Raw genomic sequence first — 112939 nt, forward strand, 5'->3', positions numbered from 1 at the left:
GTTGCGGGTGGTTGCTTTGAGGTCGTGCTGGTTGTCGAGCCAGTGGCGTAGGTACTCGCCGACGGTCTCGTCGGACAGGACGTCGACTCCGGCCTGTGCGTCCCGGTAGACCTTGGCTGCTGCCGCGGCGGCTTGCTCCTGGGTCTTGAACCCGCCCTTCTTGGGATGACGGCGCTTGCCACCGGGGCCGGCGGGGATCTCGATGGAGTAGTACCAGGAGCCGTGGTCGCGCCGCTTGAGCATGGGGCATCGTTTTTCCAGGTAGCCGATCTTCGGGGTGCCGTCCTCGTTGAGGATCTGCTTGCCCTTCTTGTCGGTGAGCGGCCCCTTGCACGCGCATCGCTTGTAAGTCTTGTCCTTGAACACGGGTCTCCCCTGGGGGCTGGCTGGCAGCCTTCGTGCGGATGGTTCTGTCGTGGTCTTGCGGGGTGGTGCAAGACTCATCTCGATCTTGTGGGGGCTGTCGGACACTGAGGTAAAGTCACCTGCACGTTGGCGCGGGGGAGATTGCGACCAACGAGATGACTGCTCAGGGAGCCGACGTACAGGCACCGTCCGGAGTGATGGGGCTTGAGGAGCTGTTGGCCCTTCCGGCGACCGTCAACGTGACAACTGCCGCGCGGGCATTGGGCATCAGCCGGGACAAGGCGTACGAGCTGATCCGTACTGAGAGCTTTCCGGTCCGGACCCTCGCGCTGGGTGGGAAGACCCGGGTGCCGACAGCGGAGCTTTGGAAGGTTCTTGGTGTGGATGGCGGTTTCGCGTAGCTCTTCGTCGAATCTCCGCATGCTTTGCAGCAGTGTGACCTATCTTCGCTAGCATGAGAGGTGAATCGGGGTCGGAGAAGGCTGGGGAGATTCTGTGCCAAGGTTGTATGGGTTCGCGGATGCCGCGTGCAGAAGGCCGAAGGATGACGAGGTGCCGCCCCTGCAAGAGGCCGCAAACCGGCGTGAGACCGGCCAGCCCTACGAGCAAATCATCACCTGGATGAACGGGGAGGGGCACCGCACGACCCTGGGAAATGAGTGGCGGCCTGGTGCTCTGGCCTCGGTCTTGGATCACCCAGCCATCGCCGGACTCTACGAGGACGAGGAGGGCAACCTGCTGCCCTCCGGGGGGCCGGAGGTGATCACGCCCGAGCAGTTCCGGAAGATTCGCAAGATGCGGCGCAAGCATCAACCTGAGGCAGACCGGGCACCACAGCGGGAGTACCTGCTGAGCGGTGAGCACGTGGTGTGCGGGCTGTGTGCCCATCCCCTTGGCGCTGCTCCTTCCAACGCAGGCAGCCGTGGCCACCGCTGCAAGCCGAGCACCGCGCAGCACCCCGGCGGCTGTGGGCGCGTACGGATCAACGCAGATCTCCTGGAAACGTATGTCGCCGAGCATGTGCTGGCTGAGCTGGCTAAGCCCGAGGTGAGTGCGCTCATCGAGCAGGCGCGCGACCAGTTGCTGGCGGAGGCGGCCGAGCTGCGCAAGCAGGCGGATGCCGCCAAGCGTCGCCAGAAGCAGCTGGGCGAGGACTACGCCCGTTCCTCAGGGATGTCGCTCCAGGCGTTCAAGGCTGCCGACAAGGAGCTGTCGGCGCAGGCAAACGCGCACAGGGCGCGGGCGCGGTTCCTTGAACGGGTCAAGCACGTGCCCGTGGGGGATGTGCCGGATCTGCTGCGGTGGTGGAAACACGCGCCGATGGTGGCCAAGCAGGGTGTCGTGGTGCTGATGCTGGAGCAGATCGCCGTGTACCCGGCCGCGTCCAGGGGCTCGCGCACCGTGGACGCGGACCGGGTCGCATTGGTCTGGCGTCAGTGGGACGCCGGGCCGGAGTCGTAGCCGCGATCGGTCAGTTCGCGGTGACGGGCAGTTCTCGCAGTGCGTGAGACCGCCACGAGGAGCGCCACCGCAGCTCGTGCGAGGGGACGGCCAGACGCAGCCGTGGGAATCGGCGCAGCAGGGTGGCCAGAGCCGCGTGGATCTCCATGCGGCCCAGGGCGGCGCCGAGGCAGTAGTGGAGCCCCTGCCCGAGGGCGAGGTGGCTCTTGTCCTTGCGGTGGATGTCGAAGCGGTCCGCGTCCGAGTAGCGGTCGGGGTCTCGGTTTGCGGAGGCCAGGCACAGCATGACGGCTTCTCCCCGGGGGATGACGACGTCGGCGATCAGGATGTCCTCCATCGGGAAACGCCGGATGGCCATCTGGTTGGGGTGTGCGTACCGAAGCAGTTCCTCCACGGCGTCCGGGAGCAGGGCGGGGCTGGCGCGCAGTTCGTCCAGTTGTTGCGGATGCTGGAGCAGGGTGAGCATGCCGCTGGTGATCAGGTGCTGAACGTTCTCGCTTCCGGCCATCAGGATGAGGAAGGCGAGCGAGACGAGTTCGTCCTCGCTCAGCCGGTCGCCCTCGTCCCGTGCGGCGATCAGGGACGACAGGAGATCGCTCCCGGGAGCGTGGCGGCGGTCGGCGACCAGGCTGGTGAGGAAGGCCTGGATGTGGCCGATGGCTTCGCCGACCTGGCCTGGATGGTCGGGGGCGAGCATGGCGGTGACCCAGGAGGCGAAGGCGAGTCTGTCCGTCTCGGGGACGGCGAACAGGTCCCCGATCACCGTGACCGGCAGGGGATAGGCGTAGGCCACGGCCAGGTCGGTGATGCCGTCTGCCGCGATGGAGTCCGCCAGCTGGTGGGTGGTTGCCTCAATCGTGGTGCGGAGCTTGGCGATGTGGCGGGCGGTGAACGCCTGGGACACGAGCCGGCGCAGTCTCAGGTGGTCGTCGTGGTCCACGTTGAGGAGGTTGGCGTCCAAGGCCGGCGGAAGGGAGAAGCCTTTGTACCCCTTCGTCGAGTGGGCCTTGTTCACGGACAGCCGCGGGTCGCTCAGCGCGGCGCGTACGTCCCGTTCCCGTGTGACGAGCCAGATGGGCTCACCGTCGGGAGCGTTGAGGTGGTGGACGGCTGCCTCGGCGCGCAGCCGTGCGTAAGCGGCGTACGGGTCTGTGAAGAACTCGGTGTCGAAGGGGCATGGCAGGGTGCTGCTCACGGTCGTCATATTCGGTTCCCTTCCTGTGGAGCTGCGGACGGTGTTGTCCCTCCGGCCGCCGTGACGGCAGGGAGTTGACGGAAGTGGTGGGCGATCTTGCGCTGGAAGGATAGTTCCGCTGCCAGGTCCGGCGGCTCGGCGAGCCGTGGCGTGATCGAGCGGTCCAGGGGTCCGATGCCACGAGCCTTCGCGTGCATGGCAGATTGGATCTGTCTGGCTTCGATGAATGCGAGGAGACCATCGCCGTGCAGCCCGAGAGCCTCGCCCTCGCGCCGGGTTGCTGACTCCTCGTCCGGCGTCATCCATAGACGCAGAGCCCATTGGGCGTCTCGTATCTCGACAACCATGCGATACAGCTGAGTGCGCAGATCGTCACCCCGGGCCAGCTCAAGAACGGGATCAGGTACATGCATCGTGATCTGCTGGTGAAGTGGAGTGAGGCGTCTGCGGAGGTAAAAGCGGTAGGCCCAATGCTTCGTTGCGGTGAGGTAGGGCCCCCAGTCCGGCAGCGTCCAGCCGAGGGTCGTGCAGACGGTGGCGGTCAATAGGGCGAACGGTACGAGAGGCTCCCAGGCGTGCCCTGTGATCCCGAACAGCCCGGCAACGATGTCAGCGGTGCGACATGCCCCGTAAACCAGGGCGGCCGGCAGGTTCAGGGCGGCCAGTCGAAGACCTCGGCGCAGCCATGGCCTGGGCGATATGAGGGCGTGTTGCCAGCACAGACGACAAACGTCGATCTGATTGAAGACGTAGGCCGCGACGTAGATCGACAGGTAGGCCGGGGAGTCCTGAGCGGTTTCCACAGCGAAGTCGACGGGAGACTCGTGGGCGTGGGTGGCACTGATGAAGAGGGTGATCATCACGATCAGCACGACGCCGATACCGATGAGCCGGGGCCGTGCCTTGCGCCATGCCACCTCTCGCTCGTATGTGAGATGCAGCAGGACGATCTGCTGGAACACCGCTAGAAGTGTGGCGAGGCTTTGGGTGAAAATGCCTGAGAAGTTCACGACGCCGACGAGGTCGCTGGTGGCCATCCACACGGCCGGAATGGACACCGTGAAGAGCACGGCGGGTGTGAGGAAGTTCCCGCACAGCGCCCACTGGGCCGGTGACCGGTCGATGCGCAGGACGCGGAGCTTGTAGAAGAACGCTGCGGCATTCACGGCAGCGCAAACGGAATACAGGATGCTGTTCATCGTTGCTCAGACCCATGCGAGACGGCGGGACTCCAGGGCGGACAGGCGTACGACGAGATCTTGTGCACCCGGTGGGACGGGGCGCGTCTTGTCGGTGCTCCAACTGCAGATCCGCTGCCCGAGGAGGGAGCCGATGTACTCCGCTTCCCGTTCCTCCTCGGTGTGAGTGTGGTCGCGGCCCAGGACCCGGTTCACGAGCCCGGGGTCCAGAGAGGGTGTGAACAGCTCGGCCACCAGCGGCGAATGGGTGGCAAGGGTGGGGTGGTCACAGATGAGGTGGCCGATCTCGTGCAGGACAACCTGCTGTTGATGAACGGGGGCCAAGCGCGCCTCGTAGACGATGAAGTCCTGGTCCTGCATCTCGATGAGCAACCCGTCGGGGCTTCCGAGCGGAAGGCCTATAGCCACGACGTGAAGGGGGCGGCCACGCAGCCCGCTGAGCCGCTCACACAGAGCGGGGACAGTGAGCTGTTCCTCGTCGGCCAGGCCGAGAGCGCGGACTCGCTCGACGCAACGGTGTCTGAAGGCGCTGTGGTGCTGGTCGGTTGGCATGTTTCGGCTTAATCGTGGGGACATCGTGCCGCTGACCGTTACTCTCTCGTGCGTGGGGGGTGTGGTTACTGCGCGGGCGGCAGCTCCTGCAATGCAGTGCGGGCCTGCTCTGCGTTCGCGACGATTCCGTGGAGCAGCCGGGCCAGCTGCTCTACAGAAGCAGGGGGCAGGCCGGTGGGGGCGGCTCTACGCGCTACGACACCCTCGACTCCTTGCTCCCGCATCTGAGTCAGCATGTCCAGTTCCGCATTGACTTGCTGGAAGACAGCTTCGTCAAGGAAGTACGCGATGCGCCTGATGCCGAGACTGTGGGCGACTTTCGCGAGCGTCTCAAGCGTCACGTTGGCACCTTCGGCGGACTCGGCCTGGGCGAGGGTGCGCGCCGAGACATGGGTCCGATCGGCCAGCGTGGCAAGGGTGAACGGTCCCTCAGGGTGATGCTGACGGATGTGCCGTAGCCGCTCGGCGACTGCCTGCTTGGAAGCGCGGACTACTTCATCCAGCGATTGATCGCGTTCATCGGCGGAGCGATCTTGGTTCACGGGTCCTCCTCTCAGGCATATTCAGGGTCATGCAGTATCATGCAATCTTCATGCAATAAACTGCAACCCTGGTGCTTGGAGTGGACCGAAGTTCGGTGGTGTCGGGTCTGGAATGGGGCGTGGCATCGGATCGGGTCGGTTGTCTGGAGGGTGAAGAGTCGGCGTGCGCCATCAAGCGGAAGCTACTGACCAGTTGACATGCGAGGAGGCGGGCCGCCGAGGTGGATGCGGTGAGGGGGTGGTGAAGATCTCGGCCCTCGACGGTTTGGCGGAGGAGGGGGGGCCTGACGAGGGGCAGGTGCGCCGCCTCGCGAGCGAAGCGCCCAATGTGATCCGACGGGGGACGCCTGGCGCCTCGGCATTCCGGGAGGCGCGGGCGGTTGTGGAGGTGCTTGCGTTCCTGAGGCCGGGGTTGGCCTCTCCCGAGGGAGAGCCGGGTGCTTCTCGAACGCGAAGAGATAGGTGACATGTTTCAAGAGTTGCTGTACCTTCGGGGTCGTCGGCCGGGTGTAGTAGTTGCAGGATCCGGCCCGGCGGTGCCGCGTGGGCGGCGCCCTTCCCTGCTCCTCGCGGGTGGCCGACCCCCCGCGCCCCACCCGCGAGGAGCGGCCGCGTCGGTGCGGCCTCAGGGTGAGCGGATGGGAGCGGAGCCCGCCGCGGTCATACAGGCCGCGGCGGGCTCTCCCGTTTCCGGGCGCCGCGGCGCGGCATTGAGGCCCGCGCGACCACTCGGGCGTACCTGGCGCGAAGGGAATGAATTGAGTTCAGGAATACAGAATTGAATTCCTGAAATTAAAAAGAATTCCCACTTGTATTAGAGGTGTATGCGATTAAGATATAAGTGTAAGGAAAAAGGGAAAGCCAAAAAGGATGGCCTCCCTGGGAATTTGAAAGGCGCGGGAAAATGTTCGCTAACCTCAAGGTCTCCGAGATCGCCCCGAACCCGGAGCAGCCTCGCAAGTTCTTCGATGAGGCGCAGCAGGAGGAGCTGACGGCCAGCATCAAGGAGAACGGCCTCCTCCAGCCGGTCGTCGTCCGTCCGGTCGAGGGGGCCGAAGTCCCCTACATGCTGATCGCGGGCGAGCGCCGGTGGAGGTCCTGCCAGGCGGCCGGCCTGGAGGTCATCCCTGCCAAGGTCATCGAGGGCGCCAGTGAGGAAAAGGCGTACGTCCTCAGCATCGCTGAGAACGTCAACCGCTCGGACATGACGATCATGGAGGAGGCTGGCGCGTACGCCGACCTCAAGGCGGCGGGCTGGACTCCGGCCAAGATCGCCAAGCAGTTCGGCAAGACGGAGACCCACATCACCTGGCGCCTGGGCCTGCTCACTCTGCGGCCCGAGGTCGCCGAGATGGTCGACAAGGGTCAGATTAAGAACAACCTGGCCTGGCACATCGCCCAACTCAACCCGGCCAACCAGATGGTGGCGGCCATGCGGTACGTGCGCGGCGACTTCGACACCGAAGCCGAGGCCCAGCACTTCGCCAACGGCCTGAAGATGATGGAGCAGCAGACCTCCCTCACCAACGAGCAGCCGCCGACGGAGGAGGAGGCGAAGAAGCACAAGGCGGCCAAGGCTAAGGCGAAGGACGGCCTCGGCAAGGCGGAAGAGGTCCTGATCCCGCTGCTGGAGGGCCTGGCCGAGAAGAAGCCCGAGGACCTGGCCGTCATCCTCGGTGACGACCTCGCCCGCCACCTGCGGGTTGTTACCCGCCTGCACGCCAAGGTCCAGATGGTGAAGAACATCTTGAGCAAGGCGCAGGGCATTCAGCGGGCCATGGAGGCCGAGTTCAACAAGGCGGCCGTTGAGGTCCAGCAGGAGGCCGCAGCGAAGAAGGCGGACGAGGAGGCCAAGCCCGAGACGGCCGAAAAGCCCGCCGAGCCGCAGGTCACCGATAGGGGCGAGGCGAAGGCGGCGGCCAAGCCGCGGCCCGCCGCCAAAAAGGCGCCCGCGAAGCCCGCAGCGCGCACGACGGCCACCACCAAGGCCCCGGCGCGGCGGGCGCCCGCCAAGAAGGCCGAAGCGGCGAAGTAGGACGGAGGGGGCGCGGCGGAGACCGCGCCCCACTCCTCATTGCGCAGCGGGCGCACCTGGGGGTTCCGGGCCGCGCCCGCTGCGCAATGGGCGCCGGAATTGCAGAATTCAGAGAAACTAATTCAGAGTGAATATGTACCTGGCTCGCTAATTCTAATAAGATGTAAGCACAGGAAAGGGAAAACCTCACAAGATTGGACTGGGAAAATGGCGGAAGACGTGAAACTGGATTCTGTTGGTCTCCATCAGGTCAGGTCGGAGTACGTGGACTGGGGGAGCAAGTCGGCCAGCCCAGCGATCCGTGACGTGGCGGCGTACCTCTCCTTCCTCCTTGCAGAGTCGAGGGAGCTCGTACCGGGCCCGACCTCGGAAGTCTTCGCTGGCCTGGAGGAGACCACGGCCTCTCAGTTCTCCAACGAGACCAACAGGGTCCTCCGTCTCGCGGCCGACCTTGAAGGCGGCCGGGCGGAATTCGACATCGTCATCCAGTACGCGGCCCCGACCTCCTTCATCTCCCCGTACAAGCAGGAAGGCTAGGTCGGAGTCGGAGGGGGTGCGGGAGTCCGCCCCCCTCCGTGGGCCTGGGTGGAATTACTGGCCGCCGGCGCTGACGAGCGCGCCCGGCCGCTGAGCAGCACGAAAGGAACAGTTGAGTGCTAACCCTGTTTACCAGCCGGTTTCAGGCGTTCCAGCCCCCGCAGGGGGTGCCGGTACGGATCACCCTGGGCGGTGTCCGCTTCAAGCTCCCCTACTCCCTCACCCACTCGGTGCGGGAGCTTGCGCCGCGTCGCGACTACCTCTCCGTGCCCGAGCCCGATTTCACTACGGCGTACCGGGCCGACCTCGACCGGCTCGGGCCCGAGCGGATCGCGGCGCGGCTGCGGCAGATCGCGGAGGCAGAGAACGATCACCGTCTGGTTCTACTCTGCTTCGAGGACCTGTCCGCCCCTCGGCAGTGGTGTCACCGGAGGATCTTCGCCGCCTGGTGGAAGGAGGCCACCGGCGATGCCGTGCGCGAACTGTCCCCCGTGGACGACCAATATGAGCAAGGCACACTGATGTGACGGGGGCAAAGCCGACCCGGCAAGATAGGTCACATACTTCAAACTGATGTTCTTCTTGCTTGGATCCATTGCAGGGCTCGGCCGAGTATCCGCCCGGCCGGGCCCTGCCGTACTTCTTCGCCACGCGTCAGGGCTACAGAAACAGCGAGAGCACTCTTCCTGGCTCTACACGCTATGGCTTCGACGCGGCCGGGCAACCGGACGACTACGCGGCAGCCATAGAGGTAGCGACGGCGTCGGCGGCCACCCGGACAGGAGATCGACGGCGGCGCCAGGGTTCCCGCGCGCGATGCCCTGGATCATGCCGTCACGGCGACGGGCGCGCAGCAGTGGAAGACCGTCGACGTCGTTGGGCACAGGTGCCGGCCACAGACGCGTCAGCCACAACCAAGTGGCGACCGAAGGGTCGCCGGAAGCCCGGCTTCCGGAGCGGCGTCGATGCTGTGTGCCAGCTGCTCGCCGACCAGACCGATCAGCTGGCCTCGGCTGTCGTGTCGAGGCTGTATCCCTCGTACCAGCGGGGGATCGCGGACGGGGATGGGCGACATACCCAGAGAAGGAGCGACTTCGGCAAGGGACCGGTAGTTGCCTCGGCGCCCCGGGGCCCGCCGCAGCCGGTAGTCCTGCACCGCGGTGTACGAGCCGTCGGCGAGGTGAGGCGCCTGGAGTGCGTGGCACAACAGGCTGGTGAACGCGCGGTACACCGAGCGGCGTACCCGGGCCCACTGCTCCGGGTCGCTGCCGATCACGCGCATCAGGGCGTGCCAGCGGTCGGCGTACGGTCCGGTGGGGGCCGGCCACCCGGCGCCGCCGGGCGTGAGCCTGGCCCCGTCCTCGTCTTCGTCCTCGGTCCAGTTACGCAGCTCGGACCCGAGCCGGTCCAGGTCCAGGTCGCCGATCGCGGCGCCGGTCCATCCCATCGCGATCCGGAGGGACTCCGCGATCGCGGCCACCAGGTGGTCGCGGGCTTGCGGATCGTCTCCGAGCAGGAAGGCGCGGTCGGCCAGCACCGGGGGGTCTTGGTCCTGGTGCCAGCGGACGACTGCTTCTGCCCATGGCCATGCGTCGCTGTAGGGGGCGCTTCCGCCATGAGTGGCCCGGTACTGGTCGGCGAATTGGGGCAGTACGGCATACGGGTCAAAAGCCATGGCTGCAGTCTGTCTCATCGGACGATGTCGCAAGCGCGGAATGTCGCTGAGTCGCCGAACTCCTACGTGTCAGGCTGCCGTTGACGCAGAGACAGATGCCACGCCCTCGCTGCCTTGGTAGGCGAGCGGGTCCTTGACCGCGACCGGCGCTGTGATGCCGAGGGTGGGCGCGGTGTCGGCAAGGGCGACGTAGTCGATGTTGTAAGTGTGCAAGCGGTGGTCGGCGGCGCCTTTGCGCTGCGGGTCTTTGGCCGTGTGGAACAGCAGCCCGTGCAGCACGTCGTTCGCGCCTGCGGCCAGCCGCTCCGCTCGTTCGGGGTTGCTGGGCGGGAATGCCGCCCGCCACTGGTCGGCGTACGGGCCGGTGGGCCCGGGCCAGCCGGATGTTCCCGGTGCCAGATAGTTCCTGCCGCGGACCCAGTACCAGACTCCCTGGAGGGTGTTGTCGAGGGGCAGGTCCCCTGGAGTCCGGTCGTGGCGGGTCATGTTCAGGCGCAGGGTCTCGGCGATGGCGGCGGGAACGTGCTTGATGTCGTCGTCATCGAGCGGTCGGCGCTTTTCAGGCTCAGCCCGAGGTGCTGCTCGTTCGCTCGGGACCAGGCCAGCACCGCCTCTGCCCACGGCCGGCGGTCGGTGTACGGATGGTCGGCCGGTTCTGGCAACGTACCGCTCGGTGTGCGTCTACACCCACCCCTGGGTGATGAACATTCCCGTCGCGCCTCCTGGAACGGTCATGGTCATTCCGTCTTCGCCGGAGGCTTCCGCCAACTCCGGTGTGCGGTTGGGGTGATGCCGGCGGGAGCGTACGCGGGGACCGCGCAGCAGGCTCACCGTCAGCGGGCTCTGCCGGCTGGCCGTGGGTGGTCAGGTACTGGCACAGTGAGGCCGAGGAGCCGGACACGGTGAGAGGAGCGGGCTGACGTGGCTTGGCTACGCCGAAAGAAGCGGGTGAATGCCGGCATGGGCGAGCCCGCGCAGCAGGTCGCGGCTCGCGCAGCACAGCTCGCGCTCGCCGACTTGGCCCCGCTGGTATGGGCGTACAGTGACAGGGAGTACGGCCTGGAGCTGATCGTTGGGGAGGCCGTCGAGCACAGCGGCGAGGTGTACCAGGTCGTCGAGGATCTGTTCACCGCGCTCGGACCCGAGCATCCCTTGCACACGGCTGCCATCGCGGCAGGGGAGGCGGCTGCGGGTCTTTCCCTGCTCCGTGAGAGCTGGGTGGGCTTCTGCGCCCAGCATGCTCCGCCCGGGCGGGACGAGCCGACGGCGGCGACGGACCGGGTATGGCCCAATCCCTCGGTACTGTCCGCCTGGCCGCGGTATGAGGTGGCCTGTGCCAGGACGCGGCGGGCCCTCGTGGCGCTGACCGAGCTCAAGGCCCAACTGACCCAGTACACCGGGCACGACGTCCCCGCGGCGTGGTGTGCCGCGTGAGCACCTCATGAACGCGGCGGGTTTGGCATCGCCGCCTCCCGCGCGACGTTCAGGGACGGACGGGCGTCCTGCGGGCGTAGAGGGTTGCGATCGGGCGGACGTGACGATGGATCACCCACGCGGCTGGGGGCGGTGAGCGTGCTCCGCCAGGAGCAGGGCGCAGACGCTCCCGGCTTCGGTAATGGTGCCGGCACGGACTGCCTCAACGGCATCCTGGAACGTCCGCCAGTGCAGCGTCATCCCGGCCTCGGTGTCGTCTCGGTGCAACGTGCCGGGCCGCAGGTCGGTGGCGAGGAAGAGGTGCGTGCGCGCGGCTGTGGCCGAGGGCAGCGGATCGATGACGGTCAGCGGGCGGAGTGCGTCGGCGACAAGGCCCGTCTCTTCTTCCAACTCCCGTGCTGCCGCGGCGAGCGGATCCTGGCCGCCGCAGCCGCCACCGGGCAGGTGAAGGAGGCGCCGCTCCTGAAGGCAGAAGTCGTCCTCGACGAGAACGACATGGTCCTGCTCGTCGAGCGCCACGATCCGGACCGCGTCGTCGACGCTCACGTACTCGTACGCGCCGGTACTGCCGTCGGGCCGTATGACTGCATCGCTGAAGAGGGACAGGAAGGGACCCTCGTGGAGGAGTTTGGTCGATGTCCGTGTCCAACCCATGATCGCCCAGACCTCCTGCAATCCTCTGTCGCCCTGTGTCGGGGCCGGTACCAGGCCCTCGGGAACCCTGCCGTGCACCCACGCTAAGGGCTCCGTACGTGTCTGGCGGTCGTGAACCGTCCTTGCTGCGGGCCGAGTTGAGCGGTCGCGGAATCCACTCTGCCGCTGTTGGGAGGGTCGGCGCGAACACGGCCTGAGCCAGAGCTGGTTGTCGTGGAGCTGCCCACCGGTCCTTGACACGGGCTGGCCGCCCTGCGGTTGTCGGACTGCTCGCTCGGACCGCTGTCTGCGCTGTTGGTCAGGCCGCCATGGTCGCGTTGTCCTCCACCGCGAGGTGGCTGAGTTGCCCGGCCGCCATCTCGATGGCCAGGCAGTCCCAGTAGCCGCCCTTCTGGGTGCCGGTGGTTTCCAGGAGGACTCGCATACCTGCGGTAATGTCCTCGGGGATGCACGCCCACTCCGGCGCGTCCTTGGGCATGCTCACCGGCCGGCGGGTGATCTCTTCCCGGGAGGTTCGGTTGCGGCGGACCCGTTCGCTGCGCATGACCGACTCCACGGAGGTGTAGACGGCCCGGGTCCGGGATGGTTGTTCCTGGACGCGGTCCAGGAGCAACCGCAGCCCGAAGATCAAGGCCAGGCAGATGTCGTTGACCGTCATGCCGGGGTCCCGGAAAGTGTCCAGGAGGCCGGGATCGCCCTCGGCGGGGCCTGCGTGGTGCGCCCAGGCCACCGTGTGGTACCAGCGGCAGTGCTGCTTTTCGGGAGCCTCGCGCCCGGACCGCTCCGGCAGGTCGCGGGGGAACCGCGGCCCGGGGTGCGGGTTGACCCATCCGCACAGGCATCCGGCTGTGAGTGAGGATGCATCGTCGCGGAACAGTGCGACGTCGATTTCGACGTCGTCGTCAAAGACCTCGGGGGCCTGGCCGGGCTGTGCCCGGATCAGCCTGAAGGCGTGCACCTTAGGTGTGTCCATCGGGGCCTCCGCAAGCGTGACGTCAGTACAGCGGGCAGATCAACTGCCGCCAGAGCGCGAGGAGATGATCTGTGCAGAGCCTTGCCGCTCGCCGTGTCCGGCGTCAAGGCGGCGCTGCAGATGCCTGACGCCGTCGGCGCCCTCCGAGCGCGTGCGATCGGTTGTTTTTGGTCTGCCGGCGTAGAAAGTGCGCCTGCCGGGTGCGGGATTTGCTGGTCAACCTGTCGAGGTGGCCGTCGAATCGCTACCGTGCTGCCATGGGATCGCATCTGCGCACAGCGGTGGAAAAGGTTTCGGCGGTCGGCCGGGACGAGCCCGGATGGGATGCCGCTGTGGCCCGGGCTGTGCGGCTCATCGAGCCGCAGTGGCTGAGGAAGGGGTGGGAGTACAGGCGCCATCTCGCCCTGCAGACCCTCGCCCTGATCCTGTTTGCGCTCGACCGAGATGAGCAGCTTGATGATCCGGCGACGCTCACCGCCCTCACGCCGTATGTGCACACGCCGCGTTTTGAGGCTTTCGGCGTCGACTGCCTGCGCACGGCGGACGCGGTGTCCGCCACGCGCGCGCTGTTCGCCGAACGCCTCCCCGATGACGGCGGACCACTCAGCCACCTGGCCACCTCCCTGACGACACCCCAGGAGGTATTGGTGACGATGGACCTGCCGTCGATGGAGACACCCGACTTCCGCGCGCCGCTGGCACCGCTCTGGAGTGGCTCGACCACGCGCTCCAGGCAGGGGCACAGACTGCCTAGACGAGGAGAACCCGCAGGAACAGGCGCACAGCGCCAGGCGGGTCAGCGCCATTCGGTGGGATCGCGCGGTTCGTGTACGGAGGAGATGGACGCGTCGGCCGGGGTGATGGTGAGACGGTAGGTGTCGCAGAGCACGGTGGCGTCGATGCGGCCCGGTGGACGGGCCTGCAGCAGACCGAGGGGAAGACCCTCCGGGAAGCCGGTCTGATGGTCGGCCCACCACCTGATCCAGCCGTAGATCACCGACGGGTACAGGCCTACCGGCCCTGGTTCGTCGCTGCGGATCGTGACCGTATAGCCAGCCGGCTCCCACACCGCGGGCGGCTGGACGCGCACCCACACCAGCGCCGAACGACTGCTCGTCACCGCGGCCACGACCAGGGCACCGGGAAGCGACCGCACCCTATCTTGCAGCTCCTCCCGTGCGGCCTGCCAGCTGGCGTGCTCGCGGACATCGGCCACGACCACGGACGCGCTCTGGACAACCGGATCGGGAACGATCAGTGACCGGCCGGCCGGTGCCAGCAGATGCCATGTCCCCTCCGACTTCGGCGGATGCTCTCCTGCCGACGGGTGCCAGTCCACACGGACCCGCACAACCGAGTCCGGCCCGGTATCCGCCTGCGTTTCCACATACCCAGCAGCCACAACCTCGTCCGTCGGCACGTCGATCACACCGGGCCCCTCTCCCTTGCTGCCACGGGTCACCCGCCCGGCTCGGCGGATGTACTTTTCCTATCCTCCCCGCACGGCGCAAGTCCAGTGACTCCACGGTGATTTACTCATCCCCGGCACCCAAGAGAGGGGCGCCTGCGGCCCTCTGCTCGTCCTCCGTGACGAGCCGCGGTCTTCGCCTCCTCGGCAGGGGATGACGCCGCCCCCACGCAGACTCTGTGTAAGTTGCCTGCCGGGGCCGTAGTCCATGAAGCGGCCAATGAGGTCCGCGCGTCGGCTGGTGCCTTGCGTCTACAGGCACCGTGGCAGCTGCCGTCGATCGCCGGTACGGTTTGGGAATGGCTGATATTGCGGACCGCGTGGCCGCGTTGGACCTCGGATTCGGCGCGTTGCCCCGGCCGTCGGGGGTGGGCCTGGACGAGGTCTGGGATGTGGTCGTCGGGGTGATCCGGCTACAGGTCGCCCCGGACTGCGGCTGCGAGTTCAGCGACTGCACCACATCCGGCGGCCGTTACGAGGCGGTGGCGTGTCCTCAGTGCGGCAACAGCGCCGAACTCCACCTGCGTGGGCTCTGGAGCGGCCCGGCCATGGTTCTGTGTCCGTGCGGCCACTCCTGGCGCCTGGGCGCCGAGAACCCGGCATGGGCAGCGGTCGGAGGCCCGTCTCATGCAGACAGCCATCACCGCTGCCGTACGGGCACATGGCGTACCCGCTAAGCCGTAGCCACCACGGCGAGGGGCGACGGCGACCGCATTGCCGTTCGGGGAAGTTACGGCAGGACGAGGAGCACGAGCGCGGCGACCGCGAAGGCGATGGACATCTGGGCCGAGCGCATCGTGATGAAGTGACGATCGCGGTACGCGGCGTTGACCTGATCGCGGTGGGCCACCCCGGATTCGGCGAATGCCCGCATCCGCTCGCGGTGGATACGAGCGCGACGCCGGGTGGAGACCATGGTGTAGATCATCAGCGCGAAGCTGGTCACAGAGCACGCCAGGGACAGTGCGATCATCGTGCGCCGTCCAGGGGCAGTCGGTGACCGGTCATCATCTGCACGAACTGCTGGTGCGTCTCATGGGTCTGGATACGCAGTCCCGTCGTCGCCCTGCGCCCCTGCCGCTTCTCGTACAGGGACAGCGACCGCTTCAGCGGCTCTCGCCACTGCTTGGCCTCGATCAGGTCCGCGCATGGCGGGCACGCGTACCAGGGCGTGTCATTGAGGCCCGTGGAGGAGAACACTTCTCCTGGCCGGAGTCCTTCCGTCACGCCGATCCGTGTCTCCACGGGGATGACCTGGTAGGACCAGATGGCTTCGATCTCCGGATCGCAGAAGTCGCACCGGTGGAAGACTTCGCCCCAGACCGGCTCGACCTCATGTCCGGCCGTTGCCTCGCCCTCCGCGTGCCGGAACACCTGCTTGACCGCATGGCCGCCGGTCAGCGTCCCGGCGTACGCCCGATGCCCGCACCTGCCGCACGTCAGGCGCCTGTCGTCACGGGGCTGCGTCGTCGTCTTGTCATCCACGGCTGTTGACGATAGCGCCGCCGGAACGGCACGTGCTCGGTGGCCTGGCTGGATGGCCCCGCGGTCGTCAGCCGTCTTCACCCAGCCCCGCCCGAGCCGCCGCGCCACTGGGTGAGGATCACCCAGCGCGGCGGCCGATGGCCCCGCGCAGACCAGGCAGCCGCGGGCACTGGCCGCAGTGCGGGGTCAGGACTCGTCGCCGAACACGGGGGCCAGGCGTACTGCTTGGCATCGGTACTGCTCGCCGAGGAGGACGGCGGCCGTCATCACGCCGCGTTCCCAGGAGGTACCGGACCGCTGGGCGAGGAGGTCACGGCGCCCGCCGTGGCGACTGCCGGCCAAGGTGGCGACGTCGACGACCCTCTCTTGAATTTCCCCACCGCCAATCGGCTCGGTTCCCCAGACCTGCTCTTGTTCCCCACCCCCGCTATCCGGCGATCGTGGCGAGGTTCGCGCGGACCCGGACCGCGCACGGGTGCTCCTCGCCCAGGACCCGGCCGCACGTCGCGGCCAGCTCACCGATCAGCTCGCGCGCCTCGGGCGTCCGGCCTTGGGAGTGCAGGATCAGGGCGAGGTCGGCGAGGTCGGCGCGGGCGCGCAGGGTGTAGGGGTGTGCGGCGCCCTGGTGCTGTTGCCGTGCGGCGATCACCGCCCGGGCCTCCGTCTCCGCCTCCTCCCACCGGCCCAGGGCGTGCAGGGTCTCGCTCAGGAGGTGGTGGATGGCCCAGATGTCGCCGTGCCTGGTGCCGAGCGCGGTGTCGATGTCGCGCGCGGTCTGGCGGACGAGCGGCTCGGCCTCGGCGGGCTGGGTGTGCAAGAGGACCCAGGCCAGGGTGAGGCGGGCGCCGAGGGTGCTCTCGTGCTCGGTGCCCAGCAGCCGGGCGGCGCGCTCGGCGGCGTCACGGGACAGGGCGAGCGCCTCGCTCCAGCGTCCCTGTTCGCCCAGGTTGTCGGCGAGCCGGGCGAGCGTGGTGAGGGTGGCCGGGTCGTTCGGGCCAATGAGACGTTCCTGCCCGCCAAGCGCGCGGCGCAGATGGATCTCACCGGCCTCGTAGTCGGCGAGGTTGTACAGCGGGAGCGCGTAGGCCGTGCGCAGTGCGAGAGTGTGCGCGTCTTCGGCTTGCCGGACGGCGAGCGGGCCGTCCAGCAGCTGGGCGTACAGGTGGGCGGAGGTGGCGAAGTCCCTTCGCAGAAGGCTTGTTCGGCTTGCGGTATGCCGTCGTCCAGGGTGGGTGTGGTCATGTCGTGAGTCCTCTCTCGGGTCAGATGCGGTGGGAGGGGCCTTGTCCGTGAGATGCGGGCAGGCCGGGTGCCGGTGTCGTGGGGCGGGGGCCGCCCAGGGGGATGGCGGCGAGCGGGGTCCACTCCATCTCCCACCGGGTGCCGCCCCCGGGTACGGGGCGTTCACTCCAGGTCACGTCGAGGAGATGAAGGTGGGAGACGGTCATGCGGGCGTGGCTGGGACTGATGGTGCGCAGCGTGCTCTGGAGCGGGTCGGAGTCGCTGTCGTCCCAGGCGTAGCCGACCTGTGCGTGCATCCGGCCGCCGTCGTGCGCGAGCGCCGCAGAGTCGTGCACCTCCCACAGCGCGGCGCGCGCCACGTTCTGGACTCGCCGGAGGTGTTCGTCGGGGTAGGTGTCGAGCAGAACCCCGGCCTTGTTCACGATGGGCGATCCGCACCACACGGTGCCCGGTTCCACCTCGGCCAGACGCCGCGTCAGGACGTTAACGAGGCGCTCCCGCTGGGCCGGTGTGATCTGCTCGGCCCTCGCCCAGGCGTCCATCTCGACGGTGATGTGGATCAGGTCGTCGGGCACGGGCCAGACCGGGTACGGCTCCATCGCCTGCCGGCAGGCAGCGGCCAGGGTGAACAGGCCGGTGTCCACCAAAGGGACGGGAGTTGCGTACAGGTGCAGCACGGACGTCCCCGACACCCACGGACGCCCCTGGAACCGGGGCTCGAACCGCTTCACGACGCCCTCCCGGAACCGGAAGCGGCTGCTATGCCCGGTGTCACGGCACTGAGTAGAGGGCTGCGGGTGCCGCGGCCACGTTTGTGGCGCAGGACGCCCCTGGCCGCGAGGAGGCCCCCGGTCCAGCCGGCGGTGAGAACGACGTCCTCCTGTCCGGCCGCCCGGAAGTCGGGAGCGGGGAGCCGGTGTCCGCCGGCCGGCAGGAGAGGGCTCGCCCCGGGAACGGAGGTGCTGGTGGACTGTGCCCGGCGTCCTCTCGGAGAGTACGGTTTCGCCGTCATGATGCGGATTCCTTCCGTCCGAGACGGATCTCGTGGACGCGATCGAAGCTGTACCTGCTGCGTACGGGGTCCTGGCGTTCCATCACGAGCCAGAGGGAGGCGACGGTCGCCGTGACGCGGCTGCCCGGCCGCAGACCGCGGCCGAGTTCGGAGGCAAGACGGTCCGCCTGCCCGGCCAGGACGCGGGTGTCGGTATTCGTGAGCCCGTAGCCTCCGCTCATATGTCCCCAAAAAAAGGGTTCGGCGGATGGCAGGGTGAGCCCGGCGGCGAGCAGGCCGGCCCGTACACGGAGATAGCACTCGTGTAGGCCGGCCTCCGGCCACATATCTGCCACAGCGGCGGAGCCCGAAGCGCGCGGCGGGCCGATCTCCACGTCGATCGGTGCCATGGAAGAAAGCTCGCGCTGGAGTACCGGGGCAGCAGTGTGGAGCCGCTGCTTGTCTACGCGCCGTCCGTCGCCGTCGAGGGTCTCGATCTTCTGGACCGTCATGTGTTCGCCGCCCGCGGCGACCGGAGCGATCACGTCGGGATAGCGGGCGAGGATCTCGCGCATGCGGGCGAAGTACTCCAGCACCTGGGGCTGACCGTGCGGCAGCCACAGCACGTGCGGCCGGACCCGGTCCTCCTCGGGCCCGTCCTCCGGTGCCCACAGCCGCCTCTCGCTCATGAACCGCCTCATCGGCCGCGCTCCGTCGCAGCAATTCCGGCCGGGGCGAGGGTGGTCCAGACGATCCGGTGGTCGGAGCCGGCCAGCGCGGCCTCGCTGTCCATCACGCCGTACGCCGTCAAGGCGGGGGCGACCGGGCGGGATACGAGGATCAGGTCGATGCGGCGCTCGCCCCAGGGATCGGGGTCTCCCTGTCCGTCCGGCCAGTGTCCGACCGTCGCCTGCCACGGGGCGCCCAGGTGGGCCGCGGCGTCGACCATGTAGCCGTCGCGCAGCAGCATTTCGGTCTGACGCCGGTCGGCGAGCTGCTCGCCGCCGATGCTGCCGTCCTGTACCTGGTATTCGAGATCGTCGTGGCGCTGGGCCGCGTAAGCCTCGGCGTCGTAGTAGCGGAGTGTCCCGTCCGGGCCGGGTACGCGGGCGGCGGACAGGGCGTTGAAGTCGCCGACGACGATGCTGGGCTTCACGCCTCCGGTGCGGCGCAGGATCATCTTGATGCGCCGGGCTTCTTCAGTGCGCCAAACGGGGCTGCCGGGGTGCCCGTGGTACGAGACCACGGTGAGGGGTTCGACGGCCCCGATGTCGAAGCCGGCCGTGGTCAGCCCGTGCCAGAAGTCCGGGGCGCCCAGGGGCCGATAGCTGCCGGGCACGTGGGCCCCGGAGGCGGGGTTCCACAACACGGCCGTGTACCAACTGCGGTGGGTGTTGGCGGCCATGGCCGTGCCGTGCGGACGCGCCGGGGTGGCGGGGACGGTAGCGGTCAGTCCGCAGTCCTCGGCGAACCCGGTGATCGTCTGGGCCGCGACGGCATCCCACTGGGCGGGCGGCGTGGCATCCTCGTCGACCACGATCTCCTGGAGGCCGAGGAAGTCGGGGGCGAGTTCTCGGACGGCCGTGACACGGGCATTCCAGGCGGCACTGCCGCGTGCGTCGAGGCCGAGCTTGTAGGCGTTGTAGTTGCCGATCTTTAGGGTCATGTGGTGTCTCCGCAGGGTCGGCGGGAATGCTGTCGCGTGCGTCAGTCGCAGGTGTCCTGGGCTGGGGCTTCGTAGCGGGTGAAGTGGGCGGGCAGGTGGTCGAGGACGCACAGGCCGAGCTGCATGGCCCTCCACGTCGCAAACAGGACCCACCCAGTGCAATCAGCCCCTCACCCAGCGGTACCCGAGCCGGGCGGCAGCAAGACCGTTCCGGTTTCGTCCTGGTAGGCCGCCTCCAACAGTCGATGGAAGCGGCGACCGCGGCTGTCACTTGCGGCGTGGGCTCGCCTTTCTCGCACGCGGATCCACCACTCCCGGCCCTCGGGTGTGGCGAACAGGGCGCCCGCTGCGTCGTGTACCCCGTCGGCCGACAGGGCGCCGACGCGATACAGCGCCTCCCAAGCAGAGACCCATGCGTTGCGATGCATGTGAAGGCGGCGCTCGCGGGGGTCGAGCGGCGTCAGGCTGCCCCAGATCTCGCGAAGTCCGGGACGCTCGACCTGAGCAGCGAGCAGCCGCTGGTGTATCCGTGCGCTCTCCAGGACGGTCCAGTCGCGGTGCCGGCGCTCGCTGAGAACGACGTGGGCAATGCCCGTGGCCGCGATGGTGAGCAAGGTGGCGGTCATTACACGGTTGCTGCGCATGGGAAATCACTTCCTTCTCTGACGTCGGCCAGGTACAGACGTTGGTGCGAGCGCGTTGTGAAGCCCCAACAGGTGTTGGGAAGCCAAGGGTCCGGTGAAGGCGAGTCGATAGAGCCGCGCAAATGCGGCGGTGTAGCGGGAGGTCTGTTCGCGGTGTTCAAGGACAACCGGCTTGGGAGTGACAGGGAGGACGACCCGGTGGCTGTCGATGATCACGAAGGGTTCCATGGGGAGTTCCTCCGGCGTACGGCCCGCGTGCAGGGGAATCAGCGACACCGAGAGGTTCGTCGCCTGGCGGAGAAGTCCCAGCAGGTGGCTGATCTGGGCGCGCATGACGTCGTGCCCGCCGACTTGGTGGTGGAGCACCGATTCCTCAAGCACGAACGCGACGGGTACGCCGTTCGGAAGAACGGCTTCGTCGTGACCGCATTCCCGGGCAAGCGGATACGAGCGAACGGCCTCCCGATATCCGTAGATCTGCAAGGGCCCCGGCACAAGAGTGGAGGCGTAAATCCGGATACGCCGTGCCCCATGCCATGGCACTCCCCAGATGGTGGGCCTGCTCGGGCCTGACGCGTGCCTTGCCCCGCCCGCGTTCCGGTGTTCGCCGCTTCGCGTGATCAGTGCCATCGCGGCCGTCGTCCGTCAAGGCCGGACAGGTCGGGCGTCCGCTTCTCTCGTACGACGTCGTCTCTGTTCATCTGTTGAGCCTTCTGGCTGGTGTCGGATCGTTCAGAACAAGGCGGGCTGGTTTGGGGACGCGTCCTCGTCGGAGCCAACCTGAGCGGGAACGCGGCCAGTGCGCTCGTTTTGCAGGTCCCACAGTTCGCGGAACAACCCGTCGTGCTGGGCCAGCAACTCCTCTGGGGTGCCGTGTTGGATCACACGCCCCTTGTCCAAGACAACGATGCGGTCTGCGACGGTCACATTGGTGAGCCGGTGGGTGACCAGGACGACCGCACGGTCAGCGGCGAGACGGCGTAGTCCGGTGAAGATGCGGTGTTCGGCCCGCGGGTCGAGGGCTGCGGTCGGTTCGTCCAGGACGAGCAGTCCGGCTGGCCGGTGGAAGGCTCGGGCGAGTGCGATTCTCTGCCACTGTCCGCCGGACAGTTCCTGTCCTCCCCACCATTCCTTGGCCAGCAGGGTGTTCAGCCCGCTGCGCAGTCCGTCGATGACCTCGTCGGCGCCCGCGGCATGCGCCGCGGCGAGCACTGCGGCGTCCCCGTCCTCGGTGGCCTGGCCGAGGGTGATGTTCTCCCTCGCCGACAGGGGCCAGTTCGCGTAGGACTGCGGTACGACGGCAACACGCGCCCAGGTGGCTTGCGCGTCCAAGTCCCTGGTGTCGGTACCGTCCCAGGTGACAGCTCCTCCCTGATCGGGCAGATACAGAGCCGAAAGGATCTTGCTGAGGGTGGTCTTCCCAGAGCCGTTCTCGCCCACCAGTGCGACGACTTCGCCGCGCCGGACCTCCAGGGAGACGTCGTCGAGGGCTGGGCGGTCGGCGCTCGGGTACTGGAAGGTGATGTTCTCGGCGCGTACGAGCGTGGGCGCGGCCGGCGCCCTGGGGCCGCGGTCGATGCGGTGTCCGCCGGCTTCGTCGATGAAGTCCGCCCAGTCGTCCAAGTACATGCCGGTACGGAAGAGTTGGGCTCCGTAGCCGACGATCCCGTCCAGTCCTGCGCTGACGCGTCCCAGCGCGAGGAACGCGGTGCCGAGGGCGGCGACCGAGATCTGCCCGGCGGACACCAACAGCGCCAAGGCCACCCACACCACGGCGTGGGCGAGACCTCCGGCGGCCCCACCCACCAGGGAGATCCTGGCGGAGCGCCAGGTGGCCTGGTCGGTCGTCGCGTCGATCCGCGCTCCGGCCGTGCGGTACTTGTCGAGCAGGAACGGCGCCATGGTGCCTGAGCGGACCTGGTCGGCGGTCTGCTTGTCGACCAGGTACCAGCGCAGCATGCCCAGTAGCCGCCTGTCCTTCGACGTGGCGAGCGAGGCGATGTAGCTGAGGCGTGCTCCTCGCACGCTGGCCAGACCCTTCGGCAGGGCGGCCAGGACAAGCAACGGCAGGAGGATGGGATGCACCGCGGTCAGGACGAGCGCCGAGGCGACCAGCGACGCCGATGCGGCGAGGATGTACTGGGCTTGGGTGAGAAGGTCCCTAGAGACCTCTACACCTCGGTCGGCGGCGTCCCAGCGGTCGTTGTATCCGGGGTTGTCGTACGCGGCCAGTTCCGCCTTGGTCGCCGCGTCGAGGAGCTCAAGTTCGGCTTCCCGGGCAATGCGCGGAGCGAGCCGGGCCGACAGCGCGCTGGAGACGATGCCGAGCAGGGCACGCAGACCAATTGCCCCCGACAGGACCACAAGAGACGGTACGGCGGAGCGGAGCTGGTCGCCGCTGATGTGCTGGGAGGCGACCAGCGGCTTGATCACACCGGTGGTGGCCATCAGCCCGAACGCCTCCAGCACCCCCGAGAGGAGTTGGACGCCGAGGAGGGTGATGACCGCGGCGCGGTCGACCTGCCAGCCCAGTGCGAAGGATCGGCCGATCAGTTGGGGCAGGCGCCTGGCCATCGCGCGGGAGGTGATCGCGTTGGCGGCCTCGATACGGCGGTCGCCTGGGATGACGAACTTCAGCTCCTCATCCGACACGTCCGTCTCACCAGTCGGCGCGGTTGTGGCAGCGGGCTTCGGGATGGTGGTCATCAGCTCCAGCTCTCCGCCGACACGCAGCACCTGGCCCGGATGCCGTCGATGCTGATCACTGTTTGATACGCCAAGGTGTCCCCCTGTATGCCGTGTGAGGTTGAGGCTGTCGCTCAACCCCCTTGGAATGTCGTGCAGTTGCGGGCCGCCTGTTGATCACGAGGGGCCTCCGTTCACCGCAAGGGCGGTGAGCTCGTCTTCGAGGTCCTCGAGGTCGCCGAGCACGCGGCGGATGGCGATCTGCCGCTCGTTCCAGTGCCGCTTCAGATCCAGCTCCGCGTCTGGAGGCAGGATGTACTCGGCGGTGGTGGCGCCGTAGAAGCTGAACAGCATGTACAGCAGCGCGATCCGGGCGCAGGCTCGCACCTCCTGGATCGGGAGGCTGGGGTGCTCCGACCGGTAGGCCCTGACCATGGCCAGGGCGCAGTCCGTCCAGTTGGCGCTGGTGGCGACGGTGCGCGGATCGAATGCTGCTCGCCCCAGTTCCCAGGCCGGCATCGCGGTGGCGCAGCGGAAGTCGATGATTCCGGTGACGGCATTGAAGAGGGTGATCAGGTTGGTGCGGGTGAGATCCGCGTGCAGGGCCTGTTCCACCAGTGTCTCGGGCAGTTGTTCCCGCAGCGCCGTCGAGTGGGCGCGTAAGTCCGTCCGCCGACGGTCGAGGTCTGCTCGCAGTTGGTCAAGTAGGTCATGGCCTTGTCGTGTGGCTCTGGCCGTCACGGTGTCGCACTTCGCTACCGCGTCGCCGACGGACTCCGTCCGCCAGCGGGTCTGCTGCACGCGCTTGGGCAGCGGGTACGCGGCGAGCACACGGTGCATGCGCCCCATGACGACGCCGATGCTTTCGGCGAGGGATACCGTCATAGCCGACGTGGTCACCCGGCCGGGGGCCTCGTCTACGACAGCCCATGCACTGCCTTCCGCGATGGTGACCAGGTTGTCGTCGGCATCGGGCCACACGCGTGGAACGGGGAGTTTCGCGGCCCGGCAGTATTCCGACATGTCCCACGCGTTGCGTGCCTCGTCCAGGTCGGCCATGGCCGGGTACTGCTTGACGAACAGCCGCAGCCCGTCGTCGGTCAGGACTCGCCAGTTGATCGTGTCTGTGTCCATGTGCACCGGCTCGACAACGTCGACGACGAGCCCGTATCGGTCCTCCAGCACGTCAGCCGCCAGCTGCGCACCCCGCTCTGCTTCGTCCATCTGGATATCACCGGCCTTCGTGTGCGTGGGGGCGGCGGGCAGTGAGGACGGTGAACGCGTTGTCCTCCGTGAGCACTCCGCTGTCGGCGAAGGGGGTGAGGGCGTTGGCGACGACCACCTCGAAGGCGTCACGGCGGTCGCCGAACAGATGCGGGGCCGCGAATGACGCCGAGTACAGGTAGCCCAGCACCTGGGAGATGGTCCACTGGCGGCGGACGGGCACGACGGCGGAGGTGACGTGCGAGAAGGAAGAGGCACGAAGTACCTCCTCATACGGCGGTCCCTGCGTGCTGAAGACCCCGTCGCCGGCCTTGCGTTGCTCGCCGAGGAAGTCCTGGACGACCTCGCGGGCGGCCTGCTGCCACGCAGTGCCGGCGGTCCACAGACTCCGGTCGCTGAACACCGCGACCACGCCGTCCGGTGCCAGGTACTCACTGAGGCGGTCAAGGAAGCGGGGTTGGTTCAGCCAGTGGAAGACACGGCCGCAGGTGACGAGATGCGGCTGCCATCCCTCCGGTGGCAGAAAGTCCTCCGCCAGCGCATGCCGAAGCTGCAGCCTCTGGGCATCGACCGCGACCAGATCGTCGAAGTACTGCCGGAGGGCGTGGACAACGAGTCCCGGGCCGCTGCCGATGTCCAGAAGACGGCGCGGACTGCTGGTGGGCGCAGCCCGGTCGAGAAGGACGGCGAGAGCGACAGGGACACCCGGACGGAAGCGTCGGTAGTAAGCGGGAGTTCCGGCGAATGCGTTCACGAACGCCAGCCACCCCACACGCGCTTGCCGTTCTCCAGGCGCAGGTTCTCCAACATGGTGTGCGCTTCGTCGACCAATCCGATGTCACGACGCTGGATCCCCCAGGACAGCGAGTCCAGAGCGTCCAGCGCCGCGTACACCCGGCACGCGACCTCTTCCTCCTCGGTCAGGTGACGGCCGTACCCGTGGTGGAAGGCAGCGGCGAGGTCGGGCTGGTGATGCAGGATCCGGTAACGCAGACGGCTCATGTCCCGGTAGACGGCGGGGCGGAGTTCGGCTCGTTCGAAGTCGATCACCCGCAGCAGTTGCTCGCTCTCCTCCCACATCCAGTTCTTGGGCATGTAGTCGCCGTGGCTGGCCACCCGCGGCAGGTGCGGCGGAGCGTGCTGGGTGAGCGAGCGCACCAGCGCGATGTCGTGTTCCGGCACATACATCGCGGTGCGGTCCAGGAGATCGCTGGCTGCTCGTCCCCACTCCTCCTCGGTTGATTCCGATGTCGGCCCGTCGCCTGCCGCAGCGTGATGCCGGGCGAGCAGTTCACCAGCCTGCTCGTACGCCTTGCGTTCCTGCTCGGCAGGCAGACGCAGTCGGTCGAGGCCGCGCCCGGAGACGGCAGTGACCAGGATGGTGCGCGCTTCCCCGTCCGCTGCGACCAGTTCCGGTGCACGGCCCGTACCGAGGGCGATCGTCCACTTCCGGTATGCGTCGACCTCGCGTTGGTGCAGCTTGGGCCCCACATGCTGCTTGGCGAACCACCGTTCGCCCCCAGCGCCGTTGATCTCCCACACGGACGGCCGGAAATCTCCGGGCCGGGCGTGTTCGGCAACCACGGCGTACGTGTCGGTCACCGACCCCACCAAATGGTGGAGTGCGCTGGGCATGTCAGTCACGGTGGTGCGTCCTTCCATTCGCTGAACCATCCAGTCAGACCACAAGTTGTAATCAGTCGGACACTTTGGGTGGTGTTTGTGTGCGGGTGGGTAGCTTGGCAAGAGCCACTGACAACGCGCTCTGGCCTGGTCATCTGCGCGCTATGGCGAGGCGTCTGCGCCTGATGGGCTCAGGCGCGTGCAAGCCACCGATGCCGCTCGCCGTCGGTGACCACACGCTGGTCATGGTCGAGTTCCAGTTGGGCGAGCCGGGCGTAGTGCTCGACCACATCCGTGCCGAAGGCTGCTTCCGCGAAGGCGCTGTTCTGGAAGGCGGCCAGGGCGTGGGCGAGGGTGGGCGGCACGGGCGTGCCGCCCACCCTGTAGGCGTTCCCGGTCTCCGCGGGGCTGAGTGCGAGCTTCTGTTCGATGCCGTGGTCGATGGCCGCCAGAGCCGCAGCCAGGGCGAGGTACGGGTTGGCGTCTGCGCCCGGCATGCGGATCTCAAGGTTGAGGCCGTCGCCGTGGCCGACAACGCGGATGGCGCACGTGCGGTTGTCGTGGCCCCAACTGAACGTGGTCGGCGCGCACGCGCTGGGCGTGAATCGCTTGTAGGAGTTGACGTTCGGCGCGTACAGCGGCCCCAGATCCGGCAAGCCGTCGAGGAGGCCCGCGACGGCGTACCGGCCGATCTGGGACAGTCCGCCGGTGGGTTCGTGCAGTTGGCTGATGCCCTTCGACCACAGCGACACGTGCAGGTGCAGGCCGTTGGCCCGGCCGGTCTCCGGGGCTGCCATGAAGGTGGGTGCCAGACCCGCTCGTGACCCCAGGGCGCGTACCGCGTGTTTGAAGAGGGGGTGCCGGTCGCAGGCGGTGAGCGCGGGCCCGTACGGGAAGGTCACCTCGACCTGGCCGGGGCCGGCCTCGGTCTTGATCGCTTCCACGGGCATTCCGGCGCCGGCGAGCGCACGCTGAAGACGACGGAGGAAACGGGCGGATACCGGATCGTGGTCGAGGGCGTAGTCCAGGTTCTCCATCGTCAATGGACGCAGGCCCTGAAATCCGGTCTGTTCCGCGTCTGCGTACGTGCCCTTGTAGAGGACGAACTCGGTTTCGATCCCGGCCTTGGCGTGCAGGCCGTGCCGGGCCAGCCGGGTCAGCTGCGCATGGAGGACCTGGCGGGGTGCGATGTCGATGGGTGTTCCGTCCTGGTGCACGGCGTCGCCGAGCACGATGGCGGTGCGCGGCAGCCACGGCACCACGCGCAGGGTCGACAGGGCTGGTTGCACGGACAGGTCCTGGTAGCCGGTATCCCATGAGGTCAGCGCGAAGCCTTCCACCGGGCTCATTTCGATGTCGGTGGCCAGGATGTACGCGCATGCCTCGGCGCCGTGATGTGCGACCCGCTTGATGAAGTGGTCAGCGTCATACCGCTTCCCCTTCAATCGTCCCTGCAGGTCGGGGACGGCCAGCAGGACCGTGTCTATCGCGCCCGCCTTGACGAGGTTCCGCAGGTCTGTGAGCGAGAAGGCCTTTTCGGAGTTGCCGCCCGAAGCGGGAGTGGACTCCGTGGCGAGGCGCGCCATGGTCCCGTTGCCGGTCGCGGCCCCCGTCATCAGACGACCTCGTCTTCGTACGTGCTCGCCGAGCTGTCGGAATTCTGGACCGGCACCTCGTACGAGCGTCGCCCCTTGAAACGCCACGAGATCCAGGCCAGAGCCAGAACCGACACCAGCGCGATCGACGCGTAGTTGAACGTGTCGACGGACACCAGCTCACCGCCCTCCGGTCGGGTCTGCGGCAGGCAGAAGAGCACGGTCACGAAGCCGACCCAGCCCACCGCTGTCCAGCCGATCGGCGTGCTCCACTTGCCCAGGTGCCAAGGGCCGCGCACGAATCGCTTGCCGGCGCGCAACCGCAGGTAGACCGGGATGGCGTAGGCGGGGGTGATCCCGATGACGTTGATTGAGGTGATCGCGGTGTAGGCGGTGGTGGAGTACAGCGAGGGCAGGGCGAGGACGAAGGGAACGGCGACGGAGAGCCAGACGGCCGGGACGGGGGTCTTCGTGCGGGGACTCAGGCGCCGCCAGGTGTTGGAGAAGGGCAGGGCGCCGTCCCGCGAGAACGCGAACACCATCCTCGACGCAGCCGCGAGTCCTGCGTTCGCGCAGAACAACTGCGCCACGATGACGACCAGCAGCAGGGCCTTGGCGGCGGTGGGTCCGAGCGCGTCGATGAAGATCTGGGCCGGGGGGACGCCGGTCGCGCTGCCCACGGTGCCGGCGTAGTCCTGGATCGCGAAGAGCATCCCGGCGAGCAGCACGAAGCCGACGATCCACGACCAGAAGATCGAGCGGACGATGCCACGGGCGGCACTGACCTGTGCGTGCACCGTCTCCTCCGACAGGTGCGCGGAGGCGTCGTAGCCGCTGAAGGTGTACTGGGCCAACAGCAGGCCCAGCAGCCCGACATAGAGCGGGTTGCTCCAGCCGGTGTGGTTGCTGAACTCGCCGAACACGAAGCCGGGCGGCTGGTGGTGGGAGGGTACGAGGGCGAGCGCGCCGACGATCACCGCGACACCGGTGACGTGCCACCACACGCTGATCGAGTTCAGGATGCTGACCAGGCGTACGCCGAAGAGGTTGAGCGTGGCGAGCAGCAGCAGGATGACCGCGAAGATACCCAGAGTCTTCTCCGGGGTGGGGGTGAAACCCCACTGCAAGTTGAGCCACGCGCCGGTGAACAGAGCGATCCCGTAGCAGCCGCCGGCCATCCCGCCCAGCAAACCGAGCAGGTTGAGCCAGCCGGTGGTGTAGCCCCAGCGGGGGCCACCGAGCTTGCTGGCCATGAAGTACAGGGCACCGCTGACGGGGTAGGCGGACGTGACCTCGGCGAGCGCGGCACCGACGGCCAGCACCATCAGCCCGACCACGGCCCAGCCCCACATCATGACGGCCGGCCCGCCAGTGACGAGCCCGAATCCGAAGAGCGTCATGCAGCCCGACAGGACCGAGATGATCGAAAAGGACAGCGCGAAATTCCCGAACGGGCCCATGCGCCGGGTCAGGGCGGGCTCGTAGCCGAGCTCTCGAAGATAGGCGTCATCGGACTTCCGATGTGCGGCGTGGCGGGTGGGATCTGAGTGGGGCACTGAACTACCTCCAGGGGATCAAGGGGCGGAAATTCTGACGGGAGCATGCCAAATGCTGGCTAATCGGCACTCAATGACGATCACGGGTACGGACCGGCACGGGGCCGGTGAGCGCGGGCGTAGGAAAGCGACTCCGCGCGTGCTCGAAGAAGCAGTGCCTCGCCGGGATCTGCCGTTGCTGCGCCGTCGTGCACCGACGTCCAGGGCTCGCGCGCCGCATAGGGCCCCATCGCCTCGAAGACCTCGGCTGCCTCCAGGTACCGGTGGCCCGCCCATAACGCGTAGGCGAGATGGTTGAGGTCGGCCACCGACCACAGCCCAGGAGGCGCCTTCTGGAACCAGTCGTGGAAGGCATTCAGCGTGTAGTTGAGCGCAGGTTCCTCCGCCCACTGTCGCCGCCACAGCGGATCAACACGGGCCCGGCGCTGCTCGATCAGCGCGTACACCGGCAGAAGCAGCAGTGGCGATCCGACGGGCCGCTGCCCCGCCACCGCCCAGCTGAAGTCGACGACCGCGGCCAGGGAGGCGGCTCGCGGGGCATCGAGAGCGAGCATGAACTGCAGCACGCGATGGTAGGCCTCGCGGTTGTACGGATCACGCTGGTTGACCTCGTAGAGCAGTCCCCACGGACCACTCGGCAGCATCGGTTCGGCGGACATCAGGCGGTGTTCACACCGCAGTTGGCGTGTGTCGATCTGCGCCAACGCCATCAGACACACCCACGGCACGGGATCGTGCGGCGCGCGACGAGCCGCCAGCAAGGCATCACGTCGCGCCTTGATCTCGAACTCGAAGGTCTGCGGATGCCGTTGGCGGTGTGCGCGCAACGCCCTCTCGACAGCGACGCGGACACTCATGAGTTGCGCGTCGTAGCTGCCCGGCTCTTCGTCGAGCCAGACGCTGACCACATCCGACCGCGCGGCTGCCACTGCCAGCAACTGAGTGCGCGACGTTCGCTGAGCCCAATGCCCGTCTGTCTTCGCCAGCAGATCCCGGGCCGTTTTCCAACGCCCCGCCTCCAGTTCGACCAGGGCCACGCGCAGGTCGTCGTCATGGCCGGCCGGGTGATACACGAGACGCATCAGAGTCCCTCGCCACGGACAACGCGACGCCGACGAGCGAGATCGGGACCGCTCTTCGTATGCGTGCGGACCGTACAAGCTGGCGCGCTGTCCGGAATGGACGTGAATGTCATCGAGGGCCTTAGACATGTGGGGGATGGGACCGCGAACGGTATGGGTGAAGTGCTGTCCGAGCGGCGGGAGGCTGGGCACCGAGTCGGCCGCCCTAGAAGCGGATCTGGCCGATCATGTTCGCGATGCTGGTAATGAAGCGGTTGATGTTCGGGGCCATGGACGTGCTCGCCAGGAAGAACCCGAAGAGCACGCAGACGATCGCGGGTCCGGGCTTCACGGTTTTCCCGCGGATCAGAACGACCACGAGGATGCCGAGCACCAGGACGAGGGAGATGCTCAGGGCCATCAGGAGGCTGCTTCCTCCGCAGACCCTCGCCGCTCCCTGCGAACCTGGCTCAGCGCACGGCGGAGCGCGTCGGGCCGAGTCAACGATCGCGGGCCGCTCGGGAGGACATGCCAGTGCATCCCCGGAGGGGTCGTGCTCTCCGCAGGCGGCACGACAACGTGGCATTTCTGACCCAGTGCGACAGTTCCCGGCTCCTCCCAGCGAGTCGCGGTGCCCACCGGAACCAGGAAGTACAGCCGCGGCTCCGGCCCACCGGCGTCCAGGATCACCGGGCCGACCGGCTCGTCACCCTCGTGGAGGATCTCGATCGCGCGCCGGCCCACGGCCTCCACGGCGCGTACGCCATCCCACCATTCACCCGCGGAGCACAGCTCGGGCTCGATTCGGTCACCCTCGACCGCACGTAACTCAACGAGCAGTCCCACCTGCACGACATCGACGGGCCCGAGTCGCGGCAGCGGACGGGACGCGAGCTGGATCCTCCAGAGCAGTTCGGTCTGTGCGAGCGTCACTGCCGACTCCGGTAAGACGAAGCGGCGTTGCGACCGCTGCCAGCCAGCCAGTGGCACTACAGGTGCGACTGGCCGCTGGGCGGCAGGCGGATTGGGGACGGCTTCAACTCGGCCGGGCGAGACAATCACCGGGATCTCCTGTGCGTCCGGACACACTGACGGAGCCGCTTGACCAAGCGACTGCTGTCACAAGGACGTTGGCTGATCCCTAAGATTGTTTACCGAAAGGGGATTAGGCACATTCCGAGGGTGATATCACTGAGGTGATTCCGGCTCCGGAAAGGTCGGGAACCACAGGCGCTCGGCCGGGGGAGGTACAGAGTGCCGCAGCAGGCGCAGCGACGCTGTGATCGCTGCGGCTGCCCCCTGAGCCAGTACAACATGGACATACTCTGCGCCGCCTGCGTTCGCGCACGGACTTGGGAGAAGAACACCCCTTCCATCCCGGAACGCATCTGGAACGACCCAGATGTGCGGAACGCGTTCGATGCTTGGGATTTTGGCCGGGCCAGCCGCCTCATCCGACTCCACGGTGGTCTCCGTCAGGACGACATGGCCAACCTCACCGGTCTCAGTCAGGCGTTTCTTTCCATGTTGGAGAAGGGCAACCGCCGCCTCACCAACATCGACAAGATCATCGAGTTCCTCACCGGCCTTGGTGTGCCCCCGGATCTGGTTGCGCTTCCGCTACCGCATGCTTTTGCCCCAGCAGCACAGGAGCGGTCAGCCCAGTTCGCTGGCGACGCTGATCCCAGCCTGCCCTGGACCGCGGCCCGTATGGTGGCAGCACTGGACACAGCGGCAGGAGGCAGCGCGATGGACCGTCGACGATTCCTCACCGCAAGCGGCGTCGCCCTCACTGCGTTCGTGAACGCGTGGGACACCGCCGAAGCCGAACCCCTCCATCGAGCAGCAGAGGGAAGCCGCCTCACCCACGACCTCCTCGATGGTCTCCAACGCACCACCGACAACCTGCGAACCATGGACGCGAGCGACGGCAGCGGCACCCTCACCAGTCTCGGCAACCGCCACCTCCAGTTCCTCCAACACCTCCTGGAAGAAACGTCGTACGACGAGGCCACAGGACGACGGCTCGCGGCGATCATCGCCGACACCGCCACCCAGACCGGATGGTTCGTCTTCGACTCCGGCGACCGCGACCGCCCACTCAGCTACCTCTACGCCGCACTCCGCGCCGCGAAGGCCTCACAAGATGTACGGCTCGGCGCCGGCGCTCTGTCCTACATCGCCATCCACGGCTACTCCACCGGGGCTCCGCACCACGCGGTCTCCGCGGCACAGCGGGCTCGCGGCAAGATCAGGAAACTCGGCACGCCTGCACTCGAAGCGATGCTCCTGACCCGACAGGCCCGCGGGCACGCCAAACTCGGCGAACGTCAGGCGGCCCTCGCCGCGCTCGGGAAAGCCGCCGAACTCTGTGCCCAGGGCCGCTCCGAACACGACCCGCACTGGCTCTACTGGGTCAACGAGGGCGAGATCCACGGACAGGCAGGCAGCTGCTACCTCGACCTCGGCGACCCCCGCAACGCTGTCGCCAGCTTCACGAAGGCCCGGGAGGCACTCAACCCAGCGGACCACCGCACGAGAGGGCTTTTCCTCTCCCGCGCCGCGACCGCCCACATCGAGCAGGGCGACATCGAAGCCGGCTGCGCCACAGCACAGGAGGTCCTCGACCTCGCCGAGACGCTTCAGTCGGCACGGTTCGAAAGTCACGTCACGAGCATGATCCAACAACTCCAGCCCGTCGCCCACACCCCGTACGCTCAGGACGTACTGGAGCGACGCGCCACCGTGAGGGCGACAGGGAGCCGAACTTGACCGACGCCAGGCAGATTCTCGTGCTCTGGGACATCGACCGCACACTGCTCTACGTCGGTGATATCGACCGGCAGGTATACCGGGAGACCTTCGCTGAGGTCGTCGGCCGCCCCGCGGAACGCCTTCCGGCCCGCGGCACCGGCGTCACCATGCCCCTCGCGATTCGATCCCTACTCCTGGACAACGGCGTCTCCGAGGCAGAGGTCCCCGGCCTGGTGCCACGCATGGTGGAGCTCCTGCCGCAGCGCCTGGCCGCGCACGCAGACGACCTTCGTGAGCAAGGCGTGCTCCTGCCTGGCGCCGTGAACGCGCTCAAGGCTATGCGCGCGCAACCAGGTTGCATTCCTACCGTCGTCACGGGGAACCTCAAGCCCAACGCGCTGCTGAAGCTCGAAGCGTTCCACCTCGACGGGTTCCTTGACACGGAGATCGGCGGATACTCTTCGGACGACGACCACCGCCCAGCTCTCGTCGCCGTCGCACAGAAACGAGCCCAGGCGAAGTACGGAACCACCGCCTTCAGCCGCTCCAACACGGTCATCATCGGTGATTCCCTCGAAGACGTCCGTACTGGGCTTGAAGGCGGCGCTCCGGTGATTGGAGTCGCGTCCGGCAAGACCACTGCCGCCGAACTCTCCACGGCCGGAGCCGACGTGGTCCTCGATAGTCTCGAAGACGTCCCACGGCTCCTGGACGCGATCATCGAGACGACCCTCGGCCGCGCCTAATGGCGGCTGCTCGCGAGAGTGCCTCAACTGCCCGTATTACATGAGTGATACCGGCACTCGCGTACCCCGCCTACGCTGTCGGGCGCAGACGAGAAACGGGGGTGCGATGCCAAGGCACGCTCGCGTATGCGCTGACTGCGGATGCCGCTTAAGCCAGTACAACGATGAGGACCGCTGTTCCGCGTGCGCACGCGGCAGGCGTCTCGACACCCGCCTTCAACGCCGCGTTCCAGACACCGTCTGGCAGCATCCCGAAGTTCAATCCGCCATCACGGAATGGGACTTCGGGCGGGCGAGCCGTCTCATCCGCGAGCGGGCGAAGCTCCGCCAAGACGACATGGCCCACATGACGGGGCTCAGCCAGGGTTTCCTGTCCATGCTCGAGGCAGGAACCCGCCGACTGACGAACCTCGACAAGGTCGCGCGGTTCCTCAACGGCATCGAAACACCCGACGCCTTTCTCCCCCCACCGTTCGGTGAACATCACGTGGCCCTCACGCCACTGCCGTTGCCGCTCCCAGGACCGGCCGCCCTCGATTTCCAGGTCGCGACCGGCGAGCGGGCAGCGGACCTCTATGAGCTCGCGACACAAGCTGCGGCCCAGTCCCTGCAGTTCGCGGAAGTGGTCACGAACAGCAACGTGAGCGACGTCGAGCTTGAGGGGTTGGAGTCCACAATCACCCGAATTGCGACGGACTACGTCCACGCTCCGCTGTACCCGCTCTTCCACGACCTGCTGTCGACGCGAGACCAACTCTTCTCGTTGCTGAGCGGCAACCAACCCCCGGGTCAAACTCGCGAGTTGTACCTTCTCGCCGGCACGAGCTGCCTACTCCTGGCCCACGCGTCACAGAATCTCGGCGACCAGGACTCCGCTGTCGCCCAACTCCAGACAGCCGGGACCCTCGCCGAGCATGCCGACCACGACGATCTCCGGGCGTGGGTCAAGGGCACCGCCGCGCTGATCGCGGAGTGGTCAACCCATCGGCACACTGCCCTGGAGTACACGCAACAGGCAATCCGATTTGCCCCCGTCGGCGAGACCCGGGTCAGGACCGCAGCGATCGGGGCCAGGGCCGCGGCACGCGTCGGAGACCGGAACACGGCACTGGCGACGCTCAAGGAACTTGAGCATGCCCGCGAGCGGCAAATGGACCCCAACGGACTCACCAGATTCGGAGGGTTGCTCACCTTCCCGGAAGCCAAGCAGGAGTACTACATCGGCGGAACGTACGCTCTCCTCGGCGAACACGAGAGGGCCGAGCAGCACGCCGCCGCCGCGATCGATCTGTACGAGATGGGCCCGAAAGAGCAGCGGTCGTATGGCGACGAAGCCCTGGCGCGCCTCGACATCGTCACTGCGCGCATCGCCGCAGGGGAGATCGAGGGAGCCGCCGAGCAACTCCAGCCTATCCTGGAGATGCCGGTCGACCGTCGTATCCGGCAGCTCGGCGACGCCGTGCAGGAAGTAGCTAGGCTTCTTGAAGAACCTCGGTTCGCCCGGAGCCGGGTTGCTCGCGAGCTCGCCGACGCCACTCGCGGCTATCAAGTGATCGACACGAGAGCGAAGGCCCTCACCTCATGACAATGACGGTCTCCGCCGAGTCCGCCGCCCGCATGGCCTGCCGGGCGTCAGGCATGGCAGAACGCTCCCTCGTCCCACTTCACCACCACGCCACTTCCGTGTTCCTTCTTGCCGCAGAAGGCGTTGTGGTGCGCGTCAGCCCCGTCTCGCAGCAGCGGCGCCTGGCAACGGCCGTCGCCCTAACGCGCTGGCTCGTCGCGAACCACTTTCCGGCGACAGAGCCTGCCGACGTGGCCCAGCCGGTGGCATACGAGCCGTATGTCGTCACGTTCTGGCGGCACTACCCGCAACCCGCACGCGGCGCGCCTCCGGCTGGACGGCTGGGCGATCTACTGAGAACCCTGCATTCTCTATCGTCCCCGCCGGTGACTCTGCCGAGGTACCAACCGCTTGCCTCACTCAAGACCGCCGTGGAATCCAGCACCTACCTGGCACCGGACCAGCGGGCGTGGCTCATGGAGCGCAGGCAGGAACTCCTCCACGCTTACGGAGAGCTCGATTTCCCCTTGGGGCACGGGCACATCCACGGCGACGCCTATCCTGGCAACACGCTCTGGGACGACCAGGACGTCAGGCTTGGAGACTGGGACGAGGTGGCATTCGGTCCGCGAGAGATCGACTTGGCTAATACGTTCCAAGGAGTCCGCTTCGGGCGAAGCGCCGGAGAGCTGGATGATTTCAGCGAACGATATGGCCACGACATCCGGCAGTGGTCTGGCCTTTCGGCTCTCTGTGAAATCCGAGACCTACACACACTCGGGTCCTTCATTCGGCGCGCGGATCAGGGAGATGCTGCTGCTGCCCAGCAGTTGTCTTATCGTATAGAGACGCTTAGAAACGCGGATGCCCAAGCTCAATGGGGCGCCACCTGAAGGAGCACAGAGCTCTCGGAAAACAGGCAAAATTCACGGCGTATTCATCGTGGCCGCCATACCGACGATCTCGCGTGCGCAGCCCCACGACAGCGTGACGCCGCTTCCGCTGTGTCCGTAGTTGTGGAGCACGGTGATCCTTGTTCCGTGGTCCTCCGCCTCGACTCGCACTTCGGGACGACTGAGCCTGGTCCCCACTCGGTGGGCGACGACGCGTGCTTTCGCCAGTTCGGGCCTGATCGAAGCGCAGCGGTCCACGATGGCTCGAGCAGCTTCGGGATCGTCCTGCAGACCCGCCTCACCGTCGAGCGCCGTTCCGCCAAGTACCACGGTGTCGCCGTGCGGGTAGATGCAGAGGAGATCGGAAGACAGACCCGTGTCTTCCGAGAAGAACTCCGTGATGCCGGGTTCTCCACGACCACGTGCTGACCCCGGATCGGTCGGACATCAGGGTCTCCAGCGAGATCCCCGCCTCCCAGACCCGCACAGTTAACGATTACGGAGGCAAGTCGAATCCGTCAAATGAACCGATCATCGCGTGCTGCACCGTCCCTCCTGCGTTCCTGAATCGGCGGAGCAGGTACTCCAGGTAGACCGGCATATCGATAAGAGGCACCGTGAACCGGTAGCCGCTTGCGAAACCGGCGGGCAACTCGTCCGGTTCGCACATGCGGAAGTCAGGCAGCACCGTGCTCCACTCAGGCGCCGGCGTTGGGTTGCGAGCCGCCTCGATCCCGCTGACCATGCGCACGCCGGTCGTCGGGTCGTCGGGTCGTCTGCGAGGCTTCGGAATTCGTTGAGGGAGGTGAGACTCCACTCGCGTACTCGTGCCCACGGTTCGACCAGGTACGGCCCCCACATCGCCCCAGCAGCGAGGGACGTATGACCCGGGACCTCTGCCGCCACCAGACGTACGGGAAACCTGGCTTCGAGGAGGGCAACACCTGTGGTCAGCCCAGAGATGCCCCCACCGACAACAACTATCCTCGTACTCACAGACACGGATCGACCGTAGCCTGCCGCCAGGTGCGGGCTCCTCTGAGACGGCGTGGACCGAAGCTCAGGCCCGTTCCGCACCTTCCGGTACGAGTCGGCTCGTGAAACCGTCGCTACGCAACCGCTCGAAAGCCGCCGCCACGTCGTCGGGAATCTCCTGCTCGATCATGAACTCTTGCTGTGGGTACACCATGAGCCGCTGCTGGGCCCCCACCAGCATGTCGATGACCAGACGCGCATCCTGGATCGAATCGACGTACTCGGAGAGCGCCATGGGCGTGGAGGCGCTCACCCACTCGACATCCGGCCAGAGCTTTCGCGCCGTCGCATAGGCCCGTCGCTCCTCGTACGGCTTGCTGACCAGCAGGACCGACGAGACGGGAACACGCTGCTCTTCGAGGAGAGCGCGGGAGAAACGGATGTTCTCGCCAGTGTTCCGGGCCTTCGGCTCGACGGTGATGGCGCACTCAGGAACCCCAAGCTCCACCGCACGGTCCTGATAGTGTTCGGCCTCACCACGGGGCATCCGTTCACGCGTCGTACGGCTGGTTGCTCCGGTGAAGACGATGAGCGGCGCCATGCCACGGTGGTAGAGGTCCGCGGTGGTGTCGGCCACTCCCAGGTCGTGGCTACCGAGACCGATCGCCACGGAGCAAGGGCGCAGCTCGTGACCCATCTGCTGGAAATCCCACAGCCGCCGAGCATCCGCCCATGCCTGCGTTGAGATCACTTGCTCTCGCTCCCCATGCTCGACGAGGACAGCTCCTCGCCGTTGAAAACGTACAAGACCTTGTCTTCCCCGCGTCACTCGGAACCGGTCGGCGACGAGCAACCCTCCGATGGGATCAGCTTACGTTCCAGATCACCGCGCCCTCAGACGATGTTTCGCCTGTCGCACCCTCCCTGCTGGGGGCCGGAAACGGGCACCGGGATTGGCTGGCCCGCGACGCCCCTCGCCCACCTCGCACGCGACTCCCTTGGCTGGCGGATCACAGGGCTTACGCAGACTCGAGCTCGGACTCTGCGGTTCGCTGGCGAGGGAGCGCGGTGGAGGCTTTGGGGCCACGAAGGATTGGGCCCGTGAGCTCGATGGGCACATCAAGGCCGTCGAGGAGCAGGACGATCTTGTCGATGTTGGTGAGTCTTCGCGCTCCGGATTCCAGCATCGATAGGAAGGCCTGGCTCAGGCCGGTCAGTGTGGCCAGATCATCTTGCCGGAGCGAGCCGAGTCTCCGGACGAGTAAGCAGACAGTCCCGAAGTCTCTTTCCTGGAGGGCTAATTGGACTTCACTTGACTCCCAGACGTGCTCCGGTACGCACGGTTGAGCCTCCGGGGCTTCCACCCACGCTAGGCGGAGGCATGCGTTGCAGTGTGCGTCGTTGTTATATCTACTCAGGTGGCACCCGCAACCGTGACAGCGACGCGGATGTCCCGTCATCCCGGGCGCCTGGGCAGTGCGGAGTGCCGACACGGAGATCTTCTCCTTGGTGAACCGAGATACCGATGGGGGCGATGGGGCGCCTCGCGTTATGCCCGGCCGATGTTGTCCGTGAACAGTGGGGGCGTCGCCCTATTGGTGCGTTGGGCGGCACCGGCAGCGAGGTTGTTCGTGATTCGAATGTGCGCGGCCTACGAGGCCGGGTCTTCCGCGGACCCACGGCGCTCTCTGCGCGCTTTACTCAGGGCTCGACGCAACGCGGCGGGCTGTGTGAGAGCCCTGGGAGAACTGGGCAACCTGTGCCAGTAGAGACCGGGCGGCTCGGTCTTGCCTGCTGGCGGGACGATGACGTGGCACTTCAAACCAAGGGCGACCGTCCCAGGCTCTTCCCAATCCGCGGCGGCACCCGCGGGTACGAGGAAGTAGAGACGAGGCTCCGGGCCTTCGGGCGCGAGAATCACAGGGCCCATGGGTTCGCCGACGTCGGTGAGGATGTCCATCGCTCGGAGGCCGATGGCCTCGACTGCGCGAATGGCGTCCCACCACTGCCCTGCGGCGCACAGTTCGGGCTCCTCGCCGATGGGCATCCATCGGGGCATAGGGGCGGATGCGCTCGGGTCAGCATCAGACATCATGCGAATGGTCTCCCCACAACTGGTTGTGAGGAGACCATTCCATTCTGCAAGCTCCGTGAGCGGACAGACTGTCCGGGGGATTCCTCCGCGAACCCCCTTGACGTCCCGTCAGGCTGTGGTAAGTCCCGCCCAACTCCCGAATGCAGAAAGCTCGTTGGAAGGATGCGTCTCCAACCGCAGCAGGGCAGACGTCGTCTCGCGGACAGACGGGTGGAACCTGACGTGGTTCGGTGCCACCTTGCGCGCCCGCTGAAGGTCAGCGAACGCCCCTGCCCTGTCCCCTGTCGTGAGCTTCGCCGAAGCCACGTCGATGAAGTGGTGGCTTGACCGCTCGCCAACCGTCGTTGCGGGCGGCATCCACTCGCCGCCAGAGGAGAGGGCCCACTCTCCAAGCCGCGCCAGAGCCTGCTCCGTGTCACCCATGTCGATCATCGCGTGCACTTCATGGATGCGGATGTTCGTCGGCCCGAATGACATCTCGTACGCGAGGGAATCACGGTCGTCGGCCATCCTGGACACCTGCTCCGCTTCCCGCAGGTAGTCGCTCGCGCGATCGGGGTTGTTCTCCCGCGCTTCGAGCACCGCGAGCTTGAGCAGGAGAGCGCCGTCCACTGCGAGCGCGTCCTCCGTGTACGAGCGTTCCGGCTGAATCCGCTCAAGCTCGCGTCGCAGCGCCAGTAGCTTGCGGCGAGCGGAACTGTAGGCGCCTTGCCGGAGCATCGCCCCGGTGACCAGGTACGCGGCAGTGACCTGCATCAACGGATCACGGGACTGGTCCGCGGCCCAACGGACGCGCTCCAGCGAGGTGGTGGAGAGATCGTGATGGCCCAACTTGTGCGCCAGAGAGTTGACCGCTCGGTAGGCGCGGGCGAGATGCCAGAAAGCCGTCCGCTCCTCATCGCCCTGGGCGCTGAGCGCCACATGCGTCAGCTCGGTGATGATCGGCGCCAGGAGCGGCCCCATGGGGGCGTACCGCGCATCGCGGCGCAGGGCCGCGACCTGGTCGACCTCCGAAGCGAGCACCGGCAATGCGCGGGGAGCGGCCTCCAGCTCGTCGGGCGTGTCGTAGCACAACATGATCCGCCGGAGCTCCGGGATCACCGCGTGAACGCCGTCCTCGGCCTCCGGCTCGCCGTAGTACGGCTGCCCCGTGAGAACCTCGACGCCGAAGTGCAGGGCTTTCGCGAGCGCCAGGACCAAGGAGAGCGGGGCCTTCCGCTTTCCGGATTCGAGCTTTTCGATGTAGCTGGGTGATACGGCGACTTTCTGAGCGAGTTGAGCGACAGACAGTCTCCGAATCTTGCGGGCTATTCGGAGCCGGTCGCCCAGCGTCACATTCTCAGCCATAGGCGGATCAATCCCTTCGCGACGGAGCACTCAGATCAGAGTACGGACAAGGCCCCTCCTGGCGAGCCGCGTCGCCAAGTGTTTACGAGGACGCCGTCGGCTGCCGATGATCTCGTGCGTGATGTGCGGGCAGCAGCCGTCGCCAGTAGCCCAATCCGCCAGCCGCGCCGCCCATCAGGAACGGCACTAATCAGGCTATTTGCGGTGGTTGGGCGGGATCCAGCCATGGTGAACCGACGTCGCGTCAAGAGGTGGGGCGCAGATACCCACGGACAGATTGTCCGGTCTCGCTCACTACCCAGTGGCATCGTAGCCTCGCGCTCAGTTGCCAATGGAGGTGGAGGGACGCTCCTCGTCCACCGCGCACAAGCACATCCATCTGACCGGCGAACCGAACACAGCACCACTCCACGCTGGCCGGAAACGCCTACTAGGGCGTCGCTGCTTAGTTATGGCGTGTCTGGGGAGACTGGTGTCTGGTGGGTTCCTTCCCTTTCACCAGACGGGACTGTCGTTGTGGGTTCGCAGAAGAAGCGGCCGGTCAGGCTGACCGCGCAGGATCGTGAAGAGTTGGTCCGGGTGACCACGACGGGTATTCGTCGGGCCTCGATGATCATGCGTGCGCGGGTACTGCTTGCACTGGACACCTCGGTGGGTCACGTGGATTCCAAGGCGGTGATCGCGGCCCGGCTCAACGTCTCCGGTGAGACGTTACGGCTGGTCGCCAAGCGTTTCGCCGAGACCGGTGGCGATATTCACGCCACGATCGCGCGGAAGATGCGCGACCTTCCGCCGGTACCCTCGCCGGTGACGGGCGAGGTCGAAGCCCGGCTGATCGCGCTGGCGTGCTCACAGCCGCCCCAGGGCCATACCCGGTGGTCGCTGCGGCTGCTGGAGAAGTACGTCGCGCTGGCCGAGGACATCCCCGACCTGGACCACTCCACCATCGGGCGGGTCTTAAAAAAACGGAACTGCGCCCTCACCTGAGAAAGTGCTGGACCATCCCGCCACGGGCGAACGCGGAGTTCGCGGCCCGGATGGAAGACGTGCTCGCCGTCTATGCCCGGCCCTACGACCCGGCACGTCCGGTGGTGTGCATGGACGAGAAGCCCTACCAACTCCTCGACCATGCCCGCGACCCGCTCCCAGCCCGCCCCGGTCACGACGCCCGCCAGGACAGCGAGTACATTCGCTGCGGCACGTCCTCCATCTTCGTATGGGTCGAACCCCTGCGCGGCTGGCGCCGCGTTCAGGCACTGTCCCGGCGGACCCGGACCGACTGGGCCGGCCAGGTCAGACAGCTGCTGAACGTGGACTACCCCGACGCCGAGACCGTGGTGCTGGTGATGGACAACCTCAACACCCACAACATCGCCTCGTTGTACGAGGCATTCGAGCCACAAGAGGCATTCGCCCTGGCCCAGCGCCTCGAGATCCACCACACGCCCAAGCACGGGTCATGGCTCAACATCGCCGAGATCGAACTCTCCGCGCTGACCCGGCAATGCCTCGACCGCCGGATCAGCGACCTCGACATCCTCAACACCGAACTCTCAGCCTGGCAGAACGCCACCAACACCGACCAACGTCAGGTGAACTGGCAGTTCACCACCCACGACGCACGCACCAGACTGCGCCACCTCTATCCCAAAAATTAGTCGCGACAGTCTACTACTTGGCAAATGCGGCCACACACTTCCACACTGCGCACGAGATTCACCACAGGGGGAAGGGGGTCCGATGCCCGAGCGGAAGGGACGCCGCGCCAAGGCACAACGGCAGAGAGAACAACGCCAACGGGCAAGCATAGCGGCGGCCGGGATCGCAGCCGCGCTCTTCGTCTTTTGGCAGTCGCCATGGCTCCTGCTGGGCATCGCCGGAACAGGGAGTGCGGGCATCGCCGCCTGGCTTCTGTGGAAGGCCCACAAACGGGAGCGCGCCGGCGACCGCACGTGGCGCGAACAGGACCGGCGCATGGAGCTGGAACGTTCCATGACCACCATCGACGCCATGACCTGGCAGGACTTCGAACACTACGTGGCCGAGTTGTGCCGCCGGGATGGCTGCACCAACGTCGCCGTGGTCGGCGGCTCAGGGGATCTTGCCGCAGACATCCTCGGTAACATGCCCGACGGGCGACGCTTGGTCGTACAGGTCAAGCACTACGCGCCCCACCGCACGGTGCCCAGTGGCGACATGCAGAAGTTCGTCGGCATGGCCTTCAACGAACACCACGCGGACGTCGCCCTGTTCGTTGCCACCTGCGAGTACGGCAGAGCTGCACGAGACCTCGCGATCAAGCACCAAATCGTAGCTCTGAACCGCAACTTGTTCGGCTCTTGGAATAGCGGAGCGCCACTGGAATCGCTCCTGTCCTTGAGTGGGACCGGCTGCGGAGTGCCCCGCCGCCGCTCGGCGAGAAGGCGCCCGGAAGAGGCTTCCTGATCTCTCCACGGGGGTGTCTGCAGCCTCCGCTGTCTGCCGTGGAGATCGCCCGCGAGGTGGTGGCCCCCACCGGGTGGATCGGCAGGGGCGGACACCAGAACTCGGTGGCGCCGGGGACCGTAATTCCCTCACGCTGACGGAATGCCGAACACGATCACCCCGCGCCTTGAGTACAGCTCCACAGCCGTACGCCCGCGCTGGGCCGACCTGCCACGGGACGTCCGTCGGCTTGTCTCCCGACGCCTGGGCGGCGCGGTGGACGCCGGGCCGAGCGCCGGAAGCGGGTTCACCAGCGGCTTCGCCGCCGTGCTCCATGGCGTCAACGGGCCCGAGTTCGTCAAGGCGGTCAACGCCCTGGACAACACCGTGATTGCCGACTGCTACCGGCAGGAGGTATTGATCAACCAGGCGCTCCCCGCAGAAGTTCCGGCGCCCCGCTTGCGGTGGATCGAGGAACATGCAGACGGGTGGATCGTCTTGGGATTCGATGCGGTCAATGGCGGCCGCATGCCCAGCGCGCCGTGGAACCCTGCCGAACTCGCAGCGACGCTCGACGCCTACACGGTCACGGCCGGAGCACTCTCCACACCATCCGAGGCACTCCAGCAGGTCGGCCTCAAGCCGATCGGTGACGGCAGCGACTTCGCCGACTGGCGCGGCCTCGCCAGCGGCACTTCCAGTGTGGAAGCCCTGCCGGCATGGGTGCCGACCAACCGGCTGGACACGTTGGCTGACCTCGAAACCCAATGGCGACAGGCCGTGGCCGGCGATGCAGTCCTCCACCACGACCTGCGCCAGGACAACGTTCTGCTCGATACGAACGGAGCTGCGTGGATCTGTGACTGGAACTGGCCGTGCCTCGGGGCGAGTTGGTTTGACCTCGTGCTCCTCCTGGCCACAGCGCACGCCGACGGACACGATGCCACCGCCCTCTTCGCGAGCCACCCAACGGCCCGAGAAGTCGACGATCAGCAGCTCGATGCGGCCCTGGCCGCCCTCTCTGGCTTCTTCCTGGTCTCCGGAGCACAGCCTCCATCAGACTGGTCCCCATACATTCGCCAGCACCAGACGTGGTGCGGCGAGGTCACGCTGCGATGGCTGGCCAACCGTCGCGGCTGGGCCTTCTGACCTGCGGCCATCCGGTCAGTGCGCGACAGGCAATCCACTCAGCGTCACGCCGGAGTGCCCTTAGTAGGGCTTGGTCAGGTCCGTAGTGGAGTGGGTATGTCGCGGTGGCAGGTGGGGCAGGCGCCGGTCCATGCCGCGAGCAGGGTCTGTAGCTCGCGGACGACCTGGTAGAGGCTCAGGCCGGCGCCCCGTCTTTTGGGGCCCGGGCCAGTCGTTGCAGGGTGCAGAAGGCATGGGCAACGGAAACGAGGGTCACATGGTGATGCCAGCCGGCCCAGGTGCGGCCCTCGAAGTGGGCCAGTCCCAGGGCCTGCTTCATCTCCCGGTAGTCGTGCTCGATGCGCCAGCGGAGCTTGGCCAGGTGGACCAGCGTGGTCAGAGGCGTGCCGGAGGGCAGGTCGGACAGCCAGTACTGCACCGGCTCGCTCTCGTCGGCGGGCCATTCGGCCAGCAGCCAGCACTCGGGCAGTTCCGGGCCGCGGGGCGTGGTCCGCTGGGCCGGCGGCCAGGGCGCCGGTATCCTCGCCGCCCTCGAAGTCCTCGACGCTGACCCGGGGCAGCTACCGGTAGCCACGACGCTCACCCGCGCGCTCGCCCGCGTGGACGGGGACGCGCTGGACGCCGCCGTCGGCGCGTTCGTGCAGGCCCACGCCACCGATCCGCTGGCCGGCATCGCCGGAGACCTGCCGGTGCTGCAGCTCGCCGCGGACGGCAAGACCGTGCGCGGTGCCCGCGAGCCGACGGCCTGCAGCTGCATCTGCTCGGCGTCTACCAGGTCGACCCCGGAGTCATGCTCGCCCAGCGGCAGATGCGCCACAAGCCGCACGAGACCGTGCACTTCACCGCCGCGCTGGACATGATCGCCGACATCAGCGGCGCGATCGTCATCGCCGATGCCCTGCACACCGTCGCCGACCATGCCCACTACCTGTACCGGCGGGGCGTCTTCGGCCTCTTCCCGGTCAAGGAGAACCGCCCGACCCTGTTCGCCCAGCTGGACGCGCTCGACTGGGACGAGACCACCAACCCGGGCATCACCGTGCACCGCACCGAGGAGGCCAACTCAGGCCGCCACGAGATCCGCATCGTGCGCGTCCAGCCCCTCGCCGAAGACCAGGTGCGTTTCCCGCACGCCACCCAGGCCCTGCTCGTCGAGCGGTACACCACCGGCCGCGGCGACGGAAAGACCCACGCCGACGCCCAGCTCGGCATCACCACCGCCCCGGCCGGCACAGCCGACACGGCGGCCCTCGCCCGATGCGTCCGCGGTCAATGGGCCATCGAAGCCCAGCACTTCGTCCGCGACGTGACCTTCGGCGAGGACTCCTCCCGCGCCCGCACCGGCAGCCTGCCCCGAGCCCTCGCGACCTTCCGCAGCCTCGCGATCAGCCTCGCCCACCTCGCCCACCTCGCCGGCTGGACGAACAACGCTGCCGCTCACGACCACTACCGCAACCACCCCGCCGACGCCCTACGCGAACTCGGTCTTACCCATCGCGGTGGATGAAGTCACCGGAGGCCAACCTGGCGTATTCCGGTCTCTATGCCTCGCGGTATCCCGGGTCACCGGCGAACGGCAGTGCCAGGGACCGGACAGCCTGACAGGGCCACTCTTCGGCGGCGTAGTAGAGCGAGTCGGGCGGGAGTTGGGAGCAGGTGGTGCAGCCGGTGAACGATCGTGCTCGCTGCTCCGCCCGGCCACCTGCCGTCTCGATATAGGGGGCCCACATCGCCCTGGGCTCGTGGGCCACGAGGTGTTCAAAGCCGGTCTCGTCCAGCCGCATCAGCAGGAAGCCGAGCAGTTCCTCTACCCACAGCGCGTGACGAGCCACCGCTCGATGATCCAGTCTTCAGCGCCCTGACGCAACGGTCAGGGGAGGATGACACGCGCACGCGACTCCTGTTCGTGATCAAAGGCTTCGACAACCTTGATCATCAGGGGTCGCATCTCTGATTACGAACCGGGCAAACCATAAACACCGGCACGCAGGCACGCGTTCGGCTCATCTCGCCAGCGGAGAACGCGTCAACCCTGGCGGACGGGTAGACCATGGCGTGATAATCCGGATGTACGCGAAGAAGATGGTCAGGAATAGTGCGAATGACGCAAACCGAATTATGAGACACTGGGCTGGAGGGGTCCAGCTCAGGCCGCTTGATGCGCGATTCGTACGCGGGCATCGGCGATTGGCGCGGATTCCTCTGCAGTGACGTCACTATGAGACAAGGACGCGGCTGCGGTGCCGCCTGCGAAATCTTGGACCGCCAGTTCGAACCACGTTTTCTTACCTGCCGTACAGGGTTCCGAGCCCCACTCGGTTGCCAATGTGGCGACGAGGACTAGGCCGCGGCCATGCTCGTCCATGGATGACGCCTGGGACGGAGCCGCCGCGATGGGGTCGACATCGGTGACTTCCACGCGGAGCCGCTCTCCGGTCCACCGCACGCACACCACGCACGCGGCCTTGGTGTGCGTGACGGAGTTCGCGACCAGTTCCCCGGTGAGCAGCTTCAAGTCGTAGATCAGTTCCTCGCTCAGGCTCAGCCCAAGTCGCCCAGCGCGGACCGCGACGCGCTCCCGTGCTGCCGGCACTCCCTCGACCAGAGGTGGGACCGTGAACGCGTAGCGCGATTCTTCGAGCGGGGGCAACATGGCTGGAACCTCTCGATGGGCGGGAGCTAGGGCGTCAACGCGATCCCATAAATGAACGGATCGCTCGCCGACCTCACCGGGCAGTGCCTCAGGGCAACCGGAGATCCGGTTAGAAGTCCAGCAAGTGGCGGATGACCACCATGGGTCCTGGACCGCCCAACTCCCTATCCCTCCGGTGATATCACCGGAGGGATGTCAATGGGACTGCGCCAGCCACTCGCCCAGCGCCGCGACGACCGAAATCTTTGCCCACCCCACGAACACACGGTTCTGTTCACCCTCGGGCAACGCGGCCAGCGTCCTGGCCGCGCCGTTCGGCACGAAGATCGACCACAGATCGGACCAGGAACGTGGGCTGTTTCCACGGTCTGCAGCGGCTGCAATCGTTCCGGAGCTACGCGTGTCCTCTGTGAAGGTTGTCAACCAGCCGTCAGCGTCCGTGTAGACAGCGGCACTCGCGAAGCACGCCTGCTTCGGGGCCAGGCTGGTGATCAGGCAGACGGTGTTGACGGCGTTCCGTCGGGACTTAAGGAAAGATAGGTGACACCATTGCAGATCTGTCATCGCATTTTGAGTCGGGTGTCCGGCCCGGCTCGTGTCGGCCGGGCACCGCCGTTCATTGCAACTGTGAATCAGGAGGCGAGAGTTGTTCCAGGGCACCATCCCGAACCCGATGCGCGCGATAGTGCGTGAGACAGCAGGTCTCTGGCAGCGAGGGCCTGTGTACGTCCCGTGCTGCGGCAACTTCACCATCGAACGGTCGCTGTCCGGGATGGGCTTCAAGCTGCATTCCTCAGATGTGTCCATCTACACCAGCGCCGTCGGCCGGTGGCTCACCAAACAGCCCGTCGGCATACGCCTCCGAGACGAGAGCAGCGACCAACTTCAATGGCTCGCTGACTCCTTGGATGACGGCGTAGGCACTGTGGCCACGATGATGCTCGGCACGCGCTTCCTGGCGAGCGTCGGCCGCGAAGGGCTCTGGCACGAACGAGTCGTGCGTTCCTACCGCGACCAGTGGAAGACCAAGCACGCTGAGACCACCGAGCGCCTGTCCGCCTCGGATGTCCAACTTGCCTCCTACGAGGTCGAAGACGTGCGCTCTTGGCTCCGAAAGGTGCCCCGCGACGCTCCGGTGTGCTCGTTCCCTCCGTTCTATGGCGGCGGCTACGAGAAGCTGTACGAGCCGTTGGAAGCCCACTTCACCTGGGATGCGCCGCAGTACGAGCCGCTGTCGGATGACGACGTGGTCGATGTGCTCGGCGCGATCACGGACCGCCCGTTCTGGCTAACTGCCTCCAACCATGACGTGCCCGAGCTGCACTCGTACCTGCGCGGCGTGATCAAGGCGACGCCGCGTGCGGCTCCCTTCTACGTGTACGCCAGCGAGGCCCGGACTCGGATCGTGGCCCCGCGTCAGCCGATCGAGCCGGTGACGGTTCCTCGCCTGCGTGAGGGTGACGAACTAGTGGGCCCGCTCATGCTGTCGCTGTTGAAGCCGGGCCAGTTCAATGCCCTGCGCTCCCGGTACCTCAATCCGAGGATCGCGCCTGGCGCGGCGAACCTGGCCGTTGCGGTCCGGGACGGTGGCGGGCGGCTGCTCGGCGTGTTCGCGATGGCGCCCAGCACGTTCACGCCGGACGAGGCGTACGTGCTCTCGGACTTCGCGGTCGCGCCGACTGACTACCCGCGGTTGTCGAAGCTGATCGTGCTTGCGGCCACGAGCGCCGAGGCGCAGTTGCTGTGTCAGCGGGCATTCTCGCGGCGGATCCGGCGGGTGGCGACCACGGCGTTCAGTAATAACCCGGTGTCGATGAAGTACCGCGGGCTGCTGCGGCTGAACAAGCGCAGCCCGTCGAACGAGGACGGCTGGAAGTTCCAGCTTCAGTACCAGGGGGCCATGGGCGAGCACACGCTGGCCGAGGCCCTTCAGATATGGGTGAAGCGGTGGGGTTCCCCGACGACGAAGACGGGAGTCTGACCATGGAGGACACGAACCGCCTCGCCCCGCCGCAGATGGTGCAGGGCGACCCCCGCACGCTGACGCTCCTCGACGTCAACGCGCGGTTCCTGCCGCACGAGCAGTTCCGGCAGCTCGTCACGAACGTAGAGCGCGACGGCTGCCTGACCTCGACGCCACTTGTGTGGAGCGACACCGAGTCCGGGCGGCTGGTCGTGCTGTCCGGCAACCACCGCACGCTCGCGGCGATCGAGGCCGGCCTGCCGCAGATCTGGTGGATGCAGATCGACGAGCCGCTGCCTCGCCAGCGGCAGATCGCGCTCCAGCTCTCGCACAATGCGATCGCGGGCCAGGACGATCCGGCGATCCTCAAGGAGCTGTACGACGAGCTGGAGTCGGTGGAGTGGCGGCAGTACACGGGTCTGGATGACAAGACTCTGGATCTGCTGGAGAAGGTGGACATCTCTTCCCTCGGTGAGGCGAACCTGGACTTCGCCAGCGTGCAGTTCATGTTCCTGCCCGATGAGCTGGAGAGAGCGGAAGCGGCGTTTGACGCAGCCCGGTCGACAGCCACAGCGGACCGGCGGTGGGTGGCCGGGCTGGAGCAGTACGAGCCGGTGCTGGACGCGTTGGAGACCTCCCGAGCCGCGTACAAGATCGGCAACAGCGCGACGGCGCTCGGCGTGATCCTCGCTGTGTTCGAGCGGCATGTGGGCGAACTGGCCGAGGGCTGGTTCGACGCGGCCTCCGGGGAGCCGACCCGGGCGGGGACGGCGCCGCTGGAGACCGTGTTCGGGGCACGGGTCGTACCAGTGGAGACGGCGGCCGTCGTACGGGCGGCGGTCGACCGGATGGTGAAGGACGGCACCGTGCCGGCCGACGAGCCGTGGCGGGCGTTGGAAGTCCTGGCCATGCAGCAGAACTAGGAAGGCCGTCGGCCAGGAGGTGAGCGGTGGCCGAGGGCACCGTGGAGTCCTGGGAGCGGCAGGGCGGGGAGTCGGTCCAGGCGTTCGAGGCGTTTGCCGTGTACCGCGATCTCGGTCCGGCGCGGAGTGTCACGAAGGTGGCACGGGAGTTGGATAAATCCCGCGCGCTGATGGGCCGGTGGTCGCGGCAGTTCGCATGGGTGCTGCGAGCGATGGCGTACGACCGGGAGCAGGACCGACTGTTCCTCGCGGAGCAGGCGCAGGCGCGGCGTGAAATCGCCCGCAGGCACGCGAAGTTGGCGCAGGCAGTGCAAAGCAAGGCGGTGGCGCGGCTTCAGGCGCTGGACCCTCGGGAGCTGTCGCCGTCGGAGCTGCTGCGGTACATCCAGGTCGCGGCAGAGATCGAACGCCGGGCCGTGGGCGAGGCACCGGCGGCCGGGACGGCTGAGGACCGGGACCAGGGCGCAGACGTGGCCGCTTTGTCGGATGAGGAGCGCCGGGCGCGGATGGATCAGCTGCGCCGGGAGTTGGAGCGTCGGCTGTCGGAGGGCGCCCAGTGAGCAGGGGCTGGGCGAAGCGCCGGATGGTCGAGCAGTTCGCGGACCCGTCGGTGATGACCGAGGAGCAGCTCAAGGCCGAGGTCGCGGAACTGCTCCGGGCCGATGAGCTGTCGGCCCGGCGGTGGGCGTGCGAGGTCCCCGGCTGTGACGGGCTGCCCCATGAGGGGTGGCTGCATCACCATGCCCGTGCGGCGCAGCGTCAGCCGCTGTGGCTGTGGACGGTGTGGATGCTGCTCACCGGCCGTGGCTGGGGCAAGTCACGGACGGCGGCGGAGGCGGTGCGTGAGTGGGCGCAGACGCCGGACTTGCAGATCGCGGTGGTGGCGAAGAACGCCACGCTGGTGCGGGACATCTGCTTCGAGTCCCCCAAGTCGGGGCTGCTGTCGGTGTTTTCGCCGGAGGAGGTGGCGAAGTACAACTCCAGCCTTGGCGAGACGACACTCAGGCTGACGAACGGCACGCTGATCCGGGGCTTCGGTGCGGAGACGCCGGACAACCTGCGCGGGTGGGCGTTCGACAAGGCGTGGTGCGACGAGTACGCGGCCTGGTCGCGGCACACCGCGCAAGAGGTCTACGACATGCTGTGGTTCTGCCTGCGCGAGGCGGCCACCCCGCAGATCGTCATCTCCACGACGCCGAAGCCGCTCCCGCACGTCAAGCGGCTCGTCGAGCGCGGCCGTACCCAGGAGAAGGCACACCAGGAGGGCGGGGCACCGCCCCGTGTGGTGCTGACTCGTGGCCACATGCGGGAGAACGACGCGAACCTGTCGGCGGCGGCCCGGGAGGAGCTGGAGGAGGGTTACGCCGGCACCCGGCTGGGGCGGCAGGAGCTGTCCGGCGAACTACTCGAGGATGTGGAAGGCGCGCTGTGGAAGGGATGGATGCTGGAGGTCGAGGGCTTCCGGCCTCGGCCCGATCATCTGCCGGACCTCCAACGCGTCGTGGTGGCCGTCGACCCGGCCACGAAGTCCCACGAGAACGCGGACATGACGGCGTTCACGGTGGCGGGGCGCGGCTTTCCGGTGGAGTCGATGTTCGGGGACGACCGGCCCCGCGGGTATCTGCTGCACGCGGAGCGGGACCGGTACACGCCGACGGCGGCGATGAAGCGGGCCGCTGCGCTGTATCACGAGCATCGCGCGGACTGCGTGGTCATCGAGGCGAACAACGGTGGTGACTATCTGCCTGCGCTGCTGGAGCAGGTGGACCCGACGGTGAACTGGCGAATCGTTCATGCGACGCGCGGGAAGAGGGCGCGGGCTGCTCCGGTGGCGCAGTTGTACGAGCAGGCGCGGGTGCATCACGTCGGGGCGGCGCGGTTGTTCGCGGAGCTGGAGGAGCAGATGACGACGTTCGTGGGTCAGGGTGAGACGGAGGATTCGCCGGACTTGCTGGACTCGGCGGTGTGGGCGCTGTGGGATCTGTTCCTTGATCCAACGATGCCGCCACCGCGGGGTGCAGCAGATCACCGACTCGACAGCCGACGCTGAGGAGCGTGGTGGTGCACGGCAGACGGTACACCGATCAGCTACTTCCTTGACGGGTGGGAATTCCAGTACGCGCAGAGCTCCTGCCAGTGGAAACGAGCCCTGGTGAAGGAGGCCCATCTTGGGTTCGGGAGGTTATCGCCAAGGTCTTCGAGAGCGATTCGTACGGCGATGTCTACCCATCGGGGCGAGTACCATTCCCCGACGGCATCGCGCAGTTCGTTCTTGTTCTTTGGTACGGACTTCAGCCACACGTCGGCAGCGTTTATCTGGGCTGCGGTGAGCGCGCGGCTGAGCAGGATGGGAACTACGTCACGGACGTAGGCTTCGCACTTCTTCTGGAAGTCCGTGGACAGTCCGATAGATGATTCTTGATTGCGCCGTAGCTCGATGCGATGTTGGAGGGCCCCCGGCGTGTGGTAGCCGAAGCCGAGAGTTCGAGGGGCCGGGGAGTCGATTCCATCGTCGGGCTCTAGAGTCATGGTGATCTGCAGGTGCGGCGGCACGTTCGCCGGATCTTGCAAGCGGGACAGGGCTTGCTGTGCTTGTTCTTCAGTGAGTGGTCCGACTTTTTGCCACAAGGTGTCGGACGATAGCGGGACCGAGGTGATCTCGGTCCAATAGATGAATCGCCGCGTCAACTGGGCGTGCACGGCGGCCAAGCGGTGTATGAACTCGTCTTCTGTGATTGCGAGGTAAGGAAAATCGTCGGTGAACCGACTCAGGTTCATCGTGCCCGTTTGGGCGTAGGCGCGATGGAGATCGCCAGCTAAAGATTGAAAACCGCGCCCCTTGGGGAGTCGTAGAGCACACTCAAGCGATCCGATTCGGCTGTTGCACCTCTGGCACAACGCGCCGCGCACGAAATCGGTCTCATGGTCATGGTCGATGGAGCGGGCAACGTGGCCGCAGATCGCGCAGTTCGGATGCCAAGACCGGTATTTCTCCTTCTCCTTGTCGGACATCTGGCTGTAGAGCAGCTTCACGTGACGCTCCGTTCGCTGGCGCAGGTGGGCGAGGTACTGGGAGTTGAGCATCGTATGTGTGGGCACTGACACTCCCTGCTGCGGAGGCCTGTGAGGTACTCGCAATGACCACCGGAGTCCTTGAGCGATACGGTTTCTCCGGCGCGGGGCCGACTTCCGGAGGGCAAAGTGGGCCTGCGCCAACTCGTGATCGATGCGTGGTCGTGGCTGAACTACAAGCCAGTGATGGCGGATGCTGGCCGTCCGGGAAGTCGCGCGTTTCCGGAGCTGGCCAAGACGTGGGTGCCGCCGCACGAGTTGCGGCGCCTGGCCGCGTACAAGGTGTTGGCCAGCTACGACTCCAACCAGGCCGGGCAGCTCGCGGCGGCCGGTGGGGATGCGGGCGCGCTGGAGCGGCGGGAGCTGGGTGACGCGGCGAACCTGGTGGACACCGCGCTCGGCTATCTCCTCGGCTCGGAGCAGAAGGTCGCCGTCGAGGGTGCGGAGCACGCTGACGAGGCGGTGCCGGGTGCGGCGGAGGCCGCCGCGGTGCAGGATCGACTCAGGAAGTGGGCGGACAAGGAGCTGCTGACGTTCCGGGTCCAGCAGGCGGAGCGGGCGGCGGTGCTGCTCGGGGACAGCGTGTTGGCGCTGGCGTGGAACCCGGAGAAACAGCGGCCGACGCTGCGCGCCTACGATCCGGGGTTCTTCTTCCCGCAGTGGGACGACGAGGACGATGACTTCCCCACGCGGGTGCATCTGGCGTGGGAGCTGCCGGCGGACGACGACGCTGGGCTGAAGGCCCGGGTGCGTCGGGTGACGTACGAGCTGGGGCCGATATCCGAGGGCGGCGAGGAGAGCACGGACGGCGGAGGTGCGTCGGGGCGCATGTATCCGTGGGAGCCGGGCCGCACATCCAACGTGACCTGCTACCTCACCGATGCGGAATGGCTGCTGGACGACCTGAAGAACGGGGAGACGCTGGACCGTCTACCCATGGGAAAGGCGAGCTTCCGAGTACGGCCGGACGGCACGGAGTTGAACCGGCTGGACTTGATGATCGACTTTGTTCCGGTGGTGCACATCGCGAACACGATCCCGGACGGCGGGGAGCACTGGGGCCGGTCGGTGCTCGCGCGGGTTCTGCAGGCACTGGATGAGCTCGCCGCCACGGACTCGGACAGCTCAGCGGCGTCCGCGACGACGGGTACGCCGATCATCGGGCTTGCGGGTGCGCGGCTGCCGGTGGACCGTGCGACGGGCAGGCCGCAAGAGCTTGAGGTGAAGGCCGGTGCGGTGTGGCAGCTCGGCGAGACGGGGCGGATGGATGCGCTGGACACGTCGCCGCAGCTGGCTGAGCTGAGGGCGCGGGTGGATCACCTGCTGGAGCGGATCGCGGCGAACTCGCGCGTGACGGCGGCTGGGCTGGGGACGCTGGACGCCACGGAGGTGCCGTCCGGGTACGCGCTGAAGTTGGCGTTGGGGCCGCTGGACGCGCTGATCGGGATGATGCGGCTCGCGCGGGAGCACAAGTACCGGCTGCTGTTCAAGATGGTGCAGCGGCTGTACCAGGCCGGGCGGGCGGAGGGTTGGACGGCCGGGGAGACGCTGCCGGCGCGGCTGGCGTGGGCGCCGCACACGCCGACCGACCGGGGCGCGGTGCTGGAGGAGGTCGTCAAGGCGTACGGGGCTGGGGTGTTGTCGCTGGAGACGGCGGTGATGATGCTGCTGGAGGCCGGGTATCCGATCAAGGATGCGTCGCAGGAGGTCGAGCGGATCCGGGCGAAGGCGGAGCAGGAGGCGGCCGTGCGGATGGCGAAGGCCGCCGCGCGGCGCGGGCCGGGTGAGGACGGCGAGGACCAGGAGGAGAGCGACGAGCCGGGTTCGGCCGGTGGACGCGCGAGGGCGGAGAAGGGCAGCGAGCGGGAGCCGGTGTCTGCGGGCCGGTGACCTGGATGGTGGGGTCGGTCGGCCGTTTCCTGCTTGTGTCCGGGCGGGTGGCTACACTGATCGGCAGCGCGGGGGCGCGCTCTGGAGGAGATGTATGGTCCGGCCCCTGCCGCCTCGCCGTCCTGTCGGCTTCCGCCGTGATGGGCGGCCGATCTATCCGATTCTCGGTGCCTCTTCGGAGGACGAGACGAATGACCAGCTGGACGAGGGCGCCGACGCGGGCGCTTCTGACCAGCAGGTCACTGTGACCCAGGATCGTCTGGGGAAGCTGCTGACGCGGGAGAAGGCCCAGGGCGAACGGGCCGCGATCAAACGCCTGTTGTCCTCCCTCGGCTTTGACACCCCGAAGGCCCTGTCCGAGTTCGTGTCCACGCAGCGGGAGGCCGAGCAGGCCGCGCTGTCGGAGGTGGAACGCCGCGAACAGACGGCGCAGGAACGCGAGTTGCAGGCTGCGCGCCGGGAGGAGCTGGCCGCCGAGCGGGAGCGGGCCGCGCTTCGCCGGGCCGCGCTGGTGGCGCTCGGCGCGGAGGGTGATGACCTGGTGGACGCGGAGCGTCTGCTGACCGTGGAGGATGAGGATGCGGACGAGGCGCACATCCAGTCGGCGGCCGAGGCGCTTCGAGCGCGCCGTCCTGAGCTGTTCGGGGAGGTCCGCACGGCGGTGCCGGCGGCTCCTGCGGGCGCACCGGCCGGGCGCGGCCCCACCCGTACGAACCCGGTGGCGAAGCCTGGTTCGGCAGGGCTGGAGATGGCCAAACGGCGGGGCCTGATCCCCGAGTTCCGCGAGGCGCCTGCCCAGTAGTCCGGGCCCAGATATTGGGGACCACGCCCCTTCAACTTCGTGGACGGCATCGCCTCTTTGGGCGGTGTGCGGATTCTGACCGCAGCGTCCATGGAGACACACATGTCCATCCAGCCTGTATCCAAGTCCGAGTACACGACCGCCAACCGTGAGTGGCTGGCGTCCCTACACGGCACCGACTCCGTCGACACGATCACCCTCGACCTCAACCTGTTCTGCGAGGGCACGCACTACGTGTGCGGCGACGGGTGCGAGCCTTACGGCCGGGTGCTGTCCGGTGTGCCGGTCGGACGGGTCGCGGAGTCCGGCCTGTATGGCCCGTATGACCCGGAGGCGCACTGCGGGCGTCAGATCCTGCGCGGCTTCGTGATCGCGGAGGCGCCGTTCGCGCCGGGGCAGACGCGGGTTCCGGCCGCGGTGCTGTGGCACGGCGCGGTGCGCGCGTCGAAGGTGCCGGGCGGCATCGAGGTGTCCGAGCTGGTGTGGCACCCGCGTGCCGCGCAGATCCGTTTCGTCTGAGCGGCGGTCTGAGCTGTGACGATTCAGGACTTGCTCAAGGACCTCTCGGTGATGGACCTGACGACGTTCGCCAGGGCCATCCCGTCCCCGAAGGACTTCCTTCTCACCCAGTCGATCTTCCCGAACGTGGAGATGCGGGAGGTGAAGTGGCGTACGAAGGACTCCGGCCGGTACGTGAACGTCGCAAAGTACCGCGCGTTCAACGCGAGCGTGCCGTTTGCGACGCGTGAGGCGTGGCAGACCTCCCGCGAGGGTGCGCTGCCCGCGCTGGGTCAGAAGCTCGTCGTCTCCGAGCAGGAGCAGATCCTGCTGGAGGCGTCGCACGGCTCGGATCAGGACCGACTGATCGAGCTGCTGTACGACGATGTGGAACGCCACGTCGAGGCGATCCGGTCCCGGCTGGAGCTGGCGGCCGGCGATGTCCTCCTAGACGGCCGGTTCACGCTGGAGCAGGAGAACGGCCTGACGCTGGAGGTGGACTGGAACGTTCCCGCCGAGAACATGCCGGTCGCCTCGCGGCCGTGGTCGGACCCGGCCTCCGACCCGATCGCGGACGAGCTGCGGTGGATCCAGCACCTGGACGACATCGGCGCCCCGGAACCCGAGCTGGTGCTCACCAGCCGCAAGGCGTTCTCGTACCTTGCGGCGAACAATGCCTACCGGGCGGCGTACTACGGCAGCGTGAACCCGTCGACCACGCCGACAGCGACGCTCACCCCGCAGCAGATCAACGTGGTGCGTGGAAACTACTCGCTGCCGCCGATCCAGTTCTACAAGGCCCAGGTGAGGGTCGACGGTAAGCCCCGCAAGGTGCTGCCGGAGGACCGGTGGATTCTGGTGCCGCCGGAGCGGGAGAAGTGGGCGCAGACCATGTACGGGGTGACGGCAGAGGGCCTGGTGCTGTCGCGCGGCTCGAACCCGGAGATCATCCGCGAGGACGCTCCCGGCCTGATCATCACCCGAGGTGTGCAGGATGATCCGGTGCAGATCTGGACCAAGGGCGCCGGGGTCGCGATGCCGGTCATGCACACCCCCGACGCGCACATCGTGGCGAAGGTCCTGTGATGGCGGGCCGCGGGCGGCTAAAGGCCGCGGTGTACGTACAGGACCCGGCTACCCGGGAGGAGCTGATCCTGCTGCCGGGTGAGTCCCCGGATCCGGAGGTGGCCGTACTGATCACCAACCCGGACGCGTGGGCTGAGGTACTCGAGGAGAGCGACTCGGAGCTGATTGCGGTCGGTGAGCCGGAGCCGACCGAGAGGGACAGTGCCGTGGAGGCTGCAGGAGCGGAGGCCGGCGGCGGGGCGAAGAAGCCGCAAGCGCGGCGTTCCCGCTCGTCCGGATCGTAGATATGTTGTCCGTAGGCCCGTCACCAGCATCCCCCGTCTGGTGACGGGCCCTACTTCGTTCGACGAAGGAGTCCCTCGTGGACGAGTTCCAGAGGTCGTGGCTGCTGGCGCAGCTCGGCCCCGATACGGACCCCGCCGACCTGGAGCGTCGGTTCTTCCGGCTGCGGTCGGTGCGCGCGGTCGCCCTCGAGGTGTTGGGCGAGCGGCGGGCCAAGTTCCTCGCGGACCCGTTGAAGGTCACCGTCGACGGCGTGGTGACGATGGACCTCCAGGAGAACTTGCGGGGTATCGAGCGACAGATCGAGCAGGTGCGCCAAGCCCCCGCCCCGGGCGACCCAGGCGACGAGGACGATGCAGCGGAGACGGTGATGGCGGTGACGTGGCTGACGCCGACGCGCCAGTACCGGTAATGGCCCTTGAAGCAGGAGTCGCATATCCGGGCTCGCCGAGCACGATTCTCCGCATGACGATTGCGGATTGTGTGAAAGTGAAACTCGGAGTCGTATTAACGGCGGGCTGGTGAGATGTGGATCATTAAATCTCACGCATTGAGCAAACCTCAAAATGATGTTGAGGAATACAGGTGACGATCGGGCGGAAAGAAAAGCGCGTTGCCATGGAATTGTAATTTCGTGGCGCATTAGTATATACTCTGGACTGATTCACTCCCATGTAAAACGCGTCCACGGTGCCCGAGGTTGAAAATGACAGATTCCCGCACAATCACGCCTCCTCTTCAGGGGAAGACGGCCGAGGTCTATGAGGGTGACGCCTATGACCTCATGGAGAAAATCCCAGCGGAATCTGTCGACCTGATCATTACTTCACCCCCTTACTGGGGACTCCGCACCTATGGCCTCGACCACAACGAGGAAATCCTGCGTGAATGGGAAGCCGAGGGTGGGAGCAAGGAGGAACCCCCGCCGTACGACTGGTACCGGCTGCATGGCGGTTGCCTGGGATTGGAACCACTTCCGGAGTGGTACGTGAGCCACCTGGTTGAGATCTTCCAGCGCAGTGCTCCGGCGTTGAAGCCGGGTGGTAGCTTGTGGATCAATATTGGGGACACGTACTTTGCCCGCTGGTCAAGCATTCGGATGGACGGCCGGCAGGGGCTTGGCGATAACCCGCGGATGCGCCGGAAGACTCCCATGGGAGGCTTCCGGCAGGAGAAGCAGATGCTGCTGATTCCGGCGCGGTTCGCTATCGCCATGCAGGACAAGCGGTGGATTCTCCGCAACGACCTGATCTGGGAGAAACGGAACGTGCCGCCGCGTCCGGAGAAGGACCGGCTTCGACTGGCACATGAGCACTTCTTCCACTTCGTGAAGCGACCGAAGGAAGGGCGAGCGAAGTACTACTACGACATGTCTGCGGTGGAGGACGGGGCTCGGGACGTCGTTAGGGTGAATGCCGCGCCGGGTTCGGACGGTCATTCGGCGACTTTCCCTGTGAAGCTGATCGAGCCCCGTATCTTGAGCTCGTGCCCTCCTGATGGTCTTGTGTTGGACCCGTTCTGTGGTACAGGCAGGTCGCTTGCAGTGGCTGTCAAGAATGGCCGCCGCGGGATGGGCTTTGAGATCACGTCGAATTTCTCGGCATCCGCGCGAGCGAACGCAATGAACCTGAACTTCGCCACCGAACCTGATGACGAGGTAGATCTTCCATCGCAAAGGGATACCGACCCGCAGTCTCAGCTGTTCTAGTCGGAAACCCCTTGCCGGATCGGCGACCGTCTGTGTGCCGTTCTGCTTTCCGAGTCGTGGCGGACACGGGGCGAGCGGTCGAGTCCAGGCCAAGACTGAGGCCACTAGATCGTGAACAGATCCTGCTGATTGGGCGGCGTCTTTTTCTTCTTCCTGACTTTGGCTACGAAGTCGGAGCGAAGGGCGCCGCCCTCTCGGCTTGAGGTCATGGCTTCTAGATAGTTCGGCAGCGTGGTCCGTGTGGATTCAACTAGGTCGAGGCGGAGCTTGCCGTCCGAGTCTAAGTCGCCGCTGTACTCGAATCCGGCAAAAGTAATGTCCCAAGGTGCGCCGTCTTTGACCGGAGTGAAATTGATCCGCGAGCGAAGTTGTTCCAGGATGCTGTGCTGCATGACGACATACAGGGGTACATCTATTTGCTTGAAGTATTCCCCCTTCACGGCCACCTGAGTCCCTAGGCGCTTGTAGACGTTTCCCGTGTTCACGCCATAGTCAACGGTGTCGCGGCGTCCCTTGCGTTCGGCCTCCGCAGTGAAATACGCGCGCCAGTTCGCGACGTCATCTGCTTCCCATGCTTCCCAAGCTGGACCGACCCCACCGCCCCGCAGATCGATCGCCTGTGTTTCGATAGCGATGAGGCGAGTTCCGTCAGGGGCGGAAGGGTCATCGGAGAAGGCGACGTAGTCGATGTTGAGTCTCGGCTTGCTCGTTGCCATGACTTCGGAAACTAGCGTTGCCTGATCGCTACCGAAGTAATCGGTCACCGCCCATTCGACGGGAGGGCCGTCCAAGCGATGGTCGCAGACCGCGTAAGTCTTTTGCTGACCTTTGTTCCAATTGGCGGCATAGGTGACTGAGCAGTACCCAAAATGGTACTGACGGTACTTCTCGCATAGGCCGCCGACGAAGGGGCATGCCTTCTCGCTCCGTGCCTTAGCGGCTTCAGGCGCCGCGCTGTCGTAGGGGAAGCCAAACGCTTCGACGATGGGGAAGACAGTGCCCCGCCCGTTCTGACCGTTACTCTGCACCATCCCGACATGGTATCTGGGGTGGCTTGAGTGTCTAACCTTCCTGCCCGTGCAGGGTAGTTGAGGACTATCCCTATCGACCCCTGGCTCTGACGGCGCAGGTGTCGTGCGATGGCCATGCTAAGGGCATGGTGACTGAGGAGTTACCGGAGGTGACGGGCTTCGACATGCCGCGGCGGCTGGGTAGGGTCGTGGTACACCGAGCTGGAGAGGTAGTCGCATGGCCAACGAGATTGTGATCGCGCAGACGACCATCGACGATGAGGACCAGGCGAAGACTCTGGCGCGGGGCGCGGTCGAGAGCAAGTTGGCAGCGGGCGTTCACATCGACGCGCCGATCACCGCCGTCTATTGGTGGAAGAACGAGGTCGAGACGGCGCGGGAGTGGCGTATCTCCTACATGACGACGACAGAGCGTCTCCAGCAGTTGGAGGCGTGGCTGTCCGAGAAGCACCCGTACGACGTCCCCCAGTGGATCACGCTGCCTGTGACCGGCGGGTCAGAGGCATACTTGTCGTGGGTCGTTGAGGAGACAACGCGGGGCTGAGGAGCGACGTACCGCGCGACGGCGTTCGTGTCCTGAGCTTGCCCGGGTATCGAACGAAGGTATCGGTTCAGGATGCGAACTGCCGCAAGTGATGGGCGAGTTCCCGCTCGCTGTTGGGGAGCCACGTGGCGATTTTCGCGGCACGTTCCTTGCTCATCGTGTTGGGCTTGGCCTGTGATGCGGCCGTGAACTGGCGTGATACGTAGACGCCTTGTTCGACGTCGCCTCCGCGTAGCAGGGCCGAGGCGAGGTCACCGAGCACGACGACGCCGCCATCCGGTAGTTCGTCCCCGAGGCGGTCGACCGCGGTGTCGGCTGTGGCGGTGAGTTCGGATCGCCCCAACTGCCCGTACACGGATAGGGCCAACGAATCCATCCGGTACGGCGTCACGAAGCGGACCCACGCCTGCTCGTTGGTGTGATCCGCGAAGTCGTAGGCGAAGCGTGCTCGATCAAGCGCACGCAGAGCCCCTGTCTCGTCGCCTACCGCGGCGGCTTCCTCCGCGTGCCTTCCGAGGACCCAGGCTGCGGCCGTGGCGTTGCCGTGGCCGCGCACGTCCTGGGAGGCTTGGATCAGGAGTTCCAGCTTCCTCTTCGGCGTCGGAGCCCCGTAGCTGGCGTAGGTGAGGGCCAAGGCTCTGAGGGGAGGATGCCCGGCTTTCGCCGCGCACTCAGTCGTGACGTCGTAGTAGGCGCCAGCCTTGTCGTTCTCGCCCAGGTCCCAGGCCACCCATCCGGCAAGGGCGGCGGTCTCCCCGGCGGCGATCGTGAGAGCCCGTTCGTGCTCGCCGGCATGAGGCAGGGCTGCGGTGATCGCGTCAAGGTGCGACTCAACGGTGCTTTGCAGGCGGAGGGCACTGAGATTGAGTTCCTGGACGTGCAGGTCAGCAGCTCGGGTGATGAGCGCGACCGCAGCGGGCTTGTCGATGCGGGAGCCCTTGCTGAGCGCGAAGGCGAGCCGCCCCCAGGGCTCGGCAGCCGCGCTTACGCCAATGGCGGCGCTGCCCAGCAGCTTGCGGCGCTTCACGTCGTCCTGGTCCTCCTCTTCACGGACGTTCCCCCTCCTCCGTCGGGCGCGGGCGGCCTTGGCCTCCCGCAGTAGTTCTTCGAAGGGGACGCCGCAGGCCACCGCGATGTGGGCGAGTGTGTGGTTCGTAGGGACGTTCTCGAACTTCTCGTAGCGGCTGATTTCCCGGCGGGTCATGGTGTCCCGACCGGAGACAGCGTTGATCGCGTCTGCCTGCTGCTCTTGCGTCCGGCCTGCGTCCTTCCGGAGCTGGAGGAGCAGCTCGGCGAACGGATCTGTCATGAGTGTGACCTTTGTCGTGGACGGAATCCAATCATGGCCTCAATTCCCCCCGGGGTTTCCCCCCTTGACAGATTTTTCCCCCTCTGGATTCCCCTGGTGGACGGCTTCGTAGCGCGGTGTGATGGGTGCATGACCAGGCTCCAAGAGGCGACCCCGCCGGGCGGGGGCACGGACAGAACTGCGGCGGTAGCACGCCGAGGGACGCCGCCCATATCCGGCGTGGACCCGAGATCGAGACGGGATTGGAGAACGCCGATGACCCCCACCACGGCCCTCGCCCCGGTCGCCTCCGCCCCAGATCACACCGCCGCGACTGGCTTCGAAGTTGACTTCCTTCCGGCCGAGTTGCGCGTCGGGCAGATGAGACGGATCACAGCAGCCCACCTGCGTCGCTGGCACCTGACCGCGCTAACCCACGACGCCGCGCTCGTCGTCTCCGAGCTGGTCACCAACGCCGTCCGACACGCCGAGGGAACTCCGGTTGGACTGAGGATGTGGCGCGCCGCGCACGAACTTCGCATCGAAGTCACCGACGGATCGCCGACACCGGCGCGTCTGCGTTGCGCGGGCGAGGCAGACGAGAGTGGCCGTGGGCTGTTACTCGTCGCTGCCATCGCGAAGGAGTGGGGCACGAGTCCCGACGGGACGATGACGTGGTGCTCCCTCGCGATCCCCGAAGGGGGATCGCGATGGTTGCAGTGACGGCCGGCGTGGCCGCGCAGTTGCTGACCCGGCGAACGTCCAACGACCACGACACGCTGGGCACGCTCCTCTACTCCCTGCGCCGCTCCCTCGTCGGTGAGGCGATCGACGAGCAGCTGTACGACGACCTGGACGCTGTACTCGACCAGTACGCACAACCCGCCCCGCACGAGATCAGGGTCATCGCGGAGCGGTTCCGGAGGACGACCACCAAAATCGTAGAGGTCGTTCCCTATCTCGTCCGGCCGTACCCGGTCGGGGCGATGCGGCGCCTGATCTACCTGAGCGCCGAGCCTCCCCACCCCGATGACGCACTGGGCCACCTCCGACGGTTCGCCCTCACCATCCTCGCGATCCTCGACCTGATGGGAGAGAGCGCCTCATGAACGCCCTCCACTTCGGAGTCTCACCATGACCACGAACCCGCAGCGGCCTGACATCGCCCGCGACCTGATCGACCGTGCTAAGAGATCACGGCAGTACCACTCCAGGCTCGCCCGCGGCCTCTTGAGCCGGACTGAGATCGACATGGGACGCCACAACGAACACGTCAACGCCCAGGTGCTCCGGCGGATCGTCAGCGAACACGGATGGCCGGGCAGGAGCCTGGTCGGAGAGGAGGGGGCAAAGTCGGCGTGGCAGATCGCTCTCCACGCTGACCACCTCGCCGACTTCCAGCGTCTGGCCTTGCGTCTCATGGCCACCACCGTGGAACGGGGCGAGGCGACCATCCAGCAGTGGGCACATCTGCACGACCGGTGCAGCATCAACGCCGGCGCGGCGCAAACCTACGGCACCCAGTACCGCAGCGGACCCGATGGTGTGGAACCCTTGCCAGTCCGAGAGCCCAAGCACCTTAACGCCCGCCGCGCGAGCGTCGGCCTGCAGTCATTCGCCACCGCTCACGAAGCCTTACGACGACGCCACACCCGCGAACCGGAATCCGGGCCGCCCGACGACACCGAGCACCGCGCCGCGGCACTTCCCGTGAAGACGGCGGCAAGAGGACCGCCGCCAGGAGCTCTTCAGCGCAAGCCTCTGCCGCGAAGCGAATCACCGCCGGTTGGGTGTTGGTCGAGAGCCGGGCCGACGCTTGAGGCTTCCCTCAGCGACAAGGTCGAAAACAGGCCAAGAGATCGCTGCAGGTCAAAGCAATCTTGTGGAGTCAACCCAGATCGAAATAGCCTTCGTTGCCCCCAAGGGGGGCTTCGATGCTGACGAGTTCCCCTGCAGCGACCCGAGGAGGAAAGATCCGTGACTGTTCTCACGCGAGACCTTCAGGAGACACGCAGCACCACCGTCCGCCCTACAGCCCTGGCCGCTGCGCTGAGGGAAGTCGCGGCGAAGCGAGAGGGTGACCTGATCCGCTTCCGTACGTGCTGCGCGGACCCACGCGCCAGCAAGTAGCGACGTGAGGTCAGGCCCCGCTGTGCGGGGCCTGACCTCACCTGCGCCCATGCTGCGCTGCCCTTGCTGGAGGAGAAACCTTGACGACCTTTTCACTACTCGACCGGCGAGGGGGAAAGCACTCCCTTATCGCCCAGCCTGGCGACACCGTCGCGTCCGTGCTGCTGCGCAACCACATACCCCCGACATCGGTCCTCACCTACAGCGGCCAGGAACGCATCGTCGTCGACGACCACGTCATAGACCCTGAGCAGACGTACGAGGCCCGGCTGATCGAGGGCTACGACTTGGCCGGAATCCGTAGGCTCTTCGAGAGCCGGGACAGCAGCGCCGCATACATCCGGAGGCGTCTTTCGGTCGCTTCCGATGGAGCACTGGCGATGGAGCGAGCGCCGCTAGATCTTCCGTCCGCCGCCGCGCATGTCGACACGATGGTGCGGGAGACCATCAACGAGTTCAAGCTGATGAGCGACGGCGACCGGGTAGTTCTCGGCCTGTCCGGCGGGGTCGACAGCGGGTCCCTCCTGATGTTGCTCGCTGCTCACCGGGAGGCAGAAGAACTAGCAGACGTCCAGATCGAAGCGGCGACCTTCCAGGACTTCGACAGTAAATGGTCGGAGACCTTCGACTTCGCCGCGGCTCTGGCTGCCAAGCACGGGGTGCGGCATCACGTGCTCGAAGCGGGCCTGGCTGAGGAGGTCTTTCACCTCAACCGGCCCATTGCGCAGATCCTCATGCTCTTGATGGAGACCGAGGACGCCCACTTCGCCATGTATGCCGACCACCACTCCACCCGCCGCGTCCTGGAGGTCTTCGCTGATCGTGTCGGGGCCCGGAAGATCGCGCTCGGGCTGCACACCACCGACTTGCTCGCCGGGATGATGAACGCCCACACCACCGGCTTCACCATGGGGCAAGTCCCTTCCCGCACAGTCGGTCCGTACGAGTACATCCTCCCTCTGGCGTTCACCCCGAAGCGGGAGTTGCACCTGTACTACACGCACCACACCGGCCACGCCCCGAAGCAGACCACGCCCAATCAGTGGGAATTCAACCCTACTGACCGGAACTTCTACTACTACCTCGCCGACCAGCTCCAATGGTCCTGGCCGGGTATCGAGACGTGGATGTTCACCGCCCACGCCCAGCATGCCGCTGCCCATCCCGCGGTCTTCAAGGAGTGCGAGAACTGCGGGGCCTCCGTGAGCCTGCAGACCATGGCCGATGCGCCGTGGGCGGGCGTGTGCGACGTGTGCGCGCTGCTCGACAAGCACGGCTGGATCCGCCACTAAATCTGGAGGGTGACCTTGAGCAGCAACCAGGAAAAGACAGCCAGGCGCAGGCTTCCGCTGATCACCGACCACGACTTGGCCCCCCTGAAGGCCGCCGGCGTCGTAGACGGCCACCAAGCGTTCCCCGTCGGCGACCACGAGACACTGTTCTCCAACGAGGAGCTGATCACCCCGCTCCAGCCCTACCCCGGGGCTGTACTGCCGCGCATAGCAGGCCGCACCGCGTACCCGATTCCAGACCGGCCCGGCGACTATGGAACCTACACAGACTTCCGCAAAGCACCCAAATACATGGCGCAGTGGGTTCACTGGAAGAACCGCGCGAACATGGTTCTCGAAGGCCGCTACCACGAGCTTCCCCCCGCGCACTTCGAGGGCATCTTCACCCTGGTCTGCAACTTCATGTGCCCGCACTGCACCCGCCGCGTCACCCGCACCAAATGGGTCGAAGACGGCACCTGGGAGCACAACACTGAAGTCGAGAAGAAGAACACGATGCACCCCGCCGGCCTCAGGCGGGTCATCGACCAGCTCGCGCTGCACCGCACCGACGACCAGATGGGCATCGTGTGGGGAGGCGGAGACCCGACCGCCAATCCCTACACCTACGACGGGATGATGTACGCCCGGAACCTGGGCATTACCTCCAGCTTCCTCACTAATGGCACCTTCCTCGAAGTAGACCGCTGCCTAGACGCCGACCCGACGCTGATCAGGATCAGCCTCAACTGCGGAACCGAAGAAACGTATCGCAAGTTCCACGGCTATCCGCGCGGATGGGACTACTTCGACCGGGTCAAAGCCAACATGCGCGATCTAGCTCGCCGCAAGCTCGAACGCGGCGCCCGGACTCTGGTCGGCATCTCTCTGATCACTGACGAGCGCAACATGGACGACACAGTCGCCGCCGCGAAGGAGATCCGCGCCGTCGTCGAGGAAGCCGGCCCCGGCATCGACTACGTCATCGCCCGCCCCGTCATGAACTACGAGCACTTCGACGACGATTGGGCTCGCGTCAAGGACGGCACCAAGCAGCGCGCCCTCGACTTGGTCAGCGATGGCGGCGAGGCGTGGAGCATCATCAACGACCTCGGCATTCCCCTCGTCCTCATCAAGGACTCTTACGAAACTCCACCGGCCCCCGAAACGTACGAGGGTACGGACTGTCTGGCCTACGGGATGTACGGCGAACTGCGCCACAACGGCGATGTCCAACTGTGCTCCGACTCCTACGGCAACCCCGAGTACACCGTCGGGAACCTCTTCGAGAACACACTCGAAGAAATCTGGAGATCCGACCGGCGTCGCGAGGTCCTGGACAAGGTCAACGCCAAGAAGTGCTTCCAGACGGCGTGCCCGCACAACTCTCGAGGCCACCACCACAACCGGGTCTTCCATCAGATCGAAAAACTCCGGCAGGCAGGGGAGATCGAGCGGGTCCGCCGCTGGATGGACGACCTCAGGGAAGTCACCTACCCCCTCGGACACTCCTTCTTCGTCTGACCGCCGGGCCTGCCTAGCTGCCCACCGGAGGCCCAACCATCATGAACACCACTGGAAGCACGCGCACGCGCACGCGCTGGCCACTGCCCGACCAGGTCGCCACATGGGGCGACCTGGAAGCATTCCGTGCCTCCCGCGTGGAAAGCGGGCAGTGGGTCTTCTGGGAGGACCGAGCCGACCTGGTCCTCCAAGCCCGCTACGACGACGTCAAACCCCTCCACATCGAACTGTCTCCCACCTACCTGTGCAACTTCGCCTGTCCTTGGTGCAGTTGCCGCAGCGCACGGGAGGACTGGTCAGACGACGATGTCTTCAACCACCCCCGCGCTACCCCCATGACCGTCATGCGGAAGGACAAACTCGACCACGTTCTCACCCACCTCGCCGAAGACCAGGTGGGCATCATGTGGGTCGGCGGTGAACCGACCATGAATCCGCTGATGTACCCCGCCGCTCTCCGCGGCACCGAACTCGGCCTCCAGCAATGCCTGTTCACCAACGGCAGCCTCCTCCAGCCCAAGCGCATTGCGACCTTGTTCGACGCCCGCTTGGCATTCATCAGGGTCAGCCTCAACGCCGTAACCCCTGACGTCCACCAGGCCCACCACGACTACGACCCCCGCCGCGGATATGCCAAGCGGGTCATGGACAACCTGCGCGCTCTGGCTGAGACAGGCGCACGCCGACAGGGATCAACCAAGGTCGGGGTGTCGGTGGTCGTCGATGAACGTAACCTCGACGACCTTGAAGCCACAGCCGAGCACCTATGCCGCCTCGCCGAGAAATACGGGCACGGCGCCGTCTCCTATGCGATCTTCCGCCCCGCATTCCCTTTGAACACGGCGCAGATCGACATGCGCCCGGACACCGTCGACCGCTTCCTCAACGCAGTCGGTCCGGACTCTCCGTGGAACCGGCGGATGCGCGAGGCGGGCATTGACGTAGTAGTGCCCGAACAGTCGCTCTCAACCCAGAACGAGACGCCAGCGGACCTTCCCGTCCGCGACGACATGGGATGCCTCTCCGCTGGCTGGTTCGGAGAGATCACCCCGAACGCCGACATGGTTCTGTGCTCAGACCAGTACGGCAACCCCGACTACTTCATCGGGAACGTCGCCACCACCCCTCTCACGGCACTGTGGGCAGGCGAGGGGCGCCGCACGGCCCTCGAACACGCCCGACAGACCTCCTGCTACACCACCTCCTGCCCTCGCAACGGCCGCGGCTACTTCTTCAACCGCATATTCCGGCAGGTCGAGAACCTGCGCAGGCAGGGACGCATCCACGAGGTGGCCGCATGGATGGAAGACCTCCGCGCCGTGCTGCCCCGCCCGACCCACAGCTTCTTCCTATGACCCCTGCCCACCCCCCTCTGCGGCGCCTGGGAGTGGGCGGCCCGGCGATACACCCCCTGGTGCTCGGGACTATGAACTTCGGTCCCCACACCCCCGAGCCTGCGGCGCACCGCATCCTCTGCGCGGCCGTCGACCTCGGCATCACCCTCATCGACACGGCCAACGTCTACGGATGGCGGCCCGGTGGAGGATGGACCGAGCAGATCATCGGCCGCTGGCTGAAGCGCAGCCCGCACGCCCGCGATCGAGTCTTGATCGCCACCAAGGCGTACCGGCCCGTGGACGACTGGCCAAACTCCGGCGGCCTGTCGGCCCTGAGCGTCCGCCGCGCCTGCGAACGCTCCCTGCGCAACCTCGGCGTCGACACGATCGACCTGTTCTTTCTCCACCATGTCGACCGGACCACACCTATCCACGAAACTCTCTGCGCCTTGGAAAGCCTCCGGACTCGCGGCCTCATCCGCTCCTTCGGCTACTCCAACTTCGCCGGCTGGCACCTTGCTCAAGCCCAAGAGACCGCGCGAACCGCTGGCTTTCCCGGCGGCGTGGCCGAACAGTGCCTCTACAACCCCATGGTCCGCGCCGCCGAACTCGACGTGATCCCCGCCTGCACCGAGTACGGCATGGGAACGCTGGCGTGGAGCCCCCTCAACCGCGGTCTCCTCGCCGGCCTCACAGGGGCAGGACCCCGCAGAAACGACCCGCGCACCACCGCAACCCACAGGCGCCACACAAGGGCCCTGGAAGGCTTCTGGGACGCCTGCGCGCATCTCGGCATCCGACCCGCCCAGGCGGCCCTAGCGTGGGTGCTCAGACGTGTCACCGCGGCCGTGATCGGTCCGCGCACCGAAGCTCACCTGCGAGACGCTGCTGCCGCCCTCGACCTCATCACCAGCGAAGAACTCTTCAAGACCCTGGACACTGAGATCGACGGCGCATTCCCGCCGCCGCGTCCCCTCGAGGGAGCCGACCCGTGAACGAACCAACCGTTGACGATCTTGTGCTCCTGCGCAGGATCCGGCGGGTGATCCATCGCCACCCTGAGACAGCGCACCGAGAGCATCGCACCGCCGCCTACGTCGAACGTCTCCTCACACGGTTCGGGCTTGCGCCCTTCCGCCCGGCCCCCACCAGCGTCGCCGTCCGCATCGGACCATCCACAGCCGACCTCGTGATCGGCTTCCGCGCGGACCTCGACGCCCTCCCCATCCCAGAAGAAACCGAGGCCCCGTACCGCTCAGGCATCCCTGGCGTCATGCACGCCTGCGGTCACGACGGGCACGCCGCAGCCGTCCTGACACTTGGCCGCCGACTTGCCGCCGATCCACCCCGCTCCCACGCCGTACTCCTCGTCTTCCAGCAAGCCGAGGAATCCCACCCCTCGGGCGCACCCCTCGCACTGCAAGGGCTCCCGGCCGACATGCGTCCCCCCTTGTTCTTCGGGCTCCACCTGTGGCCCGAACTGCCGACCGGCGTGATCGGCCTGCGCTCCGGCCCGCTCCTGGCCTCGGTGGCAGGCATCACGATCCGGATCACCGGTAGCCAGGGCCGCTCCCATGGAACACAGGCCGAGGCCGGGGGCGTGGACGCTCTGAACGCCGGGGTACTCCTGTACGGCATGCTGCCTACCACGCCTGCGGGCCGGACACTGGACGAAGACCATCCGCATGCCCTCCACATCGGGAGGCTTGCCGGTGGCGTTCTCCCGCACCGCGTGCCAGTCGAGTGTGAGATCCGCGGCACGCTGCGAGCCCTCTCAGAGAGCGCCGAATCGGAAGCCCTCAGCCAGATACAAGCACTGGCAGCGATGGCTGCGGCCCGGACGGGCGCCGCCATCGACGTGAAAGTGGAGCAGGACATCCGGCCACCGCTGTGCAACACGGAGTCGGCCGTAGATCTGGCTGCCGAAGCCTGCCGGGCGACAGGAGCCACGTGGCGCCCCTACCCGCCCCGGCCGATCGGGGTCAGTGACGACTTCGGCTGGTATCTGAAAGGCGCCGACGGTGCCATGCTCCTCGCCGGATGCGGCACCGGCCCGTCGCCCGCCGATCTGCACACCTCGCGCTTCGACTTCGACGAACAGGCCCTCCTGCCCATCGTCGACGTCTTCACATGGCTAGCGCACAACCCGCGGAGGAGTACGCGGTGACACCCCAGGCAAGCCATCTGAGCCCCGCCCTGGTCGCGGTGGACGCGGAGACGGTCGGTGGCATCGAGCGCCTGTGGAGCACCCTTGGACTCTCCGACACTGCCCTCAAAGACCCGCAGCGACAAAAAGCATGGCGGCACCGGCTCTACGACACGGTCGGCGAGCCGTGGGAACAGGTTGTGCGGCAAGTGCGTGAGGGCCTGGACACCGAGCCGCATGCGGCAGTCATCACCTCGCACCCGCCACGGCAGGCGTCAGTACCGCTGCTCGCCGCCCTGTCAGCCGCCCTGGGCGCCCTCGTCGTCCCCCAGACGATGGGGCAGACGCTGCATGTCCTACGCCTACACGCCCCGGACGGCGCCGATACCCGCTGGCACACCGACGGGGCAGGCTGGGCCCGGCAGAACGACTTCACATGCCTGCTCTGCATCAAGCCCGCACAGGAAGGAGGCGCCACCGAGCTCCTCCCCTGGGCGGTACTGCGGTCCGCCCTCGCACGAGATCCAGACCTCTGGCGCAGGCTATGGGGGACGGATGTTCCGTGGATCCTGGACGACGAAAGCGGCGCTGGTACGGCCTTCACGCCAATCGTCACTTCGGAAGGCTTGCGCTACCTGCGCGAGCAGATCGAATCTGCCGCCGCAGCATTCCCGCACCTCGCCCACGACCTCCACGACCTGGACGACAGCTTGCACCAAGCACTACTGTCCACCACCGGCCATCTCGCGCTACGCCTCACCGAGGGCAAGGTCCTGGTGTTCGACAACCGGCGCTCTCTGCATCGCCGCGGCCCGCTGCCCGAGGGGAATGCCGGAGAACGGACGCTGGTACGAACGCGCCTCACCAACCCCACCTGGAGCAGGAACCTAAACGACCTCGATTGACGCGGAAGGGCCCCGCCGGCGACGCCCAGGGGCCCTCCTCACATCTCCTGGCATCATCCCAGGGGCTCGAGGATCTTCTTCCCCATGTAGGGAACCAGCACCTCAGGAAGCTCCACCGTGCCATCGGGCCTTTGCCCATGCTCCAGCAGCGCCGCCCACACGCGGGGCGTGACAATCCCGGTTCCGTTCAGCGTGTGCACGGGCGCCGTCTTCCCCTCCGCCGTGCGGTAACGGATGTTCCCCCGCCGGGCCTGGAAATCACTGAAGTGACCGACCGACGCGCACTCCAGCCACTTGCCGACACCAGGCGCGTAGACCTCAAGATCAAAGATCCGCGTCGAGGAGAACGTCAGGTCACCCGTGCACAGGTCCACGACCCGGTAGGGAAGCCCCAGCATGCGTAGCGGCTTCTCAGCATCAGCCAACAGCGCATCGAACTCCTCCTGAAACGTCTCGGGAGTACAGATGCGCACCAGCTCCACCTTGTGGAACTCATGCACCCGCTGAAAGCCCCGCGTGTCCTTCCCAGCCGAACCAGCCTCGCGCCGGAAGCTCGCCGTGTGCGTCATGTAACGCTTCGGAAGATCCCCGGGCTCCAGGATCTCGTTCTGGTGCAGACCTGTGAGCGGAACCTCACCGGTGGGCACCAACCACAGATCGTCCAGCGTGGTGTTGTACGCATCATCGGCGAACTTTGGCAGGTGGCCGGTTCCCTCCATGATCGGACCGCGCACTAGGTGAGGCACGACCGTCTCAAGATAGGTGTCCCGATGGATGTCCAACCCGAACTGCACCAGAGCCCGCAACAGCCTCGCCCCGTCACCGTACAGGAGCGCAAACCCTGATCCGCTGAGCTTCGCCGCCCGCTCGGGGTCGAATACCTTCAGGTCAGCGGCGATATCCCAGTGCGGCCGGTACTCCTTCCCCTGGAACATCTCCACGGAAGGCCCTTCACGCCGCAGAACGACATTGCTGTCCTCCGTGCTCCCGACCGGAGCATCCGGAGAGGGCAGGTTCGGCAGGCGCAGCATATGGTGGCGGAACTGCTCCTCCGCCTCCCGGTACTCGGCCTCCTGCTTGCTGATCTGCGCCTTCAGCTCCCCCAGGCGCTTCCGTTCCTCCATTGCTGCGGGATCGCGCTGGGCGAGGAGCTTCCCGACCTCCTTGGAGCGCCGGTTCATCTCGGCCCGAAGGGTCTCCAGCTCAGAGAGTGCCGACCTGCGGTCCAGGAGGGCAGCGTGAGCCTGGTGCACAGCCTCGGGGGACGTTCCCTTCTTCTCCAGAGCCGCTGCGACAGCTTCCACATCGTGGAGCAACAGATTCGGGTCGATCATCCTGCACCTCTCGAAGGGGGTAAGTGGCGCCGGACCGCCCCCCGCACGGAGAGGAGCACGGTACGCCACAAAGACATCGTGTCACGGTAGGGGGAATCCATGCGTCGCACAAAAACGCACGATCAGGTCGATAAGCGGGTTGGTAGGGGGCACTGCCAGCCGCCTGCCAAGGACCCCGCCGCGTGACGGTGGCCGTGTGCGCCGGGCGCTGTCCGACATCAGTCATAGCGTCGGCTGAATGGAACACCACGACAACTCCCAGCACCACGTGCAGATCACCGCTCACGGAGGCAAGGCCGACGTCGAGATCGACGGCAATCCGGTGGACCCGCGCGCCGTCAAGGCGTACTCGGTCACCCATCTCGCGGGCGAACGGCCGGAGGTCCTGCTGCACGTCGCAGACCGCGGCGGCACCCAGTGGTCCGGGATGGCCCGCGTCGCGGTCGCCGACCTCCCAGACCCCGGCCCCGCCGCGGCTGTGTTCCTTGAAGCGATCGATCCGGAGGCGCTGGAGCGCGCGGCGCTGGCTCGCCCCGATCTCGAGGTCGAGCCGAACTCGCTGACGAAGGCGATGCTCACCCAGCTCGGGGAGTGGGCACGTGGCCTTTGACGTGGACGGTGCGCGCCGCGTTGTCGACCGCATCATGGATGACCAGCTGGAGGTATGGCGGGACAGCGCGGGCCGTACGGACGATGTGCTGGACGAGACCACGGGCAGGCTGGTGCAGCCCGCGCCGGATGAGGAGCTGGTCTGGGACGGGCTCGGCGCGGTGATGCCGATCAGCCGTCCCGCCATCACACAGCCGGTCGGGGGATCGGTCGCCGTCGAACCGCCGACCACCGACTACCAGGCTGTGCTGCCGGTCGGCGCTCCGGCGCTGCGCCGCGACGACGTGATCCGCGTTGCCGGATCCATCCGCCCCGAGGGCCCACGCGATCCGCAACTGGTCGGCCGCCGCTTCCGCGTCTCCGACGAAGCCGTGGGCACCTACAGCGTGGTGCGCATCGTCCGGGTCCAGGTGATCGACTGATGGCCGTAGCCAACCCGCACCCCAACGCCCACCCGGACGCCACTGCCTTCCGCGACCCGATCGCGCTGGCCGCCGCGCTGGCCCGGATGGGCCCGGCGACCCGCGCCCGTACCCGGACGATCACGCGGCACCACGCCATGCTGCTGCGGGTCCGCATCCAGCGGAACGCGAGCGGCAGGCCCGGCCCGAACGTGATCACCGGGCAGTACCGCGCGTCGTGGGACGTGCGGATGCGTACCGGTGGCGGCGAGGTCACCGCTGAGGTGTTCTCCGACGCACCGCAGGCCAGGCGGCTGGAGTACGGATTCGTGGGCGTGGACTCGATCGGACGGCACTACCGGCAGCCGCCGTTCCCGCACGTCGAGCCCGCGTTCCGGCAGACCGAACCGGCGTTCATCCAGGCCCTGGCGGACGGGGTCCTGCCGTGACCGCCCGCCTGCCAGTCACCCGGGCACTCGCTGCGCTGGTCGAGCACGCCACCGGCCGCCCATGCGGAACCGGTGAACTCCCGCGCGTGCAAGGGAAATCCGGTTGGGAGCCTGCCGCCGCCCCGTACACGATCCTCGACTCGCTGCCCGCCGAGTTCAGCGGTCCACCCCTGTGGGACTGGCACGCGGACGCGGCCTGGTCCTACCAGGTCACCTCGGTCGGGGAACGGGGCGATCAGGTCGAGTGGCTGGCCGACCGCGTGCGCGCCGGCGTCGTCGGACGAAGCGACGGCCACTGGGCCCATGACCTGTACGTTTCCCAATTTCGCGTCATAGATAGGGAGTTGACCTACGACGCCGGAGGAGACCCCTCTGTGTCGGCGGCAGGCGCTATCGTGTCCTACGTGCAGCGGTTCACGATCACCGTAACCCCTGCGTGAAGAAACGTTTCTCCTGATCCTCACCGCGGAGGCCCGCGCGGACGCTAGGCCCCAGGCCAGGCGAACCCCCTTTGATCATCAAGGGGCAGGGCCTCGGCACGGGACGCTGCCCCAGAAGTGGGAGCGGACCTGTGTCCACGAGCACGAAGACGACCCAGACCCGATTTCTGCGGCGCGGCATCTCCAAGATCCTCTGGGCGCCCGACCTCAACGATCCGAAGTACCCCAGGCGCCAGGAGATCACCAAGGCCTTCGGCCTGACCGATGCCGTCTCGGACATCGAGGGCTGGGCCCTGGAGAACGACCCGATCGAGACCCCCGACATGGGCTCGACCTTCAACTCCTCGATCCCGGGCAACGACAAGGCAGAGAACTCCAGCCTGACGTTCTACGAGGACCGGTTCTCCGACGACATCGAGCAGCAGCTCCCCAAGGGCGCCAAGGGCTACGTCGTCTTCCTGCGCAAGGGCGACATCCCCGGTTCCCGCTCGGTCGACGTGTTCCCCGCGCAGGTCGCCACCCGTGCTGCCACGTACTCGACCGGGAACGAAGCGGCCAAGTTCAAGGTCGACTTCACCATCATCGACGAGCCGTCGCTCGACGCCCCGGTGCCCGAGGCGATCGCACCGCACCCGCTGCCCACGCCGGTCGAGGACTGCGACGACGAGCAGCACGACCACGGCGGCCACGACCACGGTGGTCACGAGCACCCGCACGGCGGTGAGCAGACCGACGTCACGGTGCTGCGGAGCATCGTGACCGCTGAAAGCGTTCACGAGCAGGTCGAGGACTGACCGTGTCGCGCAATGCACCGGCTAAGCGCCCGCCGTCCCCCTCATCCGACTCGGTGGAGGGGGCGTGGGTGGCCAAGATGGAACGCCTGCGCCGCCGGGCCCGGCCCCAGAACAAGCTCCGTATCTGTGACGACGACCAGCTCAGGCAGCGGTTCGAGGACGCCGAGCAGGCCGCCCGACGGGCCCGCTTCCTCGCCGAGGCGAACCCCGACGACGAGCGGGCCGCCCGCAGTGCCGGTGAGGCCGCGGCCGTACTCGAGGCAGCGCGGGCCGCGCTGGACGACGCCTCCGACTTCCTGACCTTCCTCGCACTGCCGCGCCCGGTCCTGGAAGAGCTGATCGCCCAGCATCCGCCGACCGAGCAACAGGCGGAGGAGGGTTCGGTGTTCAACCCCGATACCTTCCCGTCGGCGCTGATAGCGGCGGCGTCCTTCGACGGCATGAGCCAGGACGAGGCCGCCGAGCTGCTGGCCACGTGGTCGGCCCCGGACGCCGGACTGCTGTGGGAGGCGGCCTGGTCTGTTCAGCAGGAAAGCCGGGTGGAGCTGGGAAAAGGCTGAGCCGGGATGCGCAGCTGCGGGCCGAGCTGGAGCTGTGCGAGCGATACCGGATCCCGCACTCGCAGTTCCTCGGCGGCGAGGGCCGGTGGACGGACCTGGACCGGGCCAAGGCGCTGGCGTGGGCGCAGTGGCAGCGGTCGGTGTGTCCCGAGTGCCACACCCGGCTGGAGGAGTGGGATGACCAACGTGGCGGTGACGCTCACGCCTACGTCACCGACACGCTGCGCTGCCCCGGCTGCGAGCTGATCGAGCAGGAACGCGACCGCGTCCCGGCCGACCGCTCGGGCTACGGCGTGAAGATCCAGCTCCTGCCGCGCGCCCAGTACGAAGCACGCCCCTGATCCATCCCCGCACCCTGGAAGGAGGCCGCCCGCGGTGGCCGGGTTCACCCTCACCGTCGCGATGCGCGCCGAGGTCCGCGACCTGATCGCGGGAACCCGTGCTGCCTCCGGCCAGATGCGGACCTTCGCCGACCGTACGGATGCCGCCAACCGCTCCCTCGCGCGGCTGGATGCCAACGGGGCGTGGCTGGCTGCACAGTTCGCCGCACTGAATCGTTCCTCGCGCGCGGCCACCGGGGAACTGAACCGGATCACCGCCCGCGCCGCAGCCGCCCGTGCGGCCCTGCGCGCCGCCGGGGAGGACGGCACACGGTCGATGTCCCGGCTGCAGCGGGCCACCGCCGGGGCCGGGCGGCGCGGGGTGTCCGCCACGAACATGCTCGCCGGCGGGGCCCTCGTCCTGGGCACCGGCGAGATCATCGAGGAGGGCAACCGCTACCAGCGGCAGATGAACCTCTTCGGTGCGGTGACGGATGCGACCGCCGCGCAGATGAAGCGGGCAGCCGCGGTCGCCGAGGAACTCGGCAACGACCTGAGCCTGCCGACCGCGACGTCAGCGGATGCCGCTGAGGGCATGGTCGAGCTGAGCAAGGCGGGTTTCCGGGCGGATCAGTCGATCGACGCCGTGCGTGCCTCGCTCCAGCTCGCTGCCGCCGCCGACGTTAACTCCGCCACGTCCGCCCGCTACTTGGGCGACATCATGGATCAGTTCGGCCTCGGAGCTGACCAGGCCTCCCGCGCGGCGGACACGCTCGCGGCGACCGCGAACAACGCGTCCGGGTCCATCACCGACATCTACTACTCGATGCGGTACGCGGGCCCGGTCGCCAATGCGCTCGGCGTCTCCCTGCAAGACACCGCCGCCGCGGTCGGCATGCTCGGAAAGAGCGGCATCCTCGGCCAGACCGCTGGTACGAGCCTGCGCGGGGTCTTCGCCAACCTCGCAGCGCCGACGCCGATCATGCGGAAGGCGCTGCGCGACCTCGGCATCGAAGCCTGGGATGCCCAGGGCCGGTTCAAGGGTCTGCGGACGGTGATCGACGGCCTGTCGAAGGCCGAACACACCATGTCCGGACAGGACTTCACCGCGGCAGTGACCCGCGCGTTCGGCAAGCCCGCGCTCAGCGGCGCGGTGGCGCTCGCCCACCAGGGCACCGAGAGCTTCGACGCCCTGTCCATGGCCGTCGGGCAGACCGGTTCGGCGGCGGCCATCACCGCCTCCCGCGGCCAGGGCCTCACGGGTGCGATGACCCAGCTGCGCACCCAGGCCCGGCAGACCGGCATCGCCCTGTACGAGGGGATGGCCCCTGGCCTGGAGTGGGTCACCCGGCTGCTCACTCGCGGCATGGCTGGGGCCACCCCGTATCTGACCACGGCGCTGGAGTACGGCCGCAACCTAGCCGTGCTGTACGGGCCGGAGCTGAAGCAGAAGGCTGCATCCGGTCTTGGCGCGCTCGTCGATGAGGCGCGGCGGCTCGTCGGCCCGCTCGCGGAGCTCGGTGAAGATGCCCTGGCCACCGGCCTGAACCTGCTGATCAACGCGGCTCTGACCCTTGGCGAGGTCTTGGACCATGCCGCGGAGGGCGCGCAGCCCATCGTGGCCGCGTTCTCCACGCTGGGCGAGGAGGGCGGTGGGGCGGCGAGCACGTTCGACATCATCGCCGCCGTCGCCAACGTGGCCATGGACGCCGTCTCCGGCTTGTCCCTCGTCCTCGTGCCGCTTGGCCACGTCGTCGGCGGACTGGTCAGCGCCTTCGGGGCGCTGCCTGCGCCGATCCAGTCCGCAGCCTTGGCCATGCTGCTCCTGCGCCGTGTGCAGCCGACCCTGACCAGCATCGCGACCACGGTGTCCGGGCCGGTGCGCAGCGGGTTCCAGTCCCTCGCGCAGCAGATGCGGGTGCAGCAGGCACTCGCCGCCTCGGCGGGGGTGTCGCTGTCGCGGTACGGCGCCGCGTGGGCTGCGGTGCAGGCGCGGGTCGGATTCCTCGGCACCATGACCGCGGCCTTCCGTACCGCGAACGGCGCCGGAACGACATTCTCAGGCACCCTCAACGGCCTGTCCCGCGCCGCCGGTTCGGGCCTGCGCTCCGCCCTCGGGGGCGTCACCAACACACTCGGCGGCCCGTTCGGCATCGCCATGGCGGGTGTCTCCATCGGCCTCGGGCTCCTCGCCGCCCGCCAGCAGCGCGCTGCCCAGGCCGCGGCCGAACACCAGCAGCGCATTTCCTCGCTCACCTCGGCCCTGCGCGAGTCCGGCGGGCAAATCGACAGCAACGTGCGCCAGCAGGCAGCCCAGGTCCTGCTGGACACCAAGACCAACCAGGGCCAGCTCACCAAGGTCCTCGACCAGGCCGGCGTGCCGCTCGCGACCCTGACCGACGCCTACCTCGGCCAGGGCACCTCGCTGGAGTCGCTGCAGAAGCAACTGTTGGCCACGGCCAACGCCCACCGCGCCTACAAGGACGTGGCGGCCGGCAAGGTTTCCGTCCTCGACTACACCGACGTCGGCCAGCAGTACAAGGACGCCGCGGATGCCCTTGGCAGCGTCAAGGGCGAGATGACCGAGTCCATCAAGAACGCCCGCGAGCTGGCGCAGGCTACGAAGGGCACCGGGGACGGCACGTCGGCGTACGACCGGCTCAAGGCCGCCGTCGGCGGCCTGGCCGACGAGACCGCCGACGCTGACACCCGCACCCGGTCCCTGAAGTCGGCGCTCGACCTGCTCTCCGGCGGCCAGATCTCCCTCCAGGCCGCCGAGGCCAAGGTGAACAGCGCCGTCCTCGACCTGCAGGACGGCAGCAAGGGCGTCAACCGCCAGCAGGGCTACGGCAGCAGGCAACTGGTCAACCAGGACAAGACCCTGAACACCACCACCAGGAACGGCCAGCAGCTGTACACCCAGCTCACCGCGCTGTCGGATGCGGCGGCCGACGCCTCCGTGGCTGTTTACGACCTGGCCCAGCGCAACGGCGAGACCCTGCCGGCGGGGCTGGCCAAGGCCCGCGAGCAGATGAGCCGCGCCCGCACCGAGGCGATCAAGGCCGCGCAGGGCTACGGACTGACCCGCGCGCAGGCCGAGGGCGTCGCCGACAGCCTCGGCCTGCTGCCGTCGAAGGTGTCGCTGCTGCTGCAGACCAAGGGCATGGACAGCACGCTCGCGAACCTGATCGCGGTCCAGGCGGAGTTTCACCGGCTGCCGAACGCCAAGACGATCAAGGTCGACTCGCTGAGCGACGGGGCGCAGCAGAAACTGCGCGAGCTCGGCTTCACGGTCAAGACGGTTCCTGGCACCCGCCAGATCAAGATCACCGCACCAACGGCTGCCGCCCGCAAGGACCTCGACGGGCTGATCGACAAGCTAGGCCGGACCCCGAGCAGCAAGAACATCCGCGTCTCCGCGCCGACCGCCGCAGCCATCAAGAGCCTGGAAGCAGTGCAGGCCAAGATCAGGGCCACGCCCGGAGCGAAGTCTGTCATCGTGCGCGCGCCCACGGCACAGGCCCGTAAGGAGCTGGAGGCGCTGGGCTTCAGGATCGAGAAGGTCCCGGGGTCGAAGAACGTCAAAGTGACCGTGCCGACCAGCAGCCCTCGCAAGGCCGCCGACTCCATCCAGCAGCGCATCGACGCGCTGCGCGGCAAGTCGGTGACCGTCACCACGCGCCACGTGAGCGTCTTCTCGTCACTCGGCGACGGGGCCGAGGCCGCTGACGCCGTGCGTCAACAGGCCGAGAACCTTCGCAGGCGGGCCAGCAAGCAGGCCGACGGCGGCGTCCTCGACTACTTCGCCGACGGCGGAGTCACTGGCTCCGGCCGCTCTGAGCAGCACGTTGCGCAGATCGCCCCGGCCGGGAGCTGGCGCATCTGGGCGGAGCCCGAGACCGGCGGCGAGGCGTATGTGCCGATGGCGCCGTCGAAGCGCGACCGCAGCAAGGCCGTCGTGGAGAAAGTCGTCGGCCGCTTCGGCGGGCAGGTCGAGTGGTTCGCCAACGGCGGCGTACGAGGCCGCAGTAGCCGCGACTACAGCCCCGAACTGGCCAGCTCATTCCAGCGAGCCCGGACCTCGGAGGTCATGGCGGGCGTGGTGCGGGCCTTTGACATCCGCACCGGCAGCGACCGCCCCCGCACCCGCGTGGTCGACGCCCGCGCCGGCGGGCGTGTCCAGGTCGTCGTCGTGCGCGAGCAGCAGCCGCTGATCGGCACTATGCCGGTCACGGTCACCGACAGCTCCGCCACACCTGAGCAGATCGGCAACGAAATGATGCGCAACCTGCGCAACGCGCAGCGTGGCGGGAGGGTTTGATGACCACACCAACCAAACAGCCCCGCATCGAACTGGCCCCGTGGCAGTTCGAGATCGGCGGCTTCGTCTTCGGCCACGGCACCCATATCCCGATCGGGAACATCGAAGGGCTCGGCTCGCCAGCGACCCGTCCACAAGATGTGGATAACCCAACCGGGGAGGGCACCTTCCCTGGCCAGGACTTCTACGGCACCCGCACCCTGCGGTTCGAGGCCAGCATCAAGACACCCGGTGACCCGGCCAAGGCGGCCGACCTGCTGGCCCGCCTGGAGCTGGCCCTCGACGACCCGGACGCCCGCACCCGGCCCGAGGGCCGCCACGTGCTGCGGGGACGCTGGCCCGGACACCGCACCCGCCGTATGTACGGGCGCCTGCGGCGCGCGGAGGCCACCAGCGCCACCACGGCGATCAACGGGTGGATCCCGCTGGACCTGGAGTTTGCCGGCACGGACCCGCGCTGGTACGACGACGAGTTGTCGCAGCTGTCGTTGGGCCTCGACCAGGAGGCGAGGTCCAAGGGCCGCGACCGCACCGTGGACCAGACGCTGTGCGCGCCCGAGAGCCGGGACCACGCGGATCCGAACGACCGGCCCGGGTGGATCAGCAACCAGGGCAACGTGTCGTCCTGGCCCAGCATCCGTATCCACGGCCCGGTCGCCAACCCGCGGATCTGGAACACCGTCACCGGCCGCGTCCTGGAACTGCGCCTGGCTCTGCGCGCCGGGGAGTGGGTGGAGCTGGAGACCCGGCCCAGAACCCGCTGGGCCCTGCGCAACGGCAAGGTCAACGTCGCGAACGACCTCACCCCGCCCTCGCGGCTCGACCTGTTCGCCCTTCCGCGGGGCCGCTCCGAGATCGGCTGGAGCGGCGACGACCCCACCGGCACCGCGCGCCTCGAGGTCTCGTGGCGGTCGGCGTACACCGCCCTGTGAACGGAGAACACCAGTGACCCTTGTCCAGCCCCCGATGATGGTGCGCGGTGGAGACCACTCCGCCCGCGCCATGCGCCTGATGATTAGCGACCTGACACGCGGCCGGCAGGGCATCGCCGAGGCCGGTGACCTCAAGGTCCGTCCCCTGGAGACCCCCGGCCCAGGGGTCCGTGTCGGCGATGGCTCCGCCCTGATCCACGGTGTACGTCCCTGGCAGGGGGCCTACACCCAGACCAACATCGGCGACGCGGTCGTCGACGTCCCCCCGACCGGGCCATTCGCCCGCACGGATCTACTCGTCCTGCGCGTCGAGGACCCCGAGTACGAGGGCGAACGCGATCCCCGCCGGGAGGACATCGGCTACTTCCACCTCGTGAAAGGCGTGGACCAGGCCGCGACCGTGCTGCGGGAGATGACCGCCATACCTCTGGCCCGCATCACCCTGCCCCGCAACACCGCCGCGGTCACCGCCGACATGATCACCGACCTGCGACGGATCGCCAATCCGCGCACCGAGCGGACCCTGCACACCGAGCACCCGACCGACACGGAGAAGGTGCCCGCCCAGCACGGCCGTTGGGCGAACTGGCCCAAGGAAGCCGCCTGGGAGGTGGATATCCCTGTGTGGGCGACGAAGGCCACCATCGTGGTCAGCCTCTCCGGGCTGCGCGCCGAGGCCGGGAACATCTACGCCGAGCTGCGCACCCGCTTGGGCGAGCACAACGCCCCGCCGACTGTGGTTGACGACGACGGCACGACCACCCGCCGCGCCGGTGTGGTGCTTGCCGACACCTTCACCCTGCCTCCGGCGTACCGGGGCACTCGCCAGCGTCTTGCGGTGCAGATCAACCAGCTCGACAAGTACGGCGATGGCGACCTGACGGTGGCCAAGGGCACCACGGTCAGCGCGGACATCCAGTTCACGGAAAGCCCGGCGTGATGCCCGACTACCGCTACATCATCACCCGCGCCACAACCGGTGAGGTCCTGCACTGGAACCTGCCGCTGACCGAAGTCGAGTTCGGGCCGGAGAAGTCCGGACCGGGCTCACTCAGCGCGTCCCTGAATCCGACGTACATCCGCGCGATGAGCGACCTGCTCGACGACGCGGGAGACGTGGTGCTGCTCGTCGAGCGGAACTCGCACCTGCTGTGGGGAGGGCTGCTGTGGCGAGCCGAACCGGAAGGCCCCAAACTCCCCGTCGAGGCCTCCGGGTTCACCAGCTACCTGCACCGCCGCTTCGACGTGCACGGCAACCTTCACGGGCGCGGCCCGTACATCGAGGCCGACCCGTGCCAGGTCATCCGGGACGTGTGGGCGTACGCGCAAGAACAGCCGGACGGCGACCTCCAGGTTGTGGTGGACGACACCAAGTCGACGGCGAAGACCGGCACCGCGAAGGACCCCTACAGCACCTCCAAGACCGACCCCCGCAACCTGGGGGAGATCGTGGACGAGATGGCCGATGTCGACGACAGTCTGGAGTGGACCGAGACCGTCACCTGGCGCGGGCGCCGCGCCGAGCGGCGCATCATCCTGGGCGCCCCCCGCCTCGGCCGACGCCGCGAGGACCTGACTTTCACCACCGGCGCCAACGTGGTCGGCGAGCCCCACGTCGTCAAGGACGCCGACTCCTACGCCCAGTGGGTCATCGGCCTCGGCGCCGGCGAAGACAGCAAGCGCAAGGTCGTGGTCGACGGCGTCCGCAACGGGCGGCTACGCCTGGAACAGAAGCTGGAGACCAGCGAGAAGGACGAGACCAGGCTCAGGCAGCGCACCCGCCGCGAACGGCTGGCGCGGCAGATCCTGCCGACGCTCACCGAACTGGAGGTCACAGACCATCCCGCGGCCCCCGTCGAGGCGCTGCGCGTCGGCGACGACGTCCGCATCCGGCTGTACGAGCCGCACACCGCGTACGACGGCTGGAACCGCATCGTCGGCTGGACCGTACGCCCCGGCGAAGGCGAGACCCCTGAGCGCGTGACCCTCAAGCTGGAACGCACGCTCAGGCCGGAGGAGAGCGGCGACCAGGCGGAGGAGGCGTAAATGCCGGACACGATCGCCGAACTCGCGCGCCGCCTGGCCGGTCTGGAGCGCCGTGTTACCGTCCTGGAGCGGGCACGGCGCGCACCGTATCCACCGTGGCGGGACCTGCCGCTGACCGGAGACACGACGGTGCCCGACACCACGCAGCCTCCCCAGATCCGCGCCAACCCGTGGAACACCCTGGAATTCAGCGGCCGAATCGGGCTGAGTGGCGGACGGGCCGTGGACGAAGCGCCCGTCGCCCTGCTGCCGGACGGCTTCTGGCCCGCCGCGCCCCGCACCGTTCCGGTCGCCTCCGACGCCGTACGCCGTGAACTCCACCTCGACATCGACCCCAAGGGCCAGGTCACACTACGGGTCCAGGACGGCGGCAGTGTGAAAGCGTCGTGGTTGAGCTTGGATGGGGCTGAGTGCCGTGCGGATGGCCTCGATTAAGGAGATCACCTGGGCATCCGCTTGCACTAGTTGCAGTGTGTTGTGCAAGTCTCGACTCCAACTCGGTGACGACAGGGGCGGTTGAGACCATGCAGGTCCGGCGAACACAACAGGTTGATCGAGAGGGAGTGGCGTGGATCAGTCACCTCGTCACTAGCGAGCTGGGCTGGATCTTCAGGGAGCAAACAACCGTAGACGTAGGTATCGATGCCCATTTGGAGGTCTTGGACAGCGCCACTTCGAAGGCGACAGGGCAGCTCCTGGGTGTCCAGATCAAGTCGGGCCTGAGCTACTTCGGCTCTGCCACTGACGGCGGCTGGTGGTTCACCTGCAACGCGGCCCATGCGTCGTACTGGCTGGGGCATTCGCTTCCGGTCCTTGTGATGCTCTACAACCCTGTGACGCGACGGGTCTACTGGCAGCACGTCACTAGATGGACGGCCGTGGTGACGGGCAAGGGATGGAAAGTCTTTGTACCCGAGGATCAGGAACTGAGCGCGCAGTCCGTCCAGGACCTTCGTCCGCTCGCGCGGTCGACTTCAGAGATCTCAGCTCTCAAAAGTCTCTTCACCTGGGGAGTCGAGGGCGATAGCAAGTCCTCTCTTTGGGAGAGGGATATTGAGCTTTACCGGCACCTCCTCAGCGCACGCCTACATATGCTCTTTCCGGAAGTCGTTGCAACCAAGGACGTCCGCATTGACACCAGTCCGGTGGACATGGAGGTATGGCTGACGATCGGACTGATCGTCGAGGTCGCACTGATTCATCCCTCCAGCCGACTGGACAAGCTGCTCGACAAGAGCACGTATGCATACGAACCCTTGTTGATCGTTGTTTGCGGCGCCCGAGATCTCAATGACTGCCCCCAACTACAGAAGGCATCCTTCGAGGCACCGCTCTTCTGCACTGCATGGAGCCCTGAGGCTGGCGACGATGAATCTCTGATCGCGGCCATGGAAGCTGCCTTGCGGTGGATGGACCCACCGCTGGATACCATGGCAGAAGGGTGACCCTCCACCCAGGCTGCGCAGCCATCTCCCGGGGGACCGTCCCGCCCTAGCGGGTGCGGCCGAATTGCCGTATGGCGCAGGGGAGAAGAGCGAGACGAGCGTGGCAACTCCGTTGAGCGCGGACACATTCCTGTCCGCGCTGAAACACGCGGGCCTCGGTGTCGTCGAGCACGGCCGGTGGCGTACCCACAACCGCAATACCCACGGCAACTGGGGCCCCGTGAACGGGGTCATGATCCACCACACCGGCCCGTACTCGTCCGAGGCCGACATGGTGGAGCTGTGCCGTGTCGGCTACCAGGACCTTCCCGGACCGTTGTGCCATGGCGTGATCGACCGGTCTGGGACGGTCCACCTGGTCGGGTACGGCCGGACCAACCACGCCGGCATGGGCGACACCGACGTCCTGCTCGGGGTCGTCGCGGAGAAGCCGAGCCTGCCGCGGGACAACGAGGCTGACACCGACGGCAACCGGCACTTCTACGGCTTCGAGTGCATCAACGCCGGCCATCAGACGTGGCCGTCCGCGCAGTTGGACGCGATGGTCCGTGCTGCCGCGGCCGTGTGCCGAGCGCATGGCTGGAACGAGCACAGCGTCATTGGGCACAAGGAGTGGCAGCCCGGCAAGCCGGACCCGGGCGGCATCGACATGGACGACTTCCGCGCCCGCGTCGCCCGCCTCCTCAAAACCGACGGCAAGACGCCCGGTAAGCCGAAGCCGACGCCGGTGCCTCGGTACGCAGCCTATCCCGGCGCGGCCTTCTTCCGAGGCGGTCGGTCCTCGCCGGTGATCGAGGCCATGGCAAAGCGGTTGGTCGCCGAGGGCTGTGACTCCTACGACACCCCGGCCGGACCGGTGTGGAACGACGCGCATCGCCGTTCGTACGCCGTCTACCAGATCAAGCGCGGCTACCACGGCGCCGCCGCCGACGGCATCCCCGGGCCGCAGACGTGGGCGGCGCTGCACGTGCCACGCCTGGCCAGCACCCCCGACACGACACCCACCGCCCAGGAACAGGGGCACGGCCCCATGCCGCAGGCCCTCGCCGACATCGCGGAGCGCACCATCGCGACCTACCTCCAGTCGGTCCTGGGCCTGATGGCAGCCTCCAGCACCACCGACCTGGTGTCGCTCTCCGCCTGGCAGGCCGCCGCCGTTGCCACGATACCCGCGGGCCTGTCGGCGCTGAAGTCCACGCTCGGCACGGTCATCGGACGCACCGGCACGGCCTCCTGGCTGTCGGCCAAACGCGACCCGGCCACCCCCACGTACTGACCCGCAGCCGCAGACAAGGAGGCACCCGTGCCCGAGGGAGAGATCGCGCTGGCCCTCGCCGAACTGCGCAACGCCCTGGAAGTCGGCCTCGCCCGCATCGACGGGCAGCTGGCGCTGCTCGTGCAGCGCAGTGACCAGACGGACAAGGCCGTCGAGGACTTGGAGCAACGGGTGACCTCCCTGGAGAAAGGGAGGTGGCCGCTGCCGACCATCGCCGTCCTGACGTCCGTGTCAGCGGTGGCACTGACGTTCCTCGGCGTGGTCCGGGGCTGAGGCAGCACTCCTTCGCCGCAGCGGTGGTGTCCGCAATCGCTGGCCGGAAGCTGCGCGCCGACGAAGTGGCGGCCATGTTCCGGAAGGTCACGGGGAGAAGCGTGCACGCCCTGGGTTTCACTCCGCAGTCACCGGGAGACGGACCGCCCGACGCTCGTTGAGGGGGCCGTGCCTGCCCAAGGGCCCACGAAGTCCGCGTAGCTGGAGAGCGCGGGCAAAGAAATGGCCCCCGCCGGAGCGGGGGCCAGTTGGCCCTCTTGGAGAAAGACCACTGCCTACGATAACAGCGCCCGCCGAGGCGGCCGGCGGTGCTGTGTGGCTACGCTCTGGAGTCGGCACGCGCAAGGAATCAGCGGAGGACCGGGCGATGCATCTGCCGAAGCCGTATCTGGTGGGACACCAGGAGCTCGCCGCCCTGTACGGGGTCGAGGCGCAGATGGTGTCGCAGTGGCTTCATCCCAGCCGCCGCGTCCTGGACCCGGCGACCGCCATCGTCGTTTCGGGAGTGCGCTACTGGCCGCTGGGGTTCGCGTGCCGCTTCGGGCGCACCACGCCCCGGCCGAAACTGCTGGACGTCCGCTACAAGGAACGGCTCATTGCGGAACAGGGCGAGGGCTGGGAAGCCGACTCCCGAGACCAACTGCCCCCGATCGTCGGCCAGCAGGAGATCATCGAGCTTTTCCACCTGCCGTCCCAGGGCACTCTGGCGACGCGTGTCGCTGCGGGCAACTTCCCAGAGGAGGACTGGCTGTTGTCCGGGTCGATGCTGTGGCTGCTGGACACGGTGCTCGGTGCGGTGCCCGAGCTGCGTGCCAGAGCGCGCAGCCTGTCCTGGGAGGTCGATGACCAGGTGGCGGCTGCTCTGAATGAGGGCACCTACGACGGCCCGGGATCGAAGGTCCTGACGCGGGGACGGTACGCGCGAAAGGGCCCCTGACCTGCGTAAACGCTGTACATGGAGACGCAATGCGAATAAGATATGCATATATCCCCTCCCCGGGGGCCCGTTCGCAAAGGAGGCACGCGTGCAGCTCGTGTACACACCCGCCGGTGACGGCGTCGTCGTCATGGAGGCGGCGGAAATCCTGATCGTCGAAGTCGCCCTGTCGCGCCATGTGCTGGAGAATCCGTACTCCCACCTCGCCGTTCGCATGCTTGCGGACGTCTCCCGTGTCAACGAGGAGCGGGAAGCGCGCATGGAGGATCTGGTCGAGGGTGCCGCCGAGGCGCCCATGACCGCATGAAGGTGCGCCTGCGGTAACGGGGGTTGATCACATGCCCATACATCCCTCAAGATAGGTGACACATTTCGAGCTGCTCTTGAGGTGGTGGGGCATGGAAGGCGTCCAGGACGAGATACCTGGCCTGGTGATCCACACAGTGCGGCAGCCCGACGGCCAGGCGGCCACGATCCAGGCGCAGTTCGAGGCATTCCACCGACTTAACCCCTGGGTGCTGCGCGCGCTGGAGATCCTGACGGCCGACTACCTCAAGCGCGGCGCCACCCGCGTCGGCATCGGGATGCTCTTCGAGGTTCTGCGCTGGCGTTACGCCACGGCCACCGAAGGCGACGAGTTCCGCCTCAACAACAACTTCCGCAGCCGGTACGTCCGGCTCCTCATCGAGCGCCATCCCGAGTGGGCTGGCGCCTTCGAGGTCCGCAGCCTGCGGACCGACTGACCTCTTGGAGAGATCGTGACCGATGAACCATCCGCCGAGCCCGCTACCGTGGAGGGCACGGTTGTCGAAGCGGCCCAGGCGGGGGCCAGCCCTGCCGTCCCGGCGAGCGCCATCGTCCTGCGCGCCTACCAGGACGAGTTCGACCACAAGCAGCTCTCAACGCTGGCCCTGATCAGTCCCGGCCTGGCCGGCGCCCCGCGCGGCCATCTGGCCATGTTCTTCCACTACTGCGTCCGGACCGGCCTCGATCCGTTCGCGCGGCAGATCTACATGCTCGGCCGCACCAACTGGAAGGCGGCCGACAACCCTGACGAGCCCGAGAAGACGTGGACGATCCAGACCGGGATCGACGGCTTTCGCACCGTTGCCCACCGGGCGGCGGCGAAGGCCGGGGAGTCCATCTCCTACGAGGACACCGTCTACTACGACTCCGAGGGCAACGCCCACGACGTCTGGCTGTCGAAGGCCTACCCGGCCGCGGTCAAGGTCACCGTCCTGCGCGGCACCGCACGCTTCCCGTTTATCGCCCGCTGGGACGAGTTCGCCCCGACGTACTACGACCGCAAGCTGGGCGCGTATGTCGTGGCGAAGATGTGGCAGCAGATGCCCGCCCACATGCTCCGCAAGTGCGCCGAGGCTGGCGCGTTGCGCATGGCCGCGCCTCAGGACCTGTCCGGCGTCTACGTGGACGAGGAGATGGAGCGGGCCGATGCCGAAGGCGTCGTCCGTGAGGCGGAGGAAGCGACCCTGCGCCTGCGTGCGGCAGCCGGGCTCGAAGCGGGCAACGGCTCAAGCGACAGCGCGAGGGACGAGCCCGGTGGCGACTCAGGGGCCAGCGACCAGGACACGAGTGCGGCGAAGGCCGCACCGAGGAAGCGGGCGCGTCCTGCGAAGAAGGAGGCAGCGCCGCAGCAGGGCACTGGCCTCGAATCCGAGGAGGCGCCGGCCGCGGCGGAGCGTGCCCCGCGCAAGCGGGCCACCGCGTCCCGCCGCGCCACCTCCTGACCACCGCCCCATCATGTCGCCCGCGGTCGGCGGGCGACATGCCCCAGCCTCTTGGAGACCATCGTGACCACTTTGGCCATCGCGCCTGAGCGGCCCGTCAGCCTGTGGCCTGCCGCTCACGCGGCGGACGCCCGCCGTCCCCGCTCTTTGCAAACCAAGATCGGCGCGAGTGACACCGTGTGTGCGCGACGCGCCGGATACCTCCTGCACGGCCGCACCCCCACCGACGGCGGCGAGAAGCGCAAAGCGATCCTCGGCACCTGGCTGCATGAAGGGGCGCTCGACGCAGTCCGTAACGAGTACGGCTGGATCATCGAGCGCCGCGTCGAGGACGACACCATCCGAGGCCACATCGACGCCGTCCAGCTCGACGGCCGCACCGCCTCCCGGCTGCCGAAGCGACTGCGCCCGAGCCTCCCGGCCGAGGAGCTGACCGTAGAGGACATCAAGACCAAGAGCACCTTCCAATGGGACAACATCCTGCGGTACGGGGCCAGCGACGCCGAACTGCGCCAAGTCCTGCTCTACGCAGACTTGTTGCGCACCGAAGGCTTCGCCGACATCGACGGCCAGCGGCAGCTCGCCCGTCTCGGCCCGCTGCCCGTCGGCCGCATCCGGTTTAGGTTCCTCAACCGCGACTCAGGCGAGGACCACGTCCTGGAGATGCCGTTCACCGCCGAGCGGGCCCAGGGGGCGCGCTGGTGGGTGGATCAGGTGCGCGCCGCCGAGTCTCCCGAGGACCTGCCACGCACCTTTCCCGGACCGGGCCTATCCGCGATCTGCGACAACTGCCCGTTCAAGACGGCCTGCTGGGGACCGGCCATCGCCGGTCGCCGCCCGCAGAGCATGCTCATCCACGACGACGCCGAGCGGGAGCAGGCACTGGCCGAGTACGTCCAGGTGACCGAGCAGATCAAGCCGCTCAAGGACCGCCTGAAGGTACTGCGCGCCAGGCTCGACGGTTCCGAGGAGGGCGTGTACGGCGACAACGAGCTGTCGTGGAGCGGCGGAAACCCGACCAAGTTCGACGACGTGGACGCCATGGCCACGCTCTTCGAGCAGGCCGGACTGCCGGTACCAATGACGCCCGACACGGCACTGATGAAAGCCCAGCTAACGGCGGCCGGCATACCCGTGCCCGTGCGCCTCGACCACGAGCGGCGCACCAACGTGAGCATCAACGTCACCGTGAGCAAGAAACCCTGACCCGCTCCCGAGCAAGGGGCAAGGCCGCCGCTGGTCCTGCCCCTGCCCCAGTGCGGCCACGACCGAACGGAACACGGAAGAGGTACTGGTGAGCATCCAGCTGATGGTGGTCGCGGCCTACCTGCCGAAGGAGGTGATCAACCAGACGCAGAAGCTGGTCTTGATGAAGATCGCGGACTCTGCCGACGACCAGACACGTCTGGCCCGTCCGGGCCTTGAGCGGATGATGGCGTGGGCGGGCGTGGGCGAGAAGCGGGTCATCGGGGTCGTCACGGAGTTGGTCGGCCTCGGCTTGGTCGAGCGCACCGAGATCGGTCGCGTCGGGCGGCGCGCCGAGTACAAGGTCTTTCCACATGGTGTGCCCCCGATTCCGTCGACCGAGGAGCTGATCGAGTGGCGTCGAGGTGCGCGGCGCGCACCGACGAACTCCCGGCTGGCCCGGAAGGTGCCGCGGCGTAAGCCGTCGGCGGCAGCCCGCACCCAGCAGGACGTGGCAGCTCGGGAGGAGACACGTGCCTTGGACGGGGCGCGGGAGGAGGGAGGGTTTCCCCAGGGAAACCCTCAAGATGGGCCGGGGAGGGTTCCCCCAGGGAAACCCAGTGGGTTTCCCCACGGAGACCAAGAGGGTTTCCCCAGGGAAACCCCTTCTCTTCCTTTTCCTTCCTACGTCCTTCCTTACCCCCCTACCCCAGGGGCGGGCGTTGCGCGGGAGGCACAGGAGCACACCGAGGATCCGCCGTCGTCCGGCTGCCCGGCGCATCCGCAGCCTGCCGCCAACTGCCGTGCGTGCGGGACGAACCCGCGGGCCCTTCGGGAGCGGGCGCAGCGCGAGGCCGCCGAGAAGGAGCGCATCACCCAGCAGGAATGGCTGAGGGAGTTCTTCGCCGAGCAGGAGCGGCGTGTGGCCGAGACTGACCCGAAGGCGCTGGAGATGGCCCGCCAACGGGTGCGCGAGCTGGCCCGCCTGGGCCGCACACGACGCCCCAACTCCCGTGGTGGATAGGCGCCTTGGAAGATCATCACCATTGACGCCCCAATGTATGCGAATAAGATATAAATATTGGTTCGAAACCCCTTCGAACCCAAACCTCCTGGAGAAGCGCATGAACGCCACCGAAGACCGCGACCCCGCAGAGGCGGCGTACATCGTCGTGGCTGAGGTCGTCCACGGCCCGCACGCCGCCCCCGTTCTCGCCAGGACGCCGTTCTGCTCCGTCGGCTGCGCCGGAGTCGGCGTGTATCAGCTGACGCACTCGATCAGCGCCAGCAAGCAGGGCGCCGCCTTCGTCCTGCGATACCGCGACCGTCCCCTCGGCTGCATCGTCACCAGTGACGGACAGATGTGGCTGGTGCAAGCCATCGCCACGCACGAGCTGCCCATGTTCGGCTAAACGTGTGGCCCTAGATAGGTGACATGAATGCAACTGCGGACACCTCTTTGGGTGTCCGCCCCGCAACACCCCCTCTTGGAGACCCACATGACCACCCTCGCGGCACTGCCCGACCACACCCTTCGGACCGACCCGCTTTGGCAGCAGCTCTTCCGCAGCTACTGGCACGTCATCACCCCGCTGCGCTACCTCGGCTGGATCACAGACGTCGACCTCACCGACACGTTCCTCATCCGCGCCGATATCGGCGACGGAACAGAACTGGTCGTCGCCACCGAACACGGACTGCCCGCCGACCCCGCCGAGGTGACCGGCTGGTGCGTCATACGCCGGGACATCGACAACCCCGGACGGCACACCGTCCTGTACGACTCCGTGCCGGGCGGCCCGCAGCGCCATTGCCACGCTGGCCTGCTGCCGATGTTCGCGCGCATCGACGCGCTGAACGCCCCGCACCCCGCGTATCGGCTGACCGCATCGGCCACGTACTGCGCTCCATACGGCCTCAACACCACCCAGGGCGGAGCAAGCGAGACGCCCGGGATGGCCGTCGCCCGCTACTTCGAGTGGTGTCGAAGCCTGACGGCCGCCGAGGGATACCAGCGCGTCTGGGAGCGCCCCGAGCAGGACGGCTACCCGCTCGCCGTGCTGGAGAAGGACGGATACATCGCCACCGTCCGCGTCACACGCAGCACTGAGACGGAGGGCGCGTGATGGCCCTCCACTACCTCAGCGGCGTCCAGCTCCTGCGCCTGGCCGACGAGGCCAAGGCCCGCACCCTGTACGCCGACGTCATCGAAGCCCTCGAACAGCACTGCACGGGCGTCGGCGTGGACTGGTGCGGCAACGAGCTGAACATCACCGTCCCGCTCACGGACGATGGCGAGCAGCTGGTGACGATCGCGGGCCGCAGGTCGCTGCCCTGGCACAACGACCGCAGCGAGATCGGCGGCTGGAAGGCCGAGCACATCGACAACACCCACGGCACGTCCAAGATCATCTATGACACCACGACCGGCGAGGGTGAACCGCCCGGCGACATGTCCCTCGAACCTCTCGCCGAGGAGGTCGGCGCGTACGTCAACGGCTGGCGCCATGCCCGCTGAGGAGCGCGGCCGGTGACCGGGCTGCTGATCCTCCTGCTTGTAGGCCTTGCGGCGTTCATCGCCCTCGGTATCGAGGACAGCCGCCACCACCGCGCACTCCGCGCTCCTGATCAATCCTGACCACGGCCGCCCGGCCCCAGCCACCGGGCCGGGCGGCCCCACCCCTTGGAGACCACCCCACTTGCCCCGCGCCATATCCCTGCTCTGCGGAGCGGGCGGAGACGCCCTCGGCTTGAAGGAGGCCGGATTCGACCCGATCCTCGGCATCAACCACTGGCAAACCGCCATCGACACCTTCGAGCACAACCTTCCCGGTGCCACCGGCCGGTGCGCCGACATCCGCAACTACCCCATGCGCTGGCTGCCCAAGGCCACCATCATGTGGGCCTCGGTCATCTGCACCGAGATCAGCCCGGCCGGCGGGAAGAAACGCCAGCCCGACCCCGCACAAGAAGCCCTCTTCGAAGAAGAGGAGCAGTGGCGACAACTCCCGCCGGAAGCCTTCGAGATGACCCGGGCCACGGCGTGGTGCGTGCTGCGCGCCGCAGAGGCCAAGCGGTTCCCGTGCGTCGTGGTCGAGAACGTCGTGGAGTTCGCGACCCAGTGGGACCTGTTCCCCGAGTGGATCAGGTCCATGAAGAAGCTGGGCTACCGCGTACAGATCGTCTCGGTGTCGTCCGCGCACATCGGGTCGGAGACCAACGGGTACGCGCCGCAGTGGCGCGACCGTATCTACCTTGTTTATCTGGACACTTCTATGACCGACGGGTGCAGATTCACGCGGTCGTGTGTCACTCGATCGAGGCGAACGGCGTCGGGGTGCTCCGGTTCGTCATTGCTAGATGTTCAGCTTGGCTGCGACGAGTTCGGAGCGGGTCAGCTCCAGCAGTCGGCCCATCCAGTTCCGGCCTTCGAGCCCGTGTTGCCCCCAAAAGTTCGATCCGACCTCGGTGTAGATCAACCGGGTGGCACCTGTGGCCATCAGCGTCTCGGCGAACTCGGGGTGCTGCTGGAACTTCGCGCGCAGCAAGCGCGTCATGATGGCAACCCGAACTTGGGGCCAGTCGTCACGCAGGGTGGAAGCCTCAGCGAGTTTCTGTGCGTCATAAGGCCGTTCCGCGTCGAGGATCTCGGCCTGTCGGTGTTCATCAGCGACCGCCAGCGCCCAGTAGGCGTGCGCAACCGTGGGGTAGGTCCGGTTGGCTATGGCGATCGGGGCGGGGAACTCGTTGCGCAGCACGTGGGTGCCCGGATTCTCGGGCCAGCCGCGTGGGAAGACCACCTGGTTGAGGTGGACGCTGCTCTCGACAGGTTCAGTCCGGCCGTCGGCGGGTGTTTTCGTCTCGTGCTGCTTGCGCAGTTGCTCGCGCTCCGTGAAGTACTCCAAGGCGGAGGCGTGCATCGCTTCGGTGACCTCGACAGTGTTGCCGTTCCACAGCTCGATCTGGCTCCCCGGGCCGGTCACGATCACCCTGAGGGGGAAGTCCTTTCGGTCCATGTCGCCCAGGGCGTATCTCCGCAGGTGCTCCGGGATAGCCTCGTAGGCTTCACGAACGGCGGTCCGGTTGGACTCGGTCGGCTGCTCTCGGAAGACGTCGACGGCAGTGAGGCAGCGGCGAGTGGAGTCCGGGCGGCCGTTGAGTTTGTCGATGTCGTCGCGGACCTCGCCGAGCAGCATCTCGGGGGTCAGCCAGGTCTTCGGCTCGGCGAACTTCCACGAGGCGAGGTGGTGGGCCGATGCCCGGGCGCCTTCGGGCACGTCGGTGGCGACCCATCCGGAGGCGAGTTTGCCGGCGAAGCCCTCCAGGGTTTCCAGACCCCAGCAGTCGACCATTCCGTCGGCGTAGATCAGCAGGTCGGTGAGGAAGTAGTTCCCGCCGTTGCGGATGAAGGCATGCCGCCAGGTTCCCTCGATGCGCTCGCCATCCACGTTCCGCCATGTCCACCGTCGTATCGCCACGGCCGACAGGGTAGCCGTTCCCGCTATCACGTGATCTTCCTGGCGACGCTAGGCGGGTGGCTCGTCGCGGGGTTCGCCGAGGTCATCCAGCAGGGAGGAGATGCGCTCGGCGATCCGCCGGTGGCGTTCGATCTCACGGTCCCAGCCGCGGCTCTGGGCGTCGGCGATCAGTTGCTGTTCAACGCAGAGGCGTTCGCGCAGCCGAGGCGCGTACTGGGGCGTGGTGACGAACTTCGCGCAACTCAGGTAGAGGTCGCACTCGCAGGGCCCTTCCTGGGGCAGGCGCAGGCAGCGGCCGAGTTCGAGTTCGGTCTTGTAGAAGTTGGTCTTGAGCCAGTCCAGCGCGTCCTCGTCGAGTTGCCCGGAGCGCAGGGTGTCGGCGAGGGGGCCGGCGATGGTGGCGCCGGGCTGGAGCACGGCCTGGTAGTCGGCAAGGACGGTGGGGTCGGAGATGTGCGTGTAGGTCATCGACATGCCGGGGCTCTTGTGGCCGAGGACCTTCATGATGGTCTGGACACGAGCACCCTTCTCTGCGAGTTGGGTGCCCAGGGTGTGCCGGAACCGGTGGGGGTGGATCGCGGGTTTGCCGACGCCGTTGAGGATGGCCAGCTCTTCGCAGATCACGCGGAGCGGGTGGGCGAAGAGGTAGTCGGGGCCTGCGATCACGCCGTTGCGCAGGAAGAGGTAGCGCGTCGGGCGTCCGAGGTCGGGGTCGTGGATCCCGCGGTCGGATTGGGCCTGTCGCAGTGCGGTGAGAGTACGGATGGCCTCGGCGGCTTCCTCGTGGAGTGGGACGGTGCGCTCTTTGAGGGCTTTGCCCGCTGCGAGCCGCAGTCGGGGCGTGCCGTCGGGGTAGGCGTCGAGGCAGTTGAGGTGGAGTTTGCGGATCTCGGTGCGGCGGGCGCCGCTCCACCGGGCGACCAGCAGCGCGCACCGCTGGAGGGGGCACTCGAGGGCCCGGACGCGGTCCATGACCGGGCCGAGCTGGTCGGCAGGAATGAAGCGGGGGACGCGTTCGATGACGCGGGGCATGTCGGCGTGCGTGATCAGGGGGCGGGCGGGGACGTCGTCCCATTCGGCGACGGCGGCGTAGCGGAAGAGCACGGCGACGGTGGAGATGATGCCGGCGCGGTAGGCCCGGCTCAGTGGCTGGTCTGGATGCTTGATCTTGTGCAGCCGGTGGACGGAGTCCATGAAGTCGACCAGGTCGGCCCGGTTGAGCTGGTCGAGGCTGGCAATGTGCGGGCGTTCGGTGTCCAGCCAGAGGCCGAAGCGGCGCAGCCCGCCGCGGGTGCTGGACATGCTCTCGGGCCGCAGGACCAGGGCGCGTTCGGCCAGAAAGCGTTCGAAGACGGCGTCGATGCGCGGTTTCCCGCTGAGCCGCGGCAACGGAACCGTCTCCTCCCGGGCGGGCGGTCGGCCGGTGATGCCGGCGTGGAACAGCGCAAGGCCGGTGCGATAGGCGTTGGTGCCCCACCCGGCCTTCAAGGTGGGACAGCGGTCCTCGCCGACGACCTGGAGCAGGCCGGGGATGCGCTCGCAGTGTCGGATGGCATGCCGCATTCCCTCGATCTCGTCGCTGGTGAGCGTGTGCAGGTCCGCGTCGCCGCGGTGCATCACCAGCCGGATCAACCCCCAGGGGACGCGGAATGCCGCGTCATCGCGGACGTGTCCGAGCGCGAGGAGCCGATGCCGCAGGTCCTCGCTCTGGTCACGCAGCGACAGGCCGAGTTGGTCGGCGACGAGGAACGGTTTGAGCACGCCGATGCCCAGCAGCCAGCCCCAGTCCATGCGCAGACGGCCGGTGAGCGCGAGGTAGGTCAGGTAGTGGCGGGCGTTGAAGTTGATCCATGCCGTGGCCGTGTCAAAGCCGGGTTCGGGGGCGCGGCGCCGGTTCTGGCCCTCGCCGTTGCGCCAGCCGAGCCGGACTCGGAGCGGCAACGCGAACCAGGAGGGCAGGTCCGGGTAGGTGCGGACGAAGCGCAGTCGGAAGTTGGCGTGCTTGCGGCGCCATGGAGCGGTGATTGGCAGTGCGTCGGTGAACGCCGCGTACTCCGCTTCTGCGCAGTGCCTGGGGACCGTGTCGGCGGAGGTGAAGGGCGATGACGCCGCTCGCAATGGGGCGTTCGTGCTCACGTGTCCTGCTCTCCGATCGCCTGTCGGTAGTCCTTGACGACCTCCGGATCGCTGACCCGGGTGTAGACCTTCATCGAGTCCGGCGTCGCGTGCCCGAGCCGCGTCATCAGCGTCAGCTCCCGCATGCCGCCCTCGAACATCCTGGTGGCGTGGGTGTGCCGCAGGCTGTGCGGCGTCAGCCAGGCATCACGCACTTCGGCCCGCTGTGCGGCCCGGGCGAACATCCGCACCAGCGCGTCGTAGCCCAGCGGTTCGCCCCGACGCTTGCCCCGGCCCCCGACGAGAAAGACCCAGGGGCTGTCCAGATCAGACGGCCGCTCACGCATCACGTAGGCGTTCAGGGCTGCCAGGGCCCGCCCTTCGTGAAGGTCGACCACACGGTCCCGGCGGGACTTCTGCTGCACTCCGCGCGGGTGGTCGAACCGCTTGCGGACCGTCACCCGGCGCTGGCCGTAGGAGATGTCCTCCAACTGCAGCCCCAGGACTTCGCCCGGCCGCAGTCCGCCTTCCCACATCAGCTCCAACAGCGCCAGGTCCCGGCGGGTCCGAAGCTCATCGACCAGAGCCCGGTAGACACCGTCCGGCATCGGACGCGGTACCGGCTCCACGGTTTTGACCCGCAGCACCCTGCGAACCGGCTGCTGCCGGTGGGCGTTCATCAACGGCGGCCGGTACCGGTCCGGCACGCGGGCCGCCGCCTGGTCGACCTTCTTGACGATCGGGTTGTCCCGGCCGGCGTACTTCTCGCTGGCGATCAGGAACTCGTAGAACGAGGACACCGCGGCCAGGACCCGGTTGCAGGTCTTCGCCGACAGCACCCGCCCCTCGCGCGTCGCGATGCCGAGCTCCAGCCGCTGAGCACGCCGCGAGGACGACGCCAGCCGCAGCCACTCCAGGAACTCCACAGCTCGGGCCGGCGTGAACCCGCCCGCCCCGATCCCGCGTTCCTCGCAGAACACGTAGAGCTTTTGCAGATCGTGAGCGTAAGCCCGAACGGTGTTCGGCGAGTACGCCCGCACCGTCAACAACCTCAAAAACTCATCGACTTCAATCACCGGCTCGCCGGACGCGTCGACCAACCGCACCTGGGGCTGGCCAGCTGCCGCATCGGGCACCTTCACCACTCGCACGTCCGGAACCCTACGCACGCGGCTCCGTGCACACAGTCACCTACAAGGTGGAACTGTCCAGATAACTTCGTGTTCACCCTGACCAGCGTGCGCCGCCCCAACCTGGCGCCACGCCCGCTGGCCTGCTGCATGTCGTGCGGCAGGGACGTGAAGGCAAGGCAGAGCTGGCGCGACCCGAAGGCCAAGGTCGGCAAGTACCGTGCCCAGTACGACTACCGGTGCCCGAACACCAGCTGCGGGCATGCCCTGGTCGAGCCGTATGTGCGTCCGGCCTCGGACATCATCCTGTGGGACGACATCGGCACCCGCATCGGCGACCGCGACAAGCCGCTCGTCGAGAACACGATGCGGCGTATCGAAGCAGGCCGGGCCAAGTACCCCTACCAGCCGAGCGTCATCACCCTCACACACGGCAAGGACGGCACGGACCGAGCCTTCGTCCCCTTCGAGAGGCCGCTCCCGGTCCGCACCACCAAGATCGGCGAAGCCCTCCTGGTGCCGGTGGGCGGCTCGTGGAACGACAGCGCGTACCCCGCCGACGGACCGATACGTACGCGGACCACGCGGGAGAGCGAGGCTCTGGTCACGGTCGACCCGGCGCCGTTCATCGTGGAGTACCGCAACAACTGCGACGCCTCGCCCGTGACCGAGCCGCTCAGCACCCTGGCCACGGCCCGCCACCACGGCCTAGTCGTCCCAGGCGGCGTCGTCCCGGCCCGAATCCGCAACACCCTGGTCATCCCCTATCGCAGGGGCAACACGCCCAAGAACGCCGGCGAGCCCCTACACACCCTGTCCACCCGCGACTCGGCCGCCCTCGTGCACAACGCGCCAGCGATCGAGGACTGCTACTTCCGCATGATCAAGCCGCGCGAGCATCTGTCGGCCCAACGCTTCCCCGACACCTTCGAGCCCGTCGGCAACCAGGCCGAACAGACCCAGCAGGCCGGTAACGCCGTGAGCGTCAACGTCGCCCGCTTCTTCGGCGAACGCCTCATGCCGGTCCTGACCTGACCCCCAGAAGAAGAGGAGAACACCGCTATGACCCCTGCCATATCCGATCCGCTGGACGTCCTCGCCCAGCAGCGTGAACAGCTCGATATCGAGCGTCGCCGCATCCAGAAGGCGCACTGCCTGGCCGTGCTCGACCACATCTCGGCAAAGGTCCGCCGTGGCTGCCCCGAGGCGGAATACGTCGGCTTCGCCTACCACGGCAAGACGCGTGAACTGGACCTCCTCGGCGTGCTCGGCGAGCAGACCAGCCCGCTCAGCGGCTTGCCCTGGCTGTGGGAGAAGAGCGACGAGGAGCATCGCCTCGCCGAGCTCGCCGTAGAGATCGAAGTCGATGTCCAGACCGCCCTGGAACCCTTCGACTCTCCGGCCTGGGCCACCGTGCGACGCAACTCCGCGAACGACGGAAACCTCTGGCTGGTCGAGCTGCCTCCGCCCGACCGGGCAGCGCGCATTGCCGAGCTGGTGCGCGAGCACCACCCGGAGGCCACCGCCATCGTCGTGGACGGCCGCAGCGCCGGGGGCCGAGTCATCGCAGTGATAGAGGGCGCCTCCCATGAGGGCACCGACAACCTTGCACGGCGGCGCTGGACACGCGAGTGCGACGACGCCCTGACCCGCCTGGTCGCACAGGTCTTCGCGCTACCGGCACTGGCAGACCGCCATCTCTTGCCGCCCAACGGTCGCTACACCCACCCCGACGGCGGCACCCCCAGCGACCGCGTGCGCCTGATGCCGCTGCCGCTAACCCCATAGCCGTCACGGAGATCGGATGAGCGGCCCTGGGCGGGTCAGCGAGGCGCCGTGCGCCGGGGACGGGCGCTTCACCCCCGACGACGCGACTGCGGACTCACTCAGCAGGCCGGAGATGCGCAAACTGCTGGCCGTTTGCCAGGAGTGTCCCTTCCGGGCGCAGTGCATCGCCCTGGTCAAGCCGCGTGGCTCCCTGTTCGACGGGATCTGCGGCGGGCGGCTGTGGCTTCGAGGCGAGGTCAGGGCCACCTGCGAGGGCGCCCACCCCGGCGAGCTCCGGGAAGGCGCTGCGTCTATCACTCACGGCACTCCGGCAGGGGCTCGCGCCCACAACCGACGCGGTGAACCGGCCTGCTCCCTGTGCCGGGAGGCCGGACGGCTTGACCAGGCGCGCCGACGCGAGCGCAAGCGTGCCTCCGGCCCGTAAGTACCCCTTTCAACCCCCTTCTTGGAGAGACAGAGAGACATGTTCACGATCAAGGCGGATGCCCTGTCCGCCATCCTCGACAAGGTCGCACCGCACCACCTCAAGGCGCGCGACACCGACGGCCTGGACGTGGTCGTCCTCGACTGCACCCGCAACCGACTCCACGCCGTCGGCGCCGGAGCACGCACGATCGCCGTAGCCCGCACACCGATCGAGAACACCGCGCAATGGACGGCCCCCATCGACTACGACGAGGCCATCGCGCTGCGCGCCTGGCTGGACACCTCCGACCACGTCCATGTGGAGCACACCCTCGACAGAGGCCGCCCGCTGCTGCGCTTCATCGAGGGCCCAGCGCAGATCACCATGCCCGTCGCCACCGACGCGCCCGAGCTGCCCTGGCGGGACATCGTGCGTCTGGAGGCGCACCCGCCGCTTGCTGAGCCGCGCGTTGTACAGATCAGCTCCGAGGATCTCGCCCTGTGGGAGGCGGCGGGCCAGGACATCGAGATCTGGGCCGCAGCCGGGGCGGCGGCGTTCATCGTCACCTCGGGCCCTGATTTCATCGGCGTGCAACTGCCCCAGCTCGAAGCGCCGGACGGGAACCCGCTGGACGGCTGGACTGCGTCCCTGCGCACGCGGTGGTTCCTGCACGAGGGACTGCCCTACGAAGTGGGGGTCGGCTACGCGGACCGTTGGGGGATGGTGTGGCGCATCGTCGCCCGTCCCGCGCCGGGGCAGGAGCCGACGGCCGTCTCTGCCGACCCGTCCGCCGCCGCACTGCCGCTATCGGTGGTACTCAATGCCGGCGGTCCCCTCCTGCGCGTCTCTGCCTGATCTTGATCCCGAGATAGGTGACACTTGTGAAACTGATAGAGAAGACCTCGGCGAATGAGTGCACTGCGCTCAATGCAACCGCCCTGGAAGGCGATCCAGGCTTCGGCCTCCATGTCCTCCCCATCGCATGGCGCGCCCTCCCCACCCACACCCACCCCACACCCCAACTGTCCAGTTCTGTATGCGAAGTGAAGGGAAACCAGTGAACAAGGCCCAGCTCATCCAGGCCGTCGCCGCCAAGGGTGGCCGCCAGCTCTCGCCGACCGAAGCCGTGGAGATCGTTCTCGACGTCTTGGTGCGCGCTGTCGTCGCGGGCGACCCCGTCTCCGTCACCGGCTTCGGCTCCCTCGCCCCCCGGCACCGTCCGGCACGCAAGGCACACAACCCGCAGACGGGCGCCAAGGTGACGGTCGCCGCCTCCCGCGTCGTGAAGTTCCGCCCTGGCGCACGGTTCCAGGACCTGTTGGCGCAACGCCGGCCGATGCCCGAGTCCGGCAACTGCATCCAGAAGGCCCCCAAGACGCCCCGCCCGTAACCCTGCACACCAGGTCGCCGTCCCGGTATGCGCCGTGGCGGCGACCGCCCGAAGGACACACGATGAACCACCCCGTGGGAACCGAGATAGAAGCCACCGCCCAGTGGCTGGAGGAACACGCTGCCAGCGGTGCGGCCAACGTCCTGCGTCGCGTCGCCCGCCAGCGCGACCAGGCGCGTGACCGGGAGGACTACACGGTGGACCGAGCGCACCGTTACCGCCTGGCGTGGCGCTCCGCACGCCGGCGCGCCGGGCGCCACGCGGCCGGGGTCACCGAACTGTCGCGACAGCTGGCCGAGTTGGAGTACCTGTTCAACGGGCAGGCGCGGCCGTCGGCTCAGCCCGTGCAGGAGGTCTACCGCGAGAACGCCCTGATGCGCATCGACCTGGCGCGCTTCCAGAACCTGGTCGAGCGCGCGGGCTGGATGCCCGATTCCGAGCCGCGGCGCCTGTGGCGGTGGCGTAACGGCTGGTGGGAACTGGCCTACCGCAAGAGGAACCCGAAGGACGGCTACCCCGACTCCGGGTGGTACCTGTGGGGGCCAGTCGAAGGCTGCTTCGGCGAGTGGACGGCCCGGCAGAAGGCCGACGCCACCATCGACGCCGACCGGTTGATCACCGAGCACCTCACCGTCCAGGCAGAAGCCGAGCGGTGAAGACCCAGCCCCAGAGCGCGCCCGTCACGCTGCCCAGCGTGCAGGCCACGGGGGAGTGGCAGCCGCGCGTCATCGGCCTCGACCTGTCCCTGACCTCGACCGGGATCGCCGGAACGGACTGGGCGCTGGCGGCCCGGCCCGGCCGACGGCGCAGCCGCGAGCGGCTGGACTGGCTCCTCGCGGCTATCGCGGTGAGCGTGAAGGACGGCACCAACCTGGTAGTCGTCGAAGGCGCCGCGTACGCGCAGGGCGGGCAGGCCGGGCACCACGAACTGGCGGGTCTGTGGTGGCTGGTGACGCAGTACCTGTGGCGCCAGCGCATCCCGTACGCCGTGGCCAACCCGCACCACCGCACGATCTACGCGACCGGGCGGGCGAACCCGGCCCAGCACGTTCCCCGCAAGGAGCGGTCCCGAGTGGCCTAGGGAATGGTGCGCAACGTGGTCGTGGCGCGGTACGGCGTCGAGTGCGACGGGCCGGGGCGCTACGACCAGGCCGACGCCACGATCCTCGCCGCGATGGGCCTCGACTGGCTCGGCTACCCCACGGTGCCGGTACCGGACACCCACCGGCGGGCCCTGGAAGCCGTGCAGTGGCCAGACCTAATCCCAATATCAGGAATTAGGGAATTGAATTGCGGAAAATAAATGCGAATTCAGAGGGGTGGATATTGATTTTGGGGTATTTGCCATTAAGATATAACTAAGGAATTCGGGAAACATTCGAATTGCAAAGGGGACTGGGAATGCGAATCCAGAACAACGGCTGCGGCTGCGAGTGCAACCGGCCCGGCGGCTTCTGCGGAGGCTGCGGCCACGCCGGATGCGGCGGCCGACGCCGTTAGCCACCCAGACCCCGAGCTCACACCGCGCCCCCGGCCCCACGGCCGGGGGTGCACCCATACGCGCAAGCGCCCTCTTGGAGACCACCGCATGACCTACACCCGAGGAATTCAGACCCTCGCCAACCACATCGGCACCGAACCCGAATACGTTGCCCGCGCCCTGCGCACAGCATCCCGCGCCCACGCGGTCATACGCGCCAACCAGTTCCAGCACATGACCGACGAGCAATTCCGGCGCCTCATGGGCAGCGACCGCCATGTTGTCGCCGTCGTCGCCAACCTCGCCCTGCGCTTCGCCGGGCGCATCGAGGACGCGCTGCTCCTCATGGACATCTACCACGCCAGCCAAGGCGCAAAGCCGCCCCGGCAGGTCATCCGCAAGGGCGTCGGAACGCTCCCCGAGCACCACAACCACCCCCACATCCAGCAGGCCATCCGCATCCTCGACGCTGCCGGACTGCCGCCCATCGTCACCGACGGCACACACCAGCTGCGCCCCGGCTTCCAGGTCCTGCCTGCTGGCGACGAGTTGCCCGGCTGGATCTTCATCGCACCCGACCCGGACTGCGGCGACCGCACCGGCTTCGCCGGCGGACCGCTCGGCTATCTCGCCGTCATGCGCTGGGCCGGATGGGGCGTCATGACTGAACCCGTGCTCGGAGGGCTGTGGGCCGTCGTCCACCCCGACCACCGCAACGACCCCTTCTCCTCCTGACCGCACCCGACCTGTTCCCGGCCGGCGTGCGCGGGCCGGGGCGGCCGACCCTGAAAGGCCAACTGCACATGAAGTTCCCGGTAGACGACGACACGCTCGCCGCATGGTCCTCCCTCCTGGGCCTCACCGAAGCACAGAGGGCCAGCACCCTCACGGAGATCGAGAAGACCCTGCGCGTCGGCTACGACCACCGCCCCGCTGAGCTCAGGCACTTCAGCTTCGAGGAGCTGATCGCCGACATGGGCGTCGACGAGCTGGCCCTGATGTTCCTGGTCACCGGCCTGCGCCAGACCGGACACCCCGAAGCGGCCGAAGCCGTCGAGATACGCGCCGCAGTGGCCGAACTCCAGGCCCATCACGAGGCCGACTGAATCCCGACACCGCAGCCTCACCGCCGCCCCGGCCGCGCACCGCGCACCGGGGCGGCCCCATGCGCGCACTCAGAGGAACTCCATGCCCGACGACGACATATTCCTGCCGCGAGCCGCCACACCCGCCGCGGCGCGGCCTGCACCCAGCTGGGCGAAGAAGGCCCCGCCCAAATCGAAAGCCGCCGTACGCCCCGCCAAGACCACCTGGCGCAAGGCCTTCGCCCCGCGCAACCCCCACGACCACGCCCACAAGATCGCCGGGAACGTCATGGACACCTGGTACCAGAGCCACGGCGGGAGCAGCATCGACGTCCCCCTCGGCACCGTCGCCGCGCTCGCGCTCCTGCGCCAGCCGCCGAACACCGGCACCGGCCTCGCCGACTGGATCCTGGGCCGCCAGCCGCACGAACTGCCCCAGCTCTTCAAGGAGATCTACCTCGGCCACTGGATCAAGCGCCCCGACCTGATCGACCGCGCCGTGCGCCTGCACGACTGGGCCTGGAACCCCGCCCCCGACCCCCACCAGCTCCGCGCCGTCCAGGCCGTCACCCACCGCGCCCTCAACCAGGGCCTGTTGGACCTCACCGGCCACGACGACCCCTACATGCGCGCCGAGACCGACGTCCTCAGCCCGCTCCTGACAGGCCTGCGCCACAAAAGCGACAAGAAGTGGCGCGGCGAGTACCACACACCGCCGGGCGTCAGCGACCTGCTGGCCCGCATGCTCGTCGACAAGGACTTCGCCCAGCCCGACATGGCCATCCGCGAACCCGCCGTCGGCTCCGGCACCATGCTCCGCTCCGTCGCCCAACGGCTGCGCGACCTCGGCCTCAACTCGCACGACTACCTCTGGTACGGCAACGACATCGACGCACTCGCCGCAGCCTGCGCCGCCGTCAACACGATCATCTGGGACCTCGGCCCACGCGCCTACATCGGCTGCGCCGACTCCCTCGCCCTCGAAGACGGCGGCTACGCCAAGACGCTCACCGAAGCCAAGGACTCCTTCGAGCAACGCGACCGGTACATGGACACCGCGAGCACCATCGCCGCGGACCGCCGCGCCTTCCGTCTCCTGGACGAGCTCACGTCCAAGGAACCGGCCTCCGCATGAGCGACGAGCACGACCTCGCACGACCCCGTGCCGCCCCCACGCGACAAAGGCGCCGACCTCCCTTCGCACAGCCCCAACCCACCAGCAGCGCCCACCCGATCCACCAATTCGCCCCCGACCTTGATGAGCCCTGGACCAAGGAGGACACCGACACCCCCGACCGCACGGCCGCCTACACCCACCCCGAAGGCCACCGCATCGGCCTGCGCCTCCAAGGCAACAACCTGATCATTCAGACCTGGATCACCGCAGGATCTCGACTGCCACCCATCCCCGACGGCACGGAGACGGAGCAGGCCGAAGCCCAGGCTGCCAACGACGCGCGTCTTCAGCCCGGCCGCACCTGGCACCGCATCGTCGCCCTCCGGCACACCAGCGACATCGCGGCGGCCATCGACGCCGTCCTGCGCGACGGGCTCATCCGCTCGCTCACCACCAAGCCCAAACGCATCCACGCCGCCACGTACGGGCCCACCCCAGAAGGCGGCACCCACGCCCGGCAGACCCACGCCACCACAAAGGAAGGAACCCAGAAGTGACCACCTCCGACCCCCGCATCGAGGTCAACGGCCCAGGCGACTATGCCGAACTCCTGCCGTTCCTCATCGGCCACCAACCCGAAGACACCATCGCCGTCCACGGCCGCATCGCCACCGGCGTCGGCACCGGGCCAACCATGACCCTGCCGCTCCCCGAGGACCCCGACACCTGGCAGCCCATCGCCGAAGCCTTCGCGACCCAGTTCCACCACATCACACACGACCACGGACGCCACGACGTCCTGGACATCATCGTCTTCCTCTGCCGCAACCCCCGACCCGGCCAGAGCGCCACCGAAACCGCCGAATCGATGCGGCCCCTGGCCGACTACTTCGTTGACGCCTTCAACAAGCCTCGCCGAGCCCCCGTCATGTCGGTCATCGCCCTCATCGACAACCACTGGTGGGCATACGAGTGCCACCTCCCCGGATGCTGCGAGGGCGAGCCGCTCCCCGGCCCCGATGACCCCAACAGTGTGACCGCACAGCTGATCCGCCTCGACCGCACCCCCGGCCGCCGCACCAGCGACATCACCCAGGAGTTCCTGCCCGCCGAGCCGGAAGACGCCGCAGACCTGCTCCGCGCCCTCGACAACGAAGGCGCCGCCTGGGCCCAGCACTGCGCCACGCCATCCGACGACGGCACAGTTCTGCAGGCCACCCACACGCTCCTGGAGACCGCGATACGCGACTTCCACAACGGCGCCACCGAACTCGCCCACGACATCACCGCCCGACTCATCTACGGCCTCAACGACGAATGGGCCCAAGACCACGGCCTCGAACACATCGAGGACGACGACCTCCCCCACACCCGCCGCCTGTGGGCCTTCCTCGCCCGCCGCTCCCTCCCCCCGTACGAGGCCGCAGCCGTCCCTGCACTCACCCTCCTCGCCGCTGTCGCCTGGCGGCAAGACGACCAGCCCACCGCACGCCTCGCCCTCCAACGCGCCCTGACCCTCGCCCCCCACGACGAACTCGCCGACGCCATCCACGGCGCCATCAACTACGGACTCGACGGCACGACACTCCTCCCCATCGCCCGCAAGGCGAAGGCCAAACGCCACGCCCGCACCCACAGCAGCGACGCCTACGAGAACTGAACGTCCAGGCCCCCGCGGCCCCGGCACCCCGCCGGGGCCGCGCCGAGGAGAAAGACCCGCGCATGACCACACCGGCCGAATCCGTCGTCTGGCTCCGCCCCGAATTCCAGGGCCGCGAAGACGAGCTAGTCCACCTCGCCGGCGCAGCCACCCTCGTAGGAGTCACACGCTCCACCGTCAGCAACTGGGCCAAGCGCCACGCCAACTTCCCCAAGATCGCACTGCTGATGGGCATCGGCGCCGGACGCGCGAAGTACGTGCCCTGCAACGAGTTCCTCGACTTCGCACGCGCCCAACTGAACAAAGAACGCGGCACTGCCCGAAAGACAGGACCCCACCGGCCCTCAGCCGCCATCCGATCCGAACAGATCTCCCACCACGAACGGCAGATCACCCGACTCGCGGAACTGGAGAAGCGACAGAAGAAGGTCCTCGCAGACACGAGGCGCGCCTTGCGCAAGCACCGTGCGCGCCTCGTACAGGCCCGTCAGGGACTGAAGGCCGAGATAGCGGCAGTCCACAGTCTCGAACTTGCAGACACAGCGGCGGACATGGATCGCACCGCATCACCGGACGGGAACGTGGCGCCGGGTAGTCTGTGAGAACACGGCTGACCTGCAAAGACGGTCACCGGCTCAGCCCCGGGTGCAGGGGAGGTGAGCCCGTGTTCAACTCGATGGCGATGCGAAGCTCCCCGGTTCTGGTTCCAGCTCCAACCTGCGACGTCGCCGTTCACGACAGCTCTGGGGCTCCTGCGTGGGCACCGGATGGGAACGCCATGGGTACGGAAGGACCAGGAAGGAGCTGGCAAGACCAGGTAGGAAGCAGTGGTGAAACCTGTCCTGACCTGGTGTTTCTCCGAAGACTCCGGCGTGATTGACCAAGATCAAGACGGACATGTGCTGACTCGTAATGCGTAGGTCTCGGGTTCGAATCCCGAAGGCGGCTCTATGGTGAACCCCAGGTCAGGCCCCTGACCTGGGGTTTCTCTTTTCTGCTGACCTTGGAATTCCGGCGAAAAGGGCACTCGCGTTCTATGTATCGCAATGCGTAGGTCTGAGGTTCACTGATGGTATTCGCTTTGCGTTGGCATCGCTGTGACCTGGGTGTTTGCGGCCCGGGGGCCTCTGGCTCCATTTTTGATGCGTGTCTGGTGGCCGTTCGGTGGCCATTTGTGCAGCGAGGGTGCAGCAGATGGTCCCTCAGCTGTCCGGCTGGGGCTGTGCCGAGCGCACGTGCTTGTGCAGTCTGAACAATCTCGCGTCTCGCTGACTCCGGGCCCGGGCACTCTCCTCGGCGACCCGGTGAACGGGGCCGCGTCACGCGTCCGCGAAAGGCGGCAGCAGGACGCGGAAGGTCGACCCTTGGCCCGGGGAGGTCGTCAGTTCCGCGCGGTCGTGGTGTGCGGCGACTAGGAGCGGGGAGAGGTGGGCTTGATCCGCTTTGACGGACATTCGAGATCAGGGGTTCTGACCGAGACCGAGACCGAGACCGAGACCGCGGTGCGGCTGTGGGTCAGCCAGGCCGAGGTCGACGCCGGTTAACGTGACGGCCTGACCAGCAGTGAACGCGAACAGCTGGCCGCGCCGCGGCGGGAGGACCGCTGGCTGCGTGAGGACGTCGACATCCTCAAGCGGGCCACGGCTTTCTTCGCGTCAATGTCAGGCTGTTGGCGATCGGCGGGTGGGCACGGGCCGAAGCCGCCTTTGGTGGTTGGTTCTTGATGTGCAGCCCTCCGGTGGCAGGATCCTGTCGACCGGTGGGCTGGCTCGTTTCTTCGCTGCCCCGCGCGGCGGTGGCTTGTCGGCGATGTGCCGCCCGCCGGTCACAGGCCGTCCGGTGCGGTGTGGCTTGATAGGAGCGTGCCGCTGGCCCGATTGAGGCGTGCCCCCGGCACCGGACGATCACCTGAGCATCCGGCATCGTCGCAGGGAGGCACGTTGATCGTCGTCGGGATGGACGGACACAAGAACACGCACACGCCGGTGGCGGTCGATCCGTTGGGAAAGAGGCTGGCGGAACTGGCCGTCGCCGCCAGACCCCTCGGCCATCTCAAGGCGCTGGCCTGGCTGCACGGCTTCGGTCCGGTGCTGGTAGCAGTCGAGGACTGCCGCCACTTGACCGCCGGTTCGAGGCCGACCTGCTCAACAGCGGACACGCGGTGGTACGGGTGCACACCCGGCTGATGGCCGGCGCGCGACGCTCGGCCCGGGAGCGCGGGAAGTCCGACCCGATCGACGCCGAGGCGGTGGTCCGGGTCGCTCTGCGCGAGCCCGACCTGCCCAAGGCATGCCTGGAAGGGCCGAGCCGCGACATCAAACTGCTGATCGACCACCGGCGCACGCTGGTGGCCCAGCGCACCGCGATCGGCGACAAGCGTGAGATCAGCTGGATGAACCGCCGGATGCGTGACCCGCATGTCCGGTGGTGTGAGAGGAGGGACGGGCGACCCGTCCCTCCTACTCGATTTTCTGCTGTCCCCGAGAGGGCTCCTCGGCTCGCGCGGTCGGTCGTGAGCGTGGTGCTGTCGGCGGCGGTCATGCCTGCCGAACGCCCGCCGGGGAGCGTCATCGAGGTGTCCTGGATCCGCATGGCTTGAAAGTACCCTTATAAAATTCCTTCGTGAAGGTATTCTTTCGTTCTGGTCGGGACGGCCGCCTGTGACGGCTACCTCTGGAAGGACACTCGGCGTGGACGACGTGATGGATGACCTGCGGGACCGGTTCGGCTCGGGGGCGGGTGCCCTCGCCGACGAGGAGCTGACGGCCGCGGTGGCCCTGGCGGTGCACCGCCTCACCGGGGCGAGAGAGATCGAGCTCGACGGGGCCGGGCCGCTGCGGCTGCACCCGGGACTCACCTTCCGCGAAGTCGCCGAGCGGGTACGAGTGTCGGGCGCCGGGCTCGGTGTCGTCACCGAGGCCGAGACCGAGCTCGATGGTGATGTGGACCTCGACCGGGTCGTGCTGCTCGTCGAGCGGCTCGTCGCGGGGCCCGACCTGCCCGTGGGGCGCGTCGATCTGGCGTACCCGGAGGAGCTGGAGCAGTTGCGCGCGTGGAACGACACCGATCGCCCGGTGCCCGCGACCACGCTCGTGCGGCTCATCGAGGAGAGGGCGGCGCGCAGCCCCGAGGCCGAGGCGGTGCGCGACGAGGACGAGGCCGTGGACTTCGCCCGGCTGGGACGGGAGTCGAATAGGCTCGCCCGGCTGCTGGTGGCCCGAGGTGCGGGCCCGGGGCGGACGGTCGCGGTTGCGCTGCCCCGGTCGGCGCGGCTGCCGGTGGCGCTGGTGGCGGTGCTCAAGTCCGGGGCGGCGTATGTGCCGTTGGACCTCGACCATCCGGCGGGACGGCTCGCCGCGGTGGTGGAGGACACCCGGCCGGTTGCCGTGATCGGGGGCGGGGCGCGTCTCACCTCCCTGGAGTTCCTGGACATCGACGTCCTCGACCTCGACGCTCCCGCCGTCCGCGCCGAGCTCGACCGGCTGCCGGACACCGACCTGCGCGCCGACGACCTGCCCGGCGGTCCCGCCCGGCCCGCGGATCCCGCGTACGTCATTCACACCTCCGGCACCACGGGGCGCCCGAAGGGAGTCGTGGTCTCCCATGCCGCGATCTGCAACCGGCTGCTGTGGATGGGGGAGGAGTTCGGGACGGGGCGGTCCGACCGGGTGCTGCACAAGACACCCGTCGGGTTCGACGTGTCCGTGTGGGAGTTGTTCCTTCCGCTGATCAGTGGGGCCGTCATGGTGGTCGCGCGGCCCGGCGGGCACCAAGACCCCGGATACCTCGCCGAGTTGGTGCGGCGCGAGCGCGTGACCCTCGCGCACTTCGTGCCGTCGGTGCTCCAGGTCTGCCTGCAGGATCCCGAACCGTGGCGGGGTACCGGGCTGCAGCGGATCGTGTGCAGTGGCGAGGCCCTGCCCACCGAACTCGCCGCGCGGGCCGTCGAGGTGACCGGCGCCGAGGTCCACAACCTGTACGGGCCCACCGAGGCAGCCGTGGACGTCACGGCCTGGGCGTATTCGGCGGCGGACACCACGGCGACCGTTCCCATCGGGCGGCCCGTGTGGAACACCCGGACCCACGTTCTCGACGAGGTGCTGCGGCAGGTGCCCCCGGGCACGGTGGGCGAGCTGTATCTGGCCGGTGACCAGTTGGCGCTCGGGTATCTGGGGCAACCGGAGCTGACCGCACGGCGGTTCGTCGCCGACCCCTTCGGTCCCGCCGGGACCCGGATGTACCGGACGGGCGACCTCGTGCGCCGACTGCCGGGCGGCGAGCTGGAGTTCGTCGGGCGCGCCGACCAGCAGATCAAGCTGCGCGGGATACGGATCGAACCGGCCGGCATCGAGGCGGCGCTGGTCGCCCACGCGAGCGTACGGGCGGCCGCGGTGCTGCTGCGCGAGGACCGGCCGGGGCATCCCTGCCTCGCCGCGTACGTGGTGCCGAGTGAGGGTGCCCCGGAGGCTGGTGCGGACATCTGGCGGGCCCATCTGGCGCAGTCGCTGCCCGAAGCCATGGTGCCGAGCGTGTTCGTCGCCCTGGACCGGCTGCCGACCACCGTCAACGGCAAGCTCGACCGTTCGGCGCTGCCTGTTCCGGAGGCGCCCGAGGTGGCCAGGGCGGGTGGTGGCCAGGAGCCCCGCACCGTGCGGGAACGCGCGCTGTGCGCCTTGTTCGCGCGGGTGCTCGGCCTGCGGCGAGTCGGCACGCACGACAACTTCTTCGACCTGGGCGGCCATTCACTGACCGCGGCCCGCCTGTCGACCCTCGTACGGTCGACTCTCGGCGTCGAGTTGTCGATTCGCGACCTGTACGCGCAGCCCACGCCCGCCGCCCTGGGCAAGCGCCTCGACGGTGCGGCGGCCGCCCGGCTTCCGCTGACCGCCCGGCTGCGGCCCGCGCGCGTACCGCTGTCGGCGGCCCAGTCGAGCCTGTGGTTCCTGGACCGGATGGGCGGCGGCGGAGCGACGTACAACATGCCGCTCGTGCTGCGGCCTCGCCGGCCGCTGGACGTGGACGCGCTGCGGGCAGCACTCGCCGACCTCGCCGACCGGCACGAGATCCTGCGCACCCGGCTGGTCGCCGTCGACGGCACTCCGTATCAGGAGATCGCCGACGTTGGCGCCGCACAGCCCGGGTTGAAGGTCGTCGACTGCCAGGCCGCGGAGATCGAGGCGCAGCTCGCAGCCGCCGTGCACCGTCGCTTCGACCTGGAGAAGGACACTCCGCTGTGGGGCGCCGTGTTCGGTCGTGACGGTGCGGGGCAGGTCGTCGTGCTCGTGCTGCATCATGTCGCCGGGGACGGCTGGTCTTTGGGGCCGCTGGCGCGGGAGCTGAGCCACGCCTATGCGGCGCGGGCGGCGGGACGGGCTCCGGAGTGGGAGCCGCTGCCCATCCAGTACGCCGACTATGCGCTGTGGCAGCGCGAGCTGCTGGGCAAGGGCAGTGAACTGGCAGAGCAACAACGGGAGTTCTGGCGTGATGCGCTGGACGGGCTGCCGGAGGAGAGCGCGCTGCCCCTCGACCGGCCGCGTACCGGGGCGGGCACCGGGGCCGGCGGCCATCTCACCGTGCCCGTCGACGCACGGCTGCACGGTGCGCTGCGCCGGCTCGCCGAGGAGTCCGGCGCCAGCCTGTTCATGGTGCTGCACGCGGCCCTCGCGGCGCTGCTCACTCGCTGTGGCGCGGGCACCGACATCCCCGTCGGTACCCCGGTAGCCGCCCGCCAGGACACCACGCTCGACGGGCTGATCGGACACTTCGCCAACACGCTGGTGCTGCGCGCGGACACCTCCGGCGACCCCGGCTTCCGCGCACTGCTCGCCCGGGTCAAGGACGCGGACCTGGCCGCCTACGACCACCAGGACCTGCCCTTCGAGCGGGTGGTCGAGGAGCTGAACCCGGCTCGCATGCCGGGCCGTCATCCGCTGTTCCAGGTGATGCTGGCGCTCCAGAACAACGCGGACGCCGAACTGCGCCTGGGGGAGGAGGTGTTGCCTCTGGTGCCGCAGGAGACCGCCACCGCGAAGTTCGACCTGTTCTTCAACGCCGTCGAGCGGCCCGCCGAAGGCGGCATCGACGTCCGCGTCGACTACGCCGCGGACCTGTTCGACCCGGCCACGGTCGCCGCCCTCGGCGACGCCTGGCACGCCCTGCTGGAGGCCGTCGTCGCCGACCCCGACCTGCGCGTCGGCGCCCTGCCCGCACCCCGCCCGACATCCTCGGAACCGGCCGTGGCGCCCGTGGAGCGCCTGGTCCTCGCGCAGGCCGGCATCCGGGACGCGGCGGCCGTCGAGGGGCCGGACGGCCGTCCGGTCGTCCTGGCCGTTGCGGACCGTGAGGGCGCGGTGCGCC

120 protein-coding genes and 3 pseudogenes (2 of these 123 cut by a window edge) are annotated in these 112939 nt (G+C 67.6%); 77 read left to right on the forward strand and 46 right to left on the reverse strand.

The window, feature by feature from the left end:
- Positions 1-366 carry the beginning of a site-specific integrase gene (locus M2271_RS10620; protein WP_280886876.1) on the reverse strand. The gene continues 1155 nt to the left of window position 1, outside the view, so 366 of the gene's 1521 nt are visible here — the first part of the coding sequence; its start codon is at positions 364-366; its stop codon lies off the left edge, out of view.
- 197 nt (positions 367-563) lie between these two features.
- Here M2271_RS10620 and M2271_RS10625 point away from each other — a divergent pair, with 197 nt between their 5' ends.
- Together M2271_RS10625 and M2271_RS10630 are read left to right on the forward strand one after the other, a co-directional pair.
- On the forward strand, positions 564-767 hold the full coding sequence (locus M2271_RS10625; protein ID WP_280886877.1) for a helix-turn-helix domain-containing protein: 204 nt from the start codon (positions 564-566) through the stop codon (positions 765-767).
- A gap of 151 nt (positions 768-918) precedes the next feature.
- Positions 919-1827, forward strand: coding sequence for a recombinase family protein (locus tag M2271_RS10630; RefSeq protein WP_280886878.1), 909 nt, complete (start codon positions 919-921; stop codon positions 1825-1827).
- Positions 1828-1837: 10 nt separating this feature from the next.
- On the opposite strand, the gene M2271_RS10635 is transcribed toward M2271_RS10630, so the two are convergent.
- The 4 genes from M2271_RS10635 to M2271_RS10650 all read right to left on the reverse strand — a co-directional run bounded on the left by M2271_RS10635 (position 1838) and on the right by M2271_RS10650 (position 5315).
- A complete protein-coding gene (locus tag M2271_RS10635) occupies positions 1838-3031 on the reverse strand; it encodes a cytochrome P450 (RefSeq protein ID WP_280886879.1) in 1194 nt (397 codons plus the stop codon).
- Positions 3028-4221 carry an MAB_1171c family putative transporter gene (locus tag M2271_RS10640; protein WP_280886880.1) on the reverse strand — a complete coding sequence of 398 codons (1194 nt, stop codon included), beginning with the start codon at positions 4219-4221 and terminating at the stop codon, positions 3028-3030. Before M2271_RS10640 ends, M2271_RS10635 begins: the two co-directional genes overlap by 4 nt.
- Before the next feature lie 6 nt (positions 4222-4227).
- Positions 4228-4773, reverse strand: coding sequence for an ImmA/IrrE family metallo-endopeptidase (locus M2271_RS10645; protein WP_280886881.1), 546 nt, complete (start codon positions 4771-4773; stop codon positions 4228-4230).
- A 65-nt stretch (positions 4774-4838) separates the two neighbouring features.
- On the reverse strand, positions 4839-5315 hold the full coding sequence (locus M2271_RS10650) for an XRE family transcriptional regulator (RefSeq protein ID WP_280886882.1): 477 nt from the start codon (positions 5313-5315) through the stop codon (positions 4839-4841).
- Positions 5316-6219: 904 nt separating this feature from the next.
- Here M2271_RS10650 and M2271_RS10655 point away from each other — a divergent pair.
- The 3 genes from M2271_RS10655 to M2271_RS10665 all read left to right on the forward strand — a co-directional run bounded on the left by M2271_RS10655 (position 6220) and on the right by M2271_RS10665 (position 8414).
- On the forward strand, positions 6220-7350 hold the full coding sequence (locus tag M2271_RS10655; protein WP_280886883.1) for a ParB/RepB/Spo0J family partition protein: 1131 nt from the start codon (positions 6220-6222) through the stop codon (positions 7348-7350).
- 207 nt (positions 7351-7557) lie between these two features.
- Positions 7558-7887: a hypothetical protein gene (locus M2271_RS10660; RefSeq protein ID WP_280886884.1), complete on the forward strand. Its 330-nt coding sequence runs from the start codon at positions 7558-7560 to the stop codon at positions 7885-7887.
- A 116-nt stretch (positions 7888-8003) separates the two neighbouring features.
- Positions 8004-8414 (forward strand): hypothetical protein, encoded by a 411-nt coding sequence (locus M2271_RS10665; RefSeq protein ID WP_280886885.1) that lies wholly within the window; start codon positions 8004-8006, stop codon positions 8412-8414.
- Positions 8415-8791: 377 nt separating this feature from the next.
- On the opposite strand, the gene M2271_RS10670 is transcribed toward M2271_RS10665, so the two are convergent.
- On the reverse strand, positions 8792-9562 hold the full coding sequence (locus tag M2271_RS10670) for a hypothetical protein (RefSeq protein ID WP_280886886.1): 771 nt from the start codon (positions 9560-9562) through the stop codon (positions 8792-8794).
- 69 nt (positions 9563-9631) lie between these two features.
- Positions 9632-10048, reverse strand: coding sequence for a hypothetical protein (locus M2271_RS10675; protein ID WP_280886887.1), 417 nt, complete (start codon positions 10046-10048; stop codon positions 9632-9634).
- A 435-nt stretch (positions 10049-10483) separates the two neighbouring features.
- Between M2271_RS10675 and M2271_RS10680 the strand changes: the two genes are divergently transcribed.
- On the forward strand, positions 10484-10996 hold the full coding sequence (locus M2271_RS10680) for a hypothetical protein (protein ID WP_280886888.1): 513 nt from the start codon (positions 10484-10486) through the stop codon (positions 10994-10996).
- 111 nt (positions 10997-11107) lie between these two features.
- Here M2271_RS10680 and M2271_RS10685 read toward each other — a convergent pair whose 3' ends face one another.
- Positions 11108-11650: an NUDIX hydrolase gene (locus tag M2271_RS10685; RefSeq protein WP_280886889.1), complete on the reverse strand. Its 543-nt coding sequence runs from the start codon at positions 11648-11650 to the stop codon at positions 11108-11110.
- A 298-nt stretch (positions 11651-11948) separates the two neighbouring features.
- Entirely contained in the window at positions 11949-12623 is a 675-nt protein-coding gene (locus M2271_RS10690; RefSeq protein WP_280886890.1) for a hypothetical protein, read from the reverse strand.
- Between the two features lie 209 nt (positions 12624-12832).
- On the opposite strand from M2271_RS10690, the gene M2271_RS10695 reads away from it, so the two are divergent.
- Complete coding sequence (locus M2271_RS10695) at positions 12833-13498, forward strand: hypothetical protein (RefSeq protein ID WP_280886891.1); 666 nt, start codon at positions 12833-12835, stop codon at positions 13496-13498.
- Here M2271_RS10695 and M2271_RS10700 read toward each other — a convergent pair.
- Entirely contained in the window at positions 13420-14052 is a 633-nt protein-coding gene (locus M2271_RS10700; protein WP_280886892.1) for a hypothetical protein, read from the reverse strand. The two genes, M2271_RS10695 and M2271_RS10700, sit on opposite strands and share 79 nt — an antisense overlap.
- 338 nt (positions 14053-14390) lie before the next feature.
- On the opposite strand from M2271_RS10700, the gene M2271_RS10705 reads away from it, so the two are divergent.
- Complete coding sequence (locus M2271_RS10705) at positions 14391-14768, forward strand: hypothetical protein (protein WP_280886893.1); 378 nt, start codon at positions 14391-14393, stop codon at positions 14766-14768.
- A 53-nt stretch (positions 14769-14821) separates the two neighbouring features.
- On the opposite strand, the gene M2271_RS10710 is transcribed toward M2271_RS10705, so the two are convergent.
- The 18 genes from M2271_RS10710 to M2271_RS10795 all read right to left on the reverse strand — a co-directional run bounded on the left by M2271_RS10710 (position 14822) and on the right by M2271_RS10795 (position 30796).
- Positions 14822-15064 carry a hypothetical protein gene (locus M2271_RS10710; protein ID WP_280886894.1) on the reverse strand — a complete coding sequence of 81 codons (243 nt, stop codon included), beginning with the start codon at positions 15062-15064 and terminating at the stop codon, positions 14822-14824.
- Positions 15061-15576 carry a hypothetical protein gene (locus M2271_RS10715; protein ID WP_280886895.1) on the reverse strand — a complete coding sequence of 172 codons (516 nt, stop codon included), beginning with the start codon at positions 15574-15576 and terminating at the stop codon, positions 15061-15063. The genes M2271_RS10710 and M2271_RS10715 overlap by 4 nt, the downstream gene beginning before the upstream one ends.
- 186 nt (positions 15577-15762) lie before the next feature.
- Entirely contained in the window at positions 15763-15918 is a 156-nt protein-coding gene (locus tag M2271_RS10720) for a hypothetical protein (protein WP_280886896.1), read from the reverse strand.
- A gap of 85 nt (positions 15919-16003) precedes the next feature.
- Positions 16004-16768, reverse strand: coding sequence for a tetratricopeptide repeat protein (locus tag M2271_RS10725; protein ID WP_280887034.1), 765 nt, complete (start codon positions 16766-16768; stop codon positions 16004-16006).
- A 70-nt stretch (positions 16769-16838) separates the two neighbouring features.
- Positions 16839-17549, reverse strand: coding sequence for a hypothetical protein (locus M2271_RS10730; RefSeq protein ID WP_280886897.1), 711 nt, complete (start codon positions 17547-17549; stop codon positions 16839-16841).
- 277 nt (positions 17550-17826) lie between these two features.
- A complete protein-coding gene (locus tag M2271_RS10735) occupies positions 17827-18498 on the reverse strand; it encodes a hypothetical protein (protein WP_280886898.1) in 672 nt (223 codons plus the stop codon).
- 8 nt (positions 18499-18506) lie between these two features.
- A complete protein-coding gene (locus M2271_RS10740) occupies positions 18507-19475 on the reverse strand; it encodes an endonuclease/exonuclease/phosphatase family protein (protein WP_280886899.1) in 969 nt (322 codons plus the stop codon).
- A gap of 170 nt (positions 19476-19645) precedes the next feature.
- Entirely contained in the window at positions 19646-20119 is a 474-nt protein-coding gene (locus tag M2271_RS10745) for a DUF6082 family protein (protein ID WP_280886900.1), read from the reverse strand.
- Positions 20120-20125: 6 nt separating this feature from the next.
- Positions 20126-20749: a Scr1 family TA system antitoxin-like transcriptional regulator gene (locus M2271_RS10750; protein ID WP_280886901.1), complete on the reverse strand. Its 624-nt coding sequence runs from the start codon at positions 20747-20749 to the stop codon at positions 20126-20128.
- A 102-nt stretch (positions 20750-20851) separates the two neighbouring features.
- Entirely contained in the window at positions 20852-22825 is a 1974-nt protein-coding gene (locus tag M2271_RS10755; RefSeq protein WP_280886902.1) for an ABC transporter ATP-binding protein, read from the reverse strand.
- 156 nt (positions 22826-22981) lie between these two features.
- On the reverse strand, positions 22982-24028 hold the full coding sequence (locus M2271_RS10760; protein WP_280886903.1) for a phosphotransferase: 1047 nt from the start codon (positions 24026-24028) through the stop codon (positions 22982-22984).
- Between the two features lie 7 nt (positions 24029-24035).
- Entirely contained in the window at positions 24036-24782 is a 747-nt protein-coding gene (locus M2271_RS10765; protein ID WP_280886904.1) for a methyltransferase domain-containing protein, read from the reverse strand.
- Positions 24779-25663, reverse strand: a complete 885-nt coding sequence (locus M2271_RS10770; protein ID WP_280886905.1) for an aminoglycoside phosphotransferase family protein — start codon at positions 25661-25663, stop codon at positions 24779-24781. The genes M2271_RS10765 and M2271_RS10770 overlap by 4 nt, the downstream gene beginning before the upstream one ends.
- A 179-nt stretch (positions 25664-25842) precedes the next feature.
- Positions 25843-27267 (reverse strand): glutamine synthetase family protein, encoded by a 1425-nt coding sequence (locus M2271_RS10775; protein ID WP_280886906.1) that lies wholly within the window; start codon positions 27265-27267, stop codon positions 25843-25845.
- Complete coding sequence (locus M2271_RS10780; RefSeq protein ID WP_280887035.1) at positions 27267-28706, reverse strand: amino acid permease; 1440 nt, start codon at positions 28704-28706, stop codon at positions 27267-27269. Before M2271_RS10780 ends, M2271_RS10775 begins: the two co-directional genes overlap by 1 nt.
- A gap of 176 nt (positions 28707-28882) precedes the next feature.
- Complete coding sequence (locus M2271_RS10785; RefSeq protein WP_280887036.1) at positions 28883-29884, reverse strand: hypothetical protein; 1002 nt, start codon at positions 29882-29884, stop codon at positions 28883-28885.
- Positions 29885-30089: 205 nt separating this feature from the next.
- Positions 30090-30284 (reverse strand): hypothetical protein, encoded by a 195-nt coding sequence (locus M2271_RS10790; protein WP_280886907.1) that lies wholly within the window; start codon positions 30282-30284, stop codon positions 30090-30092.
- On the reverse strand, positions 30284-30796 hold the full coding sequence (locus M2271_RS10795; protein WP_280886908.1) for a hypothetical protein: 513 nt from the start codon (positions 30794-30796) through the stop codon (positions 30284-30286). The genes M2271_RS10790 and M2271_RS10795 overlap by 1 nt, the downstream gene beginning before the upstream one ends.
- A 381-nt stretch (positions 30797-31177) precedes the next feature.
- Between M2271_RS10795 and M2271_RS10800 the strand changes: the two genes are divergently transcribed.
- From M2271_RS10800 to M2271_RS10815, 4 genes are all read left to right on the forward strand, one after another.
- Complete coding sequence (locus tag M2271_RS10800) at positions 31178-32635, forward strand: helix-turn-helix transcriptional regulator (protein WP_280886909.1); 1458 nt, start codon at positions 31178-31180, stop codon at positions 32633-32635.
- Complete coding sequence (locus M2271_RS10805; protein WP_280886910.1) at positions 32632-33363, forward strand: HAD hydrolase-like protein; 732 nt, start codon at positions 32632-32634, stop codon at positions 33361-33363. Before M2271_RS10800 ends, M2271_RS10805 begins: the two co-directional genes overlap by 4 nt.
- Before the next feature lie 106 nt (positions 33364-33469).
- On the forward strand, positions 33470-34948 hold the full coding sequence (locus M2271_RS10810) for a helix-turn-helix transcriptional regulator (RefSeq protein WP_280886911.1): 1479 nt from the start codon (positions 33470-33472) through the stop codon (positions 34946-34948).
- Between the two features lie 2 nt (positions 34949-34950).
- Positions 34951-35820 carry an aminoglycoside phosphotransferase family protein gene (locus M2271_RS10815; RefSeq protein WP_280886912.1) on the forward strand — a complete coding sequence of 290 codons (870 nt, stop codon included), beginning with the start codon at positions 34951-34953 and terminating at the stop codon, positions 35818-35820.
- 33 nt (positions 35821-35853) lie between these two features.
- On the opposite strand, the gene M2271_RS42490 is transcribed toward M2271_RS10815, so the two are convergent.
- The 6 genes and pseudogenes from M2271_RS42490 to M2271_RS10835 form a co-directional block, all read right to left on the reverse strand.
- Complete coding sequence (locus tag M2271_RS42490; protein ID WP_348539158.1) at positions 35854-36222, reverse strand: FAD-dependent oxidoreductase; 369 nt, start codon at positions 36220-36222, stop codon at positions 35854-35856.
- Between the two features lie 94 nt (positions 36223-36316).
- A complete protein-coding gene (locus tag M2271_RS42495; protein ID WP_348539159.1) occupies positions 36317-36565 on the reverse strand; it encodes a hypothetical protein in 249 nt (82 codons plus the stop codon).
- 32 nt (positions 36566-36597) lie between these two features.
- Positions 36598-36897: pseudogene (locus M2271_RS42500) on the reverse strand (FAD-dependent oxidoreductase); the annotation flags it as partial.
- The gene (locus M2271_RS10825) at positions 36881-37546 is read right to left on the reverse strand and encodes a YdcF family protein (protein WP_280886913.1); all 666 of its coding nucleotides are present in this window, start codon (positions 37544-37546) and stop codon (positions 36881-36883) included. The pseudogene M2271_RS42500 and the gene M2271_RS10825, both read right to left, overlap by 17 nt.
- A gap of 268 nt (positions 37547-37814) precedes the next feature.
- On the reverse strand, positions 37815-38255 hold the full coding sequence (locus tag M2271_RS10830; RefSeq protein ID WP_280886914.1) for a helix-turn-helix transcriptional regulator: 441 nt from the start codon (positions 38253-38255) through the stop codon (positions 37815-37817).
- Between the two features lie 743 nt (positions 38256-38998).
- Entirely contained in the window at positions 38999-40237 is a 1239-nt protein-coding gene (locus M2271_RS10835; protein WP_280886915.1) for a helix-turn-helix transcriptional regulator, read from the reverse strand.
- A 516-nt stretch (positions 40238-40753) separates the two neighbouring features.
- Between M2271_RS10835 and M2271_RS10840 the strand changes: the two genes are divergently transcribed.
- The 4 genes from M2271_RS10840 to M2271_RS10855 all read left to right on the forward strand — a co-directional run bounded on the left by M2271_RS10840 (position 40754) and on the right by M2271_RS10855 (position 43810).
- Positions 40754-41224 (forward strand): helix-turn-helix domain-containing protein, encoded by a 471-nt coding sequence (locus tag M2271_RS10840; RefSeq protein WP_280886916.1) that lies wholly within the window; start codon positions 40754-40756, stop codon positions 41222-41224.
- On the forward strand, positions 41113-41895 hold the full coding sequence (locus tag M2271_RS10845; RefSeq protein ID WP_280886917.1) for an IS630 family transposase: 783 nt from the start codon (positions 41113-41115) through the stop codon (positions 41893-41895). The genes M2271_RS10840 and M2271_RS10845 overlap by 112 nt, the downstream gene beginning before the upstream one ends.
- Before the next feature lie 82 nt (positions 41896-41977).
- Entirely contained in the window at positions 41978-42682 is a 705-nt protein-coding gene (locus M2271_RS10850; protein WP_280886918.1) for a restriction endonuclease, read from the forward strand.
- A 141-nt stretch (positions 42683-42823) separates the two neighbouring features.
- On the forward strand, positions 42824-43810 hold the full coding sequence (locus M2271_RS10855; protein WP_280886919.1) for a phosphotransferase: 987 nt from the start codon (positions 42824-42826) through the stop codon (positions 43808-43810).
- A 175-nt stretch (positions 43811-43985) separates the two neighbouring features.
- Here M2271_RS10855 and M2271_RS10860 read toward each other — a convergent pair.
- Positions 43986-44267, reverse strand: a pseudogene (locus M2271_RS10860) (transposase); the annotation flags it as partial.
- A 300-nt stretch (positions 44268-44567) separates the two neighbouring features.
- On the opposite strand from M2271_RS10860, the gene M2271_RS10865 reads away from it, so the two are divergent.
- Entirely contained in the window at positions 44568-45317 is a 750-nt protein-coding gene (locus M2271_RS10865; protein ID WP_280887037.1) for an ISAs1 family transposase, read from the forward strand.
- A 34-nt stretch (positions 45318-45351) separates the two neighbouring features.
- Here the strand turns inward: M2271_RS10865 and M2271_RS10870 are convergent, their stop codons facing one another.
- The 3 genes from M2271_RS10870 to M2271_RS10880 form a co-directional block, all read right to left on the reverse strand.
- The gene (locus M2271_RS10870) at positions 45352-45642 is read right to left on the reverse strand and encodes a hypothetical protein (RefSeq protein WP_280886920.1); all 291 of its coding nucleotides are present in this window, start codon (positions 45640-45642) and stop codon (positions 45352-45354) included.
- Positions 45643-45956: 314 nt separating this feature from the next.
- A complete protein-coding gene (locus tag M2271_RS10875; RefSeq protein ID WP_280886921.1) occupies positions 45957-46463 on the reverse strand; it encodes an ATP-binding protein in 507 nt (168 codons plus the stop codon).
- A 195-nt stretch (positions 46464-46658) separates the two neighbouring features.
- The gene (locus M2271_RS10880) at positions 46659-47027 is read right to left on the reverse strand and encodes a hypothetical protein (RefSeq protein WP_280886922.1); all 369 of its coding nucleotides are present in this window, start codon (positions 47025-47027) and stop codon (positions 46659-46661) included.
- A gap of 208 nt (positions 47028-47235) precedes the next feature.
- Between M2271_RS10880 and M2271_RS10885 the strand changes: the two genes are divergently transcribed.
- Genes M2271_RS10885 through M2271_RS10900 form a run of 4 tightly spaced genes read left to right on the forward strand, consistent with a single transcriptional unit; the run spans position 47236 to position 51399 of the window.
- Complete coding sequence (locus M2271_RS10885; RefSeq protein ID WP_280886923.1) at positions 47236-48444, forward strand: hypothetical protein; 1209 nt, start codon at positions 47236-47238, stop codon at positions 48442-48444.
- Between the two features lie 2 nt (positions 48445-48446).
- Complete coding sequence (locus M2271_RS10890; protein ID WP_280886924.1) at positions 48447-49349, forward strand: hypothetical protein; 903 nt, start codon at positions 48447-48449, stop codon at positions 49347-49349.
- A 26-nt stretch (positions 49350-49375) separates the two neighbouring features.
- Positions 49376-49909 (forward strand): hypothetical protein, encoded by a 534-nt coding sequence (locus M2271_RS10895; protein WP_280886925.1) that lies wholly within the window; start codon positions 49376-49378, stop codon positions 49907-49909.
- Positions 49906-51399, forward strand: coding sequence for a terminase family protein (locus M2271_RS10900; RefSeq protein ID WP_280886926.1), 1494 nt, complete (start codon positions 49906-49908; stop codon positions 51397-51399). The genes M2271_RS10895 and M2271_RS10900 overlap by 4 nt, the downstream gene beginning before the upstream one ends.
- 38 nt (positions 51400-51437) lie before the next feature.
- Here the strand turns inward: M2271_RS10900 and M2271_RS10905 are convergent, their stop codons facing one another.
- Positions 51438-52382: an endonuclease domain-containing protein gene (locus M2271_RS10905; protein WP_280886927.1), complete on the reverse strand. Its 945-nt coding sequence runs from the start codon at positions 52380-52382 to the stop codon at positions 51438-51440.
- Positions 52383-52607: 225 nt separating this feature from the next.
- On the opposite strand from M2271_RS10905, the gene M2271_RS10910 reads away from it, so the two are divergent.
- The 7 genes from M2271_RS10910 to M2271_RS10940 all read left to right on the forward strand — a co-directional run bounded on the left by M2271_RS10910 (position 52608) and on the right by M2271_RS10940 (position 58687).
- A complete protein-coding gene (locus M2271_RS10910) occupies positions 52608-54311 on the forward strand; it encodes a hypothetical protein (RefSeq protein WP_280886928.1) in 1704 nt (567 codons plus the stop codon).
- 94 nt (positions 54312-54405) lie between these two features.
- Positions 54406-55113 carry a hypothetical protein gene (locus tag M2271_RS10915; protein WP_280886929.1) on the forward strand — a complete coding sequence of 236 codons (708 nt, stop codon included), beginning with the start codon at positions 54406-54408 and terminating at the stop codon, positions 55111-55113.
- A 102-nt stretch (positions 55114-55215) separates the two neighbouring features.
- Positions 55216-55632 carry a head decoration protein gene (locus M2271_RS10920; RefSeq protein WP_280886930.1) on the forward strand — a complete coding sequence of 139 codons (417 nt, stop codon included), beginning with the start codon at positions 55216-55218 and terminating at the stop codon, positions 55630-55632.
- Positions 55633-55647: 15 nt separating this feature from the next.
- Positions 55648-56697: a major capsid protein gene (locus M2271_RS10925; RefSeq protein WP_280886931.1), complete on the forward strand. Its 1050-nt coding sequence runs from the start codon at positions 55648-55650 to the stop codon at positions 56695-56697.
- Positions 56697-56981 (forward strand): hypothetical protein, encoded by a 285-nt coding sequence (locus M2271_RS10930; RefSeq protein WP_280886932.1) that lies wholly within the window; start codon positions 56697-56699, stop codon positions 56979-56981. Before M2271_RS10925 ends, M2271_RS10930 begins: the two co-directional genes overlap by 1 nt.
- Before the next feature lie 77 nt (positions 56982-57058).
- Positions 57059-57391, forward strand: coding sequence for a hypothetical protein (locus M2271_RS10935; protein WP_280886933.1), 333 nt, complete (start codon positions 57059-57061; stop codon positions 57389-57391).
- 294 nt (positions 57392-57685) lie between these two features.
- Positions 57686-58687: a site-specific DNA-methyltransferase gene (locus M2271_RS10940; RefSeq protein WP_280886934.1), complete on the forward strand. Its 1002-nt coding sequence runs from the start codon at positions 57686-57688 to the stop codon at positions 58685-58687.
- 104 nt (positions 58688-58791) lie between these two features.
- Here M2271_RS10940 and M2271_RS10945 read toward each other — a convergent pair whose 3' ends face one another.
- Positions 58792-59718 carry a NotI family restriction endonuclease gene (locus M2271_RS10945; protein WP_280886935.1) on the reverse strand — a complete coding sequence of 309 codons (927 nt, stop codon included), beginning with the start codon at positions 59716-59718 and terminating at the stop codon, positions 58792-58794.
- A 217-nt stretch (positions 59719-59935) separates the two neighbouring features.
- On the opposite strand from M2271_RS10945, the gene cutA reads away from it, so the two are divergent.
- Positions 59936-60262: a divalent-cation tolerance protein CutA gene (cutA, locus tag M2271_RS10950; RefSeq protein ID WP_280886936.1), complete on the forward strand. Its 327-nt coding sequence runs from the start codon at positions 59936-59938 to the stop codon at positions 60260-60262.
- A gap of 67 nt (positions 60263-60329) precedes the next feature.
- Here cutA and M2271_RS10955 read toward each other — a convergent pair whose 3' ends face one another.
- A complete protein-coding gene (locus tag M2271_RS10955) occupies positions 60330-61571 on the reverse strand; it encodes a helix-turn-helix transcriptional regulator (protein ID WP_280886937.1) in 1242 nt (413 codons plus the stop codon).
- 255 nt (positions 61572-61826) lie between these two features.
- Between M2271_RS10955 and M2271_RS10960 the strand changes: the two genes are divergently transcribed.
- Complete coding sequence (locus M2271_RS10960; protein WP_280886938.1) at positions 61827-62273, forward strand: ATP-binding protein; 447 nt, start codon at positions 61827-61829, stop codon at positions 62271-62273.
- The gene (locus M2271_RS10965) at positions 62261-62659 is read left to right on the forward strand and encodes a DUF6415 family natural product biosynthesis protein (protein WP_280886939.1); all 399 of its coding nucleotides are present in this window, start codon (positions 62261-62263) and stop codon (positions 62657-62659) included. The genes M2271_RS10960 and M2271_RS10965 overlap by 13 nt, the downstream gene beginning before the upstream one ends.
- Positions 62660-62744: 85 nt before the next feature.
- Here the strand turns inward: M2271_RS10965 and M2271_RS10970 are convergent, their stop codons facing one another.
- Positions 62745-63059, reverse strand: a complete 315-nt coding sequence (locus M2271_RS10970) for a hypothetical protein (RefSeq protein ID WP_280886940.1) — start codon at positions 63057-63059, stop codon at positions 62745-62747.
- A gap of 701 nt (positions 63060-63760) precedes the next feature.
- Here M2271_RS10970 and M2271_RS10975 point away from each other — a divergent pair.
- Genes M2271_RS10975 through M2271_RS11000 form a run of 6 tightly spaced genes read left to right on the forward strand, consistent with a single transcriptional unit; the run spans position 63761 to position 70863 of the window.
- The gene (locus M2271_RS10975) at positions 63761-64972 is read left to right on the forward strand and encodes an asparagine synthase-related protein (RefSeq protein ID WP_280886941.1); all 1212 of its coding nucleotides are present in this window, start codon (positions 63761-63763) and stop codon (positions 64970-64972) included.
- 15 nt (positions 64973-64987) lie between these two features.
- Complete coding sequence (locus tag M2271_RS10980) at positions 64988-66475, forward strand: radical SAM protein (protein WP_280886942.1); 1488 nt, start codon at positions 64988-64990, stop codon at positions 66473-66475.
- Between the two features lie 41 nt (positions 66476-66516).
- Positions 66517-67830 carry a radical SAM protein gene (locus M2271_RS10985; protein WP_280886943.1) on the forward strand — a complete coding sequence of 438 codons (1314 nt, stop codon included), beginning with the start codon at positions 66517-66519 and terminating at the stop codon, positions 67828-67830.
- Positions 67827-68807, forward strand: coding sequence for an aldo/keto reductase (locus M2271_RS10990; RefSeq protein WP_280886944.1), 981 nt, complete (start codon positions 67827-67829; stop codon positions 68805-68807). The genes M2271_RS10985 and M2271_RS10990 overlap by 4 nt, the downstream gene beginning before the upstream one ends.
- Positions 68804-69979 (forward strand): amidohydrolase, encoded by a 1176-nt coding sequence (locus M2271_RS10995; RefSeq protein ID WP_280886945.1) that lies wholly within the window; start codon positions 68804-68806, stop codon positions 69977-69979. Before M2271_RS10990 ends, M2271_RS10995 begins: the two co-directional genes overlap by 4 nt.
- Before the next feature lie 38 nt (positions 69980-70017).
- On the forward strand, positions 70018-70863 hold the full coding sequence (locus M2271_RS11000; RefSeq protein WP_280886946.1) for a TauD/TfdA family dioxygenase: 846 nt from the start codon (positions 70018-70020) through the stop codon (positions 70861-70863).
- Positions 70864-70916: 53 nt separating this feature from the next.
- On the opposite strand, the gene serS is transcribed toward M2271_RS11000, so the two are convergent.
- A complete protein-coding gene (serS, locus tag M2271_RS11005; RefSeq protein WP_280886947.1) occupies positions 70917-72197 on the reverse strand; it encodes a serine--tRNA ligase in 1281 nt (426 codons plus the stop codon).
- A gap of 238 nt (positions 72198-72435) precedes the next feature.
- Between serS and M2271_RS11010 the strand changes: the two genes are divergently transcribed.
- The 24 genes and pseudogenes from M2271_RS11010 (at position 72436) to M2271_RS11125 (ending at position 92451) form a co-directional block, all read left to right on the forward strand.
- The gene (locus tag M2271_RS11010) at positions 72436-72807 is read left to right on the forward strand and encodes a hypothetical protein (protein WP_280886948.1); all 372 of its coding nucleotides are present in this window, start codon (positions 72436-72438) and stop codon (positions 72805-72807) included.
- Positions 72797-73228: a DUF6093 family protein gene (locus tag M2271_RS11015; protein WP_280886949.1), complete on the forward strand. Its 432-nt coding sequence runs from the start codon at positions 72797-72799 to the stop codon at positions 73226-73228. Before M2271_RS11010 ends, M2271_RS11015 begins: the two co-directional genes overlap by 11 nt.
- The gene (locus M2271_RS11020; protein WP_280886950.1) at positions 73228-73656 is read left to right on the forward strand and encodes an HK97 gp10 family phage protein; all 429 of its coding nucleotides are present in this window, start codon (positions 73228-73230) and stop codon (positions 73654-73656) included. The genes M2271_RS11015 and M2271_RS11020 overlap by 1 nt, the downstream gene beginning before the upstream one ends.
- An 86-nt stretch (positions 73657-73742) precedes the next feature.
- Positions 73743-74096: a hypothetical protein gene (locus M2271_RS11025; protein WP_280886951.1), complete on the forward strand. Its 354-nt coding sequence runs from the start codon at positions 73743-73745 to the stop codon at positions 74094-74096.
- 131 nt (positions 74097-74227) lie between these two features.
- Positions 74228-74890: a hypothetical protein gene (locus tag M2271_RS11030; RefSeq protein WP_280886952.1), complete on the forward strand. Its 663-nt coding sequence runs from the start codon at positions 74228-74230 to the stop codon at positions 74888-74890.
- A gap of 68 nt (positions 74891-74958) precedes the next feature.
- Positions 74959-75450 carry a hypothetical protein gene (locus tag M2271_RS11035; RefSeq protein WP_280886953.1) on the forward strand — a complete coding sequence of 164 codons (492 nt, stop codon included), beginning with the start codon at positions 74959-74961 and terminating at the stop codon, positions 75448-75450.
- Positions 75393-75791, forward strand: a complete 399-nt coding sequence (locus M2271_RS11040; RefSeq protein WP_280886954.1) for a hypothetical protein — start codon at positions 75393-75395, stop codon at positions 75789-75791. The genes M2271_RS11035 and M2271_RS11040 overlap by 58 nt, the downstream gene beginning before the upstream one ends.
- 34 nt (positions 75792-75825) lie before the next feature.
- Positions 75826-80091, forward strand: coding sequence for a phage tail tape measure protein (locus tag M2271_RS11045; protein WP_280886955.1), 4266 nt, complete (start codon positions 75826-75828; stop codon positions 80089-80091).
- Positions 80091-81023, forward strand: a complete 933-nt coding sequence (locus M2271_RS11050; protein WP_280886956.1) for a phage tail domain-containing protein — start codon at positions 80091-80093, stop codon at positions 81021-81023. The genes M2271_RS11045 and M2271_RS11050 overlap by 1 nt, the downstream gene beginning before the upstream one ends.
- Before the next feature lie 13 nt (positions 81024-81036).
- The gene (locus M2271_RS11055) at positions 81037-81963 is read left to right on the forward strand and encodes a hypothetical protein (protein WP_280886957.1); all 927 of its coding nucleotides are present in this window, start codon (positions 81037-81039) and stop codon (positions 81961-81963) included.
- Positions 81960-83069: a hypothetical protein gene (locus M2271_RS11060; protein WP_280886958.1), complete on the forward strand. Its 1110-nt coding sequence runs from the start codon at positions 81960-81962 to the stop codon at positions 83067-83069. Before M2271_RS11055 ends, M2271_RS11060 begins: the two co-directional genes overlap by 4 nt.
- Complete coding sequence (locus M2271_RS11065) at positions 83070-83504, forward strand: hypothetical protein (RefSeq protein ID WP_280886959.1); 435 nt, start codon at positions 83070-83072, stop codon at positions 83502-83504.
- A 128-nt stretch (positions 83505-83632) separates the two neighbouring features.
- Entirely contained in the window at positions 83633-84514 is an 882-nt protein-coding gene (locus M2271_RS11070; RefSeq protein WP_280886960.1) for a DUF4365 domain-containing protein, read from the forward strand.
- A gap of 100 nt (positions 84515-84614) precedes the next feature.
- Positions 84615-85493, forward strand: a pseudogene (locus M2271_RS11075) (peptidoglycan-binding protein); the annotation flags it as partial.
- A gap of 324 nt (positions 85494-85817) precedes the next feature.
- Positions 85818-86063, forward strand: a complete 246-nt coding sequence (locus M2271_RS11080; RefSeq protein WP_280886961.1) for a hypothetical protein — start codon at positions 85818-85820, stop codon at positions 86061-86063.
- 367 nt (positions 86064-86430) lie between these two features.
- Positions 86431-87000, forward strand: a complete 570-nt coding sequence (locus M2271_RS11085; protein WP_280886962.1) for a hypothetical protein — start codon at positions 86431-86433, stop codon at positions 86998-87000.
- Positions 87001-87088: 88 nt separating this feature from the next.
- On the forward strand, positions 87089-87307 hold the full coding sequence (locus M2271_RS11090) for a hypothetical protein (RefSeq protein WP_280886963.1): 219 nt from the start codon (positions 87089-87091) through the stop codon (positions 87305-87307).
- A 91-nt stretch (positions 87308-87398) separates the two neighbouring features.
- Complete coding sequence (locus tag M2271_RS11095; protein WP_280886964.1) at positions 87399-87743, forward strand: hypothetical protein; 345 nt, start codon at positions 87399-87401, stop codon at positions 87741-87743.
- A 15-nt stretch (positions 87744-87758) separates the two neighbouring features.
- Positions 87759-88748 (forward strand): recombinase RecT, encoded by a 990-nt coding sequence (locus tag M2271_RS11100; RefSeq protein ID WP_280886965.1) that lies wholly within the window; start codon positions 87759-87761, stop codon positions 88746-88748.
- 63 nt (positions 88749-88811) lie between these two features.
- Positions 88812-89954 (forward strand): PD-(D/E)XK nuclease family protein, encoded by a 1143-nt coding sequence (locus M2271_RS11105; protein WP_280886966.1) that lies wholly within the window; start codon positions 88812-88814, stop codon positions 89952-89954.
- Between the two features lie 88 nt (positions 89955-90042).
- Positions 90043-90957 carry a helix-turn-helix domain-containing protein gene (locus M2271_RS11110; protein ID WP_280886967.1) on the forward strand — a complete coding sequence of 305 codons (915 nt, stop codon included), beginning with the start codon at positions 90043-90045 and terminating at the stop codon, positions 90955-90957.
- Positions 90958-91057: 100 nt separating this feature from the next.
- Entirely contained in the window at positions 91058-91345 is a 288-nt protein-coding gene (locus M2271_RS11115) for a hypothetical protein (protein WP_280886968.1), read from the forward strand.
- Positions 91346-91432: 87 nt separating this feature from the next.
- Entirely contained in the window at positions 91433-92059 is a 627-nt protein-coding gene (locus M2271_RS11120) for a hypothetical protein (RefSeq protein ID WP_280886969.1), read from the forward strand.
- Complete coding sequence (locus M2271_RS11125) at positions 92059-92451, forward strand: hypothetical protein (protein ID WP_280886970.1); 393 nt, start codon at positions 92059-92061, stop codon at positions 92449-92451. The genes M2271_RS11120 and M2271_RS11125 overlap by 1 nt, the downstream gene beginning before the upstream one ends.
- 838 nt (positions 92452-93289) lie before the next feature.
- Here M2271_RS11125 and M2271_RS11130 read toward each other — a convergent pair.
- From M2271_RS11130 to M2271_RS11140, 3 genes are read right to left on the reverse strand one after another with little or no spacing between them, the layout of a single operon-like run.
- Positions 93290-94411, reverse strand: coding sequence for an NADAR family protein (locus M2271_RS11130; protein ID WP_280886971.1), 1122 nt, complete (start codon positions 94409-94411; stop codon positions 93290-93292).
- Positions 94412-94459: 48 nt separating this feature from the next.
- The gene (locus tag M2271_RS11135; RefSeq protein WP_280886972.1) at positions 94460-96547 is read right to left on the reverse strand and encodes a tyrosine-type recombinase/integrase; all 2088 of its coding nucleotides are present in this window, start codon (positions 96545-96547) and stop codon (positions 94460-94462) included.
- A complete protein-coding gene (locus tag M2271_RS11140) occupies positions 96544-97677 on the reverse strand; it encodes a tyrosine-type recombinase/integrase (RefSeq protein ID WP_280886973.1) in 1134 nt (377 codons plus the stop codon). The genes M2271_RS11135 and M2271_RS11140 overlap by 4 nt, the downstream gene beginning before the upstream one ends.
- An 87-nt stretch (positions 97678-97764) precedes the next feature.
- Between M2271_RS11140 and M2271_RS11145 the strand changes: the two genes are divergently transcribed.
- The 16 genes from M2271_RS11145 to M2271_RS11220 all read left to right on the forward strand — a co-directional run.
- Positions 97765-98691 (forward strand): DNA cytosine methyltransferase, encoded by a 927-nt coding sequence (locus M2271_RS11145; RefSeq protein ID WP_280886974.1) that lies wholly within the window; start codon positions 97765-97767, stop codon positions 98689-98691.
- Between the two features lie 27 nt (positions 98692-98718).
- A complete protein-coding gene (locus M2271_RS11150) occupies positions 98719-99444 on the forward strand; it encodes a hypothetical protein (protein WP_280886975.1) in 726 nt (241 codons plus the stop codon).
- Between the two features lie 16 nt (positions 99445-99460).
- Positions 99461-99868, forward strand: coding sequence for a hypothetical protein (locus tag M2271_RS11155; RefSeq protein ID WP_280886976.1), 408 nt, complete (start codon positions 99461-99463; stop codon positions 99866-99868).
- 39 nt (positions 99869-99907) lie between these two features.
- Positions 99908-100705: a hypothetical protein gene (locus M2271_RS11160; RefSeq protein WP_280886977.1), complete on the forward strand. Its 798-nt coding sequence runs from the start codon at positions 99908-99910 to the stop codon at positions 100703-100705.
- Between the two features lie 202 nt (positions 100706-100907).
- Positions 100908-101240 (forward strand): HU family DNA-binding protein, encoded by a 333-nt coding sequence (locus tag M2271_RS11165; protein ID WP_280886978.1) that lies wholly within the window; start codon positions 100908-100910, stop codon positions 101238-101240.
- A gap of 62 nt (positions 101241-101302) precedes the next feature.
- Positions 101303-101896, forward strand: coding sequence for a hypothetical protein (locus tag M2271_RS11170; protein ID WP_280886979.1), 594 nt, complete (start codon positions 101303-101305; stop codon positions 101894-101896).
- A complete protein-coding gene (locus M2271_RS11175) occupies positions 101893-102321 on the forward strand; it encodes a hypothetical protein (protein ID WP_280886980.1) in 429 nt (142 codons plus the stop codon). The genes M2271_RS11170 and M2271_RS11175 overlap by 4 nt, the downstream gene beginning before the upstream one ends.
- Before the next feature lie 507 nt (positions 102322-102828).
- Positions 102829-103455, forward strand: coding sequence for a hypothetical protein (locus M2271_RS11180; protein ID WP_280886981.1), 627 nt, complete (start codon positions 102829-102831; stop codon positions 103453-103455).
- A 68-nt stretch (positions 103456-103523) separates the two neighbouring features.
- Positions 103524-103826, forward strand: coding sequence for a hypothetical protein (locus M2271_RS11185; RefSeq protein ID WP_280886982.1), 303 nt, complete (start codon positions 103524-103526; stop codon positions 103824-103826).
- Positions 103827-103908: 82 nt separating this feature from the next.
- Positions 103909-104940, forward strand: coding sequence for an N-6 DNA methylase (locus tag M2271_RS11190; RefSeq protein WP_280886983.1), 1032 nt, complete (start codon positions 103909-103911; stop codon positions 104938-104940).
- Entirely contained in the window at positions 104937-105479 is a 543-nt protein-coding gene (locus tag M2271_RS11195) for a hypothetical protein (RefSeq protein WP_280886984.1), read from the forward strand. Before M2271_RS11190 ends, M2271_RS11195 begins: the two co-directional genes overlap by 4 nt.
- Positions 105476-106582 (forward strand): DUF4192 domain-containing protein, encoded by a 1107-nt coding sequence (locus tag M2271_RS11200; protein WP_280886985.1) that lies wholly within the window; start codon positions 105476-105478, stop codon positions 106580-106582. Before M2271_RS11195 ends, M2271_RS11200 begins: the two co-directional genes overlap by 4 nt.
- Before the next feature lie 62 nt (positions 106583-106644).
- Complete coding sequence (locus M2271_RS11205) at positions 106645-107184, forward strand: hypothetical protein (RefSeq protein WP_280886986.1); 540 nt, start codon at positions 106645-106647, stop codon at positions 107182-107184.
- Between the two features lie 1353 nt (positions 107185-108537).
- On the forward strand, positions 108538-108768 hold the full coding sequence (locus tag M2271_RS11210; protein WP_280886987.1) for a hypothetical protein: 231 nt from the start codon (positions 108538-108540) through the stop codon (positions 108766-108768).
- Positions 108768-109181: a hypothetical protein gene (locus tag M2271_RS11215; RefSeq protein ID WP_280886988.1), complete on the forward strand. Its 414-nt coding sequence runs from the start codon at positions 108768-108770 to the stop codon at positions 109179-109181. Before M2271_RS11210 ends, M2271_RS11215 begins: the two co-directional genes overlap by 1 nt.
- A gap of 91 nt (positions 109182-109272) precedes the next feature.
- Positions 109273-112939, forward strand: partial view of a non-ribosomal peptide synthetase gene (locus tag M2271_RS11220; RefSeq protein ID WP_280886989.1) — the start only. Its footprint extends 3917 nt past the window's final position; the window shows 3667 of its 7584 coding nt (coding positions 1-3667); its start codon is at positions 109273-109275; its stop codon lies beyond the right edge, outside the window.

The organism is Streptomyces sp. LBL, from assembly GCF_029893585.1.
Taxonomy (GTDB): Bacteria; Actinomycetota; Actinomycetes; order Streptomycetales; family Streptomycetaceae; genus Streptomyces.

What these genes read in the sequence shown, in the direction of transcription:
- M2271_RS10625 (WP_280886877.1), top strand. Translation starts at nt 564, where the DNA reads ATGGGGCTTGAGGAGCTGTTGGCCCTTCCGGCGACCGTCAACGTGACA.
- M2271_RS11215 (WP_280886988.1), top strand. Translation starts at nt 108,768, where the DNA reads ATGGCCGGCGCGCGACGCTCGGCCCGGGAGCGCGGGAAGTCCGACCCG.
- M2271_RS11020 (WP_280886950.1), top strand. Translation starts at nt 73,228, where the DNA reads ATGGCCGTAGCCAACCCGCACCCCAACGCCCACCCGGACGCCACTGCC.
- M2271_RS10810 (WP_280886911.1), top strand. Translation starts at nt 33,470, where the DNA reads ATGCCAAGGCACGCTCGCGTATGCGCTGACTGCGGATGCCGCTTAAGC.
- M2271_RS10960 (WP_280886938.1), top strand. Translation starts at nt 61,827, where the DNA reads ATGACCCCCACCACGGCCCTCGCCCCGGTCGCCTCCGCCCCAGATCAC.
- M2271_RS11190 (WP_280886983.1), top strand. Translation starts at nt 103,909, where the DNA reads ATGCCCGACGACGACATATTCCTGCCGCGAGCCGCCACACCCGCCGCG.
- M2271_RS10955 (WP_280886937.1), bottom strand. Translation starts at nt 61,571, where the DNA reads ATGACAGATCCGTTCGCCGAGCTGCTCCTCCAGCTCCGGAAGGACGCA.
- M2271_RS10755 (WP_280886902.1), bottom strand. Translation starts at nt 22,825, where the DNA reads ATGACCACCATCCCGAAGCCCGCTGCCACAACCGCGCCGACTGGTGAG.
- M2271_RS10645 (WP_280886881.1), bottom strand. Translation starts at nt 4,773, where the DNA reads ATGCCAACCGACCAGCACCACAGCGCCTTCAGACACCGTTGCGTCGAG.
- M2271_RS10945 (WP_280886935.1), bottom strand. Translation starts at nt 59,718, where the DNA reads ATGGTGCAGAGTAACGGTCAGAACGGGCGGGGCACTGTCTTCCCCATC.
- M2271_RS10835 (WP_280886915.1), bottom strand. Translation starts at nt 40,237, where the DNA reads ATGGCTGAGAATGTGACGCTGGGCGACCGGCTCCGAATAGCCCGCAAG.
- M2271_RS10750 (WP_280886901.1), bottom strand. Translation starts at nt 20,749, where the DNA reads ATGGCACTGATCACGCGAAGCGGCGAACACCGGAACGCGGGCGGGGCA.
- M2271_RS10745 (WP_280886900.1), bottom strand. Translation starts at nt 20,119, where the DNA reads ATGCGCAGCAACCGTGTAATGACCGCCACCTTGCTCACCATCGCGGCC.
- M2271_RS10875 (WP_280886921.1), bottom strand. Translation starts at nt 46,463, where the DNA reads ATGTTGCCCCCGCTCGAAGAATCGCGCTACGCGTTCACGGTCCCACCT.
- M2271_RS11085 (WP_280886962.1), top strand. Translation starts at nt 86,431, where the DNA reads ATGCATCTGCCGAAGCCGTATCTGGTGGGACACCAGGAGCTCGCCGCC.
- M2271_RS10690 (WP_280886890.1), bottom strand. Translation starts at nt 12,623, where the DNA reads ATGGACACACCTAAGGTGCACGCCTTCAGGCTGATCCGGGCACAGCCC.
- M2271_RS10790 (WP_280886907.1), bottom strand. Translation starts at nt 30,284, where the DNA reads ATGGCCCTGAGCATCTCCCTCGTCCTGGTGCTCGGCATCCTCGTGGTC.
- M2271_RS42495 (WP_348539159.1), bottom strand. Translation starts at nt 36,565, where the DNA reads ATGGTCAGCGGGATCGAGGCGGCTCGCAACCCAACGCCGGCGCCTGAG.
- M2271_RS10675 (WP_280886887.1), bottom strand. Translation starts at nt 10,048, where the DNA reads ATGACCCGCCACGACCGGACTCCAGGGGACCTGCCCCTCGACAACACC.
- M2271_RS10760 (WP_280886903.1), bottom strand. Translation starts at nt 24,028, where the DNA reads ATGGACGAAGCAGAGCGGGGTGCGCAGCTGGCGGCTGACGTGCTGGAG.
- M2271_RS11120 (WP_280886969.1), top strand. Translation starts at nt 91,433, where the DNA reads ATGACCACCCTCGCGGCACTGCCCGACCACACCCTTCGGACCGACCCG.
- M2271_RS10655 (WP_280886883.1), top strand. Translation starts at nt 6,220, where the DNA reads ATGTTCGCTAACCTCAAGGTCTCCGAGATCGCCCCGAACCCGGAGCAG.
- M2271_RS11065 (WP_280886959.1), top strand. Translation starts at nt 83,070, where the DNA reads ATGCCGGACACGATCGCCGAACTCGCGCGCCGCCTGGCCGGTCTGGAG.
- M2271_RS10735 (WP_280886898.1), bottom strand. Translation starts at nt 18,498, where the DNA reads ATGAGCGAGAGGCGGCTGTGGGCACCGGAGGACGGGCCCGAGGAGGAC.
- M2271_RS10640 (WP_280886880.1), bottom strand. Translation starts at nt 4,221, where the DNA reads ATGAACAGCATCCTGTATTCCGTTTGCGCTGCCGTGAATGCCGCAGCG.
- M2271_RS10915 (WP_280886929.1), top strand. Translation starts at nt 54,406, where the DNA reads ATGGTCCGGCCCCTGCCGCCTCGCCGTCCTGTCGGCTTCCGCCGTGAT.
- M2271_RS10940 (WP_280886934.1), top strand. Translation starts at nt 57,686, where the DNA reads ATGACAGATTCCCGCACAATCACGCCTCCTCTTCAGGGGAAGACGGCC.
- M2271_RS10685 (WP_280886889.1), bottom strand. Translation starts at nt 11,650, where the DNA reads ATGGGTTGGACACGGACATCGACCAAACTCCTCCACGAGGGTCCCTTC.
- M2271_RS10635 (WP_280886879.1), bottom strand. Translation starts at nt 3,031, where the DNA reads ATGACGACCGTGAGCAGCACCCTGCCATGCCCCTTCGACACCGAGTTC.
- M2271_RS10920 (WP_280886930.1), top strand. Translation starts at nt 55,216, where the DNA reads ATGTCCATCCAGCCTGTATCCAAGTCCGAGTACACGACCGCCAACCGT.
- M2271_RS11195 (WP_280886984.1), top strand. Translation starts at nt 104,937, where the DNA reads ATGAGCGACGAGCACGACCTCGCACGACCCCGTGCCGCCCCCACGCGA.
- M2271_RS10710 (WP_280886894.1), bottom strand. Translation starts at nt 15,064, where the DNA reads ATGATCGCACTGTCCCTGGCGTGCTCTGTGACCAGCTTCGCGCTGATG.
- M2271_RS10775 (WP_280886906.1), bottom strand. Translation starts at nt 27,267, where the DNA reads ATGACGGGGGCCGCGACCGGCAACGGGACCATGGCGCGCCTCGCCACG.
- serS (WP_280886947.1), bottom strand. Translation starts at nt 72,197, where the DNA reads ATGATCGACCCGAATCTGTTGCTCCACGATGTGGAAGCTGTCGCAGCG.
- M2271_RS10670 (WP_280886886.1), bottom strand. Translation starts at nt 9,562, where the DNA reads ATGGCTTTTGACCCGTATGCCGTACTGCCCCAATTCGCCGACCAGTAC.
- M2271_RS10880 (WP_280886922.1), bottom strand. Translation starts at nt 47,027, where the DNA reads ATGACAGATCTGCAATGGTGTCACCTATCTTTCCTTAAGTCCCGACGG.
- M2271_RS10770 (WP_280886905.1), bottom strand. Translation starts at nt 25,663, where the DNA reads ATGCCCAGCGCACTCCACCATTTGGTGGGGTCGGTGACCGACACGTAC.
- M2271_RS10930 (WP_280886932.1), top strand. Translation starts at nt 56,697, where the DNA reads ATGGCGGGCCGCGGGCGGCTAAAGGCCGCGGTGTACGTACAGGACCCG.
- M2271_RS10740 (WP_280886899.1), bottom strand. Translation starts at nt 19,475, where the DNA reads ATGACCCTAAAGATCGGCAACTACAACGCCTACAAGCTCGGCCTCGAC.
- M2271_RS10985 (WP_280886943.1), top strand. Translation starts at nt 66,517, where the DNA reads ATGAACACCACTGGAAGCACGCGCACGCGCACGCGCTGGCCACTGCCC.
- M2271_RS10850 (WP_280886918.1), top strand. Translation starts at nt 41,978, where the DNA reads ATGCCCGAGCGGAAGGGACGCCGCGCCAAGGCACAACGGCAGAGAGAA.
- M2271_RS11155 (WP_280886976.1), top strand. Translation starts at nt 99,461, where the DNA reads ATGAGCGGCCCTGGGCGGGTCAGCGAGGCGCCGTGCGCCGGGGACGGG.
- M2271_RS11170 (WP_280886979.1), top strand. Translation starts at nt 101,303, where the DNA reads ATGAACCACCCCGTGGGAACCGAGATAGAAGCCACCGCCCAGTGGCTG.
- M2271_RS10990 (WP_280886944.1), top strand. Translation starts at nt 67,827, where the DNA reads ATGACCCCTGCCCACCCCCCTCTGCGGCGCCTGGGAGTGGGCGGCCCG.
- M2271_RS10965 (WP_280886939.1), top strand. Translation starts at nt 62,261, where the DNA reads ATGGTTGCAGTGACGGCCGGCGTGGCCGCGCAGTTGCTGACCCGGCGA.
- M2271_RS10660 (WP_280886884.1), top strand. Translation starts at nt 7,558, where the DNA reads ATGGCGGAAGACGTGAAACTGGATTCTGTTGGTCTCCATCAGGTCAGG.
- M2271_RS11185 (WP_280886982.1), top strand. Translation starts at nt 103,524, where the DNA reads ATGAAGTTCCCGGTAGACGACGACACGCTCGCCGCATGGTCCTCCCTC.
- M2271_RS10785 (WP_280887036.1), bottom strand. Translation starts at nt 29,884, where the DNA reads ATGCGTCTCGTGTATCACCCGGCCGGCCATGACGACGACCTGCGCGTG.
- M2271_RS10830 (WP_280886914.1), bottom strand. Translation starts at nt 38,255, where the DNA reads ATGACGGGACATCCGCGTCGCTGTCACGGTTGCGGGTGCCACCTGAGT.
- M2271_RS10885 (WP_280886923.1), top strand. Translation starts at nt 47,236, where the DNA reads ATGGGCTTCAAGCTGCATTCCTCAGATGTGTCCATCTACACCAGCGCC.
- M2271_RS11010 (WP_280886948.1), top strand. Translation starts at nt 72,436, where the DNA reads ATGGAACACCACGACAACTCCCAGCACCACGTGCAGATCACCGCTCAC.
- M2271_RS11160 (WP_280886977.1), top strand. Translation starts at nt 99,908, where the DNA reads ATGTTCACGATCAAGGCGGATGCCCTGTCCGCCATCCTCGACAAGGTC.
- M2271_RS11095 (WP_280886964.1), top strand. Translation starts at nt 87,399, where the DNA reads ATGGAAGGCGTCCAGGACGAGATACCTGGCCTGGTGATCCACACAGTG.
- M2271_RS10890 (WP_280886924.1), top strand. Translation starts at nt 48,447, where the DNA reads ATGGAGGACACGAACCGCCTCGCCCCGCCGCAGATGGTGCAGGGCGAC.
- M2271_RS10855 (WP_280886919.1), top strand. Translation starts at nt 42,824, where the DNA reads ATGCCGAACACGATCACCCCGCGCCTTGAGTACAGCTCCACAGCCGTA.
- M2271_RS10815 (WP_280886912.1), top strand. Translation starts at nt 34,951, where the DNA reads ATGACGGTCTCCGCCGAGTCCGCCGCCCGCATGGCCTGCCGGGCGTCA.
- M2271_RS11210 (WP_280886987.1), top strand. Translation starts at nt 108,538, where the DNA reads ATGGACGGACACAAGAACACGCACACGCCGGTGGCGGTCGATCCGTTG.
- M2271_RS10910 (WP_280886928.1), top strand. Translation starts at nt 52,608, where the DNA reads ATGGCGGATGCTGGCCGTCCGGGAAGTCGCGCGTTTCCGGAGCTGGCC.
- M2271_RS10800 (WP_280886909.1), top strand. Translation starts at nt 31,178, where the DNA reads ATGGACATACTCTGCGCCGCCTGCGTTCGCGCACGGACTTGGGAGAAG.
- M2271_RS11125 (WP_280886970.1), top strand. Translation starts at nt 92,059, where the DNA reads ATGGCCCTCCACTACCTCAGCGGCGTCCAGCTCCTGCGCCTGGCCGAC.
- M2271_RS10780 (WP_280887035.1), bottom strand. Translation starts at nt 28,706, where the DNA reads ATGGGCCCGTTCGGGAATTTCGCGCTGTCCTTTTCGATCATCTCGGTC.
- M2271_RS11050 (WP_280886956.1), top strand. Translation starts at nt 80,091, where the DNA reads ATGACCACACCAACCAAACAGCCCCGCATCGAACTGGCCCCGTGGCAG.
- M2271_RS11180 (WP_280886981.1), top strand. Translation starts at nt 102,829, where the DNA reads ATGACCTACACCCGAGGAATTCAGACCCTCGCCAACCACATCGGCACC.
- cutA (WP_280886936.1), top strand. Translation starts at nt 59,936, where the DNA reads ATGGCCAACGAGATTGTGATCGCGCAGACGACCATCGACGATGAGGAC.
- M2271_RS11115 (WP_280886968.1), top strand. Translation starts at nt 91,058, where the DNA reads ATGAACGCCACCGAAGACCGCGACCCCGCAGAGGCGGCGTACATCGTC.
- M2271_RS11205 (WP_280886986.1), top strand. Translation starts at nt 106,645, where the DNA reads ATGACCACACCGGCCGAATCCGTCGTCTGGCTCCGCCCCGAATTCCAG.
- M2271_RS10705 (WP_280886893.1), top strand. Translation starts at nt 14,391, where the DNA reads ATGGCTGATATTGCGGACCGCGTGGCCGCGTTGGACCTCGGATTCGGC.
- M2271_RS11150 (WP_280886975.1), top strand. Translation starts at nt 98,719, where the DNA reads ATGACCCCTGCCATATCCGATCCGCTGGACGTCCTCGCCCAGCAGCGT.